A 97672-nucleotide genomic window follows, 5' to 3' on the forward strand; every position below is an offset into this window, starting at 1 on the left:
ATGATATTCGGCGTTTTCGGAAAGGTCGCCATGTTCGCGGGCTTCTGCGATGGCACGAATGACTGCAGGGCGGTCAACGCTCTTGAGGGTACGCAGTTCGTCTTCAAGACGCTGCAGTCCCTTTGCGGTCATGGGGATCTTCTGCACTCTGAAATCCTCGGAAAAGCGTGACTGAAATTGAATGAACAGCCTGACAACATAGGATTTTAGGGGGGTTTATGCAAGGTGGCGCATTTTTGTTTATCGAAAAGCAATAAATTTTCTAGCGAAACGAAATGAAACATATTATTGAAAGACGATAAATTCATTGTCAGGGTGGGTAGGAATGATTGCAGGTACGCGTAAGGGCAGGACAGAGACAAAAATCGACTATGCATTGACCCTGCTCAAGCTGTTCCGACTTCTCCTGTGGCTTCCTATTGGCTTTTTCGGGCTGAGTACGTTCGGTATTATTTTTATTGTAGTTTTTGATCATTTCCCTTTGGAAAATTCTCTTGGGTATACGAAAGAAGATGTATGCTGGAGTTTTATACTTATTGCCGAAGTGGTAATAGTATACTCCTGTTTGGAAGTAATATTCAGAATTTTGTCCGAAATTTTAGTGAGTTTGATGCAGGGAAAAATTTTTACAAAAGAGAATGTGAAAAGAGCATATAAAATTTTATTTCTCGGGTTTGTTTATGATTTTCTTATTCCGTTAACGAATTACATCCATGACGTTTGTAATTTGCCAGGGTTGAGTTTTACAAATTGGTTTGGATACTTTTTTGAGTTTCTGTCAGACGTGCCTGAAGCGATCATCCTGTTTGCTGTTGTGTGGCTTTTCGATTTAGGAACCCAGCTTCAGTCCGAAATGGATGAGGTCATTTAATGCCGGTTCAGGTCAGTCTGGATGCACTGCTGAAAGAGCGCGGTATGTCGCTTACGGAGCTGTCAGAGAAGGTTGGCCTGACTCTCGCCAATCTTTCAATTCTCAAGACTGGTAAGGCAAAGGCAATCCGGTTTTCCACGCTTGAGGCGCTCTGCCATGTGCTGGAGTGTCAGCCGGGAGATCTTCTGCGCTATTCCAACGATTGAATACAAAAAAGCCCGCCAGATTGCTCTGACGGGCTTCTTTGCTGGAAGGGCTTAGAACTCGCCCTTGAAGTAGGACTGAAGCGGAGCGACGCCGAGGTCGCCTTCCTTAAGAACCGCGATGGCGTAGGTTGCCGCACGGGCACCGGCAATCGTGGTGTAGTGCGGGATGCCCATGGTCAGAGCGCCGCGACGGATATCGTAGCTGTCACGTGCGGCCTGGCCACCCTGCGATGTGTTGATGACCATTTGAACGTCACCCGAGCGGATGGCATCTACGCAGTTCGGACGGCCCTGCATGACTTTGTTCACGCGCTTGACCGGAATGTTAGCCGCTTCCAGGCGTGAAGCTGTTCCGCTGGTTGCAAGAACGGTGAACCCCATTTCAACCAGTTTGCGGGCTAGCGGCTGAACATGTCCCTTGTCGCTGTCACGAACGGACAGGAAGACCGTTCCAGCCAGTGGCAGTTTTACGCCGGCAGCAAGCTGAGACTTCGCAAAGGCACGCTCGAAGCTGGAATCCAGCCCCATGACTTCACCCGTGGAGCGCATTTCCGGGCCGAGGATCGTGTCTGCGTTTGCAAAGCGATGGAACGGGAAGACGGCTTCCTTGACTGCAACGTGCGGGGAGACCGCTCCGCCATCCAGACGGAACTCGGACAGGCGTGCGCCAGCCATGACGCGAGCGCCGATCTTGGCAACCGGAACGCCTGTTGCCTTGGCAACAAACGGTACCGTACGAGACGCGCGTGGGTTCACTTCCAGAACGAAAACTTCCTGGTCCTTGATGGCGTACTGCACATTCATCAGGCCGCGGATGCCAAGCTCACGAGCCATGGCTTCCGTCTGGGAGCGGAGTTCCGTCACCAGTGCCGGGGAGAGCGTGTAGGGTGGCAGTGAGCAGGCAGAGTCACCGGAATGGATACCAGCTTCCTCAATGTGTTCCATGACGCCGGCGACATAGACGTTTTCGCCGTCCGAAATGCAGTCCACATCGGCTTCAATGGCATCGTTCAGGTAGTGATCGAGCAAGACCGGCCCGGTGGAAACTTCGGGGCCAGCAGCGCGCAGAACCGTATTCAGGTAATGCTTCAGGCCTGCGTTATCATAGACGATTTCCATGGCACGGCCGCCCAGAACGTAGGACGGACGAGCAACGACCGGGTATCCGACCTCTTCGGCCACTTTCTCGGCCTCTGCCGGATTGCGGGCAATGCCGTTACGTGGCTGGCGAAGACCCAGCTTGCGCAGCATGGTCTGGAAGCGTTCACGGTCTTCCGCGCGATCAATAGCGTCAGCCGGGGTGCCGAGGAGCGGAATGCCTGCTTCTTCAAGTGCACGGGACAGCTTGAGAGGGGTTTGGCCACCGTACTGAACGATGCAGCCCAAAACCTTGCCGCCCTTCGCTTCCGTGCGGATCAGAGCAATGACGTCTTCCGCAGTCAGTGGTTCGAAGTACAGACGATCGGATGTGTCGTAATCGGTGGAAACCGTTTCCGGGTTGCAGTTGACCATGACCGTTTCGAAACCGGCTTCACGCAGGGCGTAAGCGGCATGAACGCAGCAGTAATCGAACTCGATGCCCTGACCAATCCGGTTTGGTCCGCCGCCCAGAATGATGATCTTGTCGCGGTTGGTCGGGCGGCTTTCGCATTCCGGCGTGCCGTATCCGCCTTCATAGGTGGAATAGAGATACGGAGTGTCAGAAGCGAATTCTGCGGCGCAGGTATCGATGCGGCGATAGACGGGCACGACTTCAAGAGCTTCGCGCTGTGCTGCGACGTCCGGAATGCTCTGGCCTGACAGGCGTGCAAGCTGGGCGTCAGAGAAGCCCTGAGCCTTCAGGCGGCGCATGCCGTAGGCATCTTTTGGCAGGCCATTCTTTTCCACATCCCGCTCAGAAGACACGATGTCTTCAAGCTGGCGCAGGAACCAGGGTTCGAACTTGCAGGCCTGTTGGATCTCTTCGACCGTCAGACCGGCGCGCAAGGCCTGTGTGGCCATCAGAATGCGTTCCGGGCGTGGTTCTGCAAGAGCGGCCAGATAGGCGTCTTTCGAACCATCGCCGGGTGCTTCAACCGGGTCCAGCCCCATCAGGCCCGTCTCCATGGAGCGGAAGCCCTTCTGGATTGCTTCGGCAAAAGAGCGACCCACGGACATGGCTTCGCCGACCGACTTCATGGACGTGGAAAGCAGGGCCGGGGAGCCCGGGAACTTCTCGAAGGTGAAGCGGGGGATCTTGGCGACGACATAGTCGATCGTCGGCTCAAAGGAGGCCGGGGTCGTCTTGGTGATGTCGTTCTTGAGTTCGTCCAGCGTGTAACCAACGGCCAGCTTGGCGGCGATCTTGGCGATCGGGAAGCCGGTGGCCTTGGAGGCGAGGGCAGACGAGCGGGAAACGCGCGGGTTCATCTCGATGACGACCAGGCGGCCGTCCTTCGGATTGACGCCGAACTGTACGTTGGATCCGCCGGTCTCGACGCCGATCTTGCGCAGGCACGCGATCGAGGCGTCCCGCATGCGCTGATATTCCTTGTCGGTCAGCGTCAGAGCCGGCGCGACGGTGATGGAGTCACCGGTATGCACGCCCATCGGGTCGATGTTTTCGATGGAGCAGATAATGATGCAGTTATCCGCGGTGTCGCGGACGACTTCCATCTCGTACTCTTTCCAGCCCAGAACAGACTCTTCGATGAGCACTTCCGTTGTGGGAGAGGCATCAAGGCCGCCTGCAACGATCTGGTCGAACTCTTCGCGATTATACGCGATGCCGCCACCCGCGCCGCCCATTGTGAAAGACGGGCGAATGATGGCAGGCAGGCCGACATCAGCCAGTGCTGCGCGGGCTTCTTCCAGCGTATGGGCAATGGTGCTGCGGGGGCTTTCGATCCCAATCTCATCCATGGCTTCGCGGAACTTCTGGCGGTCTTCCGCGCGGTCGATGACTTCCGCATCTGCGCCGATCAGTTCCACGTTGTGCGTCTTGAGGAAGCCGGACTTGTCGAGCGCCATGGCGGCGTTCAGGGCTGTTTGGCCGCCCATGGTCGGCAGAACGGCGTCGGGCTTTTCCTTAAGGATGATGCGCTCGACGAATTCCGGCGTGATGGGTTCGATGTAGGTCGCGTCCGCCAGGCCCGGATCAGTCATGATCGTCGCTGGGTTGGAGTTGATGAGGATGACGCGATAGCCTTCCTCACGCAGGGCCTTGCAGGCCTGTGCGCCGGAGTAATCGAATTCGCAGGCCTGCCCGATAACGATCGGGCCTGCGCCGATGATCAGGATGGACTTGATGTCTGTCCGTTTTGGCATGGCTCAGGCTCCTGCTTTAGCGCGACGGTCCATGACCGCGACGAAACGCTCAAAAAGATAGAAACTGTCAGACGGGCCAGGGCTGGCCTCGGGATGGTACTGAACGGAGAAGGCGTCCTTCGTGGTGGAGGCAATGCCTTCGTTGGAGCCATCGAACAGGCTCACATGCGTCACCTTCACATCCGCAGGCAGGGACTTCTCGTCCACGGCGAAGCCATGGTTCTGGCTGGTGATTTCGACGCGGCCGCTCTCAATGTCCTTGACCGGCTGGTTGGCACCGCGATGGCCGCGATCCAGCTTGTAGGTCTTTCCGCCGAGGGCCTGTGCAAGAAGCTGATGGCCAAGGCAGATGCCGAAAACTGGCACGTTGGCGTCCAGAACGCTCTTGATAGCCGGGACGGCATACGTGCCAGTAGCTGCCGGGTCGCCCGGGCCATTGGAGAGGAACACGCCTTCGGGCTTCAGTTCCAAGATTTCCTCGGCCGTAGCGGTCGCGGGCAGAACCGTGACGTCACAACCGGCGGTCACGAGGCAGCGCAGGATGTTGTCCTTGGCGCCGTAATCCATGGCGACCACGCGGCGGCGGTTCTCGGTACGGGCCGGGCGGGTGCTTTCCCACACGCCTTCCGTCCAGACGCGCTTTGGCTGCGTGACCTCTTTGGCAAGATCCATGCCTTCGAGCCCAGGCCACTGACGCGCGCGGTTCAATAGGCTGTCCGTGTCGATCCGACCATTCGCCGGGAAGGCAAGGATGGCGGTCTGTGGGCCATTGTCACGCAGGGAGCGTGTAACTGCACGGGTGTCGACGCCGCTGATGCCAGCGCGGCCGTGCTGCTTCAGCCATCCGTCGAGGGATTCTGTGGAGCGCCAGCTTGCCGGAGCGGTGATGTCTTCCTTCACGACGGCGCCAAGAGCAGCCATTTTGGGCGCTTCATTGTCGTCCGTGTTCGTGCCGACATTGCCAATATGCGGGAACGTGAAGGTGACGATTTGCCCGGCGAAAGACGGGTCTGTCAGGGTTTCCTGATAACCGGTCATGCCGGTGGAGAAGCAGAGTTCACCGACGGCGCCATCGGTGTGGGCACCGAAGCCTCGGCCCCACAGGACCGTGCCATCTGCAAGGACAAGGGCGGCATTGGCGCCGGCAGGGCAGGAATTGGACACGTCCGTCTCTCTTTCTTGCGGGGTTTCAGCAGAAGTTAGGTCCTGGAGTTCGATTCCGGGAACGCGCAGTAGGGCGGGCCAGTGCTTGGTCGGCACGGTTCGCGACTGACGCCACTTTCGTACGGCTTCAAGGCCGACACCAGCCAGCGCAGCGATTTCTTCCGCGCCACCAGCTTTTTCAATGATTCTGTCGATGTCCATGGTCGCCCGTTCCTGGCTCCGCGTTCATTTTCCCGTCTGATAGGCGATCGAACCGGAAATGGGAAGTTTTTTCCCAATGAGTTTTTATGTCTGTGGAATGGTATGGGAAAAAACTTCCCTACACCTTGTGACGATGCTGGAAAGAGCTGTGCTTTCCATTGTTGGGGGGAGGCTTTTATGCGATTTTGCCGCCATTGACTGAACAGGGGCTTTTCAGGCCCCGCGCAAACAGGAGAAGACGCATGTCGCTTCGCACGCAGATCATGGATGACCTCAAAACAGCAATGAAGGCTGGTCAGTCTGAGAAGGTGGCGCAGATCCGTGGCATCACGGCGAAGCTGAAAGATCTTGAAGTTGCTGCTCGCGCCAAGACAGGGGAAGTGACGGAAGCAGAGATTATTTCTGCTCTGCGCTCCATGATCAAGTCCCGTACTGAATCCGCAACGATGTATCGTGAAGGTGGCCGTCCGGAACTGGCGGAAAAGGAAGAGGGTGAGATCGCGACGATCAAGGCCTACCTGCCGCCGGAACTCGATGAGGCAACTCTGAAGTCTGCCATTGATGAAGCCGCCACTGCTGTAGGTGCGGAAAGCATGAAAGACATGGGCAAGGTTATGGCAGCGCTGAAAGAGCGTTTTGGTGCCGATCTGGATCCGGCCAAGGCCAGTGCACTTGTGAAGGCACGTCTGTCTGCCTGAAGCGGGCTAGCCATCGTCGCTTGAAGACGGCCGTCCCTTGTGGGCGGCCTTTTTTATGTTGGGGTCATGAACCCAAGAAAGCCCGCAAAGTTTGACTTAGGTTATCTGAGGTCCCCAATCTGGCCTTTGCTTACGGAAATGAGGGCTTCATGTCTGCTGGTGGTTCAACAAAAGTCGTTTTCATCGCGCTGGGTGTCAATTTCGGCATTGCCTGCGTGAAAGGCATGGCTGCCCTTCTAACTGGCTCTGCTGCGATGTTGGCTGAGACGGTTCATTCCTTTGTGGACTGCGGAAACCAGATCCTGTTGTTGGTGGGCATGAAGCGGTCCGCGGCTCCGGCAACAAAAGAGCATCCGCTGGGCTACCATCGTGAACTATATTTCTGGACGATGGTTGTGGCTGGCGCGCTGTTCGTAGGCGGCGGCGTCGCGTCTCTTTATGAAGGCTGGGAGAAGGTCATGCATCCGGCGGAAATGCAGCCGGTGAACCTTCTGGGTCATGTCTTTCCGGGATGGTGGATGAACGTGGCCATTCTCGCGATTTCCGGCAGCATGGAAGGGTATGGGTTCGTTGCTGCGGTGAAATCCCTGCCACGTAGTGAGGGGGTTTCATTGTGGAGAATGATTCGCCGGAGTGCCGATCCCGGTTTGTTTGTCGTGTTGTTTGAGGATGGGGCCGCGCTGGTCAGTCTGGTGATTGCGCTGGTGTTTACAGTGCTTTCCGTAGTGACAGGTCTGCACGTTCTGGATGGAATTGCATCGCTGCTGATTGGTGTCGTGCTGGTTGTGGTGGCAGCATTGCTGACCAATGAGACGCGCTCTCTTCTTGTGGGTGAGAGTAATCCGGAAATTGATGCCTTTGTGCGCGCTGAAGCACGGAAATTGCCCGGTGTTGTCGGGATCAATGAGGTTGTGACGGAGACCCGAGGCCCCGAGAGCATTATCGTTCTGCTGTCTCTGGACTGGGATGACGCGATCTCAGCCGGAGACGTAGAGCGGGGAGTTTCGATGCTGGAGAAAATAACCCGCACGCGATACCCCGCTGTATTGCGGATGTATGTTGAGGCGCAGGACAAGAGGGACGGAATTCCGGCCCCTCTGACCTGATGGCGAATACTACTTCGCCGCTAGGAACGGCTCGACGGCTTTAAGAAAAGCCTCGGGTCGCTCAATGCTGGGGGCATGCCCTGATTGAGGAATGACCGTCAGGTGCGCTCCGGGAATTTTTGCAGCAAAATCGTGGCCGTCGGCCAGTGGAATGACCTGGTCATTCTGTCCCCAGATCACGAGCGTGGGAACATGAATGGCCTTCATGCTGTCATCGAGAAAGGTGTCTGGCGCATTGGCATTTCTGGCGAAGCTCTCCTGCGTGTATTGCGCACCTTCGGCCAGTCGGGTTCGGAATGTTGCCTGAACCAGTTCATCTGTAATGAGGGCTTTATTGTAAAACAGCCATCTTAACCCCGTGCGAATGCCAGCAAATGAAACTGGCCCGAACAGGGGAAGGCCGTGCTCGATGAGGGACTTGTGTCCAGCGGCATCGCTCAGGACGAGCCGTAGAGGCATGGCCATGGAGGAATTCTGTGCCGCTTCGATTGTGTAAAGTCCCGCAATCCAGCCGCCAAGGGATTCTCCAGCGAGCATGAAGTGCGTGATGTGGCGTGCTTTCAGGAAGCCATCCAGCATGTCCACCCATGTCTGAATTCCGTAGGCGATCAGCGGCTTTTCCGAAGCACCAAAGCCGAGCTGATCCATGGCGATGACATGATAATGCCGGGACAGTTCAGGGATGACTTTGCCCCAGTCCATTGTGGCGCTGCTTCCGAGGCCATGGACCAGCACAAGGTCCGGACCTGTACCCGCTTCCAGGAAACGGATCTGCTGACCGTGAACGGAGACACTTTGCAGGGGCGGGAGAGTTTGCGCCTGGCCGTGACTGGGGATGCATGCTGAGCCGAGCGTGGATGCGAGCACGGCGGTTCGAAGTGTTTTGGACAGTCGTTTCATGGCGGCCGAGCCTTTATGGTCAGATGATATGTTCCCAATTCGGAATAGTATTATCGATCTGGCCTGGCTGTCTTCAACATATCATTCCCGGAATGAACGGGATTTTTCGGTGCGATAACCGGATCATGAGCGGTTGCCTGATACTTCCGGATATGGAGGGGCGTCCATGGCAGCGGCGGTTCTTTGGTTAGAGAAGGGTCTGACGCGGGTGAGAGCCAGATGGCCGCACGAGGTGGGTCCAGAAGGATATGGAAATGGTTCAGAGCATCAGTGCCTAACTCGTCATAGGCAATGGTGGAAGCGATGACGATCTTCGGGTGAGACAGCAGAAACGGGCCGATTTTCAGTGTGTCGAACGTATGAAGATAGCCACCAACTGTATTGCTTGCATTGATGCGGACGGGATCATCTGTGTTTGGCTCGGGAGCAATGCCTATTGCTCTGGCTGTATCTTGCTGGATCAGGGTTCGGTTGGAGCTTAGGTTGATTTTCATCCGAACCGGATGGCCGTTGAGTTCAACAAGAACCGTGTTCGAGAGTGGATAACCGTCTTGATAGAGGTGCAGTTTGGTTGTCGGCGCGGGGAGCAAATCTCCGATCGATGGACATTTCTCATCGTCGTATCGAAAGAACGTGACGTTGCGAGAGGAGCGGTCAATCAGGGTGGAAATATGGGAGAGAAAGTGCTCTCCCAATTCGACCTGGAGTGGCGGAATAATAGTGTTGGGTACTGAATAATCCACCACATAAGCAGTATAATTTTTGAGTATGAGGGCACCAATATTTACGGTTGAAAGCGTTTTTACGAATACCGTCGCTTCGCCTGTCTCTGATCCGGCATCTTCAGGAGCTGACCCCGAAAACGTGACATTGTGACTGGCAAAAACAAAATTATCACTTGCCTGTGGGGCAATGAAAAAGCGGGCAGGTAATCCGTCTATGCTGCCCAGCATGGAGGGTGGCGCATTATAGTGCTCCAGTGGAACAGAGACCGCTCCATGAACGCAATTCTGCCAAGGCGCAGCTTGAGCATGCCCGCAGAATTGAAAGACGATCAGGAGAAGAGCTGTCTTACGCATGAAGTGCCTGCCGGCTTCATTGTGACATAACATGTCTTTCTTAGGCGATGGAGCTGTTAAGAGCGAGGGCAGAGTGGTGATGTCCCCTTATGGAATGAGAACAGCGGCGCCTTCAAAGCGACCATGACGCAGGTCATCCAGAGCCTGATTGGCATCTTTGAGGGCATAAGGCGTATTCGTGACCTTGATGCCGATCTCAGGAGCCAGCTTTAGAAAATCCAACCCGTCCTGCCGGGTTAGATTGGCAACGGAGACGATTTCACGTTCTTCCCAGAGTGTATCGTATGAGAAGGACGGGATCGGGCTCATGTGGATGCCGCCACACACGACCTTTCCACCCTTGCGGACGGCTTTCAGTCCGGCGGGAACCAAAGCACCGACAGGCGCAAACAGGATGACGGCGTCAAGCGGTTCGGGTGGGAGTTCGTCTGAACCGCCTGCCCAAACCGCGCCAAGGTAACGAGCGAAGGCCTGCTTCTCTGTGTCTCCAGGGGATGTGAAGGCATAAACCTCGCGTCCCTGCCAGTGGAGCACCTGAATGATGATGTGAGCGGCGGCTCCGAAGCCATACAGGCCGATCTTTTTTCCGTCGCCAGCTTTGCTGAGACAGCGCCAGCCGATCAGGCCTGCGCAAAGCAGGGGGGCGAGGTCCTTGTCCTCCCCTTTGTCACCCATGGGAAAGGCATATCGGCCGTCAGCGACTGTCATGGTCGCATAGCCGCCATTGCGGGTGAAGCCTGTGAAAAGGGGGTGATCGCAGAGATTTTCCATCCCGTGCGTGCAGTAATAGCAATGCCCACAGGTATGGCCGAGCCACGGGATGCCGACCCGTTCCCCGACGCTCAGACCCTTGACGTTGCTTCCGAGCTTGTCGATCCGGCCGACGATTTCATGTCCGGGAATGATGGGAAGAGTGGGGTTGGCGAGTTCGCCATCCACGACATGCAGGTCTGTCCGGCAGACGCCACAGGCCCCGATGCGGATGCGGATTTCGTCCGGTCCGGGTTCGGGGTCTGGCAGCTCCACCCATTCCAAAGGCTGGTGGTGTTGGCGGAGCTGCATGGCAAACATGGCGTGTGCTTTCTAAAGTCTCAGGCGTCCTGTCTCAGGACCGGAAATCCAGAACCGTACGGCCCTGAAGGCGGCCGTTCTTGAGATTGTCGAAGATCGTGTTGATGTTCTCGATCTTGTCTGCGGTGACGACGGATTTCACTTTGCCACGGGCGAAGAAATCCATGGCTTCGATCATGTCCAGCCGTGTGCCGACGATGGAGCCACGAATGGTCGTGCCATTCATGACCATATCGAAGATCGACACCGGGAAGTCTCCGGGTGGAAGGCCATTCAGAACGATTGTGCCGCCACGGCGGGCATAACCCATGGCCTGCGAGAACGCAGTGCGGCCCACAGCCGTAACGAGAGCGCCGTGAGCGCCGCCGACTTCCTGCTGGATAAAGGCTGCCGGGTCCTTGTCCTTGGCATTGACGGTCAGAGCTGCGCCAAGCTTTGTGGCTGTGGCGAGCTTGTCGTCGTCAATATCGACGGCCACGACATTCATGCCCATGGCGACCGCGTATTGAACGGCCATCTGACCCAGACCGCCAACGCCCGAAATGGCCATCCACTGACCGGGGCGTGCCTCGGTCATTTTCAGACCCTTATAGACGGTCAGACCAGCGCAGAGCACAGGCGCGGCCTGGAGTGCGTCAATGTTGCTGGGCAGATGTGCAACATAGTTCGGATCTGCGACGACATATTCGGCGAAACAGCCATTGACTGTGTAGCCGGTGTCGTCCTGATCCTTACACAGCGTCTCCCACCCGCCGAGGCAGTGTTCGCAGTGCCCGCAGGCGGAATAGAGCCACGGCACACCGACCACGTCGCCGATCTTGGCGTGGCTGACTTGACTGCCAACGGCCACGATATGGCCGATGCCTTCATGGCCGGGGATGAACGGTGGGTTCGGCTTTGCGGGCCAGTCACCCTCTGCGGCATGCAGGTCAGTGTGGCAGACGCCGCAGGTATCGACTTTCACGAGGATCTGGTTAGGCCGGATCTCGGGGATGGGAAGCCTCTCGACAGAGAGGGGCTTCCCGAACTCGCGGACGACGGCGGCCAGCATTGTATCAGCCATAAGAGTGTCTCCTTGAGAAGGGTTTTACGATGCGCCGAGAGCCTTGACGGCTTCGACCATCTTGCTGAGGACGGCCTGCGCATCGCCGAAGACCATGGCGCAGTTGTCCTGGAAGAAGAGCGGGTTCTGAACCGCGGAGTAACCCATGCCCATGCCACGCTTGATGACGAAGACCTGACGGGCCTGATCGGCATTCAGGATCGGCATGCCGTAGATTGGGGAGGATTTGTCCGTCCGGGCGGATGGGTTCACCACGTCGTTGGCGCCAATGATGAGGGCGACATCCGTGTCAGCGAAGCTGTCGTTGATGTCTGCCATGTCATAGATCATGTCATACGGGACGCCGGCTTCGGCGAGCAGCACGTTCATGTGGCCCGGCATACGACCGGCGACCGGGTGGATGGCGAACTTGACGTCCACGCCCGCGGCCTGAAGCTGCTTGACGAAGTCGTACAGCTTGCCCTGAGCCTGAGCGACGGCCAGACCATAACCCGGCACGATGATGACAGACGAAGCATAGCGCATCGTCGTGGCAGCATCGCTTGGAGCGACGGACTTGGCTTCTTTCTCGGGACCGGTTGCTGTGGAGGCAGAAGCTTCACCGAAGTTGCTGAACAGCACGTTGGCAATCGAACGGTTCATGCCCTTGGCCATCATGACCGTCAGCAGCGTACCGGCGGAACCCACGACCATACCGGCAATCATCAGGGCCGGATCGGCCATGACATAGCCTTCGAGACCCACAGCCAGACCCGTGAAGGCGTTGTACAGTGAGATCACGACCGGCATGTCAGCGCCGCCGATGGGGATCGTCATGCAAATGCCAGCCAGCAGGGCGCCGATGAAGAACAGCAGCGTGGCGATACCGCCGCCATCCTGATGGTACAGGAAGGCTGCCATGATGCCGAGCAGGACGGTGAGCATGAAGACGGCAGCATTGACGATACGCTGACCACCGAAACGGATCGGCTTGTTCATGCGGCCATCGAGCTTGGCCCAGGCAATGATAGAGCCGGATAGGGACATGCTACCGATCAGGCCACCGGCGACGGTGACGAGAAGCGGAACGATGCCTGTCTCTTTCGGGCCGGTCAGGGCAATGACGGACACAGCCGCGGCAGCACCGCCACCCATGCCGTTAAAGAGAGCAACCATCTGCGGCATCGCCGTCATGGCAACGCTGCGGCCTTTCCAGCCAGCCCAGCCGCCGCCGATGACAAGGGCGAGAATGGCCAGAATGACGTTGACGACCAGATGTGGTTTTGCGGCTTCAGAAACACTGAAGATGCCGAGGAAGCTGGCAGCCGTGACGAACAGCATACCCCAACCCGCCGTCACAATGCCGGAAACGGCCGTGACGGGAGAGGACATGCGCTTGAGGCCGTAGACCAGCAGGCCGGAGGCGATAAGCGCGCTGATAGCGACGATATATTCGAGGAGGATCATTTCTGCGCTCCCTTCTGCGGAGCCGCTTTGTCACTGGGCTTGAACATGGCCAGCATACGGTCAGTCACGACGTAACCGCCGACAACGTTACCAGCGCCCATCATGACGCCAAGAAAACCAACGATCTGTTCGAGAATGGATGAGGCGTTAAACAGGGCTGTCAGCGCACCCACGACGACAATGCCGTGCACGAAGTTCGAGCCGGACATCAGCGGTGTGTGCAGAATGGAGGGTACGCGGCTGATGACCTCGTAGCCCGTGAAAGCCGCGAGCATGAAGATGTAGAGCGCGATGATGAAGGTCATTGCGGTGATCATCGTGCGGCCTCCTGTCCTGAAGCCTGTGCCGGTGCGGCAGGGGCGGCAGCCGGGGCAGGCGGTTGCGGTGCGGGCGGCGCCGGGGAATTCGGATCGACGGCCGTGCGGATGCCTTCGTTCGTGATGTAGCCATCATGAGTGAGGGCGGTGCCGGAAATGACTTCGTCCGTGAAATCCAGCTGGATCTGACCGTCCTTGGTCAGGATCTGCTGGAGCAGATGCATGATGTTTTTGGAATAGAGTTCACTGGCCTGAAGGGCGAGCATGGACGGAACATTGATCGGGCCAACGATTGTGGTCGGGCCGACCTGCACCGTCTGGCCAGCCTGTGTGCCTTCACAGTTGCCACCACCTTCTGCACCGAGGTCGATGATGACGGAGCCGGGCTTCATGGCCTTGATCTGCTCGGCATCAATCAGGCGCGGAGCCTTCTTGCCGGGGACGGCTGCCGTGGTGACGATCAGGTCGGCGCGGGCGATGTGATCGCTGATGGCCTTGCGGACTGTTTGCTTTTCTTCATCCGTCAGTTCGCGGGCATAACCGCCCTTGCCGGTGGCATCTACGCCGGTATCGACAAATTTGGCACCGAGGGACTGTGCTTCTTCGCGTGTTTCGGGGCGGACGTCATAGCCTTCGGTCACGGCACCGAGGCGCTTGGCGGTAGCAAGGGCCTGAAGGCCAGCGACGCCAAGGCCCATGACCAGAACCTGTGCGGCCCGCAGGGAGCCGACGGCCGTGGTCATCATGGGGAGGATCTTGGTCATGTGCACGGCCCCGAGCAGAACGGCGTAATAGCCGGCGAGGGTGGCCTGACTGGACAGGGCGTCCATGGCCTGTGCGCGGGAAATGCGGGGAACCAGCTCCATGGCGAAGCAGGTGACTTTCTGGTTCCGAAGGGCCTTAACCAGATCAGGGTGGTTTCGTCCGTAAATGAAGGACACCAGAATGGCGCCGGGCTTCATGGCCTGAACGGTTTCAATGGTGGGAGGCTGAACGGCGAGGACAATATCCGCATCGCCGAGGAGAGCTTTCCGGTCTGTTGAAAGGGTTACGTCTTTATAGGTTTCATCCGGATAGGAAGAGGCGACACCAGCCCCGTTTTCCATCGCGAAAGAGACGCCGAGGCTGCTGAGGCGCTCGACAACCTGCGGGATCAGGGCGACGCGACGTTCACCGCCTTCGTCCTGTTCTTTTAGTACCGTGATTTTTACGGTCATAGGTTGAGATCCTGCGTCTTTAATCTTTTGTGAAGGCGCGACTCATCCACCCCACTAAAGGGATGCAGGGGCCTGCACCTCGTTCGACTGCCATATTGACGCTATATTTGCGCCTCTTCCATTGATGGGTGTCAAAAGAAAAAAATTTCTTTTGGTTGTCATATTGTAATCGTTTCCAGATCAGGAAAACGGCTACGATTGTTTCAGAAACGGCCAATAACCTTTCTGTTTTTCTTTGAGTGTCCGCTGTTGGAGCCAGAGTAGATTTTCCTGTCTCAGGCTTGTAAGAGCCATCTCTTCCGACGGAACTGATTGAAAGGCTCCTGCTGCCCGATGGCATTCGACGCCGCCTTTCTGGACGAACTCCGCAATCGAACGCCGCTGGCCTCCCTGATCGGGCGTCGCAATAAGCTGGTTCGCTCCGGTCGTAACTGGAAGACATGCTGTCCTTTCCACGGGGAAAAGACGCCGTCTTTCTACGTTTATGATGATCATTTTCATTGCTTTGGCTGTGGCGCACATGGCGATGCGATTTCCTTTGTCATGCAAAGCGATGGCCGGAGTTTCCCTGAGGCTGTTGAGCAATTAGCCGCTGAAGCAGGCCTTGAAGTTCCGAAGCAGGACCCACGGAGTGAGGCGCGTGCGCGGGAGGTCAAATCTCTTGGCGATGTCTTGTCTCTCGTTCAGGCCAGCTATCGGCGTCGGCTCTTTCTTCAGGAAGGGCGGGAAGGGCTCGCTTATCTGCGTGGACGGGGACTGAGTGACGCGACTATCGAGCGGTTCGGTTTGGGGTGGTCTGGCGATGGGCGGCATCTGGTTGAGGAATTGCGCGCTCATGATGTGACGCCTGAAATGCTGGTTCAGGCTGGCATTTTGCGCGTGGATGATCGGGGGCAGCCCAAAGGGGAGCTGTTTTTCAATCGCGTGACGTTTCCGATCCGGGATCGCCGCGGCAAGCTGATTTCTTTTGGAGCGCGCACCCTGGGGGACGGGCAGCCAAAATATCTCAATGGTCCGGAGACGGCGCTCTTCTCCAAGCGGCGCACACTCTACAACCTCGATCTGGCGCGTGAGGCTGTCCACAAGGGCGCTGAGCTTGTTGTGGTTGAAGGGTATATGGACGTCATTGCTCTGGACCAGGCAGGCTTTGGCGGTGCTGTGGCGCCGTTGGGGACTGCGCTGGGCGAAGAGCAGCTTGATCTGCTGTGGCGCATGACGCCCTCTCCGATCCTGTGTCTGGATGGTGATGCGGCAGGAGCCCGCGCCGCTTTGCGGGTCTGTGAAGTCGCGCTTCCGCTTCTGTCTCCCGAACGAACGCTCAGGTTCTGCCGTCTGGATCCTAAAGATGACCCGGATAGTTTGATCCGGACACGCGGTGTTGCGGCCATGAAGGAAGCCCTGTCTGGGGCGACGTCTCTGGCGACTGAATTGTTCGGGTTGATGACAGGGGGGATGGTTGATCCCGGTCCCGATCAGCGGGCGGCGTTGCGTGAGAAGCTTGTTGCTCTGTCAAAGCTGATCCCGGATCGGGCACTTGCGTCTGAATATCGCAGTACGTTTCTGGATATGTTTTTCGCGCGCTTCAGGCGCGGTGGTGGAAGCAAAAAGCCATTCCAGAAGAAAGGGGTAGCGCTTCCTCTCTCAACACAGGCCCCTGCCGAGATGCGACATATCGAGCAGGGAAGTGTGGAACGTCTCAACATCCTGACTGCAATGCTGCTGCGCTATCCGGATATTCTTCCGGAGGTGGAGCAAGCCTATAGCAGTCTGGCACTCCCGGTGGATCTGGATCGGATTCGCTCTGCTCTTCTGGACTGGAGTTGTCAGGACGAGGATCTGACGGAAGAGAACTGCCATCGCTGGATCGAGGCTCATGGGCTGACGGATATCGTGGCGGCCGTGACAGAAAGTCCGATGCCTCGGGAAGTGGGTCTCGGAAAAGACAGGGATGAAGTTCTCAAGATCGATGTTGTGGAGAGCTGGTGGCACTTTTACGGGCTTGTAAATTTTCGCAATTTCGAGCGCGAAGTGGCCAATGACATTCAGGCAACCATCATGCAGGTCTATTCTGGTGGAGGGGGCGGAGACTCATCTTTTCCGGAAAGCCTGCTGGCGCGGATGAGGGTTCTGGAAGCACTGCGGCGAGGTGAGGATGTTGAAGAAGAAGGGTGAAAAAGGCCGGGGCTAACGTTTTTTATTGCCCTGAAGTTGCTTTCTTTTTCGTCTAAACCTTGACTTACGGCTCAGGATCGACCACCTGCACGCTGCCGAATTGCTTGCTTTCGGTGGAGTTGAGGGAGAGACGCATGGCGACGAAAACAGCCTCTGGTACGGATCGGAACGCGCAGGAACAGGAGGGGGATGCCACTCTTCTTGATACGCAATCCGCTGCCGTGAAGCGGCTGATCGCCAAAGGGCGTGAGCGTGGCCATATTACCTTTGACGAGCTGAACGCCGTTCTGCCGCAGGACCAGATGTCCTCCGAGCAGATCGAAGACGTCATGGCAGCTCTGTCAGAGATGGGCATTCAGGTTCTGGAAAACGAAGAACAGGACGAAGCTGAGCCGGCTCAGGAAGAAGCCAAGGAAGAAGCTGAGGAATCAGACGAGCCTCAGGGCGGCAATATTGATGCCGAGGCTGCCAGCCGCACGGATGATCCGGTTCGGATGTATCTGCGTGAGATGGGCTCTGTAGAGCTTCTGTCTCGCGAAGGCGAAATCGCGATCGCCAAGCGCATTGAAGCGGGTCGTGATGAGATGATTGGCGGGCTTTGCGAAAGCCCGCTGACGATCCGCGCGATCATTTCCTGGCATGAACGCCTCAAGGACGGCGAAATGCTCCTCCGCGACATCGTCGATCTGGAAGCCAGTCAGGCTGTCGGTCCGGGTCCTGAAGGCGAAGAGAGCGAGGAAGGCGAGGACGCGGCGGCTGACGAAGACGCCACGGACGACGATGCTGAAGAAGGCGACGGCGATCAGCAGGAAGGCAGTGGCCTGTCCCTGTCTGCTCTGGAAGAGAAGCTGAAGCCAGAAATTCTGGCCCGCTTCGAAGCCATTGAGCCGCTGTATCACAAGCTGCGTCAGCTTCAGGTCAAGCGTCTGGAGGCCCTGACGGCCGGTGAGGAAAGCTCGGACAAGTCTGAGAACATCTACGAAGAGCTGCGCCATGAACTGGTCAGTCTGGTGGAGCAGGTTCACCTGCATAACAACCGGATTGAAGAGCTTGTTGCCCAGATCAAGATGCATGTTCAGCGTCTGAACAACCTCGAAGGCCGCTTGCTGCGTCTGGCTGAGGGCTGCAAGATTTCGCGTGATGACTTCCTGCTGAAGTATCGTAACCGCGAGATGGACCCGACGTGGGTTGATTTTATCTGCACTCTGCCCGGTAAGGGCTGGAAGACGCTGACGACCAAGCACCTGGACCAGATCCGGTCCATGCGTGCTGACCTTGCGGCGCTTTCTCACGAGACTGGCCTGCCAGTTGGGGAATTCCGTCGTGTGTATGCGACCATTTCTCGTGGTGAGCGTGACTCCACGCGTGCCAAGAAGGAAATGATCGAGGCCAACCTTCGTCTCGTGATCTCGATTGCCAAGAAGTACACGAACCGTGGTCTGCAGTTCCTGGATCTGATTCAGGAAGGCAACATCGGTCTGATGAAGGCTGTGGACAAGTTCGAGTACCGTCGCGGTTACAAGTTCTCGACCTATGCCACCTGGTGGATCCGTCAGGCGATCACGCGTTCTATCGCCGATCAGGCCAAGACGATCCGTATTCCGGTGCACATGATCGAAACGATCAACAAGCTGGTGCGGACGTCCCGTCAGATGCTGCATGAGATCGGGCGCGAGCCGGCTCCGGAAGAGCTGGCTGAGAAGCTTGGCATGCCGCTGGAGAAGGTTCGGAAGGTCCTGAAGATTGCCAAGGAGCCGATCTCCCTTGAAACGCCGATTGGCGACGAGGAGGACAGCCATCTTGGTGACTTCATCGAGGATAAGACGGCTGTTATTCCGTTGGATGCCGCGATCCAGACCAATCTGCGTGAAGCAACCACGCGCGTTCTGGCATCATTGACGCCACGTGAAGAGCGCGTTCTGCGGATGCGTTTCGGTATTGGTATGAACACGGACCACACCCTTGAGGAAGTGGGCCAGCAATTCAACGTGACGCGTGAGCGTATCCGTCAGATCGAGGCAAAGGCTCTTCGCAAGCTCAAGCACCCGAGCCGCAGCCGCAAGCTGCGTTCCTTCCTCGACGATAACTGATCGTCTGGGTCATGCTGCCGGCCTGGCTTCATCCGCAGGGATCATCCACCCGTTTTGAGGTGGGTGTGACTTTTCTGGAGACGAGGGCAAGCCGCCCAGCTCCGGTTTTGCCAGAGGGGGTCTCTCTTGAGAGAGTTCTCCCTCCGGCATTGCCGCTATACCGAAAGCTTTATCGAGAAGTCGGTGAAGCATATTGCTGGTGGATGCGTCGTCCGATGCCGGACGAAAAACTTGCTGAAATTGTCCATGATCCTGACGTTTACTTCATGGTGCTCTGGCAGGCAGATGGTACGCCTCTCGGGTTTTACGAACTGGATCTGAGAGAGGGTGGAGACGCCAATCTGGCGTACTTCGGACTTCTGCCAGCAGCGATTGGTCATGGCTTAGGTCGGGCATTGCTGGATTCCGCGATTTCTCAGGCGTTTGCGGCAGGGTGCTGGCGATTGCGGGTCAATACCTGCACACTGGATCATCCCAGAGCTCTGACCAATTATCAGAAATGTGGGTTTGTAATTCAGTATGTTGTTCAGGAAATCTGGAACGTTCCTGACGAATATGTCCCGGCAGAGCTGCGTCGACTCTGAGTTTATCCTTGATTTCCGTTAGGCTGCATGATTAATGCAGCCTTTCCCTGCCGGGCGATGTGGCGTCGCGCCGGCTATACCCGCGCTTTCCCCAAAGATTGCACTGTCTCCGGCACGGGCTGGACCAGTTGGGTTGACCTTATCCGAAGGGAGTTTTCATGCCACTGTACGAAAGCGTGCTCATCGCACGTAACGATGTGTCTCAGGCACAGGTCGAGAGCCTGGTTGAGACCATTGAAGCCCTGCTGACCGAGAATGGTGGTTCCATCCAGAAGCGCGAATTCTGGGGTCTCCGTTCGCTCGCATACCGCATCAAGAAGAACCGTAAGGGCCATTACGTCCTGCTCGGTATCGACTGCACGCCGGATACGCTTCGTGAAGTTGAGCGTCAGCTCGGCCTGAACGAAGACGTGCTTCGCGTTCTGACGCTTCGCGTTGACGAAATCGATGAAACTCCGTCCCCGGTTCTTGCTCGCAAGAATGATGACCGCGGCGACCGTGGTAGCTTCCGTGGCGGCTCCAAGCCGGCTGGTCGCTTCGAGAGCGGCCGTGGCGGCCCGCGTCGTGGCAGCGAAGACCGTGAAGAATACCGTGCACGCGGCGAGCAGGACGATGCTCGTGAGGCGGCTGGAGCGGAGTAAGAAACATGTCCGATACAACCACCACCGACGTGAACGACGTCAACCCAGCAGCCCGTCGCACGGCTGTCGGCGCACGCCGTCCTTTCTATCGTCGTCGTAAGTCCTGCCCGTTCTCCGGCCCGAATGCGCCGAAGATCGACTACAAGGACGTGCGTCTTCTGAGCCGCTTCCTCTCTGAGCGTGGCAAGATCGTGCCGAGCCGTATCACGGCTGTTTCGGCCAAGAAGCAGCGTGAGCTGGCGCAGGCTATCAAGCGTGCCCGCTTCCTTGCCCTGCTCCCCTACGTCGTAAGCTGAGGAGAGCACCATGTCCCAGACCGCACTGATCCTGCTCCAGCGGGTCGAGCATCTCGGCCAGATGGGCGATCTTGTTTCCGTGAAGCCGGGTTACGCCCGTAACTTCCTGCTTCCGCAAGGCAAGGCGATGCGTGCTACGGCCGCAAACCGCAAGCGCTTTGACACGGAGCGCGCCCAGCTTGAAGCGCTGAACATCAAGAAGCGCGAAGAAGCCGAGCGTCTTGCCGAACGTATGGACAGCCTGTCTGTTGTCATCATCCGTCAGGCAAGTGACAGCGGCAACCTGTACGGCTCCGTCAGCACGCGTGATATCGCTGTTGCTGCTACGGACGCTGGCCTTACGGTTGCTCGTCAGCAGGTTGTTCTGGCTCACCCGATCAAGTCTCTTGGCCTGACGGAAGCCCGCATCGTCCTGCACCCGGAAGTGTCCATTCCGCTGACAGTCAACGTTGCACGTTCTGCTGAAGAAGCTGAGCGCCAGGCCCGCGGCGAAGCCGTTGGCGTGGAAGAAGAGGATGACAACATCCTCGGCGAACTGCAGGCAGAGAACGCAGCTGAAGAAGCTGCTGCCGAAGCTGCAGTCACGGAAGAAGTCGAAGGCTGATTTCGCTGGCATAGCCAACAGAAAACCCGGCCGGGTATTCCCGCGCCGGGTTTTTTGATGTCTGCTCTCCCAGTCAGGAAACTGAAGACTGTGTCATGTCTTGTCATGACGCGTGAACAGGAGGGAGACAGGCGTGAAACCCATTCTCGATTTCGTTCTGAAGAAATTTATTCAGGTCGGAACGCTACGAGTCACTTTCAGCGACGGTACGGTGCATACCTATCGTGGGGCTTCTCCCGGCGTTGAAGCGGGCTTACATCTCAAAACAAAACAGGCTGAGCGTTCTCTGGTTATTAATTCCGGGTTGGCGTTTGGCGAAGAATACATGGCTGGCGAACTTGCGCCGGAAGGATGCACTCTTGAGACGCTGATGATCGTTCTGATGGCGAACATCACACAAGGTGGTCATGTTTTCGAAGAGATCGAGGATCGACTCCGTTACCTTCTTCGGCCTTTTAAGGGACTTAATTCCCTCAAGCGCTCAAGCCGGAATGTTGCGCATCATTATGATCTGAATGGTCGCCTGTATGACTTGTTTCTTGATAAGGACCGTCAGTATTCCTGTGCCTACTTCCAGCGCGAAGACATGACGCTTGAGGAGGCTCAGATCGCGAAGAAGCGACATATTGCCTCCAAGTTGAATCTGAATCGTCCTGGATTGGAAGTTCTGGATATTGGGTGCGGCTGGGGCGGTCTGGCGCTGACACTGGCAAAAGAATATGGCGCAACGGTTGTCGGTATTACGCTTTCCAAGGAGCAGTTGGAGGAGGCGCGGGCTCGGGTGCGCGCAGAGGGGCTGGAAGGGCAGGTCCGTTTCGAGCTCATGGACTACCGCAACGTTCACCACGAGTTCGATCGTGTCGTGTCAGTCGGAATGTTCGAGCACGTTGGGCAGCCGCAATTTGAGCGCTATTTTCGCGGAATCAAGGAATGTTTGAAGCCGGATGGCGTTGCTTTGATCCACTCGATCGGTCGAACGGATGGGCCTGGAACGACTAACGCCTGGCTCCAGAAATACATCTTTCCCGGCGGATATTCCCCGTCTCTAAGCGAGACGCTGGCTGCTGTTGAGCGCACTGGCCTTTGGATGACGGACTGCGAAGTTCTGCGTCTGCACTATGCCAAGACAATTGCAGAATGGCGCAAGCGTTTTGAGACCAACAGACAGAAAATCATTGATCTGTATGACGAACGGTTTGTGCGGATGTTCGAGTTATATCTCGTGGGAAGCGAGCTGGCGTTCCGCGTGCAAGGGCACATGAATTTTCAGCTTCAGCTGACACGGTCCGTGGATGCTGTGCCTTTGACCCGTGATTACATGTTTGAAAGTGAGCGTGCGAAAAGCGCAGTCTGAGTTTTTAAACTTGGGGTTCGTAGCGAAAGCAGGATGGGTCATGATCGTGGATCAGACCCACGGCCTGCATCCAAGCATACACGATGACAGGCCCCACGAAGCGAAAACCTCGAGCTTTTAAAGCTTTAGACACAGTTACTGAAAGAGGCGACTGCGCCAAGACTGCTCCGGTCGAATTATAAATCGGAGCATTCGGGACCAGGGAGGCAATGAAACCTGCGAAATCTTCGCCTTGTTCCTTCATGGCGAGGTAGGCTTGTGCATTGCCTATGGTGGCTTTGATCTTGGCACGGGCCCGGATGATTCCGGGATCCTGCATGAGGCGGTCGATATCCTGTTCCGTAAAGAGCGCTACTTTTTCAGGGTCAAAGTTAGCAAAGGCTTTCCGAAACCCTTCACGCCTTTTCAGAACAATTGCCCAGGATAAACCCGCCTGAAAGCTTTCCAGAACGAGGGTCTCCCACAGCTCACGGCTATCATGGATCGGAACGCCCCACTCTTCGTCGTGGTACTGGCGAAGAAGGGGGTCTGTTGCGGCCCAACGACAGCGGGAAAGGTTCTCAGGCGCGGGAGCGGGCAAGATGCAGCTCTGCAAGGCGGCCAAATTCTGCAACGCTCAGGGTTTCAGCCCGGCGTGTGGGCTCGATACCCGCAGCGTCCAGAAGTGCTTCCCCACCAATCGATTTGAGAGATGAGCGTAGCATTTTGCGACGCTGTCCGAAGGCAGCCGCTGTGACGCGCTCCATCGCACGGAAAAGCTCTGGTGCGGGCTGCTCTGCATGCGGAATGAGAACCGCAACGGCCGAGTGAACCTTAGGCGGTGGGGAAAATGCCCCTGGTGGAATACGCAGAGCCACAGAGCAGGACGCGCACCATTGGGCCAGAACAGCAAGCCGCCCGTACGCAGAAGTATCTGGCTCAGCACAGATGCGTTCAGCAACTTCAAGCTGGAACATCAAAGACAGGCGTTCCCAAGAATGGGCCTGTCTCAACCAGCCAACAAGAAGGGGCGTGGCAACATTATAAGGCAGGTTGGCGATGATCTGTCTGGGAGCGGGGGCAAGGCTCGCCGCATCCAGTTTCAGGGCATCCTGTCGGATAATATGCAGACGATCCGGATAGTGCCCGGCCAGCTCTTCGAGTAGCGGCCAGGCACGCTCGTCAATTTCCACAGCATCAACTCGGCTTGCCGGACTATCGAGCAGAGCGCGTGTCAGGCCACCAGGACCAGGACCGATTTCAACAACACTTCGTCCTGTCAGATCACCGCCCAAGGCGACGATCCGGGCACAGATTCCCGGGTCCAGAAGAAAGTGCTGACCGAGGGATTTTTTTGCATCCAGACCGTAAGCCTGGATGGACTCTTTTAGAGAAGGAAGGCTCACGTCAGTTGAGAGCCGGCTTCGCTGCGGGGCGGATATCGATGATGGAGCGGCGCTGCAGATCGCGTTGGAGCTGGCGTGAAGCCTGTTCAACGCGTTCGTTCATGAGCTGATCGGCAATTTCCCCAGGTGTCTGCTGTGCCAGATTTTTCTGCTGGCGATCACAGACCATCAGTAGTGCAATTCCATCCATGGAAACCAGCGGATGGCTTACTTTGTTTACAGGCAGAGGCTCGATGATGGAGCGCATCTGGGGAGCCAGACGCTCCAGAACCTGCGTGCCCGGATTGCTGGGACGTTTTTCTCCCAAGGACTTGTTAAGTGCTTCCATGGCATCGCAGCTGTGGATTGTCTCCACTGCATGAGTTGCCTTCTGAAGGGCGGCCTGCTGCTGAGCAGTTGGATTCTGTGGGTTCAGCGGCGCATCGAAGGGAAAGAATGCCTGACGCAGGGCGACGAGCGTGCCCATCTGCTTTCCAACAACGCGTTTGGCCTGAACTGTTGCAATAACGAAGCCGCCTGCAACCTGGATTGGATTGGAAATCGCGCCAATCGGCATCTGTCGAACAACATTCACAACCTGTGGATCCAGGCTGTCTTCCTGTACCCATCCCATGGAACCGCCATCGAGAGCAGACTGTGCCTGCGAGAACTGGGCAGCAACAATCGGGAAGGGAGCCCCTTCGCGAAGCTGTGAGATGATGGTGCGTGTGAACGCAAGTTCGTTCTCATCGTGGCGAGGGTCAGCAACCGGAACGAAAATTTCGCTCATCATGTACTGAGGACGACCCTGCTCGGCCTGAAGAGCTTGTTCACGCTGTGCAATTTGGGTGGCTGTGATACGCCCCCCTTCGCCCAGTTGCTCACGGAGCACCTGCATCCAGCCAATCTGTACACGGATCTGATCAATCAGCGTTGTCAGGGAAACGCCGTCAGACGCAAGGCGATCTCGCAGGGCATTTTTGGGCATGCCGTTGCGCTGTTCGATGTTGCTGATGGCTCCGGCAATCTGCTCGGGCTCGACATTGATGTGTCGCTTGAGCATTTCCTGGGTCTTCAGACGCTCTTCGATCAGCTGGTGAATGATCTGGCCGCGCATGCGGTTCATAACATCCGGGCTGACAGGTAGGCCTGTGGAGAGCACGAACAGCTTGGCGCGGTTATCCACATCACGCTGGGTCAGGACCTGGCCGTTGATAACAGCCAAGATTTGATCTTCGGGTGGCTTTGCCGCAGGTGGCTGCTCCTTTTTGGGAGCAGTCTTATGAGCGGGTGCAGCATGCGCCACAACGGTGGGAACCGCTGTAGAGAAGGCCAGCAGGGCAACCAGGGCAGTAGATGCAGTGCGATGGGTCTTGAACATGCTCAGCCGTTAATTCCGAAAGTGCCGATCGTTTTGAACGTGAAGTTGAACATCACAGTGGTGTTCCGCTGCTCGCCGCCGATCCGTGTGTACTGTTTGATATACATGATATCCAGCCCGAAGCAGTCGTTGGAATACCCAATGTCTCCCCCGTTTGCGACGAACTGTTTCCGGGACAGACTGCGCCGGAAGAAGCCAGAGGCGTGATAATTACGCCAGTGCGTCGCCACGCTTCCTGTGATTTCGTTCGTCTTGACCAGATAAGGCGAGTTTACGCCGCCTTCACGATAGTTGGTGGCGTAGTAATAATAGGGTGTTACCGGAGCGTAGAGATAGCCTGCACTAAAGCGCAAAGCTGGAATGCCAGCGCTGAACAGGCCTTCGCCATAGTCGAATTGGTGTGTCCAGGGGTTGTAACGTCCGCGGGCCGTTACATCGAGGTACTTGTTGGGTGTGAAACGCACACGGCCAACCGGGTCCGAGAGGTGGTGATCTAGGCCGGAATACGGGATGCGGTTCTTTGTAATGTGCTCCTGGATGCTTTCACCCACCAGCATGTCGATGGAGTGGCCGTTCCACGTCCAGCTCTGATGAACTCCGATATTGCCGCGCAGGCCGCCATCGAGACGATCTGTTCCAGCATAGCGGTTCAGGGCGAACATTGTCGTATCGGTGAACTCGTACGTCAGGCTGTCTTCATTCGGCATATTGCTGTTGGCTGAGTTGCCGGTGTTCGGCGCGGCAATCAGCTGAACAATAGGTTCAAGGATCTGCGTGCCACGTCCGCGAGCAAAGGAACGGAGAAACGGCCAGTTCATCTTGACGGCAATGGTTGGCAGAACCTGCCCTGTGACTTTTGTGCCGCCAACTGCGTAATAGGTCGGCTGCTGTGCGAGACGAGTGGCCCGATAGACGTTTGAGTCCAACCGTGCCGTTACAAGCCACTGCTGGCCCAGACTGTTGTGGAACGGACGGTCCCACTGCATCTGAAGCTGGCCACGCTGATCAGACACGCCCTTTGTACGGTACACGTCAAAATCTGTAGTGTTCATGCTGAAACGCCCACCCAGTGCATCAGGCTGGCCCTGATAGGCGTAGGTGAAGCGCGGCAGTGCCCATGGCAACTCGGAGTTCTGAATGACGCCCTGGTTCAGGCCCTGATAGGCCTGTGCGTCGAGGCGGGCGTAGGCGCCTACGCCGTAGCCTTCAAGATAGACGTTCGAGTTGAGCGATTCCTGACCGTAACCAGGGACGCGGTAATCTCGCATGTAGTTGGCCGACGTCGCCAGATTGACGTTGATTCCTGCCTGCCAATGCTTGTTGATTGCGAAATTGCCTTGACCGAACACGTAACCCTGAAGGCCATATTCGCCTGAAGAATTGACGTTGTTTCCGAACGTATTGACGTAGCGGCTTTCTCGGTTGGTGTCGTATGCGCCACCGGCCGTGATATCCAGCGTGCCAAAGTTGAAACGGCGGCGATATTCGCTGGTGATTTCCGGGCCGGTCTTTGTGGAGACCAGTCCACGAACGGTGAGGTCCTGACTGTCGTCAATGGCCCAGAAATATGGAAGGGTGAAATACGTTCCAAGATAGCGGTCATGCGGGCTGATACCGGCCATCAGGAAGCCGCTTTGTCGCTTGACCGACGGGTCGGACATCGAGAAGAACGGGAAATAGAACACTGGAAGGCCGAGCATTTTCAACCAGGCATGGTTGAACTCGATACGCTTGTGCTGGGCATCCTGCGTCGCGCCATAGGCCTGGAACTGCCAGAACGGCGGAGCGTCAGGGTTTGTTTCGCAGATCTTGCACGCCGTATAAACGGCATGTGAGAGATCATTGATCAGGCCATTGGTGCGACGCATGCCGTTACCGGCCAGCTTCGCATTGTCCTGCATCTGCATGTAGATGGACGTGCCAATGCCGTCATGCATGCCATGGCTGAATTCCATATAGGCGGCATAGGTGGTGCTGCCGTCCGGTTCCATGATGGCGACATGGCCGCGCGCTGCCAGAACGCCTGTGTTCCGGTCATAGGTGATCTTGTCGGCACGGAGAGCGTGGTCGCCCTGCCAGATGCGGACATTGCCTTCCCAGGTGACGAGACCGTTCTTTGCGTAGCTTTCGCTGTCAGCCAGATAGGTGAGAGGGTCGTGCTCGGACGTCGGCTTGCCAATGACGATGATATGCGAATTGTCGCGCTGCATCGTATTGGCAAACATGTCCTGCGGCGCCACGAGCGCAGTTCCCGTCAGGGCGACGCCTGCAAGAGAGACGCATCTGCGGGCGCGTTTTGGGAGCCACCGGGGCACCGACATCAACCATCCTCCATATGCAGCAAAAGCGCGACCGCAAGGCAGAGCCCTGCGCCCGTGGGCGCCCATGCAGCAAGAACCGGCGGCAAAGCGCCAGATTCACCAAACTGTTCAGCCACTTTCGAGATCGTGAAAAGCGCAAAGCCTGCAGCAATTCCCGATCCAAGCATCCGGGCCACTCCGCCGCGTCGCGCAGGACGCATCGAAAACCCTGCGGACACCAATGCCATTGTACCAGCAAGGATGGGAAGAGCCAGAAGCGATTGGAAATGTAACCTGTGCCGAATTGAAGGGAAACCGGACCGCTCCAGAAGGGAGATAAAGCTGGGTAGAGCAAAGACCGACAGCGTATCGGGCGATGCAAAACTTTCCTGAATGCGACTGACCGTAAGGTCGGACGGAAGGCTCAGGGTTCCGATTTTTTCCGGCAGATGATCCGGATGCAGCAGAGACGAATCATTCAGGCTCCACTGCTGGTGGGCGAGCGTTCCGGTTGGCGCTTCGACGCGGACAATCAGACGGTCCCGGTCATCCAGGCGGAAAATGGTCACGCCGGAGACATCGAGCGTATCCTGCGCAAGTTTGACGTTCTGGGCGTGGAGAATGGCGACGCCATGCGGCGTCAGGCCTTCGTCAGCTTGTCTGAGCCAGAGTTCACCACCTTTGAGTGTAAGAACGCCACCGCCTGTTCGAAGATAAGACTGATCCAGAAGCTCCGCCTGCCGATACATCGAAGAGGAAAGGGCTGAGATACCGGTGGTTGTGAACAGACCGATCAGGAGGGCGCAGGCGAGAGGACTGGCAAGGAACTGCCAGGCAGAAATACCTGCGGCTCTGGCGACGATGAGTTCGGACGACCGTGTCAGGCGGGAAAAGCAGACAATTCCGCCAAGTAGGATACCAAACGGCAGCACGTAAATGACGTAATACGGAATGTGTAGCCCTGCGATTTCAAGAATGAGGCTGGTGGGCACATTGGGCCGGGTTGCGGCGCGCCTGAGCAGGTCAATGAAGTCGAACAGGGACACAAGCCCTGTCAGAGCCAGAACCATCGACAGCGTATTCAACGTGAAATGACGTGCGATGTAGATCGCCAGGGTCGTAGAAAACCCGACTTCTGCTTCCTGTGGTTTCAGGGTGTGGATGAGCGTGGAAAACCAGCTCCGATACCCGTCAGTGGTGGATTTCATGAAGGGCGTCCAGTTTGGCGCGTGGTTCCGGTCCACTGCTCGGCAAACAGAAGAGCTGCACAGATGATGCTTGGAAGAAGGGCTGCAACCCAGAGCAGGGGAACAAGAGCAAGATTTCTACCAGCGAAATTCTGGAGCATGAGCGAAAGTGCGAGAAGCCCAACGACTGTCAGAATGGCGATCAGAGGACGGGTGATATTTCCATGGCGGGAGAACGTCCCCCTAAGAACAGCCACAAGCCCGATCATGGCGAAGGATAACACAGTCAGTGGCGCGGTCAGGCGATGCCACCCTTCGACTGCAAATTTGCCCCTGTCACGCTCAGACACCTCGTTTGGATCCGGGTGGAATAGATCGTGCAATGGCATTTCCGATGCGTCCCGCTCTTCATGGTTGTTCTGGCGGGAGGACGTTAGATCAATCGTGTTGCGGCCAAATGTCAGGACGTTCAGTCGCCCTGTATGCCTGTCAATTTCCTCACGAGAGCCATTGTAAAGGACGACGCGAGGCTTGTCGTTGACGGTTACGATCGTGCCCCGTTCGGCCAGAACGGTCGTATGGGCATCCGGGTCACGATCATCTTCCACCAGAACACCGTGCAGCAGCCCGTTTGAATCCCGGGAGCGGACATACACGGTCATGTCCCCAGAGACCTTCGTGAAAACACCATCCTGCAGCAGGAAGGCGGCCATCTGATTGCGGATCTGGAATTCGTATCGATGGAACGCGTGATAGGACACCGGCGCCAGCCAGAGCGTCAAAACGTAGCACAGTCCCACGCAGGCGCCTGCGCAGATCAGGCCGGGGCGTGCCAGTTCCAGAGGGGAACGACCAGCGGCGCGCATGACGGTCATTTCCCGGTCGCCAGACATCCGCTGATAGGTGAAGAGGATCACGAGGAAGGTTGTGATCGGTAGAATAACTGCCACAAAGGACGGTAACATCAGGGAGGTAAGCTGCAGAAAGACACGTAGCGACAGCCCATGCTGAACAATCATCGATACAAAATGCAGCGATTGAGTCAGCCAGATGAGCGCGACGGCTCCTCCCGTCAGCGCCAGAAGGGCAATGACAAGCTGGCGGAGAACGTATCGGTCAAGAAGGGGCAGCAGATGTCGCTTTGCAGCGCCGGGGGAAGAGGCCATGGCCCTTCATCTATCCTTAGCCTGTGACGGGAGAAAGGCAAAAAAACAAAACGGTATCAGCGGAAGTAGACTGATCGGTCAATCGGAGGCCGGTCTGTCAGGCTATGGTAGAACTGGCTTGTCGCGATCCCAAGCAATAGCCCCGCGCTGATCCCAAAAGCAATTGTAATGTAACGCCACGGGCGCTGGGCACGCTGTGTCGCGATCTCCGTCATGAGAGCTCGGCTCTCCATCTGCGTATGACTGAGGGCGCCCTGAGCGGACCGGAGGTGACCCTGGGTTTGTCGCAGTTCGCGCTCAAGCTCAGAAATTCTTTGGCGGAACTGTTTTTCCCGATCGGCTGCGTTTTGGCGTCCCGTATCGGCAGCAAGGCTTGCAAAAAGATTTTTGAGCGCACCGCCTGACAGATTATTGCGTTTGGCACGGAGGCGAAGTGCTTCGAGCGCATTTTGGGCAGAGCCCGACGGCTCTGCGAGAACCAGCGCGAGAATATCGGAAAGAATTTTGATATCTTTGGGATCGAAGCGGTTCTCGGCCATGTGTCAGCCAAGAGCTTGAGAAAGTGGGCGTGGTTCAGCCGCACGCCGTAGCCGATCTCGAATTGCAAGTCCAAGGCCCTGACGGGGAATGGGCTGTGCCGCGATACATGTCAGCCTGCGTTTGGTGCCTTCTGCGTCCAGGAAGCGCAACCCTGCGAACAGGCGTGCCGCAGCTTCTTCTAGATTCCCGGTTTCACTCAGATTCCAGGTCAAGCCAGCATTAGAAAGCGCCGGGCCAAAGGCAAGCAGTGCTTCGTTGGGACGGACGTCATAGGCGTCAAGGCGGACTGGTAGGGAGGGCGCATAATGAGATGCCAGCCTGCCAGGGGAAGAGGGAAGCGCTTCGGCAAAATCGTCCGGATGCTGGATTGGGCCACAGAGTGCGGTCAGTTCTTCCAGCGTCACGCCACCCGGCCTGAGCAGGACAGGTGTATCCCGCGTGAGATCCAGAACAGTGCTTTCTACTCCGACGGAGCACGGGCCAGAATCCAGAATGGCATCGATACGTCCATCCAGAGACCGCAGAACATGTGAAGCGTCTGACGGGCTGACAGTCCCGGAAATGTTCGCAGATGGCGCTGCGATGGGGGCGCCAACCTCACGGAGGAGGGCAAGAGCCGTTTTGCCTCTGGGGACGCGAAGGGCCAGCGTATTCAGGCCAGCGGCAGCCAAGTCCGAAACAGTGGAGTGTGATCCGCGGGGCAGGACCATCGTCAGGGGACCAGGCCAGAACTTGTCAGCCAGTGCATACGCCATGTCTTTGATCCGCCCATGCAGATCTGCCTCTGCAAAGGCGCTTTCTGCATCTGCCAGATGGCTGATGAGGGGATTGAAGCGGGGACGTCCCTTGGCTGCAAAAATACGCGCGACTGCGGTGTCGGACGACGCGAGCGCCCCCAGGCCATAAACGGTCTCGGTTCCGAAGGCGACGAGCTTACCGGCCTTCAGAAGCTCTGCAGCGCGGCGGATTCCGTTTGTGTCAGCAGTCAGGCGTTCCGTGTTAAGGGTCTCGCTCACGAAGTGCCTCCGGTGCAGTAAAATGAAGAGTTCAGGCGGTCGGGCTTGCCGTAACGCAATGGCTGGCCGTTTTCATCCAGCAGGCTTCCTCCTGCGGCTTCGAGAATGGCCTGCGGGGCGGCGGTGTCCCACTCCATTGTCGGCCCGAAACGGGGATAAAAATCCGCAGCGCCTTCTGCGACGCGCATGAATTTCACAGAGGAGGCCAGCTTGTCGATGGACGCGACTTTCCGTCCGGCGAGCCACCGCTCAAGAAGCTCGGTATTCCCATGATGGCTGGACGCCAGAACGCGCAGCCCTTCAGCAGAAGGTTGGGCCGTGTGGATAGGGGTACTGGTCGTGCCATCGAAACGATGCGCGCCGAGCCCTATGCCCCCGCTGTAGATCAGTCCGTATCCTGGAAGTGCGACGACGCCCAGAGCGGGTCTGTCTCCACGAATCAGGCCTATATTGACGGTGAAGTCCTTGCCGCCGGACGAGAAGCCGCGGGTTCCGTCCAGTGGGTCCACCAGCCAGTAGGCGTCCCCGGCTGTAACCTCAATCCCCGCGGACATTTCCTCTTCCCCGATTGCGGCAAGCGACGGGCACGCCGTGCGCAGGCCACGCAGGATGTGGTCTTCAGAGGCGCGATCTGCCTCCGTGACTGGAGAGGCGTCTTTCTTGACTTCCGTGAGGAAGCCTCGGGCACGGATTTCGTTGATGATGTCCGCTGCTTCCGAGGCCAGACGGAATGCGAGGGACAGCAGGGCGCGGTCATCGTCTGGGGAGACCGTATGGAGGGGGGCTGAGGTCATGCCTGCAAGGCTACTTCATGAAAGGCGTTTCGTCATGTGCTGATGCGAGGGATGCCTCGTCGTGATTACGGGAAGCACCCATCTGGAGAGGAGGGTGACCCCGCATTGGCGGACAGGGGCAGGCCTGTGGCGACTTTCAGAGCGATATCGGAGCTACAGAATGTTCCCGGAACAGCGATCTTTTTGACAAAGCGAAAATAGAGAGGTGTCCATCCGGGAGCGCCATCTGATGCGACAAGGCTGTAAATGTAAACGATGGTTGGGCCACGAGAGGTTACAGGGCCGTCTTTTGGGTTTCGAATGGCTTCGAACAGGAGAGTCGCGGGTTTTCCATCCAGTACGCCATGAGCGAATTGAATAGTGGTCAACGCGTCCTCACCCGTGTGGGGTGAATCTCTCAGATGGTCTTCGAACGAGTGATCGGGTGTTTCTGAAGACCCTTCGATGCCAATGACGCTGGTTCTTTTGTCGATTACGGTCGTCAGAACATACATGTGATAGCCCCACGCATTTCCGTTGTCCCGCCATGCCTGAAAGATGGAGAATGGTCCTAGTGGGCTTTCGAAGGTGTTCAGTCCGGCATGCAGGGGCAGGAGTGAGAGCTGGCTGAGTTGCCCCGAGGCCGCCTGCGCTGTTGCATGCGGAACAGAGCACGCGAAGGAGGTGATGATTGTAGCGAAAATGAAACCGGAACGCAGTGACATGTGACGTCTCCGTTGTGCTCATCGAACTGCTCCCCTCTTGTGTGGAAGCACGCTGTTCCCGATAACGGGAGCACTGAAATGGTTCTGCCATGCAAAAGGTGCGATATGCTCGATATTTCTTTTGGTTCGCTTCCAGCGATGAACAACGTCCAGTCACAGGCCGTTGCCCTGATTGGGCATGGGAAGGCGACCTTTGAAGACAGCACCTTCAAGACACTCGATGACGCGACGGCTGGTGCATTGAGCCGTGCTGCGTCTTTCAAGGGTTTCAAGGGCGAAGCTGGGCAGACAGTTGTGCTGACGGCGCCATCTGCCGGTCTGTCTCAGGTTGTTCTGGTGGGGTGTGCGGCGAAGGATGGCTCGGCTGTCGGGTCGGTTGCGGTTGAAAATGCTGGTGGCTCAGCGGCTAAAGCGCTCGATGGCGTGGCTGATGCGGTTCTCGCCCTGACGGCAGATGTTGCAGAATTTGCACCGGAAGCTGCGTTGGGTGCGCGTCTGGCTCGTTACGACTTTGCTCTGTATCGCACGAAGAAGTCTTCCGAGAGGCCGGTTCTGAAGGCTTTGACGGTCGTGGCTTCGGATGTTGCCGCCGCTGAAGCGCGCTGGACGGCTCTGGATGCCATATCTCGCGGTGTGTTTCTGACCCGTGATCTCATCAGCGAACCCGCCAACATTCTGTCTCCGGAAACGTTCACAGCGCGGATCGAAGCGCTCCGTGAGACAGGTCTTGAAGTGGAAGTTCTCGATGAAGCCGCCATGCAGGAATTGGGCTTTGGTGCTCTTCTGGGTGTGGCGCAAGGAAGTGCGAATAAGCCCCGCACCGTGATTGTCCGTCATAATGGCGGTGGTGATGAAGCGCCTCTGGCCTTCATCGGTAAGGGCGTAACGTTTGATAGCGGTGGAATTTCGATCAAGCCTGCTGCCGGCATGGACGAGATGAAGACCGACATGGGCGGTGCCGCCACGGTTATCGGCCTCATGAGCGCACTGGCGCGCCGCAAGGCTCCTGTGAATGCGATCGGTGTTGTCGGACTGGTGGAAAACATGGTGTCTGACCGGGCCCAGCGTCCGGGCGATATTGTGACGAGCTATAGCGGCCAGACCATCGAAGTGCTGAACACGGATGCCGAAGGCCGTCTGGTTCTGGCGGATGTTCTTGCCTACACAAAGGATCGTTTCAAGCCGAAGCTGATGATTGATCTGGCCACATTGACCGGTGCGATCGTGGTGAGTCTTGGAACGGAAAACGCAGGTTTGTTCAGCAATGACGACACGCTGGCTTCCGGTCTGTTCGAGGCTGGAAAGCAGGTTGGCGAAGGTCTGTGGCGGATGCCGATGGGCGAGGCCTACAATCGCCAGATCGACTCTGACATTGCTGATATGAAGAACATTGGCGGCCGTCCGGGGAGTGCCATTCTGGCGGCTGAGTTCCTGAAGCGCTTCGTTGGTGAGACTGTCTGGGCGCATCTGGATATTGCCGGCACGACATGGAAGACGACGGCGTCCCCGACGGCTCCGAAGGGTGCAACTGGGTTTGGGGTTCGTCTTCTGAACCAGTTCGTACTGTCTCATGAGGTCAGTGCCTGAGAGTGGATGTCGGATTTTATCATCTGACGCGGACGCCTCTGGAAGAGGCGTTGCCTGCGCTTCTGGGTAAGACGCTGGATGTTGGGGAGCGGGCCTTGGTCCGTTGCCCCGATGCAGCGTCCGTTACGGATCTGGATGCCGCACTCTGGGCGTCCCGCGATCCCGTATGGCTTCCGCATGGCACTGCGAAAATGGGTCATGCGTCCTGGCAGCCGATCTGGCTGACAGAAGGGACTGATGTGCCGAATGGCGCAAAGTTCCTGTTCCGGATTGATGGCGCTGGAGAAGACGATTTTTCTCCGTTCACAAGAATTTTTGACCTGTTCGATGGGCGTGACCCCGCGAGCGTCCAGAGGGCCCGTCAAAGATGGGTAGCCTTGAAAGCGGCTGGCCATACTCTTGTGTACTGGCAGCAGCAGGAGCGGGGCTGGAAGAAGTCCGGCTGAGGTTCAGGCGGAACATCTTCGGGGGGTATGTCGTTGTGTGACAGAGTTCTTCCCGGGAGACGCCTTATGAAAACCGTTACGCTCCGCAACGGCACCACCGTTCCTGCATTGGGAATGGGGACATGGAATGTCGGAGACAGTGCAGATCGCCGCGCTCTGGAGATCGAGAGTTTGCGGACGGGTCTGGAAGCCGGCCTGCGGGTTATCGACACAGCGGAAATGTATGGAAACGGCCGGTCTGAAAAGCTGGTTGGTGAAGCCATCGCGGATGTACGGGATGATGTTTATCTCGTCAGCAAGGTCCTCCCGTCCAACGCGTCTTATGACGGCGTGCGCCGGGCCTGCCGGCGCTCGCTGGACCGTCTGGATACGGACTGGCTGGACATGTATCTGCTGCACTGGCGTGGTGGTACGCCGCTGGAAGAGACCATTCGGGCGTTTGAAGACCTCCAGACAGACGGGCTGATCCGGGGATGGGGTGTTTCGAACTTCGATGTTGATGACATGGAAGAAATCGAGGCGCTTTCAGGGGCCTGTCAGGTCAATCAGGTTCTTTACAGTCTGGAACATCGCGGAACGGAGTTTGATCTGCTGGATCATGATCTTTCGACCGGAACTGTGACGATGGCTTATTCTCCGCTGGGGCAGGGCGGCGAACTTCTCCAACACCCCGCTCTTGCCGAGATTGCAGGGAGACATGAGACGTCTGCTGGGCCGGCTGATCCTGCTCAGATTGCACTGGCCTGGGTGATGCGTCGGGAAAATGTCATGGCTATTCCCAAGGCCGGTTCTCCAAAGCATCTCCTCTCCAATGTTGCCAGTTTGGAAATCAGCCTCACTGAAGAGGACCTGAAAGTTCTGGATCATGCTTTCCCTCCGCCCCAACGCAAGGTATCTCTCGCCATGATCTGACGGGCATGATCTGATACGGCCCGTTCTCCCTCTGGACCGGACCGTACCCTGCTCACTTTTTCTGCCCTGTTTCATACTGATCCGGTCTCTCTTTGCCTTGCGGCATTGACCTTTCCTGCTGCTCTCAAGACAGACCGGGAAAGCCGTGTTGGCCGGGGGCGCTTTGCACTCCCGGCAGCTCTTGCGGCTGTATTGTTGACGTCTGCCCCGGCTGTTGCCGTAGCGATTGGCGTGCTGATGACGCAGGAGCGCAAAGCGTGCCCGGTATGGTGGGCGCTGCCAGCTCTCTTATGCTCGGCATTGATGCCAGACAGTACGTTGGCGCTTCTTTCTCTCTTTCCGCTGCTGTTCTGGCCGGCGCTCTTTACGTGTGAGGGCGCGCTGTTTCCAGCGTTGTCGTCTGTTCTTGCCGTTGCGCTTGTCTGGCATGCGGGGGCCGTGGTCCCTATTGGCTGTGCAGCGGGGCTGGCTGCACTTGTTTTGCTCGTTTTGGGGCGCAGCGTGTTCTGGGGAATTTACCCTGGCGATCTGGGACTGGTCAGGCCTGCCATTCTGGCAACGCTTCTGATTGCAGCGCAGGATGAAGGCATGGGGACAGGCGCGCGGATTGCGCTTGAAAGCCTGTTGCTGGATCTGGCCCTGATAACACTGTCCGTTCCGGCACTAAGACTGATGCCGGTCCTCGTGACGCTGCGTCTGCCGTTTCCGCCCCTGCCGGGTTTTCTTGTGTTGTGGCTGGGAATTCACGCTGCGCTGGGGCTGGCTGCTGGTGTGCAGGGCTGGAGCGTGATTGGAGTGCTTGTGGGGCTTCTGATCGGCCTGATTTCACTGTTTGATGTTTTGACTGTGGGGCGTCGGCCCGACACGGGCGTTTTGCCTATCGGTCCCGCAGGTGCTGTCTGCGGGGTTATTTTGGGCGCTCTGTTGCTGCCGGTGACAGTGTTTGGCGTGTTCAGCCCCGTGCTTCATCACATTGAGGGAGAGTGGGTCTGGCCGTTCTGGTCTTTGGGTGGCGGAGACGGTGCGCACCTCAAGGTGCCAGCTTTGATGTTAATTCTCAGTGTGATGTGGCTGTTCTTAGTAAAATCGTGGCGCACGGAGCGTGGTCTTGAAAAGGCTATCGCGAACTTACTGCTTCCGGGGACGCAGACTGGCCGATCAGAGACAGGACTCTTCGAAGAACCTCCGGCTCTGCCCTGGATCATGCGTCGTTTGATTGTCGGTGGTCGGATCCGTCTTCAGGCGCTGGCGGCGCTTAAGAGCGGTCAAATGCCAGATATGCGGCAGATGGCGGTGGGGCTCTGGCTTGTGCTGCTTGCGCTTGTTCTGGTGGTTCTGGGTCTGACGGCATGATGATGACCGGTCTGTGGGCTGTCGCTCAGACGCTGTTTCAGCTTTTAATTCTCCTGGCTCTGGCGCCTGTCATGGGGTGGGCGCTGGCAGAGTTGCCTCGCTGGATAAATGGCGAAGCCATTTGCGGGCCTCAACGTCAGATGCGCAGGGCAATCCGTTTCTGGGGCGTTGTCTTAAAACAGTCTGTTGCACCGAGACTGGCGCTTGTCTTGGCCATTGCATTGTTGATCTTTGTTGTTCTGCCTGCGGTGACGACGGGCGGGGCATTTGTTTCTCTCGCCAATCCTCTGCTGATCGGCCTTTTGCTGCTGGCCGGTCGTCTCATGTTAGGCGTTCCACAGCAAAGGGAAGAATGGCGGCGGGTTCTCCCTGCCGTTCTGGTTCTCTGCTTGACGGAAGCCTTGATTGCGCTTGCGGCACCGGGCGCGGATGGTCTGGGGGGCTTATGTGCCATGTTGCACATTGAGCCAGCATCAGGGCTGGAAGGTGCGCTGGGCGCATGCGCATTGGCGTTGGCGATTTCCTGCCCGCCCCTGCGTGAAGACGATATGATCCAGCGTCTGGATGGTGAAAAAAGCCGTCAGGTTCGTGAGATGTCGCGGAATGTTGCGGAAGTTCTGAATATGGCCTGGCTTCTGCTGCTGGCTGATCTCGCTCTGCCCATCACGGTTGGTCTGGGTGGAAGCGATGTGACGGGCTGGTTTGTAGGATTGGGTGGGCTGTTGGGTCGACTTGCTCTTGTGGTGGTCGTGCTTATTGGACTGAGGCTCACCGCACAGGAACGCAGTGAACGACTGACGGCGCTATTTGCCGGAGTGGCGCTTCTGCTCGCGCTCGCCGGGAGGTTTGCGACATGATTGTCGGATTTGGCGTGCTTCTGCTGCTGGCGCTTGCCGGGCTGGGGCGAGATGGACGAGGCCTGCCGCTTTACGGTCTGGTATGTGCTTTTGCGGGAGCGACAGTCTGTGGAGGGCTTTTGGCGCTGCTCACCTCGATCGCGTTAATCGGTCTGAATATTGGTGCCTGGATATGGCTCAGGCGCTTCGCTGGTCATGTGCCAGATCGCGGTGCCGTGCTGCCCGTGGTCGGGGCGTTGCTTCTGCTGTTGGCACTTGGTCTCTCAGGTGCGAGTCTTGGATTGGCGCCTGTGTTGGGAGCGGGAGCGGTTCTGGTGGGCCTGTGTGGCGCTGCTTTCGGCCCGGCACTTGTGCAGTTTACAGGGCTGCTGATGGCTGCTGACGGACTGATTGTCATGGCGTGTGTTCTTCAGTCGTGGCCGTTCTTTGCTGCGGCTGTAGCGCTATGGGGTGTTCTAGGCGCACTGGGGATGACGCTGTTGCCGCGCCTTGCCTGGCGGCGAGTGGAGGAAAACTGATGCATCCGCTTGCTCCCGTTGGAACGCTGTTCGCCGTAACAGTCTGGCCGCTTCTGGCCGCTTTTCTGCTGCTCATAACGCCGCCAGGCCGACAGGCTGTTAGCAGTCGCACGTTTGCGATTGCTGGTGCTCTCATGACCCCCATTGCAGTTTGGCTGATGCCGGGTGCGGATGCGCTCGCCGCCGCGTGCTCCTGCGTGGTTGCGGTCATGCCGCTTCTTTTGCCGCCTGCGGGAGACCGGGTTGGACGTATTTTGCCATTTCTGGTGACCGGATGCGCTTTGATGGCACTGAATGTTCATTCAGCTTTCGCCGTCACGGTGCTGTGCGGCGCAGGAACGGTTCTCTGGGCCTGGCGCGAGGGCCGGGGAGCGCAGAAGGCTGCCATTGTCTGGGACATGGCGAGGTCACGTCTCGGTGGAGTTATTCTGGGAGTTCTGGGGGCATCCCTGCTGTCGATGGACCAGTCTCCTCTGGGGCCGGTTTTGCTGACCGTCGGGTTGTGCATGATGGCCGGTCTGGGGCCGTCTCCCGTCCCGGAACCTGATGCCGTGCTGCTTGATACGGGTCTGAGGTTTGCAGCCATTCTGCTGATGTTGCGACTGGACGGGCACCCGCTCGTTCATATTCTGGTGCTGGTCGCAGGGTTTGGGACCCTGATCATGCGTATGGCAGGCCAGTCCCGAGGGCGCGGTGTCTTCCTGCCCATTCTGTCCGCGCTGGGGGCGATTGCCGCGGCAGTTGGTGAAGGAAGTGCAATTGTCCTTCTTTTAGTAGCGTCTGTCGGATTGGCTGTTTTGGAACGTCAGAATGACGGACGTCGATACGAAATGGTCGCTGCTGGCGTAGCGCCATGGCCGGTCTTTTGCGCTTTGTTGGCGATCGGTCGTTCTCTTGAGCCGTTGCTCCTTGTGCTGATGATCGTTTGTCTACTTCCCGGGTTGAGGCAGGTTCGTCTGGCCGGGCTGATGCCGTCCGGTCTTAGTCTCAAGGGTGGCATTGTTCCGGCCGTTGAGGTTGTTCTTCTGCTTGTCGGTCTTTGCGGGCCGCTGCTTCTGGCATGGCATCCAGCGCCTGGGTGGCGGCCATGATGAGCATGGAACGCATCATTCGGAGTGGTGAGCGGGTTGCACTGGCGCATTACCATCTTGATCCCGAGCAATGGGAAGCGATGCTGACTGCACCCGGCAGAGCTTTGTCACTGTTGTCCTGCTGGGCGGATGAGCAGCGTGTTTACGTGCTGTTGCTGGACGGCGATTGCCCTTTGATGGCCAGTACGGCGGTGGAAGATCGTCGCTATCTGGCGCCATCTTCACGTTTCCCTGCGGCGGAGTGGGGGGAACGCGTAGCCTATGATCTCTGGGGCGTTGAGGCCATGAGTGCCTGCGGAGATGGTCGTCCTGCCCTTGATGATGGCTTCTGGGAAACGACATGGCCGCTGTCCTCACGGCCGGGGCCTGGAGGGCAGGCTTTGCCCTTGCTTGCGGGCCGTAGCCGCCTGCGTGCGGAAACAACAGGATTGAGTGGTCCGCTCGAACTCTCTTTCGATGTTGTGCGCGGCGCAGTGCAAGGGCTGTCCGTCGATGCTGGGCTGGCTCATCGCGGTGTGTTGCAACGCATGGTTGGATTGTCGCCTGAAGAGGCACTCCCTCTGGTTGCCCGCATGACGGCTGGGGGTTTTGTCGCTCACCCAATGGCGTTTTGCCGGGCTGTTGCCCAAGCGCGCGGGTTGCAGCCGGGTCCAGGCACGCGGGATGCCTGGATGATCCTTCTGGAAATTGAGCGAATTTCCGTCCACCTCTTCGATATGGCGAGAACCGCACGTGCCGTGGATGCGGGGCTGCTGGCAACACACTGTGAGCATGCGCGGGAGGCTATTGCCGCCGCTTGTGCAGAGCAGAGCGTACCGCGCCGACTGACGGACGTGATTACGTGCGAGGGTGTGCGGTCTGGTCTGGAAATTGTCCCTCTGGCTCAGGCCGTTCTGGAGGTCATGTACTCTCGCATGGCGCAACTGCGCGAACTGCAATCCGTATTTGCACCCCGTTTGAAGGGACTGGCTGTTTTGGCGCCTGCGCAGGCACGTGAATTTGCCGTTGGTGGTCTGGTCGGTCGGGCTTCGGGTCGAAGTCTTGATGTGCGTCGCATGGAAGGCGGTATGCGGCTGGATGCTTTGCGGGCAACAGGCTCCAGCGATGGCGATGCGGCAGCCCGCGATGCGCTGCGTTTGACGGAAATCCGGGATTCTCTGGCTTTAATCAAGCGGATTTTGGGGAGCATCGGCATGGATGATGACGAGCCTGCACCTGAAGCCACGCAGGAAGGCATCGGCGCGGCTGAAGGGGCGAGAGGTGACGTCTGGTACTGGGTGCGCCTGAAGAATAGGAAGATTGAGTCTGTCCATGCCCGAGACCCGGCTGTCTCTTTGCTACCCGTTCTGCATCGTGTGTTGCAGGGAGAGGTTCCAGAGCGTTTAAGCGCCGGGCTAAAGTCTCTGGCTCTGGCCCCGTCTGGAGTGGCGATGTGACAGCGTTTCAGACTATGGGCCCACTCAGTGTGCTGCACGCTTTCCTGAATGTCTCGCGATGGAGAGTATCTGCCGACAAAGGCATGTCTGTCCGTCCCGATACGATCAATTTGTACGTATTGGAGACCGGAGGATGTGAAGGCTGCGCCATGGAAGTGGAGAGTTTATGCGGCAGTGCTTTTGCTCTTGAGCAATATGGCTTCGCACGCGTTACCGATCCGGCAGATGCAGACTGGCTATTGGTTGCGGGTCCGATGGGCAGAGCCTGTGTTCAGATGCTTGAGCGGGTCTGGAACGCGATGCCGGCTGGAAAAAGTCTGGTGGCTGTAGGGGCTTGCGCTGTTGATGGCGGGATGTTCGGGCCGAATTATGCCACTTTGGGAGGCTTGAAAGCGCTCACGCCGGTCCGCCGGGCTATTCCAGGATGTCCTCCGTCTCCCCAGGATATTCTTCTGGGTCTTCAGCGTCTCGCTGAGGGATGAATGGCGGAGTTTGACCAGAACTCGATCGTACAAAAACAGAAACATTGATTTTTTGTGATCGGATGACTTGCCGACAGAGGCTTTCACGTTCAATCAGACGAGCGCATACAGTGCGTTAATCTGTTTTCAGGCTCTCTTTTCAGACGGCCGCCAAACAACACAGGGCATGAGATGGCTGACTATCGCCTTGGTATTGATCTCGGTGGAACCAAGATCGAGATCGCAGTTCTTAATCGTCAGGGCGATCTTGTCCTGCGTGAGCGAATTCCCAATCCAGGTGTTTATCCGGAAGCGGTTCTTGCGATCCGTGATCTCGTAACGAGTGTGGATCATCGTTTGGGGGCTGTTCCCAGCCACCGCGTGTCTGCCGGTCAGAGCACATCCACGCTGGGTATAGGCATTCCGGGATCGATTTCTCCGGAGACCGGCCTGATCAAGAATGCCAATGCGACCTGGCTGAACGATCAGCCTTTCGGCATGGATCTGGAATCGGCGCTGTCCCGCCCTGTCCGCACCGAGAACGACGCGAACTGCTTTGCGCTGTCTGAGGCCGCCGATGGTGCAGCCAAAGGTGCACAGACTGTTTTTGGCATTATTGTCGGAACGGGCATGGGCGCTGGCATTGTCAATAACGGGCGTGTGCTTGAAGGCCGCCACCATATTGCTGGTGAATGGGGGCATCTGCCGCTTCCCTGGCCGCTCCCTGAAGATGGTGAGCCGCGTCCTTGCTTCTGTGGAAACAAAGGTTGCATGGAGCGCTATCTTTCCGGTCCGGCTCTCGCTGCTGACTGGAAGGGCCCAGGTAACCGCAACACGGCTGGCATCGAAGAGGCTGCGGCAAACGGCGATCAGGCTGCTATCCGCGCACTGAACCTTTATATGGAGCGTTTTGCGCGCGCCTGTTCCCTCGCAATCAACTTCCTTGATCCGGACGTGATCGTTCTCGGGGGCGGAATTTCTAATCTGGCGTCTCTGTATGAGCGTGTTCCGCCGCTTCTGAGCAAGCACGTCATTACGCCGGTCTGCACAACGCCAATCGTCAAGAACCTGCATGGTGACAGCTCTGGCGTCCGCGGTGCAGCATGGCTTTGGGATGTCACGGAATAAGTATTTTCCGAATGGCTGGAAGACTGCTTCCAGCCTTGTGGAGACATAAAAAAAGCCGCCGGTCATTCCGGCGGCTTTTTTTGTTCAGATTGCTTCTTCTTCAACCGTCTCGGACATGTCTTCAGCGGCCCGTTTCAGCCGGTGATAAGACCGGCGGGAAAAGGGCAGTATTGCGACATAAAAAAGTCCGGCTGCGGCTAGTGCGCCCCACGGGTCCGCAACGAGAACGGCCGCATAGAGGCCCGTTCCCAGCATGAGCGGCAGAACATAGCGGGCCGGAACCTTGAAATTCTTGAAAGACCAGACCGGCAGCGTCGAGACCAGCAGCAGACCTGTCAGGATCAGGCAGACTGCCGAGACGATGGGTGCACGGGCAAAAGCTGCAAGGCCTTCGGCATGCATCCTGTCTGCCTCAAGGCCCAGGAATACGGGGAACAGAACGATACCTGCGCCAGCAGGGGCTGGAACGCCGGTAAAGAAGTTGGCGGAGTAATCCGGCTTGTCATCGTCATCCAGGCTTGCGTTAAAGCGTGCCAGACGAAGGGCCATGCAGACCGTGAACATGATGCAGGGGACAAAGGCATAGCGCCCGGCATCTTCAAGGCACCAGATCAGCAGCACGAATGACGGTGCGACACCGAAGCATACGAAATCTGACAGACTGTCGAATTCGGCGCCAAAACGCGTTGTGCCGCGCAGCAGGCGCGCAATCCGGCCGTCCAGTCCATCAATGCAGGCTGCGATCAGGAGGGCGACCGCTGCGTGTGCAAACTGGTGTTCCAGCGCAAAGCGCATCCCGCTCAAGCCAGCACACAGGCCGAGCATGGTCAGGATGTTAGGAATTAGCCGGTTAAAGGACGGTCCCCGCACGCGTGTGCGGGGGGTGCGTCCCATGCGGCGCAGTCGGCGACGAATGCGGCGGCGTCTGGCAGGACGGTTGGGTTCAGCCGTCTCGGGAATGGTCATTGGCGCGTTCTGGCTCAGAGCTTCGCCAGGACGGTTTCGCCCCCGATCATGGTCTGGCCTTCAACAACGATCGGCTCAACACCCGGCGGCAGATATACGTCTGTGCGGGAGCCAAAACGGATCAGACCGAAGCGTTCGCCAGCTTCCAGATGCTCGCCTTCTTCAACGAAGCAGAGGATGCGGCGGGCAATCAGGCCTGCGATCTGCACGACGCCGATATTGCGGCCGTCCGCAAGGGTCAGGCGGATTTCGTTGCGCTCGTTGTGCTCTGAGGCCTTGTCGAGGCTGGCGTTCAGGAACTTGCCTGCATGATAGGCAATCTTCGTGACCTGACCGGCTGCAGGCATCCGGTTGATGTGCACGTCCAGCACGGACAGGAACGTCGAGACGCGCCAGACCGGAGTTGTGCCCATTTCAAGCGCTGCTGGTGGAGCAACGAGAGAGACTGACGTTACGCGGCCATCTGCAGATGCCAGTACGAGATCTGATCCCGGTGGAGGTGTGCGCTTCGGATCCCGGAAGAAGTACAGGCAGAATGCAGAAAATGCGATGCCAGCCTTTCCGATGAGACGCGTGAACCGCCAGGGCGTCAGGCGGCCGATGATGCCAACGAAGGCACCAGCAGCGAGGAAGGGAGTCGCAGCGCGATGCGGCGGCGACAGGACAAGTTTGAGGGACTGGATCAACGACATGGAACGCACTCTTACGGCACAGGAAGCTAGGGTCAAGAATTCGCCACAAAGAAGGCGTTTTTCAGGCAGGTTCTGCAACCTGTCTGGGGACGGTCACACGCGCTTTTTCGTCCATCAGGGGAAGGCCTGCATAGACGTTCTTGCGAGCCACCACGATATGGACGCCCGCGCAGGGGTAGCGGATCATTTTTCCAACGCGTTCTGGAAGTGTGCCTGAAAGACGCGACAGCAGAGCAGGGGGCGTCATGAGTGCGCCAGTATGGTGTTCGATTTGGAACAGTCCCTGCTCCAGCAGCCGCGTTAACTGTCTGGTGCTGAAGGGGACGCCGTGACCAAAAGGTGTTGCATCCGTATGAGCCCAGTAGCCGGAGCGGTTGGGTACGACGAGAATCAGGTAGCCGTCATCCGTCATGACCTTCCAGGCGGCGCGGAGAAACTCTGCTGCTGAACGGGTAAACTCCAGTCCATGAACGACCAGCACGGTATCCATCGACAGGTCATCGAAAGGCAGGCGCCCGCTCTCAATCAGGCAGTCCTGAACGATGTGGTGAAATGGGCGCTGGGTCTGGGGATGCTGCAAACGTGCAGAAACTGCGCACCCGGCTGTGGCAGGAAGATAGGGGCCGGGGTACCCTATCCCGAGAAGTCGACGCGCCCGGAGGTCTGGCAGGAGACTGTTCAATCTTCGGTTGAGGAGACTGGCTGTGCGTTGGCCTGCCCAGCTTTGATAGAAAGCGGCGGCATCTTCGGAACGGGTGCGTGTCAGGCGCGTCAGCATGGAAGTATCTAACCAGCAAGCTCAGTTCAGGGGAACTGTCATGTCACTTGATATTCAGTCCATTCCGGTTTTGTCAGACAATTATGTCTGGCTTTTGAAAGCAGAAGACGGGACGCGGGCTGTCGTGGACCCAGGCGAAGCTGGCCCAGTCATGGACGTGTTGGGAGAAGGGCGTCTCGATCTGATTCTTCTGACGCATCACCACGCGGATCATAAGGGAGGGGTGGAAGCCCTTCGCGAACGATATGGCGCGAAAGTGTTCGGCCCATCCCAGAAGCAGGAATGGCTCCCCAAGCTGGATCGTGGCCTTGAAGATGGTGACAGTTTTCATATTGGATCCACTAAAGTGGACGTTCTTCTAACGCCGGGACACGCTGTCGGGCATCTTTCCTATGTTGTGCCTGAAGTGCCTGCGTTGTTCTGTGGTGATGTGCTGTTCAGTGTCGGATGTGGGCGCCTGCTGGAGGGGACAGCAGAAGAGCTGTATCGGAGTCTTCATCGTTATGATGCACTGCCTGATAACACGCTGGTTTGTGCCGGACATGAGTACACCCGCTCGAACGTCGCCTTTGCATTGCATGTCGATCCAGACAATCAGGCTCTGAAAGCGCGGGCAGCGGAAGTGGAAACGCTTTTGGAAGCGGGGAGACCGACATTGCCAGTCTCTCTGGGAACAGAGCGGGCCACGAATCCATTTCTGCGAGCGTCCGATGTGTCGCATTTTGCGGACTTGCGTCGGCAGAAAGATACCTTCTGAGGGCATGAAAAACCCCGCCTTTCAGGGGCGGGGTTTTTCTTTGGGAGGCCTCGGTTAGTGATGGCCGCCGAAGATGATCCTCTTGAGGAGTTCAGCGCCCACGCCAACGACGAGGACACCGCTGAGCCAGAAGAATACGAACCATCCCACCCGTTTCATCCAGGCGACGGTGCCGGTTTTCTGGTTGGGCTTTCCGTACTCGATTCTCATGGCGCGAACTCCCTGAAGGTCAGTGGTAGTGATGCTCGTTCGTCACTTTTCCGCGGAACACATAGTAGGAATAAATTGTGTAGCCGAGGATGACTGGCAGCAGGAACATCGCACCGAACAGGACGAAAGCCTGACTGCTTGGTGGCGAAGAGGCCTGCCAGATCGTGATGGTCGGTGGCACGATATACGGCCACACGTTGATTCCGAGACCGGAGAAGCACAGGAAGAACAGACCTAGTGTCGAGATGAACGGTAGCAGGTGGGACTTGCGGTTGCGCAGGCCCAGGAACAGCGCGCCAGCGACAGCTACGACAGCGACGGGAACCGGCAGGACCAGAGCAAGCTGTGGCCATTCCAGCCAATGCTGCATGTAGGTCGTGTGAAGCTGTGGCGTCCAGACGGATACAGCGACGATCGTCAGCAGCATCAGGCCAGCAAGGCCGTAGGAAACACGACGCATCGTATCCTGCAGTTCGCCTTCACAGCGCCAGATGAGCCATGTGGAGCCCAGAAGCGCGTAGCCGATTGTGACGGCGGCACCACAGAACAGTGCAAACGGCGTCAGCCAGTCCAGCGAGGTTCCGACGAACACGTTGTTCTGGACGGGAATGCCCTGCACCAGCGTCCCGAGGATCACACCCTGCATGAATGCTGCAACGATGGAGCCACCGCAGAAGGATGCATCCCAGAACAGCTGTGAACCGGGAGACTTCATCTTGAAGCGGAACTCGAAGGAGACACCGCGCAGGATGAGAGCCAGCAGCATGAACAGGATGGGCAGGTACAGCGCGGGAAGGATTGTGCCGTAAGCAACCGGGAAGACGCCGTAGAGTGCAGCGCCGCCGAAGATCATCCAGGTTTCGTTGCCGTCCCAGACAGGGGCGACCGTGTTGACCATGACGTTGCGGTGATCGTGATCCCGTTCCTTGAGGAACAGGACGCCGATGCCCAGGTCGAAGCCGTCAAGAATGACGTAGAGGAAGATGGCAGAGGCCGCGAGAACGGCCCAGACCACGGGAAGCCAGAAAGCGGCGGATTCGGTCATGATCGCTTACTCCGCCAGACCAGCATTGTGGGGGTGATGTGAGACCTGCGTGGTACCAGCGGACATCTGCGGCTCGTGCTCGGACGGACCTTCCTCACCAGAGTGAGGCTCTTCTGCGAAGCTGCGCAGGAGAATGGTGATGCCGCCTGCGAAGACCACAAAGTATACAATCACGAAGGCAACCATCGACGTCGCCATGCTCGGCAGAGCGATCTGGGAGACACTGTCGGAGGTCTTTAGGAGGCCATAAACCGTGTATGGCTGACGGCCGACCTCAGTCGTGATCCAGCCACACAGCAGGGCTATGAAGCCTGCCGGGGACATCCACAGAGCGACACGATGGAGCATCGCGTTGCTGTAAAGGCTGCCCTTCCAGCGCAGGAAGAGAGACCACAGACCAACCAGAACCATGAGCGAGCCAAGGGCGATCATGATACGGAAGGAGAAGAACAGCAGCGGCGAATACGGGCGCAGATCCTTCGGGTAGTCCTTGAGGCCCGGCACCTTGCCATCGAGGCTGTGAGTCAGGATCAGGGAGCCGAGGAGCGGAATCTGGACCTTGTAGTGCGTCGTCTCGTTTTCCATGTCCGGAATACCGAACAGGATTTCCGGCGCACGGCCTTCGGAGTCCCAGTCGCCTTCCATCGCGGCGATCTTGGCAGGCTGGTATTCCAGTGTGTTCAGACCCTGCGTGTCACCTGCCAGAAACTGGACCGGAGCAACGATGGCAGCCATCCACATAGCCATGGAGAACATCAAACGGACCTGTTCGGACGCCTGACGGCCTTCACGACGCGCCTTCAGCAGATGCCAGCCAGCGACGCCAGCCACGATGAATGCGACGGACAGGAACGCTGCCAGTCCCATGTGCACGAGGCGGAACGGGAAGGACGGGTTGAAGATGATCTGCCACCAGTTGCCCGGCAGGAAACGACCTGTGGCTTCATCGATGATGTAGCCCTGTGGCGTCTGCATCCATGAGTTGGAGGCAAGAATCCACGTCATGGAGATCAGCGTGCCGATCGAGACCATGCAGGTGGCGCCAAAGTGCAGGCCTTTGCCTACACGGTTGAGGCCAAACATCATGACGCCAAGGAAGCCGGCTTCAAGGAAGAAGGCCGTCATCACTTCATAGGCCAGCATCGGGCCGAGGATGGGGCCAGCCTTCTGCGAGAACTGGGACCAGTTGGTGCCGAACTCGTAGGACATGACCAGACCGGAAACCACGCCCATCGCGAATACGACGGAGAAGATTTTCAGCCAGTATTTGAAGAGATCCAGATAGGCGCTGCGTCCCGTCTTGAGCCAGAGGCCTTCAAGAACGGCGAGATAGGCAGCAAGCCCGATCGAGAATGCCGGGAATACGATGTGAAACCCGACTGTAAACGCGAACTGAAATCGCGCGAGAAATAAAGCCGACAGGCCAAACATTGCGATGGTGCCTTCTGCTTGGGAGGCGGACCGCAGAACCGGCCCGCATGGACCCGTCAGCTACGCTCGCACCCTAGAAGTCAGGAATGAGCTGAGACCATGCGCACCGCACTGCACGCATGACCCGGATCTGAATCTTGAAAGCCGCAGCACGGGAATAGTTTTCTTTCCGCGCCATGGTTTTGACAAAAATCAAAACATTCCCTGCGTCTACTCGCGCAAATGTGACGCGTCAATTTTTTGTGTGGAGATTGTTTGCAAAAGTTGTTCGAGAGCAGGTGCAGCATGACCGTTCACGACGGAAACTTCTGCGACAACAGGATGACTTTCTGTCATTCCGGATGAGGGCGTTGCGTGCAGAATGCGTTCAAGGAAGACGCGCGTGTCTGGAGCAAGCAAGGCCTGAAGGCGCGGAATATTTAGGATTTTTTCGGCGGCATCATGCCAGTTCAGAAGCGTCAGGGTGAGGTGGCCGTTGAGCGCTGGGTATGTCAGTTCACCGGAAAAGGAAAGATGTGCAGAAGTCGCTTCCGACCCCATCGAAAATGATGCTGTCTGCACAAGTAGGCGCTCATAGCCTTCAGGACTAAAAAGTGGACTTTCAGGATGTGTGCTGGACGTTGTGAGAGCTACCACGAGATGAGCGTTGTGCAGTGGATACTTGGCAGCATTCAAAAATGATGTGCTGAGAGTGGAAGACAACAGATCCAGTCCGAGGCGTGTGGCTCCTGCTGAGGCCTGGGGTTGGAGGAGGATGCGTCCAGAAGGGCGGGACAGCGCGACTGTCTGATCCACAAGGTTCATTGCGACGGCGACTTGGGCAGAAGGAGCATGGAACATCACGGTTCCGTCCTCTGAGATGTGCAGTCTCAAAGCTTCTGTGAGAATGGTAGCTCTGGCCGAAGAAGTGATAATGCGCGCAGCCTGACGACCGGAGAGGGAGACGGTGAGGCCGTTTCTGACGAGTTCCGTCCATGGTCCACCAAGCCTGAAGGTCTCACCTGCCCAGCCAGCTTCAAACGGTTGGGCAGGAAAATTTTTATGGCTGAGCTGGGGTTTCTGAATTTCGATCCATGCTCCGAAAGGCCAGCCTCCACGACGAATTTCTCCAGTCTCTACAAACCATCCCGTAGCTTTCAGGTTCGCGACTTCGTTTTCAATTTGTGCCTGCATTCTGGTGGTGACGTGATGCCACAGGGCGGTATCTGCAGCTGCCACAACTGTAATGAAACAGAAGACGACAAGCGTGATTTTCAGGTAACGGGCAGTATTGAAAACTGGGTTCACTGGGCCTGTCTTTGTGTAACTGGATAAAGAAGCTGGTTCGATGGGCGGTATTTTATCCCCAAAACAGCATTCCGCGTGCGGTCATTGTTTGACAGCCGAGTCTATGGAAGGCGATCTGGGCACATTAAGGTCAGGGAATAGCTGAAAACCGCAGAAAAACAGGGTTTTTTAGCTACGTGTGGAAACTGTTAGGTTTCTTGAGATTCGCCCGAAGCCTGTAGCCTCAAAACTCCTTCTGTTCCGGCGGCGGCTAAACCCTCTGAAGCTCCACAGAGTTATCCACAGTATTGCGCGGTAATTCATGGGTTGCGCACAGTTCATCCCATGCTTCGTTCAGCGCGGTCGTGAAGCCGTTGCGTCCCTCTGTGGAGGGGAGTGGCGCGCCGATGACGACCTTCAAAACACCCGGTTTTTTCCGCCAGGGAGATCGGTCCCAGAAGAGGCCGGAATTGGTGGCGACCGGCACGACAGGAACATTAGCCTGTCGGGCTAAAGCAATAATGCCCGGTTGGATGGGGTGGCGCTCTCCGGGGAGTGTGCGTGTACCTTCAGGAAAGATAATAATCTGTCTGTCAGATGCGTGAGCGCGTGCGCTGTCTTTCATCATGGTCCGCAGGGCTTTAGATCCAGCGCTTCGTTCCACAGGGATCATGCCGCTCAGAACAAGCATGGGGCCGACGAGGGGTATTTTAGTCAGTTCCGCCTTGATGATGTAGGTCGGGAGGGGAACCAGATTCATCCACACGAAGCCATCGAAGAAAGACTGATGCTGGGATGCAATGAGGCTTGGGCCTGCAGGAATATTATCCCGACCCTGAACTTCGATTTTCACGGAGCAAAGCTGTGCAAATCCAAACAGCACCGCTCTGGACCAGAGTTTGGCGTAAGAGAGTGCCAGATCCTGTCGCTTCATGAGGCGGATCGGGATTGCCCCGAGGCCCATGATGACTGTGAGGATCAGGAAATAAAGATTGAACAGCAGGCCGCGAAGAATGCTCATAATTTTGTCTGCTCACCAGAAAAGCTGTAGTTGCACAAGAGGTCTTAGTGAGGCGTAAGGCCAATCTTGCCGTCTGGCAGGCCCGTCAAGTTACCAAGCTCTGCGCCCAGAAGTTTGAAATATTCCCGGATGAGTAAATGCAGGGTCTGGCGGGACAGTGGCGCTTCCAGAGCTGGCGGGAGAACCGGATAAGGCACGAGTTCCAGATCTGGGGCAGTCCGGCTGAGCTCTATAATGGCGCGGCGAATGTGGTAGCCAGCGGTAACGACCAGCAGGCTGTGCATCTTGTGATCTCTGGCCCACGTCGTGGTCTCATAAGCATTACCAATTGTACTGACGGCGCGGCGGCCCAGAGTGACGCGGCTGGCCAGATCGCTGGAAAGCGTCTGGTTCTGAAGGCGCACCAGTTGATCGAGTGTAACATGGGGCCCGACGCCAGAAATCAGTAGAAGCTGGCCATATCCGCCCTTGAGAAGGGTGAGGGAGGTTTCGATACGGGATTGGCCGCCTGTGAGGGTGACGATGCCATCGCAGACACTGGCAACATGCGGTGGCTGTCGGGAATCGTGGATGAACCAGACAAAACCAGCCGACCAAAGCACGGCAATAAGAAACAGCGAGGAAAGAAAGGCCCTCACGGCAATCGACGGAGCCACACGAGCACAACGCCCTGAGCTGTGATCCATCCCAGAAAAGCCGCAATAACGGGCAGGGCACCGAGCTCTTTCAGGAGGCTGAGAGGTAAAATGCGGAGTGTTGTCCACCAGCCATCCAGTGTTGTCGGAAAGGTGCTTGGCACGGCGGCCTGATGCGTGAAGGGGGCGAGGGTTGTGGCAAGGGAGGTTGTCAGTGGCGTCAGAAGGACGAGGCCAGCCACGCCGCCCATAAAGCTGAGGAGTGCAGCCCGACCGGCAATATGGCTGGAAATTGTAAAGTCCCCGGCGCCAAGGGAATGCACGATTTCCACAGCCCGTTTCTGGGCAGCGACAGAGCGGCGGACAGTGATGCCAATGGATAAAACGGCAATGGCTGCGATCAGGATAACGGCAAGCCAGGCGCATCCGACGAGGCTTGTGCCTAAATGTTCAAGTCTCTGGCCCCATTGCATGTCTTCCTGAACAATGGCTTCTGGAAGCGTCTCATGAACAGTGGAGCCTAGGTTAGCGTCAGGCGTGTGGGCGACGATGAGGACGGTGGGCAGAGAGAGGCCCGGCAGACCTTTCCGTGAATCTGTAGGCTGGCCAAGCCAGGGAGCCAGTAGATCCTGCACTTTGTCTGTGGAGAGCTTTTGCAGGTTGGTAACGCCCGGCAAGGCTTTGAGAGCGTGAATGAGTGCGTCCGTGCGATCTGAGGCGTTTGGAATGTCCGTCGGGATTTCGATCGTTGCAGCACTTCGGGCCGCCTGCGCCCAGCCATCGGCAAGCGCTTGAACACCGGTCAAACCAGCGAGGGCCAAGCCTGCCAGCAGGGTCATGAGAGCAACAAGCAGTGGGAGGCTGCCTGAGCGCAGACCGGGAGAGACGCGGCGGCTCACGCTATCGCCTCATTTGCATGCGGATCGAGCGTGCCATCACGGAGTATGATGGATGGGGCGGGAGCATCGCGCACGAGACCTTCGTTATGCGTCGCGACAATCACGGTTGTTCCCAGATCAATCAGTTCCTGGAACGTTGCAAGAAGGCGTCTGGCCTGAGAGTCCTCCAGAGCGTTTGTTGGTTCATCGGCGAGAAGGATATCGGGTCGTCCGATCAGGGCGCGTGCAATGGCAACACGCTGCTGTTCGCCCCCGGAAAGAGTGGTTGGCCGGGAATGGGCGTGCGGGGAGACATCCAGCCAGTCCAGGACAGCAAAAACCTCTTGTCGAATATCGCGTTCGGAGCGCCCGCGCAGACGCAACGGGAGGGCGACGTTATCAAAAACATTCCACTCGCCGATCAGACGGTAATCCTGCGGGACGAACCCAATACGTCTTCTCAGGTTCCGGAGGGTGCTTCGGCTGGCGCCCGTGACTGGGGTGTTGAGAATATCCATTTGGCCAGAGGCAGGTTTTGCCCCGAGTGTCAGAAGCTTGAGAAGGCTGGATTTGCCTGCGCCTGATGGCCCTAGAAGCCAGCGAAATTCTCCCTGAGGGATCGTCAGGGTCATGCCGTGCAGAACAGGCTGCCCAACGCCAGCAGGTTTCAGGGAGACATCGCGTAGGCGGATCATATGAAAACGATCAAAGGTGTTGCAGGTGTATTAACCATTTATTAACGACAACCTCGTCATATGGGCAACCCAGTTGAGGTCAGACCGAGGCCGGTACGGTCTGATTTTTGAAGGATACCGTGATGCGTGTTGAATGTCCCCACTGTCATGCTGTTTTTGAAGTGCCTGATGCACTTTTGGAGCAGGCGCGGCGGCTGCGCTGCGCGAACTGTGGGGATAGCTGGTCTTTACAAGAGACGCACGAGCCGGAGCTTGCACAAAGTCCGCCTGATGACTTGTCCTTGCTCAAGGCTGAGACTGAGGAGCCTCCAGGCCCAGAAACATCACAGTCTTATCCTGTTGGATTAAGCGCGTCGGAAGCACGGAACGCTGCGAAACATGCGTTTGTTCTACATTCCCGGACAGTAACCCATGGTTTGGGTAAACCTGAGACTGTCGGTACGAAAATGATCGGAAGTCTTGGGACGTGGAGTGCCGCGTGGGGGCTTAGCCTCGTGGTGGTCGGCGGAGGCGTGGCCGCACTGTGGCACTGGAAGGTTGGGGAGTTGGTGACTTTATGGCCTGGTATCGGCCATGTCCTTACTCCCTGAGCCTGGGGTTTACATGTTGCGAGCAGCCAGCGCGGACAGGGTCGCTCCGATTGCGGCAAGTCCCATCAGGAGAAAGCCGTCGAACATAAGGGAGCCTGGGGTCAGCAGGTGATTGCCGATCTGAAGATGGGTCGGCAGGGTGCCCGCTACATGGTTCATGATGTCTTTCGCCTGCGGGTCAGCGCTTGCAGCACTTGTCGTGATGGCATTCACGATGTGCGGAAGGATGTACCAGCCAAGACCAAGAATCAGGAGAAGCGGAGCGAGAAGCTCTGCGACCTGTTGGGCGAAGTAGAAGGCGAAATAGCAGATGGACCAGATGCCCGTCCGGACCAGCGCGCCGGTTGAAAGAGAGCCGCTTTCCCCGCTGCGGGAGTTGAGCAGGCGATCCGTCAGGTTGCGCGAGGGCTGAATGTCCATGAGATACGGCTTCCACTGATCCGGTAACGGGAGTTATCTTCGCCCCTTGGAAATCGGACGAACATCAGCTTCGGACTAGCTGCAAGAGGCCGTTAATGCAAACATTCCGTCATTCTCATGCTGCCTTCTGATCTTAAAGCTCCACTCGGAGCCACAGAGACCGCACGTGTTCTGCTCGTAGAGCCGGATGATGCTCATGCCCAGCGGATCTGGCGTGTTCTTCTGAAGGAAGGCTTCACCGTCACCTGTCTCGGCAGTGGCGAAGCTGCTTTGGGAACGGTTGAGGATCTGATGCCTGACCTTGTGGTCGTGTGCTCTGAGCTCCCCGGTATGACGGGTGGGCAGTTGGCGCGGCGTTTGAGGCTGGATGCCCTGACCCGCACCATCCCGATCCTGATGCTGACGGAAGATGCTTTTCCCGGCGGTGAGCGAGAGGGGCTGGAAAGTGGGGCAGATGCCTATATTTCCAAATCCGCTCATCCTGACCTGCTGGTGTTGCGGATGCGGGCTTTGCTTCGGGAAGGACCGGAGCTTCTTCAGGTGGATGAAGCCTCTCGCTTTCGCCGGGCAAGAATTGTTATCGTCAATTCTCCCCGGGAAGAGGAGGAAGACGAAGAGATTACCGAGGATGCACCCGAGACAACGTTGGGTGAGCTGCTCTGGCGTGATGGGCATACGGTCACGTCCATCGAGCGTTCAGACGATCTGATTGATGGTGGATGGTTGCGCGGGGCAGATGGCCCGGACTGCCTAGTTCTGGAACTGGGGAGCGGAGATGAAGATCTCAAGTTCTGCCGCCTTCTGGATGCGCGGCGTCAGGCTGTTCTCGAAGCTGGTGGAATTCCGTTCCGAACGCTTGGCATTGTGGAGGCTTCACGCTTCCGGAGACAATCTTCCGGTGAATTCTTCGAGGCCGGCATTGACGACCTGGTTCCCAGCGATATTGCCATAGAAGCCCTCGCCATGCGGATCAGGACGCTGGCGCAGAGACGCATGGCGCAGGATGAGTTCCGGCAGCAGGAAATTGAGCGCCAGCAGAATGCGCTTACTTTGGAAGCGGCAAGGGCGAAGGCCGAAATGGCTGAAGCTCTGGCGCAGGCCAATATGGAATTGGCGCGAACAAACGAACAGTTGATTCAGGCGCAGTCGAAACTCGTGCAGACTGCCAAGATGGCTTCGTTGGGTGAGTTGGTGGCGGGTATCGCTCATGAGATTAACAATCCGCTAGCCTTCACAATTGCTCATGCCGATACAGTGGAGCGGACGTTGAAACGTCTTCAGACACTGGGGAGCCCGGAGGATGGGGCGCCGCTCATGCAGAAGGGGATTTCACGTCTGGAATCCATGAAGCTCGGGTTGCAGCGGATTCAGAATCTCGTTTTGAGTCTCCGGCGATTTTCCCGGCTGGATGAAAGTTCATTCCAGACAGTCGATGTTCCTAGTGCACTTGAGACAGCACTGGCGTTGCTGGGACACAAGCTTGGCCCGGACATTAGAATTGAAAAGGATTTGCAGGCTCCGGCGCATTTGGTCTGTCAGCCTGCGTTTCTGAATCAGGTGGTTATGAACATTATTTCCAATGCGGCCGATGCATTGGCGGATATCTCGCCTGAGGGCGGCCCGGTGCAGGGGCGTATTGTGATCAAGTCCCGTCTTGAAAATGGCCGGTATGACATGACGATAAGCGATGACGGTCCGGGTTTGCCGATGGAACTGAGAAACAGGGTGTTTGATCCGTTCTTCACAACCAAGCCGGTTGGAACAGGCACAGGGTTGGGGCTTGCGATCGCTTATAGTGTGATGGAAGCCCATGATGGCATTATCGAAATCACAGATGCCCATTTGCCGGATGGCCGCGGAATAGGGGCGTGTTTCCGGCTCAGCCTTCCCGTCACAATGACGGAAGATGGGCCGGTGGCAACGGGACGTTCCGTATGAGTGTGTGGAGCGTGAAGGGGCCATTACGTCCTCGTATTCTGCTGGTGGATGACGAAGAAGAAATCCTTGTCGCCCTGGAAGATCTGCTGGAAGACCAGTACGAAATTCTTGCAACGACGGATCCACTGCGAGCTCTGGAGCTTTTGCGGGCGCATCCGGATGTTGCCACCATTATCTCCGATCAGCGGATGCCCGGACTGACGGGGGATCAGCTGCTGATGCGGGCGCGTGAGTTCTCGGATGCGCGTAGTATTCTGCTGACAGGCTATGCGGATCTTGATGCTGTGGTGTCTGCCCTGAACCTCGGGCAGGTGCAGGCTTACGTGCACAAACCCTGGGATTCGGACGCGCTTCGGTCTTTGGTCGGGGAAGTGACGCAGCATTGTATTGCCCAACGGGCGTTGCAGACGGAACAGGCTCTGTTGCGGGGTCTGATGGATGCCCTTCCGATGGGGCTTGTTTTTTCGGATGCTCAGGGGCGCTGTATTCGCAGTAACGTGCGCGATGAAGCTGCACAGGATCTGAACGACGAACTGATGCATTTCCCGGAAGTGCTGCGTGCTGATGTTCAGCAAATGCGCGACAATGTGCGTAGCACGGGGCAGGAAGAGCGGCTGGTTGCTGAAGTTCTGCCAGATCATGACGGAGGAACCGTTCAGCGCTGGCACGAATTGAGTCGCCTTTCTCTGGCGTGGCCGCAGGGTGTGCCGACGGAAGACCGATGGCAGGTCAGCATGGACCGGGACGTTACGCAGCGAGTGCTGATGGAAAGCCGGCTGCGGCAGGCAGACAAGCTTCAGTCCCTGGGCACATTGGCCGGGGGAATTGCGCACGACTTCAACAATCTTCTCGCTGCCATCTCCGGGTCCCTGGAATTGCTGGAAGACATGGTGGACCTGGATGAGACATCCGGTGCTCTGGTGAAGAACGCTATGGAATCTGCGCAGCGTGGTGCTGTGCTGACACGCCGGTTGCTTCAGTTTGGACGTCCACGTGAGGCACGTCTGGCACCGGTGGCTTTGCAGGACCTTCTGCCGGGGCTGGAAGCGCTTCTGGTTCAAAGTCTCAAGCGTCGAAGTGGCGAAAGAAGTGTGGCCTGCAAGCTGTCGCTTGAGGATATGCCTGCTGACTTCCCCGCTGTCTGGTCAGATCAGGACCAGCTTGAAATGGCGCTTCTGAATCTCTGTGTGAATGCTCGGGATGCCATGACGCAGGGTGGAACAGTGTCGGTTTCGGCGCGTGTAGTGGGGCAGAAGTTCAAAACGCTGCCTCCGGAATGCTGTCTGGATCGTGCGGTAGCCATTGATGTGGTTGATGAAGGTGAGGGCATGTCACCCGAGGTGATGAAGCGGATTTTTGATCCATTCTTCACCACCAAAGATGTGGGGCGTGGAACAGGGCTGGGCCTTTCCAGTGTGTATGGCTTCCTGAGCCGGAGTTACGGCGAGATCGTTGTGGACAGCACGCCTGGCAAGGGGACGTGCATGACATTGCTGCTTCCTGTTGTCCGAAGCGATGTCATGGCAGGTCGGGTCGCGTATGGTGAGAAACCTCATTTACTGAGGGTATTGGTCGTCGATGATGAGGCGCCGGTTCGTATGGTGACGGAGGGTTTCCTTCGCCATGACGGGCATAATGTAGCCGCTGCGTCGTCTCTGGCGGAAGCTCTGACCCTTACAGACGAAAATGGTCCATTCGATCTGGCTGTGATTGATATGCGTATGCCTGATCATGATGGCCCAACATGCGCAGCCATTCTGATGGACAAAATGCCTGAGCTGAAAGTGCTGTTTATCAGTGGGCACACAGATGCGCAGTCTGAAAATGCGCCGTTGCCCAAGCCCTTTACACAAAAAGGTCTTCAGGATGCGATCAAGCGGTTGATGCAGGGGGCAATATAACCTGACGGGAGAGGTCCTCTTGTCAGGCGCTATATCCGCACCATCTTTTTGAGTGATGTCTTACCAAATCACTCCCCACGATCCGGTCGGCTGGCATGGCACGACCATTCTTTGTGTCCGTCGCGATGGCCGGGTGGCTATGGCGGGGGACGGCCAGGTCTCCCTCGGGCAGACCGTCATCAAGGGTAATGCTCGCAAGGTTCGGCGAATTGGCCCTCACAGCAATATCCTGGCGGGTTTTGCTGGTGCCACGGCTGACGCCTTTACCCTGCTGGAGCGGCTTGAAGCGAAACTGGAGCGGTATCCAGGGCAGCTTGAGCGGGCCTGCGTCGAACTGGCGAAAGACTGGCGTACGGACCGCTATCTGCGGCGTCTGGAAGCCATGATGCTGGTGGCTGACGCAGATCGCTCTTTCACCCTGACCGGAAATGGCGATGTGCTGGAGCCGGAAGACGGCATTGTGGCCATTGGCTCTGGCGGAAATTACGCACTGTCTGCAGCGCGGGCATTGATGACGGTGGAGGGCCTGAGCGCCGAAGAAATCGCGCGTCGGTCCATGAAAATTGCCGGTGATATCTGCGTTTACACGAACTATTCCGTGACGCTGGAAACATTAGGCGGGGAGGCCTCCTGAGATGTCTGTTCCAAATTTTGCCCCCCACGAAATCGTATCCGAGCTTGATCGCTTTATTGTTGGCCAGTCCGACGCAAAACGTGCGGTTGCCATCGCGATGCGTAATCGCTGGCGTCGGTCCCAGCTTCCTGACGGCTTGAAGGATGAGGTTGTTCCCAAGAACATTCTCATGATCGGCCCGACTGGTTGCGGCAAGACAGAAATCGCCCGTCGACTGGCCAAGCTGGCGCAGTCTCCGTTCCTGAAAGTGGAAGCGACGAAGTTTACGGAAGTTGGCTACGTTGGGCGGGACGTGGACAGTATTGTCCGGGATCTTGTTGAGGTTTCGCTGACCATGCTGCGGGATGGGCGCCGCAAAGATGTGCAGGAGAAAGCTGAAGCGGCGGCTGAAACCCGGCTCGTTGATGCGCTGGTTGGCGAAGGCGCGACAGCCGACACCAAGGTAAAGTTTCGCCAGATGCTGCGAGATGGCGCTTTGGAGGACAAGGAAATTGAAATCCAGATTGCGCCTGATCCACAGCGCGGTAAGGAGAGCGGCGATATTCCAGGGCTCCAGCTTGGGCAGGTCATCAGTTTCAACGATATGATGAAGGGATTCATGAACCGGATGCCTTCACGCAAGAAACTGAAGGTTTCCGTGGCCCGCGAGCAGTTAATCCGTGAGGAAGCTGACAAACTTCTGGATGATGAAGCCCTGACGCGTGAAGCGATCGAGCACACCCAGAACCATGGCATCGTGTTCCTGGATGAAATCGACAAGGTCTGTGCGACATCTGAGCATGGAACGCGCAGCGGAGATGTCTCTCGTGAAGGCGTGCAGCGTGATCTTCTTCCGCTGATTGAGGGGACGACTGTCAGCACGAAGTATGGCTCGGTGAAGACGGACCATATCCTATTTATCGCGTCCGGAGCCTTTCACATTGCCAAGCCTTCAGATCTTCTGCCGGAATTGCAGGGGCGTCTGCCTATCCGTGTGGAGTTGGCTGGCCTGAGCAGGGACGATCTGAAGCGTATTCTGCTGGAGCCTGAGCATTCGCTTCTGAAGCAGTATGTGAGTCTGCTGGGTACGGAAGGTGTGACGCTGGAATTCGGTGACGATGCCGTTGATGCTTTGGCGGAACTGGCGGCTGATATTAACGAGCGGGTTGAAAACATTGGGGCCCGCCGTTTGGCAACAGTTCTGGAAAAGCTGCTGGAGGACATCTCATTTTCTGCATCTGACCGGAAAGGCGAAACCGTGAGGGTGACGGCAGAGGATGTTCGTGACAGGGTGGCGCCGCTTGCCCGCAAGGGTGATTTGAGCCGCTTTATCCTGTGACGGAGACGTTTTTTGTGAGTGATGCCTTTCTTGCCCCTCAGGAAGAGACGGCGACCGCTGCCATCGAGGAAATTGAAGCCGAACTGGCGATGTTCGACGACTGGATGGAGCGGTATCAGTATATTATTGAAATGGGCCGCAAACTTCCGGCTTTCCCTTCGGACTGGCAGGACGATGTCCACCGTGTGCCCGGGTGTCAAAGCCAGGTCTGGCTCGAAGCGGAAGACCGTGATGGTAAGCTCTTCTTTGCCGGCGCTTCAGATGCGGCCATTGTTCAGGGATTGGTAGCCCTTTTGCTGAGAGTGTACTCAGGGCGAAGCCGTGAAGAGATCCTTCAGACGAGCCCGGTCTTTTTGCATGATATGGGGCTGGTCAAAGCACTGTCCACGAACCGTGGGAATGGTGTTGAGGCAATGGCTCAGGCGATCCTCAAGCGTGCTGCTGCCTGACGACCTCAGTCTTTCAAAAAAGCCCCTGCCAGCGTCTGCTGACAGGGGCTTTTTTTGTTTGAGCTTAGTGAGCAGGCTGAGCAACTTGTGGAGCTGTTACGTCACACTTGGTGAACTTGCCTTTGGCATCCCGGCAGGCCTTTGGCTTCTTGGGGGCTTCACACTTGGTGAATTTGCCTTTGGCGTCCCGGCAAGGCTGAGACTTGGCATGTGCAAACTGGCCGCCTAAAGCGACGGTAGCGAAGGCAAGGAGAGCAAATTTGCGAAGGGTCATGCGTAGCCTCTGTGCAGTTTTTGCCCTGAACCGACAGGGCTTTCGACACTGATTATGGAATGGACTGGCCTGCAGACACAAGGTTTCAGCGGAACCCGTCATTCCGGTCTTTCGCGTCTGATTCCCAGTTTATGTTGCCATGATAGGGAGCAGAGATGGGCTGCCCGTCTTTCATAGCCGGAAGGTATCTGGCCAGCGTGAAATAGGCGAGCGATGCCCGTCGTAAAATTTCGGGCCCCGGGCTGGCGGTACAGTCATGCGCGATGCCTGCGGTATCAACCTGACAGGTGACGGCTACTCTTCCTGTAATATTCCTGTCGTTCGCAAAGTCTGGATAGTAGGGGCGTGGACTGTGCTCATGATCCACGACGGGGAGAGTTGCTGTTCCATGAGCCTCGAAGGGAATGGTCTTTTCCCACCGGCCTTCAATGGGTTTGCTGTCCTGGTATGCCGGAAGAAACTTGGACGAATAGGCATAGGCTTCCGCTGCAAGTGCGAAATCGGGTGCGCTCGCTGACGTTTCGCAGCTTTGGGGCTGACCGTCCTTTGTGATGACGCAGACAATGTGCGCCGATCCCGAATGCCGCAGTTCAAGTTCAGCCGGTGGATAGACGAGACGTCCGTGATGGCTCGGATCCAGAACCGCCGTTACGGAAGCAGTATCATCACTGTGGGCTGGAGACGGAGCGACGGCGATGAGGCCAAAGACGGCCAGAGCCATTCCAGATCGAGAAAAATGCATGCTGCCCTTACTTTATGGAATATATTTCATAACGTAACGAGACCTTAGAAAGCTTTTGCCGGGACTTGAAGACAAAAAAAGGGGCACCCGAAGGTACCCCTTTTTCTCGATAACCAATGCTTACTCAATGATCACTTCTGATCAGCAAGGCTGTAAGCAATAAGGTCGTCGCCCATGACGGTTGGGAAGGAGTTGTGGCCACCAGCATAGGTGACAACGAACTGCTTTCCATTGACCGCATAGGTCATTGGCGTGGCTTGCGCGCCAGCTGGGAGGCGATCCTGCCACAGGGTCTTACCTGTCGTCAGGTCGTAGGCGCGGATGTAGTAGTCCATCGTGCCCGTCAGGAAGCCAACGTTGCCAGCCGTGGAGAGCGGGCCGCCGAGGCTCGGGACGCCGATCTTGATCGGAGGCAGCGGGATGGGCAGGGAGCTGCCGTGCATGGAGTCACGGAGCGTACCGTTACGATGCTGCCAGACCACCTTGTTGGTGCGCAGATCGATACCGGCCACATAACCCCAAGGCGGCGTACGGCAAGGCATCTTGATGCCAAGCGGCAGCAGGACCGGGTCCATGAACGGATGCAGATCAACAGCATAGGGGATGCCGTAGTTCGGCTGTAGACCGGTTTCGCCACCGGAGCCCTTTGCGTTCGGTTCCGGCCATAGCGGGTTACCCGGACCACGGGGCACCAGACGGGAAACGAACGGCAGCGAGATCGGGTTGGCAAAAGCCACCTGACGCTGCGGATCAACAGCCAGACCACCCCATTCGAACATGCCGAGGTCGCCCGGGAAGATCAGAGATCCCTGGAGTGACGGCGGCGTGAACGGACCTTCATAGCGAAGGGAGTGGAAGTAGATGCTGCAGAACATCTGATCGAAGATTGTGCCACCCCAGATATCGGAATCGGAGAGGGCTGCCTTCGGACGCAGGCTCAGCTGAGACATCGGCTGCGTTGAGCTGGTGTGATCGCCCGGTGCGGCGCCACCAGGAACCGGTGTTTCCGGAGCCGGGACGACTTCCTTGCCCGTACGACGGTCAAGAACGAAAATGTCGCCAGTCTTCGTCGGAACGTAGATGGACGGAACAATCGTGCCGTCTTTCGACGTGATGTCTACGAGGCTCGGCTGGGACGGGGCGTCCATGTCCCACAGGTCATGGTGAACGGTCTGGTAATACCAGGCCAGCTTACCCGTCTCTGCGTTCAGCGCGACGATACCCGGAGCAAAGCGCTCGGATTCCTTGGTGCGGTAACCGCCCCACTGATCCGGCGTGCCTACGCCCATTGGGATGTAAACGAGGTTCAGGTTCTTGTCGTAGGACGACACGATCCAGGAGTTTGGAGAGTTCGGATGGAAGACCGGATGATCCGGGTCTGGCATCTGGTTCGGGTCAGGGTTGGATGCGTCAAACACCCAGACGCGCTTACCGGTATAAACGTCAAATGCCTGCGTTGCGCCCGATGCCTGCTTGATGGAGCCGTTATCGGTGATAGCGCTGTTGGCAATGATCAGCTTGTCGGTGATGACCGGCGGAGACGTCGGTTCATACATGCCTGGCGTGGTGTAAGGCTGGTTCGGCAGGCGCAGATCCAGTTCACCGTCGTTTCCGAAGCCGGAGCATTTCTGACCGGTTTCAGCATCGACTTCGACAAGGCGGCCGTCATTAACGGGCAGCACGATACGCTTGGCGCAATCGGTTGGAGCCGGATTGCCATCGCTGTCCGTGGCATCCGCCGGTGTCTGGTGGAAGCTCACGCCACGGCACGTCAGATGCTGAAAGCCTGGGTTGATCTGCAGATGCGGATCGAACGTCCATTTGACGTGACCCGTTGCAGCATCAACGGCCCAGAGCTTCTGATGCAGCGAGCACAGATACAGCGTGTTGTCGAATTCAATCGGCGTGACTTCGTTGGTTGCTTCGCCCGGATCGTTTGGTCCCATCAGATCCTTGGTGTGGATGTGCCATGCCACCTTGAGGTTCTGAACGTTGGACGAGTTGATCTGCTTCAGCGGAGACCAGCGATCGCCAGCCTGCGTGCGGCCATAGGCGTGCCACTCGCTGTCTGGAACGTTATCTGCGTCAACCGGTGCTGCGTTGGTCAGCTCTGTTGGCAGGTTGCCGCTGATGTCGTGCGGGTCTGTGAAAAGACCGGCAGCAAGCACCAGTACGGCGAGACCGACGGAGCCTGCCAGGGGAAGGACAGATGCGCGTGTGCCGCCGATCTGGCGGGATACGAACGGGATCAGCAGCCAGATGCCAAGAATGATCACGATGTCGGAGCGGGGAACCAGCGCCCAGAGGTCGAGACCGACCACGGAGAGTTCCCATACGACCGTCGCGAACACTACAGCAGCAAAGAGCCACAGTGCGGCCGGGTTACGGCGCCATGCGAGGAAGGCAGTCGCAAGAAGTGCGATGCCGAGGAGGAGATAATACAGGGGGCCGCCGAGGGAAACGGCCCATGCGCCGCCCACGGTAAGGATCGCGCCGCAAAGCGCGAAGACCGCGGCCGTGATCAGGGCCCAGAGCCCTGGCCGGGATGATGTGCTCATGATGTTCCTAGAGCTGTTATTTGGTGCAGCACTTGACCTTCGGACAAACACATAGAAGCGCGTTAAGAATCAAGATGTCAGATGGTTCATGTTGCTCACGTCACTGTGAGCGAGATCACAGTGACGTGACTTGAACAAAGGGGCGTCTTTTGCTTGCGCGTTAAAGAAAATAAAGTTCTTGGCGGAATCAGTCCGATGGGATAAGGCAGCCGCTCCGTGTACGCGTCCGGGCCATAAGTGGCATGCCCGGCCGTGCAGAGTCCCGCTCCGGTGGGACCAATCGTTTACGGCGAGGGAGACCGAAATGCCCAAGATGAAGACGAAGTCGTCGGTCAAGAAGCGGTTCAAGATCACCGCGACCGGCAAGGTAATGTGCGGCCCAGGCAACAAGCGCCACGGCCTTATCAACCGCCCGCAGAAGATGAAGCGCACCAACCGTGGTCCTCAGACCATGACGGATATGGACGCAAAGACCATCAAGCAGTGGGCGCCCTACGGGCTCTAAGGGAGATTAAGGTACATGGCACGTGTTAAGCGGGGCGTAACGACGCACGCCCGTCACAAGAAAGTTCTCGATCTCGCCAAGGGTTACCGCGGCCGTTCGTCTACGAACTACCGTATTGCTCTCGAGCGCGTTGAGAAGGCGCTGCGCTATGCGTATCGCGACCGTCGCAACAAGAAGCGTGATTTCCGCGCTCTGTGGATCCAGCGTATCAACGCTGCCGTCCGTGAGCACGGTCTGACGTACAGCAAGTTCATCAATGGCCTGGACAAGGCTGGCATCGAGATCGACCGTAAGGTCCTTGCTGCCATTGCTTTCGACGACGCAGCTGCTTTCGCAGAAATCGTCAAGAAGGCACAGGCTGCTCTCGCAGCCTGAGCTATTCAGACCTGATCCCCACGCGTGGGGGCTGGTGACTGGCGGGCCGTCCTGTTATCAGGGCGGCCCGTTTTGTATTTGTACTGTAAGCGATGGGCGGTATGGCTGACGATCTCGACACGCTGAAGAATGAAACTCTTGCTGCGCTGGGCGCTGCTCAGGACCGCGCGCAATGGGATGCCGTTCGCGTTGGAACACTGGGGAAGTCCGGTGCCCTGACCGGGCTCCTGAAGCAGCTTGGCAAACTTGATCCCGAGGAGCGCAAACTGCGCGGACAGGCCTTGAACCGCCTGCGGGATGAATTGACCAAGGTGATCGAAGATCGCGGTCGGGAAATCGAAGAAGAAGCGCTGCAGGAACGCCTGAAAGCCGAACGGGTAGATATCACGATGCCTGCCCCTTCTGTGGTGACAGGCGCCATTCATCCGATCAGCCGTACCATTGAAGAAATGACAGCCATCTTTGGCGCCATGGGTTTTTCCGTTGCTGAAGGGCCTGATGTTGAAAGCCAGTGGCATAATTTTTCGGCACTTAACACGCCGGATCACCATCCCGCACGGACCGAGCACGATACGTTCTATCTTCCGCCCAAATCAGGCAGCAATGAACCACGTGTTCTGCGGACGCAGACGTCTGGTGTTCAGATCCGGACGATGCTGGGGCAGAAGCCGCCCATCCGCATCATTGCTCCTGGCCGCACCTATCGTGCCGATCATGACGCGACCCATTCCCCGATGTTCCATCAGTGCGAAGGGCTGGTCATTGACCGCAATATTACTCTTGGGCACCTCAAAGGCTGCCTGATCGAGTTCCTGCGCGTCTATTTCGACAAGCCTAATTTGCCTGTGCGTTTCCGTGCATCTTATTTCCCGTTTACCGAGCCCTCCATGGAAGTGGATATCGGCTGGTCAAAAGCCACGGGCGAGATTGGCGGTGGGTCCGACTGGCTGGAAGTTCTCGGCTCGGGCATGGTGCACCCGCGCGTTCTGGCAAATTGCGGCCTCGATCCGGCCGAATGGCAGGGCTTTGCGTTCGGCATGGGCGTCGAGCGTTTGGCCATGCTCAAGAACGGTATTCCGGATCTTCGGTCTTTCTATGAGAGTGATCTGCGCTGGCTGCGTCACTATGGCTTTTCCGCTTTCTCTCCCGCCACGCTGACGGAGGGCGTGTAACATGAAGTTCTCTCTCTCCTGGCTGCGTGAACATCTTGATTTTAAAGCATCTTGCGAAGAGATCTGTGCCCGTCTGAACGGCATCGGTCTTGAAGTTGAGAGCGTTGAAAACCCCGCCGAGAAGCTGGCAGGTTTCAGAACGGCCAAAATTCTGGAAGCACATCGCCATCCGGATGCAGATCGTCTTCAGCTTTGCCGCGTCGCTGCCGGTGCGGGTTATGAAGATTTGCAGGTTGTGTGCGGTGCACCGAATGCACGTGCTGGCCTCCATGTGATTTTTGCGCCCCCGGGGACGTATGTTCCGGGGCTGGATATCACCATCAAGAAGGGTAAAATCCGCGGCGAGGAAAGCGGCGGTATGCTGTGTTCCCTGCGTGAGCTGGGCCTTGGTGAAGAGAGCAACGGTATTGCCGAACTGCCGGAAACGGCTCCGATCGGCGAGGCTTATGCGACTTACGCCGAGCTTGATGACCCGGTCATTGAAATCGCGATTACACCGAACCGTGGCGACGCGCTGAGCATTCGAGGCATTGCGCGTGATCTGGCCGCTGCTGGCATGGGGCATCTCAAGCCATGGCTGACGGAAGCGGTTGAGGGTGATTTCGAGCCCGCCGTCAGTTGGAAGATCGCGCATCCGGATTGCTCTTATGCCGTGGGCCGCGTCATTCGTGGTGTGAAGAATGGCCCTAGCCCGGACTGGCTACAGCGCCGCCTGAAGGCTGTGGGGCTTAAGCCGATTTCCAAGTTGGTTGACGTCACGAATTACCTCACGTTCGATCTTGGTCGTCCGCTGCATGTCTTTGATGTTGCGAAACTTTCCGGAAATACGCTGACCGTCACGCATGCCGCACGGGAGACCTTCACGGCTCTGGATGGCAACGAATACGTCCTTGGCACGGATGATATGGTGATCGTTGACGATGCCGGTGTGCAGTCTCTTGCAGGCATTATGGGCGGTCAGCAGAGCGGTGTGGATGAGAACACGACGGACGTGTTTGTTGAATCCGCATTGTTCGATGCTGTTCGTATTGCCCTGACGGGCCGCCGTCTGGCGATTCACACCGATGCGCGTCAGCGTTTCGAGCGTGGTGTTGATCCGGCACTGGTGCGCAGTGGACTCGAAGCAGCCACCATCATGATCCGCGACCTTTGCGGTGGCGAGCCAAGCGAAATTACGGAAGCTGGTGAACTGCCCAACTGGAAACGCGCGGCTACGTTGCGTTTTGAACGCCTGGAAACGCTGGGTGGCGTTAATATCCCTGCTGATGATGCTGTGCGTTCTCTGGAGCATCTGGGCTTCGAGGTTGTTGAGCGGACAGACGATCAGGCGACCTTCGCAGTTCCGTCCTGGAGGAATGACGTTGCGTCTGGTCAGGTTCTGGCTCAGGCCGTGACACTTGATGAGGACGTTGCGGCAAAGGCAGCAGCGAATGTTCCGCGCATGGAAGCGGAATGTGACCTCATAGAGGAAGTGCTGCGTCTTTATGGGCTGGATGCAGTGCCGGCTGTGCCACTCCCTCAGTTGGCCATGGTCGCGGCTCCGGCAGTCACGCCTCTTCAGGCGCGTGCAGCGCTGATGCGCCGTATCTGTGCAGCCCGTGGGATGATGGAAACGGTTGGTTTCTCCTTCGTCGCTCATGAAGACGCGGTTCTGTTCGGCGACGTGCCCGAAACGCAACGTCTGCTGAACCCTATCGCTATGGATCTTGATCAGCTGCGCCCGACGCCGCTCGTCAATCTGGCGCGTGCACTCGGCCGTAATCTGGCGCGTGGTCTGGGCCTTTCTGGCGAAGGCGCATTGTTTGAAATCGGTCCATGTTTTGATTTCGAAGGTCAGCACCTGCGTGTTGCTGGCTTGCGGGGCGGATTGACGGCTCGTGAACCCGGTCAGGCTGCGCAGGAAGCAACGCTCTGGGATGCCAAGGCGGATCTGACTGCTGCGTTGACGGCGCTTGGTGTTCCGGAAGCTTCTTTGTCTGTCACGGCAGATGCTCCGGGCTTTTATCATCCGGGTCGGTCAGGTCAGGTACGCCAAGGGCCTAAACTAGTTCTGGGTAGCTTTGGTGAACTGCATCCTCGCACGGCACGCGCGCTTGGTCTGACAGGGACTGTTGTGGCGTTCGAGCTGTATCTGGATCGCATTCCGCAGCCTAAGGCTAAAAAGAAGACGCCTCCTGCGCTCTCAGCGCTGCAGCCAGTGCGTCGTGACTTCGCGTTCCTGGCTGGGCCGGATGTTGAAGCACAGGCTGTTCTTAAGGCCGTTCGTATGGCCGACCGGAACCTGATTCAGGATGTTCGCCTCTTTGACGTCTTTGAAGGTGGTAGCCTGCCGGAAGGGCATCGTTCTCTCGGTGTTGAGGTTGTCCTGCAGCCGCAGACAGAAAGTCTGACGGATGTCGGCCTTGAAGCGCTTTCCAAATCGGTGGAAGCTGCGGTTCTCAAGGCAACAGGAGCTACGTTGCGCCGATGAACTCTCTTCCAGAATCCGAACTGGCGCATCAGCCGGGCAATAGGGCCTTCCAGCCGGGGGCTCCCACGCCCCAGCATGGGCGCGTGATTTGGATTCTGGCGGGGGAAGCCAGTGGAGACGTGATTGGTGCACGTCTCATGCTGGCGCTTCATGCGCAGGACCCGACGCTGGTGTTTGCCGGAGTCGGAGGTGGTCGCATGGAAGCCCTCGGGCTTCATAGCCTGTTCCCGATGAGTGATCTGGCTGTCATGGGGCTTGTGGAAGTCTTGCCACGGGTCAGGCATTTGCGGCAGCGGCTTCTGGAAGCTGTTCAGGATATCGAGCTTCGTAAGCCTGATTTGGTCGTCACAATAGACAGCCCGGGTTTTGCACTTCGACTTCTTCAGAAAATTGAAAATTCCGGCTTCAAGCGCGTCCATTACGTTGCACCGCAGGTGTGGGCCTGGCGCGAAAATCGCGTCAAGGAATTCCCTGGGCTGTGGGATCGGTTGCTCTGCCTTTTACCGTTTGAGCCGGAATGGTTTGCGCAGAGAGGGTTGGAAGCGCGGTTTGTCGGGCATCCGGTGTTGCAGTCGGGTGTGAGACAGGGAAACGCTGCACGTTTTCGGACGCGGCATAATATTCCTGAAACGGCACCCGTCCTGATTTTGATGCCAGGAAGCCGGCGCTCTGAAGTTCCGAAGCTGTTACCAGTTTTTCGCAAGATGCTGGACATTCTGCGCAAGAAGCATCCGGACATCTGCCCGGTGATACCGGTTGCTCCGGTCATTGCGCCGACCGTGCGCAACCTTATTCGTAAATGGCCCGTACAGCCGCATATCGTGACTGATATTCATGATAAGCACGACGCGTTTGCAGCGGCTCAATGCGCTCTGACAAAGTCGGGGACGTCTACGCTTGAACTTGCCATGGGCAATGTGCCGATGGTGGTGACATATCGGGTGAATCCGCTAACGGCGATGATGGCGCGTCGGATGATCAAGGTGCCATACGTGGCAATGGTCAATTTGCTAGCCGGACGCGAAGTTGTGCCAGAAATGTTGCAAGAGAACTGCACGCCTGAGAAGCTGGCGGAGATGGTTTCAAAGCTGCTTGATGATCCGGCAGCAGCAAAGAAGCAGCAGATGGCATTTGAAGAGGTGCTGGAAAAGCTCTCTCCCGCTGTGGGTACGCCTGCGGATGCAGCCGCTGCGGAAATCATGGATCTTTTGGACGAGCCGGTGTCCCGCTCGTCCAAGAAGAAAAAAATCAGCGAATAAAGCCGACCAGTCGTTCTGCTTCCTGCACGATCGGCTCGGAAATTTCACGGGCCCGCTCGGCGCCTGCACGGAGGACGGAGATGATGTGGTCTTCGTTCTGCATCAGGCGGGCTGTTTCGGTGGCAACTGGACCAAGTTTTTCCACGAGCAGGTCGGCCAGAGCGTTTTTGAACGGGCCAAAACCCTGTCCACCGAAACGCGCTAGAACGTCAGACATCGTTTCGTCTGACATGGCTGCGTAAATAGCTACCAGATTGCGGGCTTCCGCACGGTCTTCCAGTCCCTCAACGTCGCTTGGCAGCGCGTCGGAATCTGTCTTGGCTCGGCGAATCTTCAGAGCGATTTCGTCCGGGGTATCTGTCAGGACTATGCGGCTCTGTTCGGAGGGGTCCGACTTGGACATTTTCCTCGTGCCGTCGCGCAGGCTCATCACACGGGCTGCCGCTGGAGGAATAAAGGCCTCGATCTGCGGAAAGAACTCCGTACCCATGTCATGGTTGAACTTCTGGGCGATGTCATTAGCCAGCTCAATATGCTGCTTCTGATCGTCACCAACAGGGACGCGGGTAGCGTGGAACGCCAGAATGTCCGCAGCCATGAGGTTCGGATAGACATAGAGGCCCGCTGAGTGGTTCTCGCGGTTCTTACCAGCCTTGTCCTTGAACTGTGTCATCCGGTTCAACCAGCCGAGGCGGGAAACACAATTGAAAATCCATCCCAGTCGCGCGTGGGCGCTGACGGCAGACTGGTTGTAGAGGCGTGTCGGTTCAATACCGGTTGCCAGAAGGCAGGCTGCTGAACCCAGCGTCTGACGACGCAGGTCTTCCGGATTCCAGGGCATCGTGATCGAGTGCATGTCCACGAGGCAGAAGACACAGTCATGGTCTGCCTGCATGGCCGCCCAGTTGCGGAGTGCACCCAGGTAGTTACCCAGATGAGGAATGCCAGTTGGCTGAATGCCGGAAAATACACGCTGCATGATGGATCTGTCTTCAGCTTTGGGGAAAGGTCATGCTCTCAGGGAAGCGGCTGCTTCTGCTCCAGGAGCTGTCGTTCTTGGTAACTTGCTGCCGGGCCACCCTGCTGTGCACGTGCACTGGCGACCTCGGCTGGCGTGATGGTGGGGGAAGGCTTGATATTGCCGCGTGCAATCAGCCAGTTCAGAGTATCAGCAATCTGCTGGTCAGTGAGGCGATCACGATATGCGGGCATGGAATAGTTATAGCGATAGCCCTGAGCGGTGAAACCGCCACGGAGGCCATTTAGAAGAACATTCGTGAGATAGTGGCGGCCCTCAGGTGTTTGGGCGATGAAATCCACTCGGCCCACGAGGGGCGGTGTTTCCCCGGGCATTCCACTTCCGCCATGGTGGCAGATACCGCAGTTGGTCCCATAAACGGCTTGGCCAGCCGGTTTCTTCCCGCAGCAGGCAAGTGCGAGACAGCCAAGAAAAGCGATCCGTCTCATGGGAGAGGGGACTGCTGTTCCAGTTTCTGGCGTTCAAGCAGAACTTCCTGAGGTGACAGCGGATGTTTGCGCTCTTCAGCGATCTCGGCAGCCGTGAATGTTGGGCCCCCTGCGGCCATTTCTTTGCCTCCAACAAACGTCAGAATCCGTGCAATTTCATCATCTGAAAGGCGATGGAATGATGGCATGGAACTGTTGTAAGGAGCGCCACCCGCTGTGATCGGTCCGTCAAGGCCATTCAGCAGCACGTGGATAATGTAGAGATGGCCTTCCGGGGTCAGGGCAATATGCCCAACCCGACCGAAGATTGGAGCAACGGCTCGCACCTGCCCATGGCCACCATGATGGCAGATACTGCACTCGTTCGAATATTCTCGGGGGGCCTGTTCACGATTTTCCCACGCATGGCCAACCACAAAGACAATTGCCATGAAAATGGCAATAAACAGGGGAAGCCGGATTGCTGGGTCTAATCTGATCACAGAAGGTTTGTCGCATTTTCATGGTGTGTTCAGCAAGGGTGGCTCTTGGCAAAACCGTCCCGATAGGGCTCATGGGCGCATCAGAAGGAGAAAGCATGAGCGGCAAGGGACGTCTGGTACTGTATGTGGGGCCAATGTTTGCAGGAAAATCCTCGCATCTGATCAAGGCTGCGTCTGCGCATGAACGCGTTCTGGCACTGAAGCCGGGATTCGATACGCGTGACGGTGCAGAACTGGTCAGTCGGGATGGCTCACATTTCGCAGCGCGTTCCGTGCGGCGCTGGCCGTCTCATTCCGAGGACTATTCACACATTGTTCTGGACGAAGTGCAGTTCATGGTCTCACCTCATTACGAGGGAGATATCGTTGCAGAGTTGCAGTCTGCCCGATTGCGCGGAGCAACTGTCACGGTTGGCGGCCTGGATAGCGATTATCGCCAGGAGCCGTTTGAAATTGTATCGAGGCTCATGCAGTTCGCCGATGAAATTATTCATCTGGAAGCTCGGTGCCATGTCTGCAATCAGCCAGCCCAGTGGACTGCCAAGACACATGAGACTGGGCATCTTCTCGAAACGGGAGATCAGGAGCTTTATGAGGCGCGGTGCGATGAGCACTGGTGCCTGCCAGAGGTGCCTTGAGGGCTCTCTGGCAGAGCTGAAATGAAGTAGAAGAACTTACTGCTGTCCGTTATTGACGCCCAGAAGCTGGATCTTGAAGATCAGTGGACTGTTGGGCGGAATGATGCCCATGGAGCGCTTCCCATAGCCTAGCTTGGCTGGAAGATAGAGCATCCATTCATCACCAACGTGCATCATCGGCAGAGCTTCGAGCCAGCCATCAACCAGGCCATCCAGCGGCATTTCCATGTAGGCACCGCTGCCATGCTGGTCAGAGCTGTCAAAAATTCCGCCGTCTGGCAGGCGTCCTTCATAGATCACCATGATGGTGGAGCCACGATGAGGGCTTTCACCATCTTTGGGGCCTGACTTCAGAACCTTATAACTCAGGCCGTCCGGGAGGGTTTTGACACCCGGTTCCGCCTGGACCTTCGCCATGAACTGTTCGGGCGTCAGTTCTGGCGCGTCTTCCTTGTGTCCGGCGCATCCTGCAAGGAGTGCGCCGCAAAGGGTCAAGGCTGATGTAAGGCGAAACAGGCTGGTCATGGTCCCCCGCTACTGGTTTGTACTTAGAGTGCGCCGCCGCGGCGGCCAATCTGACCACCCAGACGCAGGCGCAGGGCATTGAGCTTGATAAAGCCCTGTGCGTCCTGCTGGTTATACGCGCCCTCGTCATCTTCAAATGTCACGACGCGGGTATCATACAGGCTGTTCGGGCTTTCGCGTCCGACGCAAACGACATTGCCCTTATAGAGTTTCATGCGGACACGGCCGTTGACGGAATGCTGGCTGGCATCAATCAGAGCCTGAAGCATCCGGCGCTCTGGGGAGAACCAGAAACCGTTATAGATCAACTCCGCATAGCGCGGCATGATGCTGTCCTTGAGATGGGCAGCTTCGCGGTCCAGCGTGATGCTCTCGATGGAACGATGAGCGGCCAGCAGGATCGTGCCACCTGGCGTTTCATAGATCCCGCGGGACTTCATGCCCACAAAGCGGTTTTCCACGATGTCCAGACGGCCGATGCCGTTGTCGCGACCCAGTTCGTTCAGGCGTGTCAGCAGTGTTGCCGGGGTCATCGCAACGCCGTTGATGGCAACCGGGTCACCATTCACGAAGTCAATGCTGATTTCCGTAGCCTTGTCCGGAGCGGCTTCCGGGGAGATGGTGCGCTGGAAAACGATTTCGTCAGGCGCGACAGCCGGATCTTCAAGCAACTTACCTTCGGATGAGGAGTGCAGAAGGTTGGCGTCAACGGAGAAGGGGGCTTCGCCGCGCTTGTCTTTCGTAACGGGGATCTGATTTTCTTCAGCGAATTCCAGCAGCTTCGTGCGGGATGTCAGTTCCCATTCGCGCCATGGGGAAATGACTTTCACGTCCGGCTTCAGGGCATAGTAGCCAAGTTCGAAACGGACCTGATCGTTGCCCTTGCCGGTTGCACCGTGGGCAACGGCATCTGCACCAACAGCTTCGGCGATTTCGATCTGACGCTTGGCGATCAGCGGACGGGCGATGGACGTACCGAGGAGGTACTGGCCTTCATAAACCGTGTTCGCGCGGAACATCGGGAAGACGTAATCCTTCACGAAGGTCTCGCGCAGATCCTCGACGAAGATTTCCTTCACGCCGAACATCTCGGCCTTCTTGCGGGCCGGCTCCAGTTCTTCGCCCTGACCAAGGTCAGCCGTAAAGGTCACGACCTCGCAGTTATAGGTCTTCTGGAGCCATCGAAGGATGACCGAAGTGTCCAGCCCGCCGGAATAGGCGAGAACGACTTTCTTGACGTCCTGATGGGCGCTCATAACTGCGTGGTCCTTAATGGTGTTCGTTCGGAAGGCGTTTCTAGCATCCCGCGTCCGTGAGGGAAACCGGGCGTCAGACGCTTTTGCGCTGACGCTCGCTTTCGGTTTTGAGCTGTCCGCAGGCTGCAAGAATGTCCTGGCCACGTGGTGTACGGATCGGGGCTGCAAATCCTGCATCCATCACGATCTTTGCAAACTTTGCGAGCTGCTCTTTTGTGGAGGGACGGAACTCTGATCCCGGCCACGGATTGAAAGGAATAAGGTTCACTTTCGCCGGCAGGTCCTTGATCAGGCGGACCAGTTCCCTTGCATCTGCTTCGCTATCATTCACGCCGCGCAGCATGATGTATTCGAAGGTGATGCGACGGGAATTGGATGCTGCAGGATAACGCTTGCAGGCCGCCATCAGTTCCTCGATCGGGTACTTGCGGTTCAAAGGGACAATCTGATCGCGCAGTTCGTTCGTGACCGCATGCAGGGAAATAGCAAGGCCTACGCCCAGTTCTTCACCGCAGCGATCCATCATCGGCACGACGCCTGACGTGGACAGCGTGATGCGCCGCCGGGAGAGGGCAATGCCTTCTCCATCCATGACGATGCGCATGGCTTTGGCGACGTTATCGTAATTGTAGAGCGGTTCACCCATTCCCATCAGAACGATGGTGGAAAGAAAGCGTGGCATGTCCGCGCTTGGGCTAGGCCACTCTTTGTAGCTGTCTCGTGCCGCCATGAACTGGCCGACAATTTCTGCTGGGCCTAGGTTGCGGACGAGCTTCTGCGTCCCTGTGTGGCAGAACGTGCAGGAGAGCGTACATCCGACCTGTGAAGAGATGCAGACAGCGCCACGGTCTTCCTTACGATCGGGAATATAAACTGTTTCAGCTTCCTGACCGTCGCGGAAACGGAAAAGAAATTTCCGCGTTGCATCTACCGACGTCTGTTCCGTCGTTGTCGTCGGGCGACCGACGATGAAGTGCTCTGCAAGCTTCGCCTGAAGGGGTTTGGCGATTGTGCTCATCTTCGAGAAATCGGTCGCACCCTGATGGTAGATCCAGTGCCAGATCTGTTTTGCGCGGAAAGGCTTCTCGCCAATTTCCGTCATCAGGGTTGCCAGCTCTTCGCGTGACATTCCGACCAGATCACGCCGTCCGTCTTCCAGTCGTGCCTCAGGTGGGGCGAACAGGGCGGACTTTGCGCGAATGCGTTCGCGCTCCGCCTCATTCAGATCATCTGAAGCGATGGAATTGATACGGGGGAGGGTGTCGGGATGTTTCAAAGCGGTCATGGCGGCGGAGCCATAGCACGGGGAGGTCGCAGATTTCCAAGGGAAAGTGAGGTGGTGCAAGAAAGATTAGATTCTTTGTACCATTCGGTACAAAATATGGTTTCTTCTTTGGTTCTGAAAGTTACGACATGCAGACGCGTCCGCCTGTGCCCCCCTTCACGCGGGACACCGCTCTTCAGAAAGTTCGAGCGGCTGAAGATGCCTGGAACCGTCTAGATCCGGAGACGGTTGCGCTGGCCTATACGGCTGACAGTCGTTGGCGAAACCGGGATCAGTTTGTTCACGGGCGGTCCGAAATTAAGTCATTCCTGACGAGAAAATGGGAGAAGGAGCGTGAGTATCGGCTGATTAAGGAGCTTTGGGCATTTCATGAGAAGCGGATTGCCGTCCGCTTTGTTTATGAGTGGCGAGATGGGCAGGGCCAATGGTGGCGATCGCACGGGAATGAAAACTGGGGTTTCGACGAAGCAGGCCTCATGGCAGAGCGGCATGCCAGCATCAATGACGTGCCAATCAACGACGCTCAACGCCTGTTCCACTGGGAAGGCAAAGTTCGACCTGAGGGACATCCGGGATTGAGTGATTTGGGGCTATGACGGAATCAGGCGGCCGTAGCCGTACTGCCATCTTACAAAATATCGCTGAGGTATTTCGCCAGTATGGGTACGAAGGGGCGTCTCTCAGTCGCTTCACAGCTGCGACTGGGCTGGGAAAAGGCAGCCTCTACAATTTCTTTCCGGAAGGGAAGAAGCAGATGGCTGCTGAAGTCCTGGAGCATATCCAGCAGTGGTTCGATGCTGAAATTTTTAGCCCTCTGGAAACGGAAGAAGACCCCAAAGTCGGCCTGACAGCTATGTTTGAAGGTACTGAGCAGTACTTCAGGTCAGGTCAGAGAATTTGTCTGATGGGGTTGCTAGCCCTGAGCGTAGACACAGCGTTTGCTGTGCAGATTAAAGACTATTTTCTGCGTTGGCAGGAAAGTCTGTCTCAGGCGCTCCAGCGGCTGGGGCGTTCGAAAAGCAACGCTGTTGATCTGGCTGAGGAAATCGTCAGTGGCATTCAGGGAGCATTGGTGTTGGCCCATGCTCGAGGCGACGCAGATGTTTTCAAACGCCGCCTTGAGTCGTTCAAGCTGCGTCTGGATCTTCCAGCGGGCCATTACGACGAGCGGCAATGAGAAACTCCCGATTGCCTTCGGGGCCAGTAATGGGGCTGGCTTCAACGCCCAGAACTTCCCATCCTGAAATGGCCGAGAGCCAGTCATGGATTTCGGCACAGACGCGTTCGTGAACGGCGGGGTCCCGTACCACGCCCTTTGCGCCGACTTCGTTTCGCCCGGCTTCAAATTGCGGCTTGATCAGAGCGATTGCCCAGGCATCCGGGGTTGTTAGCTTAAGCGCGGCGGCCAGCACGGTCTTAAGGCTGATAAAGCTGGCGTCGCAAACGACGATGCCTGCGGGTTCAGGAATCTGTTCCGCTGTGAGCGCGCGTGCGTTCGTCTTTTCCATGACGACGACGCGTTCATCAGAGCGGATTTTCCAAGCCAGCTGACCGTGCCCGACATCAACGGCATAAACTTTCGTCGCGCCGTGCGTGAGAAGGACATCCGTAAATCCGCCCGTTGAGGCACCGACATCAATGGCAATACGACCTTTGGGGTCCAGCCCGAAATGCTCGATGCCGTGAATGAGTTTTAGGCCGCCGCGAGACACCCAAGGATGATCCTGCCCTTTGAGGGACAGGGGGGCATCCTCTGGAAGCTGGTCTCCAGCCTTGGCGATGCGCCGATCCCCCGTATAGGCAAGACCTGCCATAATGAGGGACTGGGCACGAGTTCGGCTGTCAACCAGCCCCCGATCAACGAGGAGCTGGTCTGCGCGGCGTTTGGCCATGACTCAGGCAGACTGCTGGACGACTTCGACGCCCAGCGCAGCTGCTGCCGTGCGAACGATATGCGGAGCTGTCAGGCCAGCTTCGTCATACTGAACGTCAGGGGCATTATGATCGATGTACCTGTCCGGGAGAGCTAGTGGACGGAATTTCACCGTATCCAGCAGACCGGTTTCTGCAAGGTGCTGCACAACCAGGCTGCTGAAGCCGCCAATCGCACCTTCTTCAAGTGTGATGAGAACTTCATGCTGGCTGACCAGATCATCAACAAGCTTCGTGTCAATCGGCTTGGCGAAGCGGGCGTCTGCTACCGTGACCGGTACGCCCTGAGCTGCCAGTTGATCCGCTGCGCGCAGAGATTCGTGCAGACGTGTACCGAGCGACAGGATGGCGACACCTGCGCGGGCGCCAGGTGCCTGACGCGCTTCGCGAACGATGCGGCCCTTGCCGATTTCCTGCACTTCGCCCTTTTCCGGAAGGTCGAGGCCGATGCCGCTGCCACGGGGGTAACGGAAAGCAATCGGGCCAGCGTCGTATTCGCAAGCCGTTGCCGTAGCGTGCAGCAGCTCGATTTCGTCCGACGGTGCCATCACGACCATGTTTGGCAGACAGCACAGGTAGTTCAGGTCGAAAGACCCGGCATGCGTCGCGCCATCAGCGCCGACCAAGCCAGCGCGGTCGATGGCGAAGCGGACAGGAAGGTTCTGAAGCGCCACGTCGTGCACGACCTGATCATAGGCGCGCTGAAGGAACGTGGAGTAAATAGCGCAGAATGGACGCAGACCTTCGGACGCAATACCTGCAGCAAAAGTGACGGCGTGCTGTTCGGCAATACCGACGTCAAAGAAGCGGTCCGGATAGGCCTTGGCGAAAGCTGTAAGACCGGTACCGGAAGGCATGGCTGCCGTGATGGTAACAAGCTTGTCGTCTGTTTTCGCGCGACGCAGGAGTTCGCGGCTGAAAATCGACGTGTAGCTTGGCGGTCCAGCCGGAGCCTTCTTCTGCTCGCCTGTCACGACATTAAATTTGCTGACAGCGTGATATTTGTCGCCAGCAGCCTCGGCAGGCTTATAGCCGCGGCCTTTTTCCGTGATGATGTGGAGCAGGATCGGGCCTTGATCGTCCGCATCGCGCAGGTTGCGCAGGATGGGGACGAGCTGGTTCATGTCATGGCCGTCAACCGGGCCGACATAGTAGAAACCGAGCTCTTCAAACAGCGTGCCGCCTGTGATCATGCCACGGGCATATTCTTCAGCGCGCTTGGCCGTCCGCTCGATCTTACCGGGCAGGCGCTTGGCAACCTTGCCAGCCAAGTCACGCAGACCGAAGAACTGGCGCGAAGACATCAGGCGGGACAGGTAGTTCGACATCGAACCCACCGGTGGTGCGATCGACATTTCATTGTCGTTCAGCACCACGATCAGGCGGTTCGCGCCCGGACCTGCAACAGCGGCGTTGTTCATGGCTTCGTAGGCCATGCCAGCGGAGATAGAGCCGTCACCAATGACCGCAATCACGTTGCGCTCATGGTAGCTCGGATCTTCTTCCGCGCGCAGGTGATGGGCCACAGCCATGCCAAGACCGGCAGAAATGGATGTGGACGAATGAGCGGCACCGAACGGGTCGTATTCGCTTTCTGCACGGCGGGTGAAGCCAGAGAGGCCTTCCGGCTGACGCAGGGTGCGAATGCGATCGCGACGGCCTGTCAGGATCTTGTGCGGGTAAGCCTGATGGCCAACATCCCAGATGATACGGTCATCCGGCGTGTTGAATACGGCGTGTAGCGCAACGGTAAGTTCGACGACGCCAAGAGAGGCGCCAAGGTGGCCACCAGTTGTGGAAACGGCATCAACCGTTTCGGAGCGCAGTTCGTCGGCAAGCTGCTTGAGCTGATCGACGGAAAGATTCCGCATATCTGACGGCAGGGTCACGCGGTCCAGAACTGGATAGCGGCCGTATGTAGGAATCGTGGAAGACGGGTTGCTCATGAAATCAGTTCCTGCGCTCGACGACGTAGTCTGCAAGAGCCCTGAGGGCCGCGGCCTGTGCGCCGAAAGATGAAAGGGCCTCCCGGGCCTGATCGCTCAGGCGGCGGGCCTCGGCGCGGGCTCCGTCAATGCCAAGCAGGGAGACATAAGTGGATTTGCCGCTGGCTTCGTCCTTGCCAGCGGTTTTGCCGAGTTCCTCGGCGCTTGCGGTCGTGTCCAGAACATCGTCTGCAACCTGAAAGGCTGTTCCAAGATTCTGGCCGTAGGCGACGATGGCGTCCCGGCGATCATCCGTCACACCTGCCAGAATCGCTCCTGATTCGGCAGCATAGCGGATCAGGGCACCCGTTTTCAGGGCATGCAGGCGACGGACTTCATCCAGAGGGAGGGCACGGCCTTCCCCCCGGATATCGATGACCTGGCCACCAACCATTCCCGCTGCGCCTGAGGCACGAGCTAGGGCCAGTGCGAGGTTGGAGCGGATGGTGGCGTCGGAAGACGTTTCATCCTCAAGAAGGATCTCGAAAGCCCGTGTTTGAAGAGCGTCGCCAGCAAGAATGGCAATGGCTTCGTCAAACTGACGGTGCGTGGAGGGACGCCCACGGCGGAGATCATCGTCATCCATGGACGGAAGATCATCATGCACAAGAGAATATGCGTGAAGCAGTTCGACTGACGCCGCAACGCGCAGCGCAGCCTTGCGGTCTGCACCAAATAGAGACGCAACTTCTACGGCTAGAAAGCCACGAAGACGCTTTCCGCCACCGAGGGCAGCGTAGCGCATGGCTTCAAGAAGAATGGATTCGTCACCCGGCACCATCGGGAGCATGGCGTCGATTGTTGCTTCGATGTCCGTGCAGGCGTGGGCGAGAGCCTCCTTGAGGGAGGTGGACGTGGTGGCACTCATCGGCCGGTCTCTCCGGTATCGGCAAGAGGCTCCGTGCCTGTGCTGCCGTCATCGTTCTGGACAATGGCGCGCACACGCATCTCGGCCTCTCCCAGCTTTGCATCGCAGTGCTTGCGTAGGGCTGCACCGCGTTCATAGGCAGAAATGGCGTCTTCAAGCTTCATCTGTCCGCCTTCAAGGCCACGGACGATCCGCTCCAGCTCGGAGAGGGCATCTTCGAAAGACATGGCATCAATGGGTTCGGGCATGGAAAGCCTCAAGACACGCTTTGGGAAACAAGGTAGCGAGGGATTACAGCCAGATGACAGGTTTTGCCAGCCCTGTGCTTGGGAACGGGGGAGTTTCCTCAGGAGGGTTGCGTTTCTGCACGCCTGCGGATGACAAATGAAAGAACGCCAGCGCTCTCCGTGAAGGCCACCATCGCATGGCCGGTTTCGCGGCAATAAGACTGGAAATCCGCCACTGAAGCGCGATCCGTTGCCAGAATACGAAGGCGTGTTCCAGGCGCCATGTCACGCAGGGCGCGGTTCGCCTTGAGAACGGGCATGGGGCAGGCAAGACCGCGCAGGTCCAGCAGGGTCTCCGTCGGAGGTATCGTCATGACGTCTGTTATGCCCTGCGCCGTGCCGTGGGCCAAGTAACGGATTTCCCATTGCCGGAATAGCACGGTTTTTCTATAACTATGGCTTAATGCCACAAAGCGTCCTTCGGGGCGCTTTTTTTGTTTTTGAGGAACACATGGAAAAACAGATCTCCGAAAGGTCGCCGTCTTCCGAGGGAAATGAGCATCGGGCTTATACGATCCGTATCCTGGAAGACCGTGTTCTTCGACTGGAAACAGTCGCTGGGGGGTTGTCAGATCGGTACGAACAACTGCGTACGGAGATGAGACAGGAAATCAGTTCTTTGCGGGATCAGATGAAATCCCTGGAGACCAAAGTCGATAATGGTAACAGGATTGTGAATGGAAAGCTGGATCGTCTGATCGGTGGCCGGGCTGTTCTGACGGCGATAGTGACGCTGGCAACATCCATCCTCGGAACTGGGATGGTGCATTTCGCTCTGTCTCTCAGCACGCATTGAGGGGACGAGTCATGGAAGGTCTTGATGTCGGACAACTCAAGCATCTGGTGGTGGAACCAGCTCTTGCAACGCTCGGACTGGGCGGGACAGCAGCCGTTAATCTTCTGACGGGCACGGCATTGGCTGAAAGCAGAGGAGCTTACGTAAAGCAGATTGGGGGAGGGCCAGCGCTGGGGCTGTGGCAAATGGAACCTGCAACCCACGACGATTGCTGGGCTAACTTTCTGCGTTTCCCGGTTGGGCAGCCATATGCTGGTATTCTGGAAAACATGCTGGCTCATGATCTGCCACGCAGTGCGCAGATGGTCAGTAATTTACGATATGCCTGTGCGATGGCGCGAATCCGGTTTTACCGTGTTCGGGAAGCACTGCCTGCTCCGCAGGATCCGTTTGCCTTAAGCCGGTATCACAAGGTGCATTACAACACCCCGCTAGGCGCGGCAGACCCTATGGCCAATGTCGATTATTTCAGGAGAGCTGTTCAGGCTTAAAGCGAGAGCGATGCCGGGGACCTGTATGCATCACGCTCCCGACATCGCAGGTTTACCTTAGATAGGTATATTATGACCGAATAGTGGCGTAGCTGAATATGCCAATTATTTAATCTGATTTTTATGGGTATTTAACGAAGCGCGAAAAGCCTGTTTTGGGGATTGCCCTGGAATGTCGCGGGACCAGTGTGGGACAGGCGCAGTCCCCGATGAAGCCAGACGCTTCCGCCGATTTTGAGCCATCGACGACAAAATGCGAAGTCTTCGGAGAGATATGTTCTCGTCTCCGGGTCAATCATGCAGTCGAACAGGGCAAAAGGATTCTGTGGCACCGAACCTTCGGTGGGATGGCCACTTTGTTGAGCATCAATGCGCTCGTATTCGGTCTCAGGATAGGCGCTCATCATTTGGCTGATTGTGGCGCGTGTCAGCAGCATGAAGCCAGTTCCGATGTAAGAAACGGAAGCAATTTCGGCTGGCGGTAAAGTGTCATACAGCGCAGAGCAGTCGCCAACATAGCGTAGGCTGGCGCTCTTCGGGGGTTCGCCTTTGCTCATGAACCGCTGGGTATTATGGTCCCAGTAGTGAGATTTGAGCGGGTAGGCTCCGCCGATAACCGGCTTGTCGGCTTTTAGAAGTGCTTGAATATCTGCAAACGAAAAACCAATGTCACTGTCTGCAAATAACAGGTGTGTGGCATCGGTTTGGGTTATGAACTGGTGAAGAAGCGTATTGCGTGCCCGTGTAATCAAGGCGTCGCTTCCTAGTGTCGAGAGCGTCAGGCGAATATTGTGAGAAGGCGCTTCACTCATGCAGCTGATAATGGACTGCATGTATGCTTGGGTAACTGTTCCCCCAAAGCAGGGTGTCGCAATGAAGATGTGTGGAGCTGCGTTCATGGGGAGATAGTGTTCCATCTCCCCTTAAGAAAGGCTTAAAACTGAGCGGTCAAAGTGTGTTAGCCGCCCATGTGGCTTTGCAGAACCATATAGAAAAGAAACGCAGCATCGAGGCCGAGCACAATTGGCGTAAGGCGTTTGAAGTCCCACAATGCGAGGGCCAATCCCGTATAAAGCAGCAAGCCGCAGGACAGGCTGAGCATGAAGTTTCCGGTGATCCCGGCGATGAGCAGCATCGTGAGGGGCGGAATAGCATCGGACGGGTTGGAGGCCACGCGGTGGAGGCTGCCAAGCATATTGAGGCCGACCAGAACCAGAACAGGCGCCGTCGCGATGGCCGGGATAGCTGTAATCAGTGGCCAGAAAATGGAGGAAGCTGCGAAAAGCAGGGCGACGATCAGGGCGCTCAGGCCAGTTCGGCCCCCAGCTTCGACACCTGCGAGGCTTTCGACATAGGCTGAAACCGTACAGGTCCCAAGGCTGGCCCCAATGATGCTGGCTGCGCCGTCAGATGCAAAAGCACGATGATCCAGCGCCGGTTTCTCGGGCGTTCCGTCCAGACCTGCACGATGGGCAACACTCATCATCGTTGCTGTCGCATCAAAAAAATCACTGATGAGGAAGTAGAGCGTGATGGGAACCAGAAGGCCGAGATGGGAGAAAAAACCTGCAAAATCAAAAGGGAGAAACAGATTGGTGGGATAATGCGGCCAGTCCACCATATGCGTGGGCAGGGTCGTGATTGCGCCTTTATCAGTATGAATGAACAGGCCTGCCACGGTCAGTGTCAGAATCGCCAGAAGAAGCCCGGCGGGTACTCTCAGAACCACGAGAACGGCACAGAGAAGTACGCCAGCTAGGCTGAGAATAACGGACGGATCACTCAGAGAGCCGAATGTCAGCCCTTGAGCCGTCGGGACGGCAATACCACTGGTAGTGAGGCCGATGCGTGCGATGAAAGCACCCAGTGCAATTTGAATGCCTAGGACAATTGAAGGCGGAAACCCGCGGATAATGCGCTGGCGTATCTGGCTGAGAGAAAGTGCTGTGAAGCACAGACCGCTGAAAAGTACGACTGTAAAGGCGGTCCGTGGGCTCACATGGGCCTGCTGAACGACAACCTGAGCGAACAGAACATTGCTGCTCATGGCTGGAGCTAGAGCGATTGGCAGTCTTGCCCACAAAGCCATGAGCAATGTGCCAGCGACTGCTCCTGCAATCGTGGTCATAACCATGTCGTGGCGATCGAGGCCCGCCGTAGAGAGAATGGCTGGATTGACAGCAACGATATAGGCCATGGCCCCGAAAACCGTCAGGCCAGCAATGATCTCACGCGGAACGGTGGAGCCGCGGGCGGAAATATGAAACCAGCGGTCGAGTGTGGACAGCAACGATCAGGCACTCCGGCGGGAATGAAAATTTTGCTCAGCTATAGTGAAAAAAGTTCATTCCGCCATGGGGCCTTGGTGATTTTTCATTTCGGGTTCGTTTTTTGAGCCCATGCTTTTTTAACCTGAGCAGGTGTCAGGCGCCTCGCAGGCTTGCCAGAAGACGCCGCCTTTGACGGATGTGGCACACTGCTTGCTCCACCTCCTGTCGTCCCGCTTGGCGCAATGCCGGCAGCCGGGTTCGTGTTGGCTTCCCGTACGGCACGTTCACAGGCTGAGCCTTCCCCAACACCCAGCTGAATGGTTGGGATGAGTGCAGCAGGCGGGAAGAGAACACCAAGGCCTACGGACGCTGCAACACGCCCTACCAGTTCTGCGCCGGGCAGAATATTGGGGCCGCTGAGGGGGCCAAAAATATGCACTGCGCCCGGAAGAGAGAGGATCTGAGGGTGAATTGAGCGGGTGGTGACAGCATAGTCGAGAGTATCGTTGTGGAAATTGACTGTCCCTGTTCCAGTCGTGCGGGTGGTTTCAGTCTGGAGTAACAGAGACTTGGTTTTCAGAATGCCGCTATCCAGGGGCATGTCAGCGACAAGACATTCAAGTCTCGATCGGTTTGGAATTCCAAGAGCGGACAAAACTGCTGATCCCAGCTTCAGTCCAAGCAGATCTGGGAGAAGGGCCGTAACGTCTCCGCCCCGATCCAGTACAAGTGTGGTGCCGCCATCTCCGTTCGCGACCAGCGATGCGACGGAATTTCCTGTTGATGTCAGCGTGACGTGGCCACCGATCGTTCCTTCACCTTTGAAGGTGTCTGTTGCTTTCATGATCTGCGAGAGGGGGAGGCGAGAAACATCAAGGCGGAACTTGGTCCGGAACTGCTCATTCTTCGTTGGTTCCAGGGTCGCAGCAGCGCTGATTTTCCCAGACCCTGTCGCAAAAGTCAGATGTTTCAGATCAATAGCGCCGTCTTTGACCTCGAACTCCGTATCAATGTTATCCAGCGGCAGGTCTTTGTTGCGGATATGATCACCGTGATAGGTCACGTGGGCATTCACAGCATTCAGCTTGGGAACATTGATTTTCTGATCGGGCAGCACGCTTTTGCTTGGAGGAGCGGTTTTCTTTGCTTCGCCCGTTTTCGCACCAATGAATCCTCCCAGATCCGCCAGATCGACTGAGCGCGAGTGTAAGGCAGCCTCAACGAATGGTGGTTTCAGGTGGGGATTGACGTTGATGTTCCCACCAATGTCAGACGACCCCATCTTTCCTTCAAATTTCTGGAAACGAATAGCATTTTCGGAATATCCGAGGTTACCCGTGATGCTGTAGGCCGGAGTGTGCGGCACAGGAACACCCGTCAGCCCATAAAGCAAAGACATGTCCGGGCCTGCAAAATGTAGGGCGAGTTTTGTTCCCTTGAAGTGCAGCGGGTCGTCGACCGTTCCCTTGAGGGTTACGTAGGTTGGGCCGTTAGCGATGCGACCATCAATGGGGTACGGTTCAGCAGGCTTGGTGAGCGAGAGAAGAGCCCCACCCACAATGTGTCCGTTGATTGGTGCCTGAGCGTAGCGCCCCTTGAGATCGACGACGACGTTTCCTTTTTGATTGGCCTGAGCCGATGTCGTGTGAACAAGCACGTGCATATCTGTTTTCAACTGAGCAAGTGCCAGATGAATGTCCGCATTCTGGATGTCGATTTCGCCGAGATCCGGTAGCGTTGTTGTGCTTGAGGATGAGGCCGATTGGTTATCTTTGGATGTGTCGCCGAACGTGTAATTATTACGGCCGTTCATCAGGGAAATAATGTCCCCTCTCGGCGTATCCATGCGGATTACCGGGATAAAGAGGCCACGTCCGGTCAAATAACGCCAGACATCCACTTTCACTGTCAGCGATTTGGCAGACGCAAAGTCGGCCTTTTCTTTTTCAAAGCCTTCGGGTTGGGAAATTTTCAGGTCATCGACTGTGACGCTGGTGCGCAGGCCAGGTGAAACGTGAAGATGAGCAATGCTGACTGGGCGATGCAGTGCCGCCGAGGCTTTGCGATTGATGAGAGGGACGAACCAGTCCCACTGCCAGACAAGCACCAGAACGATGAGGGCAATGGCGAGAGCGCCCAAAAAGCCGCCTGCTACTTTTAGAACAGGGTGCTTGCGACGAACCTTTTGGGACGAGGCATCACTCATCATTGAAACTCCACATCACGAAAAATCTGGCCGAAGAAGAAATATGACTGCATTGGTATGAATACGATTTGCAGCCGACCCAGTTGCGCCCGAAGACACGAAGAGCGTGGAAAATGAGTGAGACCGTGAACGATATCAGAGCCGAGCATGATCCCCTGACAGCCTTGCGTCAGGTCAGTCGCACTGTGCATGAACGGGTCGATGAGGCGTACTCACGTTTCAATCTGTCAGATCCAACGTCTTATGGTGCCTTTCTGCAGGCCCATGCGAAGGTGTTACCTGCGGTGGAGCAATGGCTTGCCACGCAGCATGATTTGCCAGCATGGAGCGGTCGCACTGATCTTTTGCAACGCGACCTACAGACTCTTGGCCACTCACTTCCCCCAGCGCTGGATTGGCATCCCCCAAAGGGAGCGGGAGGTGCTCTGGGTGCTCTCTATGTGCTGGAAGGATCTCGCCTTGGTGGCAAGATGCTGTCAGCGCAGGTGGGGAAAGGGCTACCCCGGGAATATTTGTCGGCAGCGCATGAAAAGGGTGGCTGGCCCGCGTTCCTTCAGATGCTGCGAGAGCGACTTTCCACCGGGGATGCGACTTATCGGGCTGCGGTCATGGATGGTGTGACGGCAACGTTTGATCTGTTTCGGAAGGCGGCTGTTACGGACTGATAGGCCGGACGCTCAATGGAACGAGCCCTGGGAATGTGACGGCCAACTGTTCTGCCTCCGTGGGAGAGAGCATGGCAATTGCACACCCCAGTGCTGTTGCATCAGGGGCAGGAAGTCTTTCAATGCCCCGAAGCAGCGCTTCCAGTGTGTGTCCGCCCTGACTCAGCACCATCAAAGCCGTGAGGCGTGCGTAGAGCTCGGACGTGGCTTCCTGAGGGAACAGCGTGGGATCAGGGATTTCAAGATCGACACTCTGCTCCGTGATTGCAGAGGCCATACTCTGGTCTTCTGGGCGGAAGCGTAAGGGGATGGCTGCGAGAAGTGATGGAGAGCCTGTGATGGTCAGGCACGGCGCCTGGCAGGGACGCTCAGGAAAAAGAAATGCGGGGTATGGCGAGACTGCACTGACCTCGACAGCAAGGATCATCCGGACATGCCGGGTAGGGTCCAGATCAGTCGCTGGAAGGGTGACGAGTTGCTCTGTGTGGAGGTCCAGTACGAATGGTTGTGTCTCACTGAAGGTGTAAAATTGAAAATTAGGAAACGTACCGTCATCTTCCGCAGAAAGCGCGGAGGCACTGAGACCAAGCTTGTCCAATGTATTTTCTTCATGCTGAACCACAGTCTGGCGAAGGCGCCAGTAAAGGTCAGTCAAACCTGACTGAACAAGCGCGGCGGCAATCCGGCGCGTTTCAGGCAGCCAACGTTGCGGTCCTGTTTCTAATGCATCATTGCGATTAAAATGTTTCCAGGCCTCTTCTGGTGTTTCACTTGAAGCACGTTGGAAAAAGCTTTGGCGGTCGCCTGCGGCGTAATGAAGAACGCGGGCTTGAGACCAGTCAGGATGCGAACTGATACGCCCGAGAGGGTCAGGCAAAGTGTTTTCAGAACGGGCAGGCGGTAAAAGGGTACGCGTAACCCTGTGATCAGTAGTTTCAAGAAGCGCGTGATGCGTGAAGGCCTGGCTTGGTGCAAAAGGCGATGGTGTTTCATGGCCACTGGAACCAAACAGACACCAGTTCACGGCAATGGGCTCTTCACCTGATGAAGCTAGAAACTCTTCAAGAGACGAGGCCTGTTCAAAATGCAGATATTCGTCTGCGGCAAGAATCATCATCCAATCGAATTCAGTGCGCCCATTTTCAAAAACAGCCTTTTGAAAAGCTATCTGGCGCTCCAGACGATCGGGGATATTTTTGTCCGATCGTTGAAGACGAATGTCGTAAAATGAAGCAGCATTGGAAAGGAGAGTCCAAGTGCCGTCAGTTGAATGATCGTCGCAGACGATCAGTGTTGAGAACCCAATCGTGGCATGGTGACTGAGCCACCAGCCGATGTTGTCGGCCTCGTTATGGACGAACAGGACAGCGGCTGTTTTGGGCATAAGGCTGGGTTAATCCATTTTGAGGGCTGCGAGGAAGGCACTCTGCGGAATTTCGACCTTACCAAACTGTCTCATCCGTTTCTTACCCTCCTTCTGCTTGTCCAGAAGCTTCCGTTTGCGGGATATGTCACCGCCGTAGCACTTGGCGGTCACGTCCTTTGAGAGGGCGCCGATGGTTTCACGGGCGATGACCTTGGAGCCGATAGCGGCCTGAATGGCGATCTTGAAGAGCTGCTTGGGGATCAGATCCTTGAGCTTGCCACAGATTGCCCGTCCGCGCGTCTCGGCTACGGTGCGGTGGGCAACAAAGGACAGCGCATCCACTGGTTCATGATTGACCAGAATGGAAATGCGGACCAGGTCGCTCTCTTCGTATCCATCAACCTGATAGTCGAAGGACGCATATCCGCGGGTCAGGGATTTCAGACGATCATAGAAGTCAAACACAACTTCATTGAGCGGCAGACGATAGACGGCCATTGCACGGTTGCCGACATACGTGAGATCGACCTGAATACCGCGACGTTCTGAACAGAGTGTCAGCACGGAACCCAGATATTCATCCTGAACCATGATCGTAGCCTTGATCCAAGGCTCTTCAATGGTTTCGATTTGGGCAGGATCCGGCATGTCTGCAGGATTATGCAGTTCTTCCTTCGTGCCGTTCGTCAGCGTCATGCGATAGACGACCGATGGCGCTGTAGCGATCAGATCCAGATTGAATTCGCGGGAGAGGCGTTCCTGGATGATCTCCAGATGAAGCAGTCCGAGGAATCCGCAGCGGAAGCCGAAGCCGAGAGCGGCCGAGCTTTCTGCTTCGAAGTGGAAAGATGCATCGTTCAGGCGCAGCTTGCTAAGGCTGTCACGCAGCTTCTCGAAATCGTCGGCATCGATCGGGAAGAGGCCGCACCACACAACAGGGATGGAAGGTTTGAAGCCTGGGAGTGCTTTTTCGGCTGGTCGGCGATCAAGCGTGATGGTGTCACCAACAGCGACGTCAGCAACCGTTTTGATAGCAGCGTTGATGAAGCCCATCTCACCCGGGCCAAGCTCATCAACGTTCGTCATTTTGGGCAGAAATACACCGACCTGATCAACATGATAGGTCGAGCCGGCCTGCATCATTCTGATACGGTCGCCACGTTTGACGGTACCGTTCACGACGCGGATCAGAATGATAACACCGAGGTAGGCATCGTACCAGCTATCCACCAGAAGAGCCTGAAGTGGTGCTGTACGGTCACCTTTCGGCGCAGGCAGACGCGTTACAAGTGCTTCGAGGACGCCTTCGATGTTGATGCCGGTTTTGGCACTGATCTCTACGGCGTCATCGGCCGGAATACCGATAACCTCTTCAATCTGTGCACGAACTCGCTCTGGCTCGGCTGCCGGAAGGTCGATCTTGTTCAGAACAGGCACGATCTCGTGGTTTGCATCGATTGCCTGATAGACGTTTGCCAGTGTCTGGGCTTCCACGCCTTGGGACGCATCCACAACCAGCAGTGACCCCTCACAGGCGGCAAGCGAGCGACTGACTTCATATGCAAAGTCAACGTGGCCCGGCGTGTCCATGAGGTTCAGCGTGTAGATGTTTCCATCTTTGGCCGGGTACGTCAGGCGAACCGTCTGTGCCTTGATGGTAATGCCGCGCTCCTGCTCCAGCTCCATCGAATCGAGGACCTGAGCTTTCATCTCACGAGCCGTGAGAGCGCCACAGGCCTGGATCAGGCGGTCTGCAAGCGTCGATTTACCGTGGTCGATATGCGCAATGATCGAGAAATTGCGAATGAGGGAGAGCGGGGTTTCGGTCATGGCAGGTTACATACGGGATTATCGCAGGAATGTCAGCAGACCTGCGGAAAAGCCTGCCTTCGTGAAAAGGCAGGCAAGGGGAATCAGCGATCCGTCAGACGGAACTCGATCCTGCGGTTGCGGGCGTATGCCGCTGGGGTACTGGCCGCGTCAAGCGGCTGGAAGTCTGCAAACCCTGTTGCTGCCAGATGATGCGGGTCCACACCCTCGGCAATCAGAAGTTTCACAACAGTGATGGCGCGTTCAGAGGACAGTTCCCAGTTGCTCGGAAAAGCGCTGTGAATGGGCTGTCTGTCTGCATGGCCGTCAATGCGCAGAATCCATGGGATGTCTGCGGGAATGGTTGAAGACACCTGTTTGAACGTCTTTGCCAGAGTGGTGATTTCTTTTTTGCCTTCAGTGGTCAGGTCAGCGCTGCCCTGAGGGAAAAGAATTTCTGACTGAAAGACAAACCGATCTCCTACGACATTCACGCCCTTCTGATTCTTCAGGATATCACGCAGACGGCCAAAAAATTCCGAGCGATACCGTTTGAGCTGGTTCACTTTGTCGGCCAAGGCGACGTTCAGCTTGTTTCCAAGATCCTGAATCTGCGTGTCTTTGGCCTGCTCGTTCTTTTTCTCGATATCGAGGGCATTACTGATGGCCTGAAGCTGGCGTGTCAGCTCTTCGATCTGAGCCTGTAGGTCCGAGATTTTGCTGTTCTGCTGCTGGCTTGCGCTGTCAGCAGAGGCAAGAGCCTGATCTTTAGACTGAAGCTGGCCATTCAGAAGGGCCATCTGTCCGGCCAAAGCCTTGAGCTGGTCTTCGTTCTTCTGCTTGTCATTGGCCAGGCTGGCGACCGTCGCATTCAGGGACTGGTTCTTGTCTTCCGTCATGGAGAGCATGTGTGACAGCTCAGCCAACTGCTTCTGCAAAGCGTCCAGCGTGTGCTCGCGTCGCATCAGGGCGACGGACAAAAACTGTTGTCCCACCACAAAGACCAGAAGAACGAACGTGACGACCATCAGCAGTGTGGACAGAGCGTCCACATAGCCGGGCCAGGCATCCAGGGCGTTGTTGGGTCCGCGTCTGCGCCGGGCCATGGTCAGTCCTGCCTGCTGGAAGTGCCGTTTGTGGTGCCTGAGGCCGCAGCGATGGTCCGCGCGAGAACCCGCAGGTCATTGCGAATTTCACCGACGGTCTGGGCGCGACCCTGATGCAGTTCTTCAACGAGACGGGAAAGATGGCTCTCAATCCGAAGAAGCGGCGTGCCTTGCGAGCCCGGTTGGCCCTCTTCACCCATCTGACGCAGGAGCGGAACGAGGGCTGCATTCGTCTCAGCCGTCCGGGTCATGATCTGCTGATTGGCTTTCAGGAGTTCAGTCATGCCGCGCAGACGTTCCTGCAGGCTATCCAGCAGCTGAACCTCACGGACGCGGGCTTCTTCACTGCGGGAAACGGCATTCTGAAGCGTTTCGAGATTTTCCGCTGTCTGTTCGAGAAGGGCCTGCACATAGGCTGGGATCGGAGCTCCATCGCTCTCAATGCTTGTGCCACCGCTGACACGGGTAACGCCCGCAAGCCATTCTTCCAGCTCATTGAAGAAGCGGCTTTGTGCCTGACCGGCTGTCAGATCCAGGAAGCCAAGAACCAGCGCTCCTGCCAGGCCGAACATGGAACCCGAGAATGCGGTCGACATACCAGCCAATGGACCGGCAAGGCCTGTCTTGAGTTGGTTGAACATGGCGTCCAGATCGCCGTTACCCGCTGACATTCCACCGATCACAGAGGCAATGGAGCTCACGGTCAGAAGCAGACCGTAGAAGGTGCCGAGAAGTCCCAGGAAAATCAGCAACTGCGTCATATAACGCGAAATTTCGCGGCTCTCATCCAATCGGGACGAGAGACTGTCCAGCATGGCCTGGGTTGTCTGGGTCGAGAGGGTCAAGCGGTCCGTGCGACTGCGTGCGGCAAGCATGCTCGCCATTGGGGCGAGCAGTTTGGGTGGGTTTGGAGCTGCAAGCCCTGCGCGGGGCTGACGGAGCATCTCCACCCAGCGAACTTCCGGCATGAGCCGCTGGACGACGCGCAGGTTCCAGATAATTCCCAAAATCAGAACGCCCAGAATGACGGCATCCAGCTTCGGGTTGGCATTGAAGGCGTTCAGGAGCGTCTTGGCCATAGACGCTGCGAGAAGCGCAACGGCGGCGAGAAAGACGCCCATACGCAGAAGGAAGGTGGTGGGACGGGTCACGGCGGGTCTTTCCTGGCTTATGGCGTGCCGTTTGCCGGGGTTGCGGAATCGGAAGGCGGCGGATTTTGCTCAGTGACGATATCGAGACGGTCAGCCGGATTGGCATCGCCCTTGTCCGGACGTCCCATGGCGCGGGGATACAGGCGCGTGGTTGCAACGCCAGCATTGATGAAAATGGAGCGTACAGCCAGTGCTCGTGCAAGGGAAATGCGCCTTGGCATTGAAATGTCATCACCTGGCACAGTGGCATAGGCGGTCAGGATAATGCGTTTTTCAGGCTGATCCTTGAGCGAGGCGCCATAAGCCGTAAGGGCCTTGAGGCTCTCATCGGTGAGATCTGAACTTGACGGCGCGAAAATCACGCGCAGTCCACCTTCTGGCAGAGCTGTCGTGCTGCTCTTCGCATCAGCAACGGCCTTGATATCAACCGGTGGAGCGGGCGCATGCGTCTGAATGGGGACGAAAGGCGGCGGCAGCACAACAGGTGGCGGCGGTGCGGTGGGAACGGCAGGAACCGTCGTTTTGCCTGTACCTGTAGGTGCAGAGGCGTTGTGCGTAGCCGTGCTCCGCGATGGAGAAGGCGTCGCCGCGGCACGATGCGTCGTCTGGGAAGGGACTGCAGGTTTTGCAACGGCAGTCGGTTTGCCACTGGGAAGGTCATCCAGATTACTGGTGACCTGGGCATGCGCCCCAGAAGGCTGAAGGCAGGCCAGAACGGCCGCCACTGAGAGGGAGGTTAGGATCGGCCTGTACATAGGGGATCGATCCTAACCGAGCGTTCCATCCTCCCGCAATGGGGCAGGAGAGACTTCTGCTTACTCCCGGTTCAAAGCCTCATGCACGATACCGCGCAGAGTGCCATGAAGCTGGGCATTTCCGGCAACAACATTGACGTCGTCGTCGAGGTCATGAAGTTCCTGTCCGTCCGGATCAGTGGCGTGGCCACCAGCTTCCCGAACGATCAGCAGGCCTGCTGCGCAGTCCCATGGCTTGATGCCGAATTCCCAGTAACCTTCGTAACGGCCAGCTGCGACCCATGCGAGATCAAGGGCAGCGGCGCCGAAGCGGCGGATGCCTGCAACCTGCGGCATGAGAGCACCCAGAACGCGCGCGAAGGGCAGACGCTTGCTGCTGGGGACCTTTGCGAACGGAATACCTGTGGCGAACACGGCTTCCTGCATGTTCCGTCGTGCGGAAACGCGCAGGCGGCGCTCGTTCAGGAATGCGCCGATGCCTTTCTCAGCCCAGAACATTTCGTTCGCAGCAGGATTGTAAACCAGCCCGGAGACCAGTTCGACCGTACCATCCGGCAGCCGACGCTGGAGGCCAATGGAAATGGCCCAGTGCGGAATGCCGTGCAGGAAGTTCGTCGTGCCGTCCAGCGGGTCGACAATCCAGCGCCATGTCCAGTTATCCCCGCCCGAGGGGCCTGATTCTTCCATGAGGAAGGCATAGCCTGGACGTGCGCGGGCGAGTTCTTCGCGGATGATGGTTTCTGCACGCAGGTCGGCCTGGGACACGAAGTCTCCCGGACCCTTGATGCTGACCTGAAGCTGCTCGACCTCTGCAAAATCGCGGAGCAGGCGGCGTGCGGCCTTCTGCGCTGCGTTCTGCATGACGGCCATGTGCGGGGAAAGACGCATGATCAGTCCTTGGCGCGCTCGACGTAGGACGCATCATCCGTACGGACAACGATGCGCTCGCCAGCTTCAATGAAAGGAGGAACCATGGTCTTCACGCCATTGGCGAGCATGGCTGGCTTGTAGGACGATGAGGCCGTCTGGCCTTTCACGACCGGGTCCGCTTCGGTGATTTCGAGCGTGACATGCGGCGGCAGGGTCACGCCAACGGCGTCGCCTTCCACAAGCTTGACGCTCAGTTCCATGTTGTCCTGCAGGAACGGAAGCTGGTCACCCAGGATATCGGTTGGCAGGATGACCTGCTCGAACGTTTCCGGGTCCATCAGAACAATGTTTTCACCGTCCATGTAGGAATAGGTGAAGTCCTTGTCTTCCGTGATCAGGCGCTCAACGGTGTCTGCGGTGCGCCAGCGCTCGTTCGTCTTGTTGCCTGTCTTCAGGTCACGCATTTCAACCTGAATAAACGCGCCACCCTTACCCGGGGTGATGATCTGCTGCTTGAGAACCGTCCAGCGACGGCCATCGTGCTCGATGACCTGACCGGCGCGGATAAGGTTGGCTTGTTGCTTCATGTGTTGTCCTGACCCTGCAATAGTGGGTTTCTTATCACGTCTTGTGGGCTTCTAGCGCCGTGGAGGGGATTTCGGCAAGGCGCAAGGCGGCCTGAGTGGGCCGAATAACTCAGGAAAGTGTGAAGGATGTCGCTCTTGGAGGAAAAGTGAGAGGGGTTCATGCTCGCAATGGCCCTGTCGTGCAGGCGGGGACGGATAACTCAGGGGCTTGCTCTCATGTACGACATGAAAAATCTTTCCCGTATTTCCCATCTCGAAGCGAACGCCAGCAAGGGGATGGACGCTTTCTGGCAGTTTGATCGCGCTGCATTTGAAGACGGAACTGTCAGCGCCCTGACCAAGCAGCTCGCTGCGGTTGCTGTCGCCCTGACCACGCAGTGCCCATATTGCATCGAACTTCATGCCAAGGCTGCGCGTGAGGCAGGAGCAACAGACGCTCAGCTGTCAGAGATTGCTCTTGTGGCAGCGGCTATCCGTGCGGGTGGCGCCGTCACGCATGCGACGCATCTGTTTCCGAAGACAGAAGGATAAAGCTGGGGCTCGGGGCTGCGTTCCGCTTCGTTGGGTAAGCAGCTCCAAAGTTCGTCATTGGGCAATGCTCTATCGTGTTGAGCAAGCTTGTCCGCAGTTTAGGTAGTTAGAGTTGAAGGCTGAAGCAAGCCAGGATTTCGACGGCCTGAGCGATAAGCCTTAACCCTCAAAATCCGCGATTTCTCCTTGAGGTGTACGGACTTTGCCCTTCTCGCCAGGCAACAGGTAATCCGGCCCCAGTGGGACTTTTCCCTTGCCATGGGGAATGTCGAGAACATATGTCGGCCATGCCAGGCCCGTGACGCGTCCACGAAGGCGGCCCAGCAAAGCACGCCCTTCTTCAACGGGAACCTGAAAGTGACTGGTTCCCGGTGCGGCGTCGAGGTGATGCAGGTAATAGGGCTTGATGCGTGCCGTTACGAGCGCGCGCAAAAGCGCCTCCAGAGAGGCTTCCGTATCGTTCACCCCCCTTAAAAGAACAGACTGGGACAGAACCGGAATAGCGCGCGAAAGAATGGCGCGAACTGCCTTGCGGGCCTCGTCTGTCATTTCCCGCGCGTGATTGATGTGCGCAACGACCCACATGGCGCGATCTGTTTCCATGGCATCCAACAGGTCCGGCGTAATGCGGGCCGGGTCTGCTACGGGAACACGGGAATGAATACGGATGGTCTCGATATGCGGAATCGCCGAGAGGGACTGAACGATATGTTTCAGTCGGCGTGGCGCGAGCATCAGAGGATCACCACCCGTCAGGATGATTTCGCGGATGGCGGGATGCGCCCGAACCCAGTCAAGCGCAGTCTCAAGCTCTTTATCTGTGAGAAGGCCACCATCGGGGCCAACATGCTCCCGCCGAAAACAGAAACGGCAGTAAAGTGGACAGATCAACAGGGGCTTCAGAAGCGCACGGTCTTCGTAACGATGTACGATCCCTTTGACGGGGGACAGCGCATCATCCCCAATCGGATCAACGGTTTCATAGGGCTGCGTGGTCAGTTCCCGGATGTCAGGGATGACCTGCTTTCCGATAGGGTCGTCTGAGGTTTCAATCAGTGCCTGAAACGCAGGTGGAATAGCTGTCGCAAAGTGGCTGCTGACAGCATCAAGGGTCGCTCTGTCAACTTCCGGAGCTAGACCTGCCTGAATGAGATCAGATGGTGTGCGCAGCACATGCCGCTTGTTCGTGGTCTTGACCATATCGTGCATGTGGTGGCTCTAACGCTGGCTGGCTGTGTGTTGCAACAGGAACTCTTCCCTTATGACCCATTCCTCATCCGATCATGACCGGATTGCTGAACGCCTGCCGTTGCTCAGGCGCCGGGCTGCCATGGTGCAGGCTACGCGAAAATTTTTCGATGATCGTGGTTATCTGGATGTCGAAACGCCTTACGCGGTTCCGGTTCCGGGAGAAGAAGTACATCTTCGCTGTTTCCGGACAGAACTGGAACAGCCTGATGGAGGTCGCGAAGCACGGTTCCTGCATACCAGCCCCGAATTTGCGATGAAACGAATTGTAGCGGCTACAGGGCTACCGATCTTCCAGCTAGCGCGGGTCTGGCGCAATGGAGAAAGCAGTTCCACGCATGTTCCGGAATTCACGATGCTGGAATGGTATGCGCCTGAAGCTGATCTTGCCGGCCTGATGGATGAGACGGAGTCTTACGTCAGGGCTCTTCTGCCGGAGCAGATCTATAGGGACGGAAGACTAATTCCCCTGTCTGTACCGTTCGAACGTCTGACAATGCAGGATGCTTTTGCACGATATGTAGGTGCAGACCTTCTGGCGACAGCCGGGAATGCAGAAGCTCTGGCGACACAGGCGGCCGCAGTGCTTAGAAGCGGTGAGACTTGGGAAGATCTCTTTTTTCGCCTGCTTCTGGAGCGTGTCGAGCCTGTTATCGGTCGTGAAAGGCCTACTTTCCTGACGCACTGGCCTGCGGAACAGGCGGCTCTTGCCCGCAAAGATCCGTCGGACGCGAGAGCAGCCTTGCGGTTTGAACTGTATATTGGTGGGATCGAACTGGCGAACGCATTCGAAGAATTGACGGATCCTGTAGAGCAGCGCGAACGTTTCGCTACAGATCGGCAACGAAGACTCGACATTTCGCCCGATCAGGACTGGCCGCTTGATGAAGCTTTTTTGACGGCATTGCCAGATATGCCATCATGCTCTGGTATTGCGCTGGGGTTTGATCGTCTCGTCATGCTCGCGACGGGTGCGCCTGCAATCCGTGACATTTTGTGGTTGGCATAGCCGTTTTGAAACTTGCAGGACTTTTAATCCGTTTCTATCTCCAAACGGGCTAGAACGTCTCACGAAGAAACATATCTGTGCTGGTCACACAGCCGGGGACAAAGAAAATGAAAAAGGCAAAGCTGCTTTCCGTCGTCGCTCTTCTGGCTCTTTCCGCCTGTGAGGTTCCTACCCTGCAGCAGCGCAAGGTTCTCGACTCGATGGTCGGGAAGTCTGAAGTGGACGTCATTCGCCAGTTTGGCGTCCCGACGAAAGACTACCAGGCAGAAGGTCACTCGTTCCTCGCCTATATCGACAACCAGACCCAGTATTCCGGTGGCGGCGGCTGGGGTTGGGGCGGCTGGGGCATTGGTGCTGCCCTTGGCGTCGCAGCTGGCATGGCGATCGAAGGTGCTGCCAATTCCTATCCCGGCGGATACTACCCTGGTGGCTATCAAGGAGGTGTTCCTGCTGGCGGGTATGCCGTTCCGCAGGGATATTA

At 57.2% G+C, this 97672-nt stretch carries 99 protein-coding genes (1 of these 99 only partly in view); 42 read left to right on the top strand and 57 right to left on the bottom strand.

What is annotated here, in order from left to right:
- On the bottom strand, positions 1-147 hold the 5' portion of the coding sequence (greA, locus tag KP705_RS04925; RefSeq protein ID WP_046901221.1) for a transcription elongation factor GreA. It extends 327 nt beyond the left edge of the window; 147 of the gene's 474 nt are visible here — the first part of the coding sequence; its start codon is at positions 145-147; its stop codon lies off the left edge, out of view.
- Between the two features lie 178 nt (positions 148-325).
- Between greA and KP705_RS04930 the strand changes: the two genes are divergently transcribed.
- Entirely contained in the window at positions 326-871 is a 546-nt protein-coding gene (locus KP705_RS04930) for a hypothetical protein (protein WP_215764117.1), read from the top strand.
- Positions 871-1077, top strand: a complete 207-nt coding sequence (locus tag KP705_RS04935) for a helix-turn-helix transcriptional regulator (protein WP_046901223.1) — start codon at positions 871-873, stop codon at positions 1075-1077. The genes KP705_RS04930 and KP705_RS04935 overlap by 1 nt, the downstream gene beginning before the upstream one ends.
- Positions 1078-1128: 51 nt before the next feature.
- Here the strand turns inward: KP705_RS04935 and carB are convergent, their stop codons facing one another.
- Together carB and carA are read right to left on the bottom strand one after the other, a co-directional pair.
- Positions 1129-4383 (bottom strand): carbamoyl-phosphate synthase large subunit, encoded by a 3255-nt coding sequence (gene carB, locus KP705_RS04940; protein WP_215764118.1) that lies wholly within the window; start codon positions 4381-4383, stop codon positions 1129-1131.
- A gap of 3 nt (positions 4384-4386) precedes the next feature.
- Positions 4387-5748, bottom strand: a complete 1362-nt coding sequence (gene carA / locus KP705_RS04945; protein ID WP_215764119.1) for a glutamine-hydrolyzing carbamoyl-phosphate synthase small subunit — start codon at positions 5746-5748, stop codon at positions 4387-4389.
- Between the two features lie 242 nt (positions 5749-5990).
- On the opposite strand from carA, the gene KP705_RS04950 reads away from it, so the two are divergent.
- Both KP705_RS04950 and KP705_RS04955 read left to right on the top strand, forming a co-directional pair.
- Positions 5991-6446 (top strand): GatB/YqeY domain-containing protein, encoded by a 456-nt coding sequence (locus tag KP705_RS04950; RefSeq protein WP_046901226.1) that lies wholly within the window; start codon positions 5991-5993, stop codon positions 6444-6446.
- Positions 6447-6595: 149 nt separating this feature from the next.
- Entirely contained in the window at positions 6596-7552 is a 957-nt protein-coding gene (locus KP705_RS04955; RefSeq protein ID WP_215764120.1) for a cation diffusion facilitator family transporter, read from the top strand.
- A gap of 9 nt (positions 7553-7561) precedes the next feature.
- Here the strand turns inward: KP705_RS04955 and KP705_RS04960 are convergent, their stop codons facing one another.
- The 7 genes from KP705_RS04960 to KP705_RS04990 form a co-directional block, all read right to left on the bottom strand.
- Positions 7562-8452 carry an alpha/beta fold hydrolase gene (locus KP705_RS04960; protein ID WP_215764121.1) on the bottom strand — a complete coding sequence of 297 codons (891 nt, stop codon included), beginning with the start codon at positions 8450-8452 and terminating at the stop codon, positions 7562-7564.
- 50 nt (positions 8453-8502) lie between these two features.
- A complete protein-coding gene (locus tag KP705_RS04965; RefSeq protein WP_215764122.1) occupies positions 8503-9531 on the bottom strand; it encodes a retropepsin-like aspartic protease in 1029 nt (342 codons plus the stop codon).
- Positions 9532-9618: 87 nt separating this feature from the next.
- Positions 9619-10602: a zinc-dependent alcohol dehydrogenase family protein gene (locus KP705_RS04970; protein WP_215764123.1), complete on the bottom strand. Its 984-nt coding sequence runs from the start codon at positions 10600-10602 to the stop codon at positions 9619-9621.
- A 34-nt stretch (positions 10603-10636) separates the two neighbouring features.
- On the bottom strand, positions 10637-11665 hold the full coding sequence (adhP, locus tag KP705_RS04975) for an alcohol dehydrogenase AdhP (protein WP_046901231.1): 1029 nt from the start codon (positions 11663-11665) through the stop codon (positions 10637-10639).
- Positions 11666-11689: 24 nt separating this feature from the next.
- A complete protein-coding gene (locus tag KP705_RS04980) occupies positions 11690-13111 on the bottom strand; it encodes an NAD(P)(+) transhydrogenase (Re/Si-specific) subunit beta (protein WP_215764124.1) in 1422 nt (473 codons plus the stop codon).
- Entirely contained in the window at positions 13108-13428 is a 321-nt protein-coding gene (locus KP705_RS04985; protein WP_046901233.1) for an NAD(P) transhydrogenase subunit alpha, read from the bottom strand. The genes KP705_RS04980 and KP705_RS04985 overlap by 4 nt, the downstream gene beginning before the upstream one ends.
- Positions 13425-14645, bottom strand: a complete 1221-nt coding sequence (locus KP705_RS04990) for an NAD(P) transhydrogenase subunit alpha (RefSeq protein ID WP_046901234.1) — start codon at positions 14643-14645, stop codon at positions 13425-13427. The genes KP705_RS04985 and KP705_RS04990 overlap by 4 nt, the downstream gene beginning before the upstream one ends.
- A 333-nt stretch (positions 14646-14978) precedes the next feature.
- Here KP705_RS04990 and dnaG point away from each other — a divergent pair, with 333 nt between their 5' ends.
- The 7 genes from dnaG to KP705_RS05025 all read left to right on the top strand — a co-directional run bounded on the left by dnaG (position 14979) and on the right by KP705_RS05025 (position 22386).
- The gene (dnaG, locus tag KP705_RS04995; RefSeq protein ID WP_046901236.1) at positions 14979-16817 is read left to right on the top strand and encodes a DNA primase; all 1839 of its coding nucleotides are present in this window, start codon (positions 14979-14981) and stop codon (positions 16815-16817) included.
- A 134-nt stretch (positions 16818-16951) separates the two neighbouring features.
- Positions 16952-18907 (top strand): RNA polymerase sigma factor RpoD, encoded by a 1956-nt coding sequence (gene rpoD / locus KP705_RS05000; protein ID WP_046901237.1) that lies wholly within the window; start codon positions 16952-16954, stop codon positions 18905-18907.
- 11 nt (positions 18908-18918) lie between these two features.
- A complete protein-coding gene (locus KP705_RS05005; protein WP_046901238.1) occupies positions 18919-19491 on the top strand; it encodes a GNAT family N-acetyltransferase in 573 nt (190 codons plus the stop codon).
- 158 nt (positions 19492-19649) lie between these two features.
- Positions 19650-20132, top strand: coding sequence for a 30S ribosomal protein S6 (gene rpsF / locus KP705_RS05010; protein WP_046901239.1), 483 nt, complete (start codon positions 19650-19652; stop codon positions 20130-20132).
- A 5-nt stretch (positions 20133-20137) separates the two neighbouring features.
- On the top strand, positions 20138-20428 hold the full coding sequence (gene rpsR / locus KP705_RS05015; protein ID WP_046901240.1) for a 30S ribosomal protein S18: 291 nt from the start codon (positions 20138-20140) through the stop codon (positions 20426-20428).
- A gap of 10 nt (positions 20429-20438) precedes the next feature.
- Positions 20439-21032 carry a 50S ribosomal protein L9 gene (rplI, locus tag KP705_RS05020; RefSeq protein ID WP_215764125.1) on the top strand — a complete coding sequence of 198 codons (594 nt, stop codon included), beginning with the start codon at positions 20439-20441 and terminating at the stop codon, positions 21030-21032.
- Between the two features lie 133 nt (positions 21033-21165).
- Positions 21166-22386, top strand: a complete 1221-nt coding sequence (locus tag KP705_RS05025; protein WP_046901242.1) for a cyclopropane-fatty-acyl-phospholipid synthase family protein — start codon at positions 21166-21168, stop codon at positions 22384-22386.
- A 4-nt stretch (positions 22387-22390) separates the two neighbouring features.
- Here the strand turns inward: KP705_RS05025 and KP705_RS05030 are convergent, their stop codons facing one another.
- The 10 genes from KP705_RS05030 to KP705_RS05075 form a co-directional block, all read right to left on the bottom strand.
- A complete protein-coding gene (locus KP705_RS05030) occupies positions 22391-22966 on the bottom strand; it encodes a DNA-3-methyladenine glycosylase I (protein WP_052750058.1) in 576 nt (191 codons plus the stop codon).
- A complete protein-coding gene (rsmA, locus tag KP705_RS05035) occupies positions 22947-23771 on the bottom strand; it encodes a 16S rRNA (adenine(1518)-N(6)/adenine(1519)-N(6))-dimethyltransferase RsmA (RefSeq protein WP_046901244.1) in 825 nt (274 codons plus the stop codon). The genes KP705_RS05030 and rsmA overlap by 20 nt, the downstream gene beginning before the upstream one ends.
- Position 23772: 1 nt before the next feature.
- Entirely contained in the window at positions 23773-25131 is a 1359-nt protein-coding gene (locus tag KP705_RS05040; protein ID WP_046901245.1) for a peptidylprolyl isomerase, read from the bottom strand.
- Between the two features lie 2 nt (positions 25132-25133).
- A complete protein-coding gene (locus KP705_RS05045) occupies positions 25134-27452 on the bottom strand; it encodes an LPS assembly protein LptD (protein ID WP_046901246.1) in 2319 nt (772 codons plus the stop codon).
- The gene (gene lptG, locus KP705_RS05050) at positions 27452-28639 is read right to left on the bottom strand and encodes an LPS export ABC transporter permease LptG (protein ID WP_080951481.1); all 1188 of its coding nucleotides are present in this window, start codon (positions 28637-28639) and stop codon (positions 27452-27454) included. Before lptG ends, KP705_RS05045 begins: the two co-directional genes overlap by 1 nt.
- Complete coding sequence (gene lptF, locus KP705_RS05055; RefSeq protein WP_046901247.1) at positions 28636-29784, bottom strand: LPS export ABC transporter permease LptF; 1149 nt, start codon at positions 29782-29784, stop codon at positions 28636-28638. The genes lptG and lptF overlap by 4 nt, the downstream gene beginning before the upstream one ends.
- 56 nt (positions 29785-29840) lie before the next feature.
- Positions 29841-30323 carry a hypothetical protein gene (locus KP705_RS05060; RefSeq protein ID WP_064275000.1) on the bottom strand — a complete coding sequence of 161 codons (483 nt, stop codon included), beginning with the start codon at positions 30321-30323 and terminating at the stop codon, positions 29841-29843.
- Positions 30324-30326: 3 nt separating this feature from the next.
- Positions 30327-31340 carry an L-threonylcarbamoyladenylate synthase gene (locus tag KP705_RS05065; RefSeq protein ID WP_215764126.1) on the bottom strand — a complete coding sequence of 338 codons (1014 nt, stop codon included), beginning with the start codon at positions 31338-31340 and terminating at the stop codon, positions 30327-30329.
- A complete protein-coding gene (locus KP705_RS05070; RefSeq protein WP_215764127.1) occupies positions 31337-32134 on the bottom strand; it encodes a 3'(2'),5'-bisphosphate nucleotidase CysQ in 798 nt (265 codons plus the stop codon). The genes KP705_RS05065 and KP705_RS05070 overlap by 4 nt, the downstream gene beginning before the upstream one ends.
- A gap of 65 nt (positions 32135-32199) precedes the next feature.
- Positions 32200-32838: a hypothetical protein gene (locus KP705_RS05075; RefSeq protein WP_215764128.1), complete on the bottom strand. Its 639-nt coding sequence runs from the start codon at positions 32836-32838 to the stop codon at positions 32200-32202.
- 105 nt (positions 32839-32943) lie between these two features.
- Here KP705_RS05075 and KP705_RS05080 point away from each other — a divergent pair, with 105 nt between their 5' ends.
- The 10 genes from KP705_RS05080 (at position 32944) to KP705_RS05125 (ending at position 42627) form a co-directional block, all read left to right on the top strand.
- Positions 32944-34425, top strand: coding sequence for a leucyl aminopeptidase (locus KP705_RS05080; protein ID WP_215764129.1), 1482 nt, complete (start codon positions 32944-32946; stop codon positions 34423-34425).
- Positions 34426-34427: 2 nt separating this feature from the next.
- Complete coding sequence (locus KP705_RS05085; protein ID WP_064274998.1) at positions 34428-34871, top strand: DNA polymerase III subunit chi; 444 nt, start codon at positions 34428-34430, stop codon at positions 34869-34871.
- Positions 34872-34937: 66 nt separating this feature from the next.
- Positions 34938-35783 carry an aldo/keto reductase gene (locus KP705_RS05090; RefSeq protein ID WP_046901254.1) on the top strand — a complete coding sequence of 282 codons (846 nt, stop codon included), beginning with the start codon at positions 34938-34940 and terminating at the stop codon, positions 35781-35783.
- Positions 35784-35888: 105 nt separating this feature from the next.
- Positions 35889-37136 (top strand): hypothetical protein, encoded by a 1248-nt coding sequence (locus KP705_RS05095; protein WP_215764130.1) that lies wholly within the window; start codon positions 35889-35891, stop codon positions 37134-37136.
- The gene (locus tag KP705_RS05100) at positions 37133-37993 is read left to right on the top strand and encodes a hypothetical protein (RefSeq protein ID WP_215764131.1); all 861 of its coding nucleotides are present in this window, start codon (positions 37133-37135) and stop codon (positions 37991-37993) included. The genes KP705_RS05095 and KP705_RS05100 overlap by 4 nt, the downstream gene beginning before the upstream one ends.
- Positions 37990-38511 carry a hypothetical protein gene (locus KP705_RS05105; RefSeq protein WP_046901257.1) on the top strand — a complete coding sequence of 174 codons (522 nt, stop codon included), beginning with the start codon at positions 37990-37992 and terminating at the stop codon, positions 38509-38511. Before KP705_RS05100 ends, KP705_RS05105 begins: the two co-directional genes overlap by 4 nt.
- Entirely contained in the window at positions 38511-39602 is a 1092-nt protein-coding gene (locus tag KP705_RS05110; RefSeq protein WP_215764132.1) for a hypothetical protein, read from the top strand. The genes KP705_RS05105 and KP705_RS05110 overlap by 1 nt, the downstream gene beginning before the upstream one ends.
- Entirely contained in the window at positions 39572-41038 is a 1467-nt protein-coding gene (locus KP705_RS05115) for a hypothetical protein (RefSeq protein ID WP_252348229.1), read from the top strand. Before KP705_RS05110 ends, KP705_RS05115 begins: the two co-directional genes overlap by 31 nt.
- 14 nt (positions 41039-41052) lie before the next feature.
- A complete protein-coding gene (locus tag KP705_RS05120) occupies positions 41053-41520 on the top strand; it encodes a hypothetical protein (RefSeq protein ID WP_215764153.1) in 468 nt (155 codons plus the stop codon).
- A gap of 171 nt (positions 41521-41691) precedes the next feature.
- A complete protein-coding gene (locus KP705_RS05125; protein ID WP_203547610.1) occupies positions 41692-42627 on the top strand; it encodes an ROK family protein in 936 nt (311 codons plus the stop codon).
- Positions 42628-42711: 84 nt separating this feature from the next.
- Here KP705_RS05125 and KP705_RS05130 read toward each other — a convergent pair whose 3' ends face one another.
- The 3 genes from KP705_RS05130 to KP705_RS05140 all read right to left on the bottom strand — a co-directional run bounded on the left by KP705_RS05130 (position 42712) and on the right by KP705_RS05140 (position 45063).
- Positions 42712-43593: a phosphatidylcholine/phosphatidylserine synthase gene (locus KP705_RS05130; protein WP_046901261.1), complete on the bottom strand. Its 882-nt coding sequence runs from the start codon at positions 43591-43593 to the stop codon at positions 42712-42714.
- Positions 43594-43607: 14 nt separating this feature from the next.
- Positions 43608-44285, bottom strand: a complete 678-nt coding sequence (locus KP705_RS05135) for a phosphatidylserine decarboxylase (RefSeq protein WP_046901262.1) — start codon at positions 44283-44285, stop codon at positions 43608-43610.
- Positions 44286-44346: 61 nt separating this feature from the next.
- Entirely contained in the window at positions 44347-45063 is a 717-nt protein-coding gene (locus KP705_RS05140) for a methyltransferase domain-containing protein (RefSeq protein WP_046901263.1), read from the bottom strand.
- A 40-nt stretch (positions 45064-45103) separates the two neighbouring features.
- Between KP705_RS05140 and gloB the strand changes: the two genes are divergently transcribed.
- Positions 45104-45820, top strand: a complete 717-nt coding sequence (gene gloB, locus KP705_RS05145; protein WP_215764133.1) for a hydroxyacylglutathione hydrolase — start codon at positions 45104-45106, stop codon at positions 45818-45820.
- 54 nt (positions 45821-45874) lie between these two features.
- On the opposite strand, the gene KP705_RS05150 is transcribed toward gloB, so the two are convergent.
- The 8 genes from KP705_RS05150 to KP705_RS05185 form a co-directional block, all read right to left on the bottom strand.
- Positions 45875-46030 (bottom strand): DUF2474 domain-containing protein, encoded by a 156-nt coding sequence (locus KP705_RS05150; protein ID WP_152659240.1) that lies wholly within the window; start codon positions 46028-46030, stop codon positions 45875-45877.
- Positions 46031-46049: 19 nt separating this feature from the next.
- On the bottom strand, positions 46050-47075 hold the full coding sequence (cydB, locus tag KP705_RS05155; protein ID WP_046901265.1) for a cytochrome d ubiquinol oxidase subunit II: 1026 nt from the start codon (positions 47073-47075) through the stop codon (positions 46050-46052).
- Positions 47076-47081: 6 nt separating this feature from the next.
- Positions 47082-48506 (bottom strand): cytochrome ubiquinol oxidase subunit I, encoded by a 1425-nt coding sequence (locus tag KP705_RS05160; protein WP_046901266.1) that lies wholly within the window; start codon positions 48504-48506, stop codon positions 47082-47084.
- 210 nt (positions 48507-48716) lie between these two features.
- Positions 48717-49793: a DUF2125 domain-containing protein gene (locus KP705_RS05165; protein ID WP_215764134.1), complete on the bottom strand. Its 1077-nt coding sequence runs from the start codon at positions 49791-49793 to the stop codon at positions 48717-48719.
- A 250-nt stretch (positions 49794-50043) separates the two neighbouring features.
- Positions 50044-50793, bottom strand: a complete 750-nt coding sequence (locus tag KP705_RS05170; RefSeq protein WP_211513447.1) for a 1-acyl-sn-glycerol-3-phosphate acyltransferase — start codon at positions 50791-50793, stop codon at positions 50044-50046.
- A 44-nt stretch (positions 50794-50837) separates the two neighbouring features.
- A complete protein-coding gene (locus KP705_RS05175; RefSeq protein WP_215764135.1) occupies positions 50838-51431 on the bottom strand; it encodes a YdcF family protein in 594 nt (197 codons plus the stop codon).
- Positions 51428-52327, bottom strand: coding sequence for an FtsX-like permease family protein (locus KP705_RS05180; RefSeq protein ID WP_215764136.1), 900 nt, complete (start codon positions 52325-52327; stop codon positions 51428-51430). Before KP705_RS05180 ends, KP705_RS05175 begins: the two co-directional genes overlap by 4 nt.
- Positions 52324-53001, bottom strand: coding sequence for a cell division ATP-binding protein FtsE (locus tag KP705_RS05185; protein WP_215764137.1), 678 nt, complete (start codon positions 52999-53001; stop codon positions 52324-52326). Before KP705_RS05185 ends, KP705_RS05180 begins: the two co-directional genes overlap by 4 nt.
- Positions 53002-53123: 122 nt before the next feature.
- On the opposite strand from KP705_RS05185, the gene KP705_RS05190 reads away from it, so the two are divergent.
- Positions 53124-53591, top strand: coding sequence for a zinc-ribbon domain-containing protein (locus KP705_RS05190; protein WP_046901270.1), 468 nt, complete (start codon positions 53124-53126; stop codon positions 53589-53591).
- Between the two features lie 9 nt (positions 53592-53600).
- On the opposite strand, the gene KP705_RS05195 is transcribed toward KP705_RS05190, so the two are convergent.
- Positions 53601-54011 (bottom strand): hypothetical protein, encoded by a 411-nt coding sequence (locus tag KP705_RS05195; protein WP_046901271.1) that lies wholly within the window; start codon positions 54009-54011, stop codon positions 53601-53603.
- A gap of 117 nt (positions 54012-54128) precedes the next feature.
- Between KP705_RS05195 and KP705_RS05200 the strand changes: the two genes are divergently transcribed.
- Genes KP705_RS05200 through KP705_RS05220 form a run of 5 tightly spaced genes read left to right on the top strand, consistent with a single transcriptional unit; the run spans position 54129 to position 60251 of the window.
- On the top strand, positions 54129-55949 hold the full coding sequence (locus tag KP705_RS05200) for an ATP-binding protein (RefSeq protein WP_046901272.1): 1821 nt from the start codon (positions 54129-54131) through the stop codon (positions 55947-55949).
- Positions 55946-57850, top strand: a complete 1905-nt coding sequence (locus tag KP705_RS05205) for a response regulator (protein WP_046901273.1) — start codon at positions 55946-55948, stop codon at positions 57848-57850. The genes KP705_RS05200 and KP705_RS05205 overlap by 4 nt, the downstream gene beginning before the upstream one ends.
- A 55-nt stretch (positions 57851-57905) precedes the next feature.
- Entirely contained in the window at positions 57906-58484 is a 579-nt protein-coding gene (gene hslV / locus KP705_RS05210; protein WP_200898348.1) for an ATP-dependent protease subunit HslV, read from the top strand.
- Between the two features lies 1 nt (position 58485).
- Positions 58486-59802 carry an ATP-dependent protease ATPase subunit HslU gene (gene hslU, locus KP705_RS05215; RefSeq protein ID WP_215764138.1) on the top strand — a complete coding sequence of 439 codons (1317 nt, stop codon included), beginning with the start codon at positions 58486-58488 and terminating at the stop codon, positions 59800-59802.
- 14 nt (positions 59803-59816) lie between these two features.
- On the top strand, positions 59817-60251 hold the full coding sequence (locus KP705_RS05220) for a SufE family protein (RefSeq protein ID WP_099213278.1): 435 nt from the start codon (positions 59817-59819) through the stop codon (positions 60249-60251).
- Between the two features lie 64 nt (positions 60252-60315).
- Here the strand turns inward: KP705_RS05220 and KP705_RS05225 are convergent, their stop codons facing one another.
- The 3 genes from KP705_RS05225 to KP705_RS05235 form a co-directional block, all read right to left on the bottom strand.
- A complete protein-coding gene (locus KP705_RS05225) occupies positions 60316-60525 on the bottom strand; it encodes a hypothetical protein (protein ID WP_215764139.1) in 210 nt (69 codons plus the stop codon).
- Between the two features lie 85 nt (positions 60526-60610).
- Positions 60611-61267 (bottom strand): energy transducer TonB, encoded by a 657-nt coding sequence (locus tag KP705_RS05230; RefSeq protein WP_052750060.1) that lies wholly within the window; start codon positions 61265-61267, stop codon positions 60611-60613.
- A 131-nt stretch (positions 61268-61398) separates the two neighbouring features.
- Positions 61399-63825 carry a glucose/quinate/shikimate family membrane-bound PQQ-dependent dehydrogenase gene (locus KP705_RS05235; RefSeq protein WP_215764140.1) on the bottom strand — a complete coding sequence of 809 codons (2427 nt, stop codon included), beginning with the start codon at positions 63823-63825 and terminating at the stop codon, positions 61399-61401.
- Positions 63826-64129: 304 nt separating this feature from the next.
- Between KP705_RS05235 and rpmI the strand changes: the two genes are divergently transcribed.
- From rpmI to lpxB, 5 genes are all read left to right on the top strand, one after another.
- Positions 64130-64330, top strand: a complete 201-nt coding sequence (rpmI, locus tag KP705_RS05240; protein WP_046901279.1) for a 50S ribosomal protein L35 — start codon at positions 64130-64132, stop codon at positions 64328-64330.
- 15 nt (positions 64331-64345) lie between these two features.
- The gene (gene rplT / locus KP705_RS05245) at positions 64346-64705 is read left to right on the top strand and encodes a 50S ribosomal protein L20 (RefSeq protein ID WP_007282845.1); all 360 of its coding nucleotides are present in this window, start codon (positions 64346-64348) and stop codon (positions 64703-64705) included.
- A gap of 101 nt (positions 64706-64806) precedes the next feature.
- Entirely contained in the window at positions 64807-65877 is a 1071-nt protein-coding gene (gene pheS / locus KP705_RS05250) for a phenylalanine--tRNA ligase subunit alpha (RefSeq protein WP_046902032.1), read from the top strand.
- 1 nt (position 65878) lies between these two features.
- The gene (gene pheT / locus KP705_RS05255) at positions 65879-68347 is read left to right on the top strand and encodes a phenylalanine--tRNA ligase subunit beta (protein WP_046901280.1); all 2469 of its coding nucleotides are present in this window, start codon (positions 65879-65881) and stop codon (positions 68345-68347) included.
- Positions 68344-69606: a lipid-A-disaccharide synthase gene (lpxB, locus tag KP705_RS05260; RefSeq protein ID WP_046901281.1), complete on the top strand. Its 1263-nt coding sequence runs from the start codon at positions 68344-68346 to the stop codon at positions 69604-69606. The genes pheT and lpxB overlap by 4 nt, the downstream gene beginning before the upstream one ends.
- Here the strand turns inward: lpxB and trpS are convergent.
- The 3 genes from trpS to KP705_RS05275 are packed head-to-tail and all read right to left on the bottom strand — an operon-like array spanning position 69596 to position 71555.
- Positions 69596-70585, bottom strand: coding sequence for a tryptophan--tRNA ligase (gene trpS, locus KP705_RS05265; RefSeq protein ID WP_046901282.1), 990 nt, complete (start codon positions 70583-70585; stop codon positions 69596-69598). The genes lpxB and trpS overlap by 11 nt on opposite strands.
- 38 nt (positions 70586-70623) lie before the next feature.
- Positions 70624-71073, bottom strand: coding sequence for a cytochrome c (locus tag KP705_RS05270; RefSeq protein WP_046901283.1), 450 nt, complete (start codon positions 71071-71073; stop codon positions 70624-70626).
- Complete coding sequence (locus KP705_RS05275; protein ID WP_046901284.1) at positions 71070-71555, bottom strand: cytochrome c; 486 nt, start codon at positions 71553-71555, stop codon at positions 71070-71072. The genes KP705_RS05270 and KP705_RS05275 overlap by 4 nt, the downstream gene beginning before the upstream one ends.
- A gap of 95 nt (positions 71556-71650) precedes the next feature.
- Between KP705_RS05275 and KP705_RS05280 the strand changes: the two genes are divergently transcribed.
- Positions 71651-72193: a thymidine kinase gene (locus tag KP705_RS05280; protein WP_046901285.1), complete on the top strand. Its 543-nt coding sequence runs from the start codon at positions 71651-71653 to the stop codon at positions 72191-72193.
- Between the two features lie 36 nt (positions 72194-72229).
- Here the strand turns inward: KP705_RS05280 and KP705_RS05285 are convergent, their stop codons facing one another.
- From KP705_RS05285 to rlmN, 3 genes are all read right to left on the bottom strand, one after another.
- Positions 72230-72718 carry an FKBP-type peptidyl-prolyl cis-trans isomerase gene (locus KP705_RS05285; RefSeq protein ID WP_046901286.1) on the bottom strand — a complete coding sequence of 163 codons (489 nt, stop codon included), beginning with the start codon at positions 72716-72718 and terminating at the stop codon, positions 72230-72232.
- 23 nt (positions 72719-72741) lie between these two features.
- A complete protein-coding gene (locus KP705_RS05290) occupies positions 72742-73974 on the bottom strand; it encodes an argininosuccinate synthase (protein ID WP_046901287.1) in 1233 nt (410 codons plus the stop codon).
- A 73-nt stretch (positions 73975-74047) separates the two neighbouring features.
- Positions 74048-75259 carry a 23S rRNA (adenine(2503)-C(2))-methyltransferase RlmN gene (rlmN, locus tag KP705_RS05295; RefSeq protein WP_046901288.1) on the bottom strand — a complete coding sequence of 404 codons (1212 nt, stop codon included), beginning with the start codon at positions 75257-75259 and terminating at the stop codon, positions 74048-74050.
- 128 nt (positions 75260-75387) lie between these two features.
- On the opposite strand from rlmN, the gene KP705_RS05300 reads away from it, so the two are divergent.
- Complete coding sequence (locus tag KP705_RS05300; protein ID WP_046901289.1) at positions 75388-75855, top strand: nuclear transport factor 2 family protein; 468 nt, start codon at positions 75388-75390, stop codon at positions 75853-75855.
- Entirely contained in the window at positions 75852-76436 is a 585-nt protein-coding gene (locus KP705_RS05305; protein WP_046901290.1) for a TetR/AcrR family transcriptional regulator, read from the top strand. The genes KP705_RS05300 and KP705_RS05305 overlap by 4 nt, the downstream gene beginning before the upstream one ends.
- On the opposite strand, the gene KP705_RS05310 is transcribed toward KP705_RS05305, so the two are convergent.
- From KP705_RS05310 to KP705_RS05330, 5 genes are all read right to left on the bottom strand, one after another.
- Complete coding sequence (locus tag KP705_RS05310) at positions 76387-77151, bottom strand: TlyA family RNA methyltransferase (RefSeq protein ID WP_046901291.1); 765 nt, start codon at positions 77149-77151, stop codon at positions 76387-76389. The two genes, KP705_RS05305 and KP705_RS05310, sit on opposite strands and share 50 nt — an antisense overlap.
- Before the next feature lie 3 nt (positions 77152-77154).
- Positions 77155-79137: a 1-deoxy-D-xylulose-5-phosphate synthase gene (gene dxs, locus KP705_RS05315; protein WP_046901292.1), complete on the bottom strand. Its 1983-nt coding sequence runs from the start codon at positions 79135-79137 to the stop codon at positions 77155-77157.
- 4 nt (positions 79138-79141) lie between these two features.
- Positions 79142-80044 carry a polyprenyl synthetase family protein gene (locus KP705_RS05320; protein ID WP_046901293.1) on the bottom strand — a complete coding sequence of 301 codons (903 nt, stop codon included), beginning with the start codon at positions 80042-80044 and terminating at the stop codon, positions 79142-79144.
- Positions 80041-80292: an exodeoxyribonuclease VII small subunit gene (locus tag KP705_RS05325; RefSeq protein WP_046901294.1), complete on the bottom strand. Its 252-nt coding sequence runs from the start codon at positions 80290-80292 to the stop codon at positions 80041-80043. The genes KP705_RS05320 and KP705_RS05325 overlap by 4 nt, the downstream gene beginning before the upstream one ends.
- A 98-nt stretch (positions 80293-80390) precedes the next feature.
- Complete coding sequence (locus tag KP705_RS05330) at positions 80391-80645, bottom strand: sulfurtransferase TusA family protein (RefSeq protein ID WP_046902033.1); 255 nt, start codon at positions 80643-80645, stop codon at positions 80391-80393.
- A 137-nt stretch (positions 80646-80782) separates the two neighbouring features.
- Between KP705_RS05330 and KP705_RS05335 the strand changes: the two genes are divergently transcribed.
- Together KP705_RS05335 and KP705_RS05340 are read left to right on the top strand one after the other, a co-directional pair.
- Complete coding sequence (locus KP705_RS05335; RefSeq protein ID WP_046902034.1) at positions 80783-81127, top strand: hypothetical protein; 345 nt, start codon at positions 80783-80785, stop codon at positions 81125-81127.
- 11 nt (positions 81128-81138) lie between these two features.
- Complete coding sequence (locus KP705_RS05340; RefSeq protein WP_046901295.1) at positions 81139-81618, top strand: hypothetical protein; 480 nt, start codon at positions 81139-81141, stop codon at positions 81616-81618.
- Positions 81619-81749: 131 nt separating this feature from the next.
- On the opposite strand, the gene KP705_RS05345 is transcribed toward KP705_RS05340, so the two are convergent.
- From KP705_RS05345 to KP705_RS05355, 3 genes are all read right to left on the bottom strand, one after another.
- Positions 81750-82535 carry a hypothetical protein gene (locus tag KP705_RS05345; protein ID WP_252348230.1) on the bottom strand — a complete coding sequence of 262 codons (786 nt, stop codon included), beginning with the start codon at positions 82533-82535 and terminating at the stop codon, positions 81750-81752.
- Between the two features lie 41 nt (positions 82536-82576).
- Positions 82577-83908 carry an NCS2 family permease gene (locus tag KP705_RS05350; RefSeq protein ID WP_215764141.1) on the bottom strand — a complete coding sequence of 444 codons (1332 nt, stop codon included), beginning with the start codon at positions 83906-83908 and terminating at the stop codon, positions 82577-82579.
- An 83-nt stretch (positions 83909-83991) separates the two neighbouring features.
- Positions 83992-86094 (bottom strand): AsmA family protein, encoded by a 2103-nt coding sequence (locus KP705_RS05355; protein ID WP_046902035.1) that lies wholly within the window; start codon positions 86092-86094, stop codon positions 83992-83994.
- 113 nt (positions 86095-86207) lie between these two features.
- Between KP705_RS05355 and KP705_RS05360 the strand changes: the two genes are divergently transcribed.
- Positions 86208-86759: a biliverdin-producing heme oxygenase gene (locus KP705_RS05360; RefSeq protein WP_215764142.1), complete on the top strand. Its 552-nt coding sequence runs from the start codon at positions 86208-86210 to the stop codon at positions 86757-86759.
- Here the strand turns inward: KP705_RS05360 and KP705_RS05365 are convergent.
- The 7 genes from KP705_RS05365 to efp form a co-directional block, all read right to left on the bottom strand.
- A complete protein-coding gene (locus KP705_RS05365) occupies positions 86749-88143 on the bottom strand; it encodes a glycosyltransferase family 2 protein (RefSeq protein ID WP_215764143.1) in 1395 nt (464 codons plus the stop codon). The genes KP705_RS05360 and KP705_RS05365 overlap by 11 nt on opposite strands.
- A gap of 9 nt (positions 88144-88152) precedes the next feature.
- The gene (lepA, locus tag KP705_RS05370; RefSeq protein WP_215764144.1) at positions 88153-89955 is read right to left on the bottom strand and encodes a translation elongation factor 4; all 1803 of its coding nucleotides are present in this window, start codon (positions 89953-89955) and stop codon (positions 88153-88155) included.
- 83 nt (positions 89956-90038) lie between these two features.
- A complete protein-coding gene (locus KP705_RS05375; protein ID WP_046901301.1) occupies positions 90039-91040 on the bottom strand; it encodes a peptidoglycan -binding protein in 1002 nt (333 codons plus the stop codon).
- Between the two features lie 2 nt (positions 91041-91042).
- Positions 91043-92191 carry a hypothetical protein gene (locus KP705_RS05380; RefSeq protein WP_046901302.1) on the bottom strand — a complete coding sequence of 383 codons (1149 nt, stop codon included), beginning with the start codon at positions 92189-92191 and terminating at the stop codon, positions 91043-91045.
- Between the two features lie 17 nt (positions 92192-92208).
- Positions 92209-92946 (bottom strand): OmpA family protein, encoded by a 738-nt coding sequence (locus KP705_RS05385; protein ID WP_215764145.1) that lies wholly within the window; start codon positions 92944-92946, stop codon positions 92209-92211.
- A 60-nt stretch (positions 92947-93006) separates the two neighbouring features.
- Positions 93007-93834 (bottom strand): inositol monophosphatase family protein, encoded by an 828-nt coding sequence (locus KP705_RS05390; protein WP_064274968.1) that lies wholly within the window; start codon positions 93832-93834, stop codon positions 93007-93009.
- A 2-nt stretch (positions 93835-93836) separates the two neighbouring features.
- On the bottom strand, positions 93837-94403 hold the full coding sequence (gene efp / locus KP705_RS05395) for an elongation factor P (RefSeq protein WP_046901304.1): 567 nt from the start codon (positions 94401-94403) through the stop codon (positions 93837-93839).
- Positions 94404-94619: 216 nt separating this feature from the next.
- Between efp and KP705_RS05400 the strand changes: the two genes are divergently transcribed.
- On the top strand, positions 94620-94934 hold the full coding sequence (locus KP705_RS05400; protein ID WP_046901305.1) for a carboxymuconolactone decarboxylase family protein: 315 nt from the start codon (positions 94620-94622) through the stop codon (positions 94932-94934).
- A gap of 159 nt (positions 94935-95093) precedes the next feature.
- Here the strand turns inward: KP705_RS05400 and KP705_RS05405 are convergent, their stop codons facing one another.
- Positions 95094-96143, bottom strand: coding sequence for a lysine-2,3-aminomutase-like protein (locus KP705_RS05405; protein ID WP_215764146.1), 1050 nt, complete (start codon positions 96141-96143; stop codon positions 95094-95096).
- Positions 96144-96195: 52 nt separating this feature from the next.
- Here KP705_RS05405 and epmA point away from each other — a divergent pair, with 52 nt between their 5' ends.
- Together epmA and KP705_RS20005 are read left to right on the top strand one after the other, a co-directional pair.
- Positions 96196-97191, top strand: coding sequence for an EF-P lysine aminoacylase EpmA (gene epmA / locus KP705_RS05410; RefSeq protein WP_211513467.1), 996 nt, complete (start codon positions 96196-96198; stop codon positions 97189-97191).
- Between the two features lie 107 nt (positions 97192-97298).
- Positions 97299-97672 (top strand): hypothetical protein (locus KP705_RS20005; protein WP_252348231.1); only part of this gene is annotated, 374 nt, incomplete at its 3' end.

It is taken from the genome of Gluconobacter sp. P1D12_c, from assembly GCF_018812105.1.
Taxonomy (GTDB): domain Bacteria; phylum Pseudomonadota; class Alphaproteobacteria; order Acetobacterales; family Acetobacteraceae; genus Gluconobacter; species Gluconobacter oxydans_A.

Coding starts and splice junctions, on each gene's coding strand:
- rpsF (WP_046901239.1), top strand. CDS start 19,650: ATGCCACTGTACGAAAGCGTGCTCATCGCACGTAACGATGTGTCTCAG.
- KP705_RS05090 (WP_046901254.1), top strand. CDS start 34,938: ATGAAAACCGTTACGCTCCGCAACGGCACCACCGTTCCTGCATTGGGA.
- KP705_RS04930 (WP_215764117.1), top strand. CDS start 326: ATGATTGCAGGTACGCGTAAGGGCAGGACAGAGACAAAAATCGACTAT.
- KP705_RS04950 (WP_046901226.1), top strand. CDS start 5,991: ATGTCGCTTCGCACGCAGATCATGGATGACCTCAAAACAGCAATGAAG.
- KP705_RS05365 (WP_215764143.1), bottom strand. CDS start 88,143: ATGCCCAAAACAGCCGCTGTCCTGTTCGTCCATAACGAGGCCGACAAC.
- gloB (WP_215764133.1), top strand. CDS start 45,104: ATGTCACTTGATATTCAGTCCATTCCGGTTTTGTCAGACAATTATGTC.
- KP705_RS05310 (WP_046901291.1), bottom strand. CDS start 77,151: ATGGCCAAACGCCGCGCAGACCAGCTCCTCGTTGATCGGGGGCTGGTT.
- lptG (WP_080951481.1), bottom strand. CDS start 28,639: ATGAAATCCACCACTGACGGGTATCGGAGCTGGTTTTCCACGCTCATC.
- KP705_RS05270 (WP_046901283.1), bottom strand. CDS start 71,073: ATGAGACGGATCGCTTTTCTTGGCTGTCTCGCACTTGCCTGCTGCGGG.
- KP705_RS04960 (WP_215764121.1), bottom strand. CDS start 8,452: ATGAAACGACTGTCCAAAACACTTCGAACCGCCGTGCTCGCATCCACG.
- rplT (WP_007282845.1), top strand. CDS start 64,346: ATGGCACGTGTTAAGCGGGGCGTAACGACGCACGCCCGTCACAAGAAA.
- carA (WP_215764119.1), bottom strand. CDS start 5,748: ATGGACATCGACAGAATCATTGAAAAAGCTGGTGGCGCGGAAGAAATC.
- pheS (WP_046902032.1), top strand. CDS start 64,807: ATGGCTGACGATCTCGACACGCTGAAGAATGAAACTCTTGCTGCGCTG.
- KP705_RS05325 (WP_046901294.1), bottom strand. CDS start 80,292: ATGCCCGAACCCATTGATGCCATGTCTTTCGAAGATGCCCTCTCCGAG.
- KP705_RS05285 (WP_046901286.1), bottom strand. CDS start 72,718: ATGACCAGCCTGTTTCGCCTTACATCAGCCTTGACCCTTTGCGGCGCA.
- KP705_RS05200 (WP_046901272.1), top strand. CDS start 54,129: ATGCTGCCTTCTGATCTTAAAGCTCCACTCGGAGCCACAGAGACCGCA.
- KP705_RS05340 (WP_046901295.1), top strand. CDS start 81,139: ATGGAAGGTCTTGATGTCGGACAACTCAAGCATCTGGTGGTGGAACCA.
- KP705_RS05005 (WP_046901238.1), top strand. CDS start 18,919: ATGCTGCCGGCCTGGCTTCATCCGCAGGGATCATCCACCCGTTTTGAG.
- KP705_RS05360 (WP_215764142.1), top strand. CDS start 86,208: ATGAGTGAGACCGTGAACGATATCAGAGCCGAGCATGATCCCCTGACA.
- KP705_RS05290 (WP_046901287.1), bottom strand. CDS start 73,974: ATGAGCGCCCATCAGGACGTCAAGAAAGTCGTTCTCGCCTATTCCGGC.
- KP705_RS05100 (WP_215764131.1), top strand. CDS start 37,133: ATGATGATGACCGGTCTGTGGGCTGTCGCTCAGACGCTGTTTCAGCTT.
- adhP (WP_046901231.1), bottom strand. CDS start 11,665: ATGGCTGATACAATGCTGGCCGCCGTCGTCCGCGAGTTCGGGAAGCCC.
- KP705_RS05060 (WP_064275000.1), bottom strand. CDS start 30,323: ATGGCCGAGAACCGCTTCGATCCCAAAGATATCAAAATTCTTTCCGAT.
- pheT (WP_046901280.1), top strand. CDS start 65,879: ATGAAGTTCTCTCTCTCCTGGCTGCGTGAACATCTTGATTTTAAAGCA.
- KP705_RS05140 (WP_046901263.1), bottom strand. CDS start 45,063: ATGCTGACGCGCCTGACACGCACCCGTTCCGAAGATGCCGCCGCTTTC.
- rpsR (WP_046901240.1), top strand. CDS start 20,138: ATGTCCGATACAACCACCACCGACGTGAACGACGTCAACCCAGCAGCC.
- KP705_RS05385 (WP_215764145.1), bottom strand. CDS start 92,946: ATGTACAGGCCGATCCTAACCTCCCTCTCAGTGGCGGCCGTTCTGGCC.
- rplI (WP_215764125.1), top strand. CDS start 20,439: ATGTCCCAGACCGCACTGATCCTGCTCCAGCGGGTCGAGCATCTCGGC.
- KP705_RS05230 (WP_052750060.1), bottom strand. CDS start 61,267: ATGCATTTTTCTCGATCTGGAATGGCTCTGGCCGTCTTTGGCCTCATC.
- epmA (WP_211513467.1), top strand. CDS start 96,196: ATGACCCATTCCTCATCCGATCATGACCGGATTGCTGAACGCCTGCCG.
- KP705_RS05150 (WP_152659240.1), bottom strand. CDS start 46,030: ATGAGAATCGAGTACGGAAAGCCCAACCAGAAAACCGGCACCGTCGCC.
- KP705_RS05110 (WP_215764132.1), top strand. CDS start 38,511: ATGCATCCGCTTGCTCCCGTTGGAACGCTGTTCGCCGTAACAGTCTGG.
- KP705_RS05400 (WP_046901305.1), top strand. CDS start 94,620: ATGTACGACATGAAAAATCTTTCCCGTATTTCCCATCTCGAAGCGAAC.
- KP705_RS05320 (WP_046901293.1), bottom strand. CDS start 80,044: ATGAGTGCCACCACGTCCACCTCCCTCAAGGAGGCTCTCGCCCACGCC.
- KP705_RS05405 (WP_215764146.1), bottom strand. CDS start 96,143: ATGCACGATATGGTCAAGACCACGAACAAGCGGCATGTGCTGCGCACA.
- carB (WP_215764118.1), bottom strand. CDS start 4,383: ATGCCAAAACGGACAGACATCAAGTCCATCCTGATCATCGGCGCAGGC.
- KP705_RS05135 (WP_046901262.1), bottom strand. CDS start 44,285: ATGTCGTTGATCCAGTCCCTCAAACTTGTCCTGTCGCCGCCGCATCGC.
- rpmI (WP_046901279.1), top strand. CDS start 64,130: ATGCCCAAGATGAAGACGAAGTCGTCGGTCAAGAAGCGGTTCAAGATC.
- KP705_RS05045 (WP_046901246.1), bottom strand. CDS start 27,452: ATGTCGGTGCCCCGGTGGCTCCCAAAACGCGCCCGCAGATGCGTCTCT.
- KP705_RS05170 (WP_211513447.1), bottom strand. CDS start 50,793: ATGAGCATTCTTCGCGGCCTGCTGTTCAATCTTTATTTCCTGATCCTC.
- KP705_RS05345 (WP_252348230.1), bottom strand. CDS start 82,535: ATGGAACACTATCTCCCCATGAACGCAGCTCCACACATCTTCATTGCG.
- trpS (WP_046901282.1), bottom strand. CDS start 70,585: ATGCAGCGTGTATTTTCCGGCATTCAGCCAACTGGCATTCCTCATCTG.
- KP705_RS05040 (WP_046901245.1), bottom strand. CDS start 25,131: ATGTTCAAGACCCATCGCACTGCATCTACTGCCCTGGTTGCCCTGCTG.
- KP705_RS04935 (WP_046901223.1), top strand. CDS start 871: ATGCCGGTTCAGGTCAGTCTGGATGCACTGCTGAAAGAGCGCGGTATG.
- dnaG (WP_046901236.1), top strand. CDS start 14,979: ATGGCATTCGACGCCGCCTTTCTGGACGAACTCCGCAATCGAACGCCG.
- KP705_RS04970 (WP_215764123.1), bottom strand. CDS start 10,602: ATGTTTGCCATGCAGCTCCGCCAACACCACCAGCCTTTGGAATGGGTG.
- KP705_RS05355 (WP_046902035.1), bottom strand. CDS start 86,094: ATGAGTGATGCCTCGTCCCAAAAGGTTCGTCGCAAGCACCCTGTTCTA.
- KP705_RS05195 (WP_046901271.1), bottom strand. CDS start 54,011: ATGGACATTCAGCCCTCGCGCAACCTGACGGATCGCCTGCTCAACTCC.
- hslU (WP_215764138.1), top strand. CDS start 58,486: ATGTCTGTTCCAAATTTTGCCCCCCACGAAATCGTATCCGAGCTTGAT.
- KP705_RS05390 (WP_064274968.1), bottom strand. CDS start 93,834: ATGCGTCTTTCCCCGCACATGGCCGTCATGCAGAACGCAGCGCAGAAG.
- KP705_RS05185 (WP_215764137.1), bottom strand. CDS start 53,001: ATGATCCGCCTACGCGATGTCTCCCTGAAACCTGCTGGCGTTGGGCAG.
- dxs (WP_046901292.1), bottom strand. CDS start 79,137: ATGAGCAACCCGTCTTCCACGATTCCTACATACGGCCGCTATCCAGTT.
- KP705_RS05080 (WP_215764129.1), top strand. CDS start 32,944: ATGCTCGATATTTCTTTTGGTTCGCTTCCAGCGATGAACAACGTCCAG.
- KP705_RS04965 (WP_215764122.1), bottom strand. CDS start 9,531: ATGCGTAAGACAGCTCTTCTCCTGATCGTCTTTCAATTCTGCGGGCAT.
- KP705_RS05205 (WP_046901273.1), top strand. CDS start 55,946: ATGAGTGTGTGGAGCGTGAAGGGGCCATTACGTCCTCGTATTCTGCTG.
- KP705_RS05280 (WP_046901285.1), top strand. CDS start 71,651: ATGAGCGGCAAGGGACGTCTGGTACTGTATGTGGGGCCAATGTTTGCA.
- KP705_RS05190 (WP_046901270.1), top strand. CDS start 53,124: ATGCGTGTTGAATGTCCCCACTGTCATGCTGTTTTTGAAGTGCCTGAT.
- KP705_RS04985 (WP_046901233.1), bottom strand. CDS start 13,428: ATGATCACCGCAATGACCTTCATCATCGCGCTCTACATCTTCATGCTC.
- KP705_RS05120 (WP_215764153.1), top strand. CDS start 41,053: ATGGGCCCACTCAGTGTGCTGCACGCTTTCCTGAATGTCTCGCGATGG.
- KP705_RS05225 (WP_215764139.1), bottom strand. CDS start 60,525: ATGACCCTTCGCAAATTTGCTCTCCTTGCCTTCGCTACCGTCGCTTTA.
- KP705_RS05235 (WP_215764140.1), bottom strand. CDS start 63,825: ATGAGCACATCATCCCGGCCAGGGCTCTGGGCCCTGATCACGGCCGCG.
- KP705_RS05125 (WP_203547610.1), top strand. CDS start 41,692: ATGGCTGACTATCGCCTTGGTATTGATCTCGGTGGAACCAAGATCGAG.
- KP705_RS05115 (WP_252348229.1), top strand. CDS start 39,572: ATGGCATCCAGCGCCTGGGTGGCGGCCATGATGAGCATGGAACGCATC.
- KP705_RS04990 (WP_046901234.1), bottom strand. CDS start 14,645: ATGACCGTAAAAATCACGGTACTAAAAGAACAGGACGAAGGCGGTGAA.
- lepA (WP_215764144.1), bottom strand. CDS start 89,955: ATGACCGAAACCCCGCTCTCCCTCATTCGCAATTTCTCGATCATTGCG.
- KP705_RS05300 (WP_046901289.1), top strand. CDS start 75,388: ATGCAGACGCGTCCGCCTGTGCCCCCCTTCACGCGGGACACCGCTCTT.
- rlmN (WP_046901288.1), bottom strand. CDS start 75,259: ATGACCGCTTTGAAACATCCCGACACCCTCCCCCGTATCAATTCCATC.
- KP705_RS05375 (WP_046901301.1), bottom strand. CDS start 91,040: ATGGCCCGGCGCAGACGCGGACCCAACAACGCCCTGGATGCCTGGCCC.
- KP705_RS05305 (WP_046901290.1), top strand. CDS start 75,852: ATGACGGAATCAGGCGGCCGTAGCCGTACTGCCATCTTACAAAATATC.
- hslV (WP_200898348.1), top strand. CDS start 57,906: ATGTCTTACCAAATCACTCCCCACGATCCGGTCGGCTGGCATGGCACG.
- rpoD (WP_046901237.1), top strand. CDS start 16,952: ATGGCGACGAAAACAGCCTCTGGTACGGATCGGAACGCGCAGGAACAG.
- KP705_RS04980 (WP_215764124.1), bottom strand. CDS start 13,111: ATGATCCTCCTCGAATATATCGTCGCTATCAGCGCGCTTATCGCCTCC.
- KP705_RS05330 (WP_046902033.1), bottom strand. CDS start 80,645: ATGACGATACCTCCGACGGAGACCCTGCTGGACCTGCGCGGTCTTGCC.
- lptF (WP_046901247.1), bottom strand. CDS start 29,784: ATGGCCTCTTCCCCCGGCGCTGCAAAGCGACATCTGCTGCCCCTTCTT.
- KP705_RS05130 (WP_046901261.1), bottom strand. CDS start 43,593: ATGACCATTCCCGAGACGGCTGAACCCAACCGTCCTGCCAGACGCCGC.
- cydB (WP_046901265.1), bottom strand. CDS start 47,075: ATGACCGAATCCGCCGCTTTCTGGCTTCCCGTGGTCTGGGCCGTTCTC.
- efp (WP_046901304.1), bottom strand. CDS start 94,403: ATGAAGCAACAAGCCAACCTTATCCGCGCCGGTCAGGTCATCGAGCAC.
- KP705_RS05070 (WP_215764127.1), bottom strand. CDS start 32,134: ATGACCTCAGCCCCCCTCCATACGGTCTCCCCAGACGATGACCGCGCC.
- KP705_RS05160 (WP_046901266.1), bottom strand. CDS start 48,506: ATGTTTGGCCTGTCGGCTTTATTTCTCGCGCGATTTCAGTTCGCGTTT.
- KP705_RS05335 (WP_046902034.1), top strand. CDS start 80,783: ATGGAAAAACAGATCTCCGAAAGGTCGCCGTCTTCCGAGGGAAATGAG.
- KP705_RS05105 (WP_046901257.1), top strand. CDS start 37,990: ATGATTGTCGGATTTGGCGTGCTTCTGCTGCTGGCGCTTGCCGGGCTG.
- lpxB (WP_046901281.1), top strand. CDS start 68,344: ATGAACTCTCTTCCAGAATCCGAACTGGCGCATCAGCCGGGCAATAGG.
- KP705_RS05075 (WP_215764128.1), bottom strand. CDS start 32,838: ATGTCACTGCGTTCCGGTTTCATTTTCGCTACAATCATCACCTCCTTC.
- KP705_RS04955 (WP_215764120.1), top strand. CDS start 6,596: ATGTCTGCTGGTGGTTCAACAAAAGTCGTTTTCATCGCGCTGGGTGTC.